We start from the raw sequence: 110,750 nt of genomic DNA, 5'->3' as shown, positions 1-110,750 counted from the left end.
GTGGCTCGGCCGCCGACTCGGCGTGAGCGAAAGCGCGACGGGGAGCATCCTCGCGGCCGTGGGTACCGCGCTCCCCGAGACGATGATCCCGATCATCGCCGTCTTCGGGAGCGGCGGCGGGACGAAAGCCGCCGAGGAAGTCGGCGTCGGTGCCATCCTCGGCGCGCCGTTCATGCTCGCCACCATCGCCATGTTCCTCGTCGGGGCCAGCGTTCTCTACTTCGGGACGCGCCGGACGCACGGGCAGGAGATGCATTTCAACGAGAAGTCCACCCGCCGAGACCTCTCCTTTTTCCTCGTCGGCTACACGCTGGCGTTTCTCGCCGCGTTGATTCCGAACGACACGATTTCCCACGGCATCGGCGCGGTGCTCGTCCTCCTCTACCTGTTCTACCTCTACCGTTCGCTCAAGAGCGGCGAACTGGTCGAGGGAGAGGACTTGGACGACCTGCATCTCGGGTTGATGATCGAGGGAGTCATCGACCGCTTCCCCGGACGGAACACGGACAGTAACCACTCCGGCAACCCTCACTCGGTCCTGGTCGCAGTGCAGACGCTCATCGCGCTCGGTCTCATCATCGGCGGCGCGCAGGTGTTCGTCTCCCAGACGCAGTGGGTCTCCGAGGAAGTGCTCGGGATTCCGACGGCTATCGTCGCGCTCCTCATCGCGCCGCTGGCGACCGAACTCCCCGAGAAGTTCAACAGCATCATCTGGATCTCCCGCGACAAGGACACCCTCGCGCTCGGAAACATCTCCGGCGCGATGGCGTTTCAGGGGACCTTGCCCGTCACGTTCGGCATCCTCTTCACCTCGTGGGACCTGAGTCTCTCGTGGGGAACGTCGGGATTCCTGAACGGACTCTCCGCGATCCTGGCGATCGTCAGCGGCGGCCTGCTGTACCTCCGTGCACGCCGAATCAACGGGAAGAAGATGACGGCGCGACCGTTCCTCGTCGGCGGGTTGTTCTACCTGCTGTTCATCGCCATCGTCGTCTACCACGTCGTGGTTCTCGACGTCGGCGGTATCGCAGGTCACTGACCAGTCTGGTCAGATGGAATAGCTTAATTGACCCCCATTGGAACTACAATCCATAATGTCTCTTCCAGTCACAGGCTATATGCCGCCGCTCGCGCTTTCGGAGTCGTGGACGAAAGGACTGTTACTGCTCGCGTCTTTCGGTCTCCTTCTACTGGGTGCGGAGGTGTTCACGAACGGCGTCGAGTGGCTCGGCTATCGCCTCGGAATCTCCGAGAGCGCGACGGGGAGCATCCTCGCCGCGATGGGGACCGCGCTCCCCGAGACCACGATTCCGGTCATCGCCATTTTGAAGGGTGGGGAAGGGGCCTCCGACGTGGGGGTCGGTGCCATCCTCGGTGCGCCGTTCATGCTCGCCACCATCGCCATGTTCCTCGTCGGCGCGAGCGTCTACTACTTCGCCGACCGCCGCTCCAACGACACCGACCTTCAGTTCAACCAGGGGTCGACGAAACGCGATTTGACGTTCTTCCTCATCGGCTACTCGCTGGCGTTCATCGCCGCGCTCATCCCTCGAAACACCGAAATCGCCACGATTCCGATCCGCGACTTCATCGCCATCTTCCTCGTTCTGCTGTATCTCGGCTACCTCTATCTCTCGCTCCGGGCGGGCGAACTCGCGGACGACGACGACATGGACGACCTCCACGTCGGATTGGCCGTCGAAGGAATCCTCGAACGGTTCGGCAGCGGACCCGACAAGGACCACAGTTCCGACCCGCACTTCGTCCTCACGGCGCTTCAAACGCTCATCGCGCTCAGCCTCATCGTGATCGGTGCTCGGTTGTTCGTCGACCAAGTGGAGTGGGTGTCGAGTTCCATCGGAATCCCGTACGCCATCGTCGCGCTCATCATCGCACCCATCGCGACGGAACTTCCGGAAGCGTTCAACAGCGTCCTCTGGCTGGCACGTGACAAGGACACCCTCGCGCTCAACAACATCACGGGCGCGATGGCGTTTCAGGGAACGCTCCCCGTCACTCTTGGTATCCTATTCACCCCGTGGAACCTGAACCTCACGTGGGGAACGCCAGGCTTCCTGAACGCGATTTCCGTGCTGTTCGCCATCGCCGCCGGATGCATCGTCCTCTTCCGCGCACGGCGCGTCGGCGAGGGTGACTTCAACCCGACCCCGTTCCTCGGAAGCGGCGCCTTCTACGTCGTCTTCCTCGCGCTGGCGGTCTACTTCGTCATGCTCGGGGCGTGACCGTTCCGACTCGTACACCTCTTCGTCCCTTCGACCGTCCGATTAAGTCCCTCCCCTTCCTTTTGCCGCCATGAACGTTTACGGACTGCTCGGCGACCCGGTGGGTCACTCCCGCTCCCCGCCGATGCACGAGGCCGCGTACGACGAACTCGACATGGACGCCCGCTACGTCACCTTCGAACCGGACGCTATCGCCCCGGCTATCGAGGGCGCGAAGGCGCTCGGGATTTGCGGACTGAACGTCACAATTCCGTTCAAGGAGGACGTCCTCGCGCACGTCGAACCCGATTCGCTCGCCGAACGCATCGGCGCGGTGAACACCATCGATTTCTCAACATCCCCGCCGACGGGTCACAACACGGACGCGGCGGGCGCGCGGCGAGCGTTCGAGCGACACGACGTTTCACTCGACGGGAAATCCGCGGTTCTCGTCGGTGCGGGCGGCGCGGCGCGGGCAATCGCGTTCATGCTCGCCGACGAGGGTTCGACCGTCGCTATCGCCAATCGGACAATCGCGCGCGCGGCGTCGTTGGCCGATGCGGTCAACGGCGTCGATGGCGAGGAAACCGCGACGACACATGGGTTGGACGAACTCCCGGAACTCGTCGCGGACGCGGACGTGCTGGTCAACGCGACGAGCGTCGGGATGGACTCGGACGAGACTCCCGTTCCCGCCGACGCGCTCCACGCCGACCTCGCGGTAATGGACGCCGTGTACAGTCCGCTCGAAACGCGCCTGCTCCGCGAGGCGTCCGCGCGCGGGGCGACGACCATCGACGGCGCGTGGATGCTTCTGTTTCAAGGGGTCGTCGCATTTGAACTATGGACCGGTCGGGATGCACCGGTCGAGCGGATGGACGCCGCCCTGCGAAGACGGCTTTAAGTGAAGGGACTTTGTACAGTCCTGTAATGGGGCTTATCACACGGCTGAAATCGTTGCTCGGTCTTGGCGATGAGCGGTCGAAAACGCGCAACCGTGACAACGGTGTGACAATCGAGCGTGAACCGACCGAGACGAGAGCACAGCCCGACGTGGAATCAGAGAAAGCAGTGAAAGTGTCCGAGGAGTCCCCCGCGGAAGACACGACCGTTTCGACCGAGGAACCGGTCGATACGGGGGAACCGACCGATCATATCGAGGAGGCAGAGCCAGACACAGCCACTGAAACAGACACAACCGCTGAAGCAGACACAGCCACAGAATCCGAGACGGCTGCGGAACCAGATACGGCCGCGGAACCTGCGAAGGCGACCGGACCGTCCGCCGAAGTCGGGCAACCGGCACAGACCGAAGCGACCGAACCGGAACCGGAGCCCGACGCCGTTTCGGACGAGGATGAAGTCGGTGAACCGGAAGCCGACGAAGAACCGGAAGCGGCAGACGAATCGGAGGCGGACGAAGAACCGGAGACGGACGAAGAACCGGAACTTGACGAAACGGTCGAAGAAACGGCGGACGAATCGGAGACCGTCGAACCCGAGGAAGAGCCGGAACCCGAGTCGGAGTCCGAACCACCCGAAGAGGGGCGACCGCTCGAAGACGTAAAGGGCATCGGCCCGGCCTACGCCGAACGACTTCGGAACGCGGGCGTCGAAAACGCGGCGCAGTTGGCGACCGCCGACTCGGCGGAACTCGCGCGGGAGACGGACCTCTCGGTGAAGCGCATCGAAGGCTGGATGGAACGTGCGGAATCGATGTAACGACCCGGAAATCGTCACCTCGCGGGCCGCGTTCCGCGAAACCGCACGAACCGCACCCCGAGCGGCTCGAATCCCCGTCGAAGTGCGCGTGAGTGTTACGGACCCGTTTCGAGCGTATCGACGGGCACGCGACGGTACCGGCGGCTTTTACTGTGCAACGACGGGTGGGCAATCGGGATGGGGATATTTCGGCGTCGAACCCGCGAGTATCCTCCAAATCGAATCGAGCGGGGAATCGGGCGCGGATGGATCGTGCCTCGACGCCGTCGAGACGGTGCTCGCCGACGAGACGCTCGTCCGCGGCGATTGTGAGATACCGTACCCGTGCGGGCTGTTCGGTTGGCTCTCCTACGACCTCGTTCGAGAACTCGAATCCCTTCCCAGCGAAGCGACCGACGACCGGAACCTTCCGCGGGTGCAGTTCGGGTTGTACGACTGCGTGGCCGCGTGGGAAACGGGAGCCGAGGACACGCTTCGCGTGACGGCGTGTCCGCAACTCCGCGACCCGGACGACCCCGACACGACGTACGACGAAGCCCGAGAAACGGCGCTGTCGCTCGCGGAGTCGGCTATCGACGGCGACCCATCGGTCGGTCCACCGCCGACGGACGAACGAGGACCGTTCGTCAGCAATTGCGGACGCGAGGCGTTCGCGGAGCGCGTCGACGCCGTCAAGGGGTACATCCGCGACGGCGACACGTTCCAGGCGAACATCTCACAGCGCCTGGAAGCACCGGCGAGCGTCCACCCCGTCACGGCGTTCGACGCGCTCCGCGGGGTCAACCCCGCGCCCTACTCCGCGCTGGTCGAGTTCCCGGGCGTGGACTTGGTCAGCGCCAGCCCCGAACTCCTGCTCGACGTGGACGCAACCACCTTCGCACGGAACCGATCGCCGGAACGCGCCCGCGTGGCGCGACCCCGGAATCGGACGACGAACTGGCCGCCGAACTGCGCTCCGACGACAAGGAGCGGGCCGAACACGCCATGCTGGTCGATCTGGAGCGAAACGACCTCGGGAAGATCGCGGAGTACGGGAGCGTCGAGGTGACCGACTACCGCCGAATCGACCGCTACTCCGAGGTGATGCACCTCGTCTCGGAGGTCACGGCACGACGACGACCCGACGTTTCCCTCACCGACGCCATCGCGGCGACCTTCCCCGGCGGAACCATCACCGGCGCGCCGAAACCCCGGACGATGGCGATCATCGACGAACTCGAATCCACCCGCCGCGGGCCGTACACCGGCAGTATCGGCATGCTGGGATTCGACGAGCGGGCGACCCTGAACATCGTCATCCGCACCCTCGTCCGCCACGACGACGAGTATCACCTCCGCGTCGGCGCGGGCATCGTCCACGATTCGGTCCCCGAAGCCGAATACGAGGAGACGTTAGCGAAGGGGAAGGCGCTCGTCACTACGATCGACGAAGCGCTCGAACGCGAGACGGGATTTTCGGTGGAGTGACTCACACGCAATTTTAAATACCAAACCGGGACCAACGACGGTGGACGTTTCGGGTTGCCGAACGCCTCGTCCCCTCGATTCGCAACCCATAGTCTGCCTAACCCGATTCGAGGGTGCGCCAAAAGCGATACAGCAACATTGCTGTCCGTTTCTCAGCCGAAGTGCGCCGCGAGTCGGTCGGCCGCTTCCTCGACGCGTGGGGAGACGAGGGCGAACCGGATCCAGTCGTCGCGCGAAGAGCCGAAGGCTTCGCCGGGCATGCCAGCGACGCCTGCTTCGTCGATGAGGTTCTCGACGTTCGACAGCGTGCCGGGGAAGTCGGGGAAGCGAGCCATGACGTAAAACGCGCCGTCGGGGGTGGTGTAGTCGGCACCGGCGGCGTCGAGCGCGTCGGTGAAGGTCTCGACGCGCGATTCGAGGAGCGTGCGGTTCTCCTCGTAGTACTCCCGCGTCGTCTCGCGGAGCGCGTGGAGGACGGCGTACTGTGCGGGACGGCCCGTCGCCACGTTCGTCAGCATGTGGCGGGTCTTGGCCACGTCCACGAGTTCCGGCGGGAAGATGGCGTAGCCGACGCGGAATCCGGTGATGGCAAGCGACTTCGAGAACGAGTTGGTGACGATTCGGTGGTCGGAGTCGAACGCCAACGCGCTGGTGAACTCGCCGGAGAAGTCGAAGTGGTCGTACACCTCGTCGCTGACGAGGAGCGCGTCGTACTCCTCGGCGATAGCCACGAGTTCGCGCATCGTTTTCTCGTCGTACACCGCGCCGGTCGGGTTGTTCGGCGAGTTCACGACGATTGCGGCGGTGTCCTCGCTCGCGGTTTCTCGCACGTCGTCAAGGTCGAGCGTGCCGTCCGCCGCGGTGGCCACGAAGCGCTGTTTCGCGCCGAGCATCGTCGTTTTCCCGGGGTAGTACGGGTACACCGGATCGGTGAGGATGAACTCGTCGCCCGCTTCGCGTTCCATCGCCCGAGCCATCGCCAGATAGTTGGCTTCGCCGCCACCGCAGGTCACGACGACTTGCGAGGTATCGACGTCCCGCCGTGCGGCGATTTCCTCGCGCAGTTCGAGGAGTCCCTCGCTCGGCGGGTATTGGAAATCATCCCCGCCGAGGTCGGCGTAGGCGTGAAGCCCCTCGGCGATACTGGGCGGTGACCCCCAGTCGGGATTTCCGCTGACCATATCGACGACGTCGTGGTCGGCGTCCGCCGCGTAGGTCATGACGTGAAAGAACAGGGGGGTGTCGTAGTCCATACTTCAGGGTCACAGTACTGGCAAGTGTTTCTTTCGCAACGAGGAGTGCGACGAACGCGGGAAGAGGTTCGTTCGATGGGTGATCGGTATGAGTATGCATCCCATAGTCACACTGGACTTTATGTTGTCAGGAAATTCATTAGGAATGAAGAAAGATGATGCCGGTTCGTATCCTCTACTGACAGTGGTCGGCGCCGCTCGACGGCGCCTATAATCACTCCGTGGCGGCGACAGTTCTCATCGCGTGTTCGCACGCCGTAGCCACGGCATCGGCCCGACAGACAACCGATAGATCTGCCGCGTATCCGTGGGTATCCGATTCGACGGTCACGGGTAGGTCTCCGCATCGAACGCCGTCGTCCATCCGCCCGATTCGTGGAATCACATCCTGTGGGCACTGGACGGACGGCGAACAGCAAATCACACCACCCACACCACAACGACACACGAAATGATGGATAACACAGAGGAAGACGAAAAGTTCAGCGAGCAACGCGAGCGCGTCGATTCGCCGATTCGACGACTGTTCGGAACCTACGGCCGGGAACACTGGTTTCCCCTGTCAGTCGGAGTCGTGGCCAGCCTCGCCGCGCACCTGCTCTCGCTCCTGCCGCCGGTTCTCCTCGGCATTGCACTCGATGCGATATTTCCGGTACAGAACCCGCAACCGTATCGGTTGCCCTTGATACCACAGTCGTGGATCCCTACGGACCACTTCGCTCAGCTTTGGTTCACCGTGGGGCTGATAACCCTCTCCTTCGTCGGGAGTGCGCTCGGCGGATTGGCCAAAGGGTGGGGTCTCAATGAGTTCGCCCAATCCATCCAGCACGAAGTCCGAAGCGATACCTACGACGCCATGCAGCGGTTGGACCTCGGGTTCTTCGCCGAGAAGCAGACGGGCGAACTGATGAGCATCCTCAATAATGACGTGAACCGCCTCGAACAGTTCCTCAACGGCGGACTGAACGTGATGACTCAGATCGGAATCACCGTGGTCGGCGTCACCGTCATCCTCGCGTCGAAAAACTTCCAACTCGCGTTGGTGACGCTCGTGACGGTGCCACTCGTCGCGCTCTTCACCTACAAGTTCGTTCAGATCATCCAACCGAAGTACTCCGAGGTGCGCTCGACCGTCGGCCGACTCAATGCTCGACTGGAGAACAACCTCGGTGGTATCGAGGTGATCAAGGCGAGCAGCGCTGAAGATTACGAGTTCGACCGCGTGACGGATTCGTCTAGGGAGTACTACGACACGAACTGGGACGCCATTCGAACCCGGATCACGTTCTTCCCCGGACTGGAGTTGAGCGCCGGGTTCGGTTTCATCCTCACGTTCGCCGTCGGCGGGCTATGGGTGCTGGGCGGCGCGCCGTTCGTCTTCTCGGGCGATCTGAGTCCCGGCGCGTTCGTCACGTTCATCGTCCTGAGCCAACGGTTCATCTGGCCGCTCGCGCAGTTCGGTCAGCTGATCAACATGTACCAGCAGGCGGTCGCGTCCTCCGAACGAATCTTCGGACTGATGGACGAACCGAGCGCCCTCGAAACCGATGACGACGCGCCAGATATCGACGTTTCGGAGGGCGTCGTGGAGTACGAGGACGTGACGTTCGGCTACGACGACGAGGAGACCGTCGTGGAGGACGTGAGCTTCGAGGTGGGCGGCGGCGAAACCCTCGCGCTCGTCGGCCCGACGGGTGCGGGGAAGTCCACGATACTGAAACTCCTCTTGCGTCTCTACGACGTGAACGACGGGACGATTCGACTCGACGGGCAGGACATCACGGAGGTGTCGCTTTCCAGTCTCCGCGAATCGGTCGGCTACGTCAGTCAGGAGACGTTCCTCTTCGCCGGGACCGTCGGCGAGAACATCGCGTACGGGACGTTCGACGCGACCCGAGCGGAAGTCATCGAGGCCGCGAAAGCCGCACAGGCTCACGAGTTCATCGAGGAATTGCCGGACGGCTACGATACGGAAGTCGGCGAGCGAGGTGTGAAACTGTCCGGCGGTCAGCGTCAGCGTGTCGGCATCGCCCGTATCCTGCTTCAGAACCCGGCCGTGCTCATCCTCGACGAGGCGACCAGCGACGTGGACACGGAGACAGAACTCCGCATCCAGCAGAGTCTCGACGCGCTGCTGGCGGACCGAACCGTGCTCGCCATCGCACACCGCCTCTCGACCATCAAGAACGCCGAAACCATCCTCGTCCTCGAAGACGGTCGCGTAGTCGAGCGAGGAACGCACGGCGAACTGCTCGCCGAGGACGGCCTGTACGCGGACCTCTGGGGCGTCCAAGCCGGGATGCTCGAAGAGATTCCGGCCAGGTAATCATCGTCTTGCTTTCCGTCTCGCGTTGGAAATCGACCCGCGGGTTTCTTTTTTTCGCGCCTCCTCTCCCTCTCCATGAGCACGGACGACCAACCAATCGAACGGCGAGTCGGGGACGCCCTCCGTGAATCGAACGCGACGGTTGCAACCGCCGAATCCTGTACTGGCGGCCTCATCGGGTCGCTCCTGACCGACGTTCCGGGGTCGAGCGACTACTTTGACAGGGGTCTCGTCACGTACTCCTACGACGCGAAGATGCGTCACGTCGGCGTCACCCGCGAAGCGCTGGACGAGCACGGTGCCGTCAGCGAACCCGTTGCCCGAGCGATGGCCCGCGGCGTGCGCGACGTCGCGGGGACGACGTGGGGCGTCGCCACGACCGGAATCGCCGGACCGACCGGTGGTACCGACGAAAAGCCCGTCGGAACAGTCTTCATCGGCGTGGCCTACGCGGGTGAGTGGGGAAGCGCGGAATCCTACTCGGTGGTCGCTCGGTACGAGTTCGACGGCTCTCGACAGGAGATCAAGCGTAAAATAGCGAATCGAGCCCTTTCGGACCTCCTCGACGAACTGGAGTAAAAGGGAAAACCTTGATATTGCGGGGTGGGACCTGCAACCAAATGAATCGGAAAGAACACGTATTGAATGCGGCACTTCTCAGCATCGGACTCGGATACGTTCTCCATCCGTCGGGTGACGTGGAGACGTTCTACTCCATCGTGGCGGTCGGCGTTCCGGTCATCCTCGGCGCGCTCTTTCCGGACGTGGATACAGCCTTCGGCAAACACCGGAAGACGCTCCACAACCTCCCGATTCTCGCGCTGTTTTACTTCTTCCCGATGGTGTTCGGCAACCTGCAATACGTCTGGATCGGCGTCCTCACCCACTACGCCCTCGACATGCTCGGGAGCAAACGCGGTCTGGCGCTGTTTTACCCGTACGAACGCGAGTTCGGCGCGCCGTTCGGCGTCTCGGTTTCCAGTAGCTACGCCACGATGGTCACGCTCGCGGTGACGGTGTTCGAACTCGTCGTCGCCGCAGTGATCGTCAACGGTCAATTCCTCATCGACACGGGGATGACCGCAGTCGGCCTTCAATAGCGCTCGAAAAACGACCGTTCAGTACACGCTTCTGTCGTCGAACTTCCCGCCGTACGCTTCGTGGTCGGGATGCGTGGCTTCCATCCCCGAGAGGACGAGGCGGTCGATCTTTTTCCACGAGTTCTCGTACCCGAGGTGTGAGAACTCCAGTCGGCGGCGGAGTTCGTGGCTCCGCCCCGTCCGATGGAGGACTCGCGTCGTGTTCCTCGCCCGGAGTCGTTCGACGAGTTCGTCCTCGGTTTCGATGTCCTCATCGAACGCCGTCCACACTTCCCCGATGGTTCCACGGAGGTGTGCGTACGACGACCCGAACGCGGGCTTTCCGGTGTTCTTGACGATTTCCTTCGCTCGGCGGTTGTGTCGGTCCCAATGTTTGGGGTTGTAGGTTTCCACGGCGTGGATGACGTCGGCGTGGACGCGGATGTCCGTCTCCGTAACGCCCACGCTGAAGAACTCCGGATGGGGAATCAGGACGGCGGCGTCCTGGCTATCGAACTCCTCCATCGCCGCCGTGAGCGAGATGAAATCGGGGACGGGGTCGTCCAATCCGATCGCCAGGACGTGTTTTCGGTTCCGCCACGTTCCGGTGAACACCTCGCGAGCGGGGACGATGAGCAACTCGTCGTCGGAGAATTCTTCCGCACGTTGACGAATTTCGGGGAGTCGCACGAAATGTGGCGCGTACACCAGCGCGTCGAGGCCGCGTTCTTTCGCCCGTTTGACGACCTTTTCGTCCAGCACTTTGACGTGCATGTCCACCCTGAATCCGTCGCGGTCGGTCACGAAAGGATATTTCGGCGGTCGAACGATAGTGGTTCTGGTTTCGGTATCATCTGCTTGATCGAACGAACGATAGTGACGAGTTCTCCCGGCGTCGGTTTCCGGGTTCGTCGGTGCGTAGTCCTCGAAATAAGGGGACTCACGGGAGGACGTGCCAATCGAATCGCCGAGCGCGATTCGAACGACCGCCGGATGACGAGCAAGAAACAATTATATCATGGGAATTAGAGAATCAACACATGAGCGCTTGGGAATGTGACATCGACGGCTGTGGGGAACGGTTCGCCAGCGTCGAGGACGCCATCGTCCATCAGACGACCGAGCACGAACGACGGGAGTGCAAAGTCTGCGGGACGTCGTCCCCGACGGATACTTCGCCATCCGCCACGCCTTCGACGACCACTCCCGGGCCGAGTACGTCCGCGCCTACGATGCCGATTCGAGCGACGTACGCTCGCGCGAGCGCGTCCGCGACGAAATCGAGGAGTCCGCCGACCTCAAGCAAGTCGTCTCCCGCCTCGACGAGGGGAACGCGAGCGAACTACTCTGAGGAGGTAACAAACTATTTTGAGGCGGGTGCGCAATCCTTGCCACACGGAGGTCATGATATGGACACACTTGCGGACGTAGACGAAATCGTCCACGAACCGTCACGGGAGTTCGTGGAATCCACGAACGTCTGGGAATTCATGCAGGAACACGACATCGATGACTACGACGAACTCATCGAGCGCACCTGCGGAGAAGTGGATTGGTTCTGGGACGAACTGGTGGACTACCTCGACATCGATTTTTACGAGGAGTACGACGCGGTTCGTGACGACAGCGAGGGACCACAGTTCTCGGACTGGTACCCCGGCGGCAAGATCAACATCGCGCACAACACCCTCGACCGATACGCGCGGGTCGATAGCCCGACCCGGAACAAGGTCGCCTGCATCTGGGAAGGGGAACCGGGTGACGTTCGGGAGATCACCTATCACGAACTGTACCGCGAGGCGAACATGGTCGCCAACGCGCTCTCCGCGCGCGGCATCGAGAAAGGCGACACCGTCGGCCTGTACATGCCGATGGTCCCCGAGGTCATCTCCATCCTCTACGGCTGTTTCAAAGTCGGCGCGATCGCGGTGCCGATCTTTTCCGGGTTCGGCACCGACGCCACCGCGACCCGCATCGAGGATTCCGAATGTTCCGTGCTGTTCACCGGCGACGGCTTCTACCGCCGTGGCAGCGAGGTCGTTCTGAAGGACACCGCCGACGAGGCCATCGCGGAAGCGGGCCACGTCGAGCACACCATCGTCTACGAGCGACTGGGTAGCGAGGCAGGCAGTGCCTCGGAGGTGCGGGCGGATATTCCCTGGGACGACGAGCGCGACGAACGATGGAACGAAGCGGTCCTCGAAGCGGACGACGAGTACGAGACGAAGGAACTCGATTCGAGCGACGAATCGATGCTCCTCTACTCCTCGGGGACGACGGGGAAACCGAAGGGAATCGTCCACACGCACGCCGGACAGTTGATGCAGTGTGCGAAGGAGATTTACTTCGGTTTCGATCACAAGGACGCCGACCGATTCTTCTGGGTCTCCGACATCGGATGGATGATGGGTCCGTGGACGCTCATCGGCAACCACGCCTTCGGCGGCACGATTTTTATGTACGAAGGGGCGCCCGACTACCCCGAACCCGACCGCTTCTGGGACATGATCGACCGCCACGGCCTGACCGTCTTCGGCATCTCGCCGACCGCGATTCGAGCGCTCCGCGGGTACGGCAGTGGTCGGACGCGGTCCGACGAGCCATCCGGAACCGACGGTTCCGGAGACGACGAGTGGTTGGACGACTACGACCTCTCCTCGCTGCGACTGCTCGGTTCGACCGGCGAACCGTGGGACCCGGAATCGTGGCTGTGGTTCTACGAGAACGTCGGCGGAAGCGAAGCGCCCATCATCAACATCTCCGGCGGCACCGAAATCTGTGGCTGCTTCCTGATGCCCATGCCGACACAGCCGCTCAAACCATGTACGCTCGGCGGGCCGGGGCTCGGCATGAACATCGACATCGTGAACGCGAAGGGCGAATCCGTCGCCGACGCCCACGAACGCGGCTATCTCGTCGCCCGCGACTCCTGTCCGTCGATGACGAAGTCGCTCTGGTCGGGCGACGAACGCTATCTGGACACCTACTGGTCGCGGTTCGACGACATGTGGAACCACGGCGACTGGGCACAGAAGGACGAGGACGGCTTCTGGTTCCTCCACGGGCGTTCGGACGACGCCATCAACGTTGCCGGTCGGAAAGTCGGCCCCGCGGAAGTCGAGGGCGCGCTGATGGACCACGACGCGGTGAACCAGGCCGCCGCCGTCGGCGTTCCGGACGACACGACCGGACAGGCCGTCATCTCCTACGTCATACTCGAATCGGATGTCGAGGAATCCGATGACCTGCGTTCCGAACTCCGCGAGCAGGTCGGCGAGGAACTCGGCAAGCCGTTCCGTCCCCGAGAAGTCCTCTTCGTGGACGAATTCCCGAAAACGCAGTCCGGGAAAATCATCCGCCGAGCCATCGAGGCGGCCTACACGGGCGAGGACTTGGGAGACATGTCCAGCATCGAGAACCCCGACGCGCTCGATAGGCTCGAAGAAGCGAACTGATCCCGTTCTCGGGCACAGTTTCTGTTTCGGTGATCGGACGGATGGTCGATGATCGGATAGATGGTGGAAATTCGACGGATGGTCGATGATCGGATAGATGGTGGAAATTCGACGGATGGTCGATGATCGGATAGATGGTGGAAATTCGACGGATGGCCGATTGCTGATTGGCCGGATGGACGTCGCTCTTGGGTGGACTGACGTCGTTTGACGGTTCGATGAATGGACGCGAATCGATATCCTTCCAGCTTTTGAATACTTGGACATGCATCGGCCTCCGATACGCGCTCGGCTGGCGGCGTCCACGGACCGACTGTACGGAACGGTCGGCGGAGCCAGTACGTCCTTCCACTGCTGTGATACGACGTTTCGCATCGGTGCCGACGGCGTCCGTGCGACCTCCGCCTGTGAACGAGCGAAGGAAGCGGCGCTTCGATTGGAGCGGGAACTGAACGCGTTCGACGAATCGAGTCACATCGCCGAGTTGAATCGAACGGGGAGCGTCACGAACGGTCACGTCGCGCGAATCGTTCGCCGCGGATTGGCGTACTACGACCGAACTGGCGGTGTCTTCGACATCCGTCACGGTGCCGTCGAACACGAGGTGAAAGCGTACATCCGTGGGGAGGATTCGACAGCGCCGGACCCGACGTTCGAACCGTCGTCCGTGACGGTCGATGGGGACACCGTGCGGACCGACGGACCGCTCGATTGCAACGGACTCGCTAAAGGGTACATCGTGGACCGATCACGGGAGGCGCTCTCGGGCGTCGGCCGACGCGGGTTCGTGGACGGCGGCGGCGACATCGCACGGCCGACCGGACCGGTCGGTATCGAGAGCCCGGACGATTCCGGGACGCTCCTCCGCGTCCTCTCGACGGAGTGGAACGTCGCTACATCGGGCGGCTATCGACGCAACCGCGACGGTATCGAGCACATCTACAACCCGAACGAGAAGCGAACCCGGTCACGAAACGACCTCGTGACTGTCGTCGCTCGTCGAGACTGCATGGAAGCCGACGCCCTCGCCACCACGCTCGCCGCGCTTCGGCCCGACGAGGCGATTCGTTTGGCGGAGGGATGGGAGGGTGCGGAGGCGCTTGTCATCCGACAGGGCGTTTTTCACGAAACGGAGGGATTCGATGGACACGTCCGCTAAGCGTCGTCGGACGCTGATCGCGCTGGTGGTGGTGGTCGCCTCGCTCGTCTTCGCGTCGGGGGTTATGGCGTATCGAACGACCCATCAGCAGGACACACAGGCAAAACCGACCGTCCACTACACGCCGCCGCCGACCGATCACCACCGGACTGAAACGAGTTCCGGGACCAAGACCGGAAACGAAACCGGGACTGGAACTGGGACGACGACGCAACGACGCGACGACGACCGGGACGGTGTCCCGAACAGCGCCGACAACTGTCCGTCCAAGGCGGGGCGCGGTCAGGGGGACGATTTGGGTTGTCCCGTCGTGACGACGACCCACGCATCATGAACGGGTTCGTCACGCTCGCGCTGTGGTACCTCGACCGCGCGTCGGCGCTGGTGCTCTTTCCGGTGCTCTGGCTGACCGTGTTGACGGGCATCTTCTTCACCGCCCGAGGGTTCGGCCTGATACACCGGCTTTCCCGTCGAATACACGTCGAACTCGCCGTCTTCGGCATCGGCATGATGGCGGTTCATGGCCTCGTCGGAACCGTCGATGCGTGGTTGGTCGTCGATGGGAGCGCACCCGCGCCGAACTACCCGCTCTCGCTGTTCCTCGCTGGTGTCGGCGTCGGTGCCGTCTCGCTGGTGGTGCTCGTCCTCGCCGCACTGGGCTTTCTCGAACCGCGGCGGTTCGACAATCCGGGGGCGGTTCACGCCCTCGCATACGGCGGGTTCGCGTTCGGAATCGTTCACGCGGTCGCCATCGGAAGCGATATGACCGGCCTCCTCGGCCAACTCGTGGTCGGGTCCGTCGTCTTCGTGGTACTCGCGCTGGCCTTGAAACTCCTCGAAGGAACGAGCCTCGTCAATCCGACGCAGTGAATCGGTTGGGATACTGAGAGTGATTTTCGTCGATACTCGGAGTTTCGTTGGGTACGGTCGGGAAGTGTAAATCGTCTAAGCGCTCGATGGGAACATCGAATGTATGGACATTGACGCTGGTTCATCTGGGAGAGAAACCTCGAAATTACGCGCCAAATCGTCTCAGACACATATTTGATTGATTGATCAACTATTCAATTGAGAACGGAGACATCGAACGCCCTCGCTCGCTACGAGAGAATGATTTTGATTCGGTTGTGATTGCAAGTACCGCGCGGCAATGAATTTCCGCCCCGCAACCGCCCACACACCTCCCCAACCGCCTCCTCGCTATCGCTCGTCGTCCCTCGCGCACGTTTCTCGCGCGCGCCACCTGGTTGGATAGGCTGCGTGCTATCGATTAACTGCACGGCGCGCGAAGTCCTCGTAAACGACGAAGGAGTGAACGAGTGGCTCGTCAGAGCGTTGCTCTGACGGTGGCGCACCCGTGGTGCGTCCGCGCGAGGGATGAGTGAGGGAGCGTGAGCGACCGAGCGAATCGGTTGGGGAGGGTGTGGTCTGTTGCGGAGGCAGGGCGGTTGCGGTCTTCATTGCCGCGCGGTACTTGCAATCTCAGCAAACCAAACAACGTCGTATCGGCCGTTTCGTACTCAGTACACGTCCCACAGGTCGAGGACTTTGTCGAGCAATCGGTCGCGCAGACTCGCTTGATAGGTCGCATAGAGGCGCATCACCCGGTCGCGATCCCGAAGCGAATACAACACGGTGCGCCCGTCGCGTTCCTTTTCAACGATTTCCTCCTCGTGAAGCCGGGAGAGGTGCCACGAGACGGTCGAACGGGACTTCCCGACGCGGTCGCTCAACGTCGCGGTGCTGAGTTCGTCCTCCGACGCGAGTTGGGCGATAATTCGCCGCGAGTACTTCCGACGGAGGGCGTTCATCGTCGTTTTGTCGCCCGGTTCGAACGAGTGGGCCGGATAGTATCGGGTGAAGTTCCCGTCGTCGGAGGACTCGACCAACCCCTCGTCTTCGAGCCATCGGAGATGGTACTGAATCGTCCCTTGCGCGTACTCGTGTCGGCGGAGTAACTCACGGAAGTGAATCCCCGGCGTCGCGCGAATCTCGCCGAAGATGGCCCGCCGTGAGTCGAGTTCGGGTTCGTCCATTTCACTCCCGCACTATCGCCACGAAGAACAGCAGGAGGCCGAACAGGACGAACAGGGACGAGAGATGGTCGATGAGTTCGGGCTGTACGCCGGTGAAGACCGCCTCCTCGAAGACGACCGCCAGTCCACGGCAGGCGAACAGGCCGTAGGCGACGGTGACGACGGCCAACCGCCGCTCGCGCTCGCGCCGCCACGTCAGGTACGTCAAGGTCCCCAATCCCACACTAACGAGCAGTATTCCGAGACTAACGACCAACTCTATCTCGTCCGCGCGTATCGCCATGAGCTATCGAGTTCGATTCGACGGGCAGGGCAAAAGCGTTCTCGTACAACCGTCTAACGGTGGCGAGCGACGCGATTGCCGACTCACACACCGATGCTCGTACACCGGTTCTCGTACACCGACTACTCGAACAGTTTCTCCTCGCGGTCGATGGCGTCGATTCGGGCGATATCCTCGGCGTCGAGGGAGAGTTCCCCCGCCGCCAAGTTCTCCCGCAGATGGTGGTCGCTCCCCGACCGTGGAATGGGGACCGCTCCCTTCTCGACGACCCACGCGAGCGCGACTTGTGCCGCGGTCGCGTCGTGTTTCTCGGCGAGTTCCGTCATCACTGGCAGGTCGAACACCTCGCCTTGGGCAATCGGCGAGTACGCGACGAGGGTGGCGTCGTGTTCCTTCGCATCCGCGAGGAGTTCCGACTGCTCGTAGAGCGGATGCATCTCGACCTGATGGGCGACTATCGGCGCGTCGAGCACGTCGCGGGCAGCCTCGATTTCCTTAGCGCCGAAGTTGCTGACCCCGACGTGTTCGATACGGCCGTCGTCCCGAAGTCGGTCGAAGGCCGGAAGCGTTGCTTCCGGATCGTAGGTCTGAATCGGTCGGTGGACGTAGAGCAGATCGACGGTATCGAGACCGAGTTTGTCGAGGCTCTCCTCGGTGCTCGACAGCACGTCGTCGGGGGCGAGGCTGTCCGCCCAGACTTTGGTGGCGACGAACAAGTCCGAGCGCGGGACGTCGGCGAGTTCGATGGCCTCGCCGACGACCGCCTCGTTGTCGTAAATCTGTGCCGTATCGAGGTGGCGATACCCCATCTCGATGGCGCTGGCGATTCGCTCCGGGTCGTCGATTCCCATCGTGCCGAGACCGATTGCCGAACCGTCGTCGATGTTCGTCGTGGTCATGGTCGGGATTCGTGGAGAGGTATCCTAATCCATGTGGTTGCGGAAGTCAAAAAAGAGGATTACAGCGGAACGTCGTCCAGCGTGAGCGCAGGCGATTCGGGCGCGTTCGATGCGCCCGAATCGCCGTCAACGACCGCGAAATCGGCCGTCCGCTCGGTATCGAGGACGCACTCCCCGCCGACGAGGAGCGGCGCGACGAGTCCGGCGGCTATCGCCCTCGGGTCCGACAACGGTGCACGAACCGCGACCGAATCGGACGGGCCGAGTCCCCATTCGTCGGCCACCGCGGTTCCGGCGTCGAGCAACTCGGCGTGGGACACTTCACGCGCTCCCGTGAGTGCAGGTGTATCGGACGAAAGCGGCGTCTCGGGGAAGACCGGATTTTCGCTCCACACGTCGGTTTCGAAGTGCGAGACGGTCGGGTCGGCAGGGGCATCGCCGTAGGCGACGTACTGTCCACCCGGAGGAAGTTCGTACTCGCCAACCGCCTCGGTCGGTGCGAGCAGGACACGCGCGTCGATGTCGTTCGGCGGGTCGAACCGCACGCTCGCGCCGAGCAGAACGCTACCGAGGAAGCCCAGAATCGGCTGTGGTGCGGGTTTTGCGTGGATACCGACCGTCACTCCCTCGCGCACGCCGAGGTGCCGGAAGAAGTTCCCCGTCTTCCACGCCGTCGTACAGAGGCGATGATAGTCGTACCCTCCGGAACCGGGAACCCCAAGCGCCGGATCGTCGCTTCGTCGGGAACGGACGACGAGGTCGCCCAGAATGTGCATGTCGATGCTCGTCCGGGAGACTGCAAAAGCCCGACGATTCACCACTGAGCGTCTGACGAACGTTTATACTCGATTGCTAGATATTATCAGTCGAAATCATGGCAAACGTAATCAGACGGATGGCCGAAGGCAGTTCACGACTCGTGGAACGCTACCTCCCGGACGCGTTTCTGTTCGCGATCATTCTGACGTTCGTCGCGTACGGGTTCGCGTTCGTGTTCGTCGGATCGAGCGGCGGACCGTTGGAACACGGCACGAACATCCTCCTCGACGGGTGGTACGGTGGCTTCTGGGCACTGCTCGAATTCGCGATGCAGATGACGCTCATTCTGATGACGGGCTATGCACTCGCACAGTCCGCCGTCGTGGATCGCTTTCTCTCACGGATGGCGGCGGTCCCGTCGAGCGAACGAAGCGCCGCCGCGTTGGTGCCGGTCGTGGCCGCCGTCGCCTCGTTCGTCCACTGGGGCCTCGGTCTCGTCGTGGGTGCCATTTTCGCACGAAAAGTGGCGGAGGAGATCCGAACCATCGACTTCCCCATCATCGTGGCGGGGGCCTACTCCGGATTCATCGTCTGGCACGGCGGCCTCGCGGGATCGATCCCGTTGGTACTCAACTCGACTGCGGACGAGGGGAACTTCCTCCTCGCAAGCGGCGTCCTGAACTCCACGATTTCGACGGGACAGACCATATTCACGGCGGCCAACATCGTCATTTTCGTCCTCGTCGGCCTCGTCTTCCTCCCGTTGTTGTTCCTGCTGATGTACCCCGAGAGCGAGGCGAAAAAACACCCGCTCGACCCCGAACAGGTCGAGACGGCGACCGACGGCGGCGAAACGGTCACGGCACCGCCGACGACGACGGATGGAATGACGCTCGCGGAGCGGATCGAACACTCGTCGTTCGTCGCGTACGCCATCGGCTTCGCCGGGTTGCTGGCCGTCGTCGGCTACTTCGTCCGCGGAGTCGTGGACGGAACGATGCCGTGGAACAACCTCAACCTGAACATCGTCAACTTCTCGTTCCTCTTCCTCGGCGTCGTCCTTCACGGCACCCCGGCGGCGTACATCGGCGCGATGAAGGAGGCCGTCGAGAACGTCTGGGGGATCATCCTCCAGTTCCCCTTCTACGCGGGCATCATGGGTATCATGGGCTACGCGCCGGAGGGGTCGGCCAGCCTCGCGACGCAGATTGCACAGGGAATGGTTCACGTCTCGCCCGACGGAACGCTCCCCGTAGTCGCGTTCCTCACCGCGGGTATCGTCAACGTCTTCGTCCCCAGTGGCGGCGGCGAGTGGGCGGTCGTCGGCGAAACGCTCGTGAAGGCCGCCCATTCGAGCGGCACGAGCGTCCCCCGCGTCGCCATCGCTGCCGCGTGGGGCGACGCGTGGACGAACATGATCCAACCCTTCTGGGCGATTCCACTGCTCGCCATCAGCGGCCTCTCGGTTCGCGACATCATGGGCTACTGCGTGCTGGTGCTGATCGGTAGCGGCGTCATCATCAGTCTCGGACTGTTGTTCCTACCGATGTGAATTCACTTCCCGCGGCCCACCTCGTCGAAACGAGGTTCGAAAAAACGCCCGCTACTCCTTCCGTCGAAGCAGATAGCCGAACGCGGCGATGCCGCCGAGCGCGGCGAGCCATCCGAATCCCGGCAACCCGCCGCCGTCCGTCGTGGACGAACTCGTCTCCCCGGATGCCGTCGTCGTCTCTGTCGTCGATGGCGAGGTCGAGGCTGTGGGTGACGACGTGGACGGTGACGATGTCGACGCGCCCGTCGTGGATGACGTTCCCATCTCCCCCATCGTCCCCGTCGTGCCGTTTGCGGTTCCGTTCATCGTGGTCGTCGGCCGTAACACGATGAGGTTGCCGCGCATCGTCTCCGGGTCGAACTCCGAGAAGTAGGTCTCCATCTCCGTGGTCGCCGTGAATTCGAGGGTTTGGGTCGCCCCTCTCGTCTCGATGACTTCGGTTCGCTTGAGAATGTTTCCTTTCCCGTCACCGATGGCAATGTTGTGGGAGTTGCCGTCCATGTTCTCCCACGCGATGACGTAGTCCTTTCCGGCCACCATCTGGATCGTTGGATTCGTCTTGTCCGCGAGGGGTTCCGGGGACTGTCCCAACCAACCGGAGACCTGTCCGCCGAGTTCGAACGTCGCGGCCTGCCCGCGTGCGAGACCGACGAGCGCTCCCGTTCCGAGGACTACTTGCACGAACCGTCGACGAGAGAGTTTCGATCCGGTCATACGAGGAATGTCCGTAGCTATCTATAATATCACCACAGAAACGCTTAGCTTGTTCGGTTGCGGAGTCAGAAACTGCTCTTGATTCGCTCGAAGAAGCCCTTCTCGACGTTCACCTCTTCGCCGCCTGCCTCCGCGAACTGCTCCAACGCCTCGCGCTGTTCGTCGTTCATCGAGTCCGGCGTGACGACCTGCACCTTCACGAAGAGGTCGCCGTTTCCGCGGCGTCGGAGACGCGGCATCCCCTTGCCTCGCAAGCGGAACGTCTCGCCGCTCTGGGTCCCCTTCGGCACGTCCATCTCGACAGACCCCGAGAGCGTCGACACCTCGATCTTGTCGCCGAAGACGACCTGCGGGAACGACAACGCCGTCCGATAGTACAGGTTGTCTCCCTCGCGCTCGAAGTCGGGATGCTCGCGCACCGCGACCTCGATGAGCAGGTCGCCCTTCGGGCCGCCGTTCTCACCCGGTGCGCCCTCGCGTTCCATCTGAAGGGTCTGTCCGTCGGCGATTCCCGCCGGGATGTCCACTTTGAGTTTCGCCTCCCGCTGGACGACGCCGTCGCCGCCGCAATCGTTGCACGTCTCCGAATACTGTTGGCCGTCGCCGTTACAGCGCGGGCAGGTTTGTGACTGCTGGACGCGACCGAACGGCGTCTGTTGTACTTGCGTAACCTGTCCCTGTCCGTTACACTCCGAACAGGTGTTCACGTCCGCGTCCGGCGGATGGCCCTCGCCGTTACAGGCAGCACAACGCTCCGGCCGTCGAACCGATATCTGCTTCGTCACGCCCTCGAACGCCTCTTCGAGGTCGATCTCCATGCCGGTTCGGAGGTTCGCACCCTGTCGAGGACGGTTCGGGTTGCGACGGCCGCCACCGCCGCCGCCGAAGAACTCGTTGAAGATGTCGCCCATGCCGCCCATGCCACCGCCGCCGCCGAACGGGTTGCCCTGACCGGCACCGCCGGGTCCGCGACCGCCGTCGAACCCGCCGCGCTTTTCGGCCTGTTCGAACCGGTCGTGACCCATCTGGTCGTAGGCTTGGCGCTTCTCGTCGTCCGAGAGCACCTCCTTTGCCTTTTTCACCTTCTTGAACTTCTCGTCGGCGTCCGGGTCGTCGCTCACGTCCGGGTGATACTCGGCGGCTTTCTTACGATACGCCTTCTTGATCTCGTCCTCGTCGGCGTCCCGACTTACACCGAGTACGTCGTAGAAGTCCTCGCTCATCAGTTATCGTTTGGTAATGTAGGATGGTATTTGAATCGTCCGTCTACCGTTCGTCACGCGTTCGCCGCGAGCGGCGAACGCGTTTCCGACGAGTCAGTCCCCGTCGGCACCGGATGACGGGTTAGTTCCCGCCTCAGGTTGTGGTGTTATTCGTCGTCGTCCGAATCGTCGTCGTCCACGTCTTCGAAGTCCGCGTCGACGTACTCGTCGTCGCTCTCGTCAGCACCGCTGTCGGCACCAGCGCCGGGGTTCGGGCCGCCGCCCATTCCACCCATGCCGCCCATGCCGCCACCCATTCCGCCGGGACCTGCGGCACCGGCCTGCTGGGCTTGCTCCTGTTGTTCGTACATCTGCTTGCCGATCTCCTGCAGCGACTTGCTCAGGTTCTCGGTCGCGTCTTCGAGGTCGTCCTTCGTCGCGTCCTCGTCTTCGAGGACCTCCTGCACGTCCTCGATCTCGTCCCGAATCTCGGCTTCGAGGTCGTCGTCCACGTTCTCCTCGTTCTCTTCGAGGAGCGTCTCGGCGCGCTGAACGGCCCCTTCGGCGGCGTTCCGCGCTTCGATGAGTTCGCGGCGTTCCTCGTCCTCCTCGGCGTGCTGTTCTGCTTCTTCCTGCATGCGCTCGACTTCCTCGTCGGAGAGGCCAGCGCCACCCTCGATGGTGATCTCCTCGCTGTTACCCGAGCCGTGATCCTCCGCGGAGACGTTGACGATTCCGTTCTTGTCGATGTCGAACGTCACCTCGATCTGCGGCGTTCCGGCGGGTGCTGGCGGGATTCCTGAGAGGTGGAATTCGCCGAGTTGTTCGTTCTCGTTGGCGATTTCGCGCTCACCCTGGAAGACACGGACCTGCACCGAGGTCTGGTTGGCCGCCGCGGTGGTGAACACCTTCGACTCCTCGGTCGGGATGGTCGTGTTCTTGTCGATGAGGCGCTCGAACAGGCCACCCTTCACCTCGATACCGAGCGAGAGCGGCGTCACGTCGAGCAACACGATGTCGTCCACGTCGCCGGAGAGGACGCCACCCTGAATCGCCGCGCCGAGCGCGACGGCTTCGTCGGGGTTGACGTTCTTCTTCGGTTCCTGGTCCGTGAGTTCCTCGACCTTCTCCGAAACCTGCGGCATGCGGGTCGAACCGCCGACGAGGATGACCTCGTCGATGTCGGATTTCGAGTAGCCCGCGTCCGACAGCGCCTGTTCGGTCGGTTCGACCGTGCGGTCGATGAGGTCCTTCGTCAGGGATTCGAACTTGGCCCGAGTCAGGCTGTTTTCGAGGTGGACCGGTCCGTTGTCGGTCGCCGTGATGAACGGGAGGTTGATGTCCGTCTCCTTCCGCGAGGAGAGTTCGATCTTCGCTTCCTCGGCCGCGTCCTTCAGGCGCTGGAGCGCCTGTCGGTCGTCGCGGAGGTCGATGCCGTGTTCCGACTCGAAATCGTCGGCGAGGTAGTCGATGATGGCCTGGTCCCAATCGTCACCACCGAGGTCGTTGTCCCCGTTCGTGGCGATGACTTCGTAGATGCCGTCGCCGAGGTCGAGGATGGAAACGTCGAACGTCCCGCCACCGAGATCGTAGACGAGGACGGTCTGGTCGGTGTCGTCGTCCAGTCCGTACGCCATCGACGCGGCGGTCGGTTCGTTGACGATGCGGTCAACGTCGAATCCCGCGATCTCTCCGGCGTTCTTCGTCGCCTGTCGCTGCTTGTCGTTGAAGTACGCGGGGACGGTGATGACCGCCTTCTCCACATCGTCGCCGAGGTACTCCTCGGCGTCGCGTTTGATCTTCTGGAGGATCATCGCCGAGATCTGCTCCGGCGTGTACTCCTCGCCCTCGATTTCGACGGTGTAATCCTCGTCGCCCATGTGCCGCTTGATGGACTGAATCGTCTTCTCGGGGTTCTGAACTGCCTGATTTTTGGCTGGTTTCCCGACCAGACGCTCACCGTCGTCGGAGAACGCGACGATGGACGGCGTGGTCCGGTCACCTTCGCCGTTGACGATGATCTCCGGGTCGCCACCTTCCATGACCGCGAACGCGCTGTTCGTGGTACCGAGGTCGATGCCCAGTATCTTGTTGCTCGTCATTGTTGGGGCAACCTACCCGTTTGCGCCGGTTAAAGGTTACTAGATGTCACGAGGATACGCTGAACACCACCCCTCCGCAGTCATGCGGTTTTCGTTTTTACCGGCTTCCAGCTTCGGGAGCTTTTTATCGAACCGATATTCTATCCCGCGTTTCCGGACGACGCGACGCTCGAACGGGGTGTGGTCGTCCACCAGAAGATGACTGAAGAGCGAGGTGGTACCCGTGAGGAGGTGGAAAATCCGTACCGGGGCGACTGCTGCGAGGATTGGCCACGCGGCACCCGAGCGTGACCTCTCCCGATGGCGATAGATGGCGAAGGTTACGCTTCGTCGCCGTTGCCGTCGCTCACGGTCACTTGCGCAGCTTGCAGAACCTTGTCGCCCATCTCGTAGCCCGGTTGGTACACGTCGGCGATGGTGTCCTCGGGGTGGTCGCTCTCGACGCGGAGCATCACTTCGTGGCGCTGTGGGTCCACGTCGTCGCCCTCTTCGGGGCGAATCCGCGCGACGTTCTCGTCCTCGAACACGCGGTCGAGTTCGCGCAGGGTGAGTTCGACGCCCTCACGCAGGCTCTCGACATCGTCGTGTTCCGCTTCGACAGCGCGCTGAAGGTTCTCGCGCACGTCGATGAGTCGGTCGACGAGGTCCTCGGTCGCACGCTTTTTGAGCTGTTTCTGCCGCTTTTTCGCGCGCTTCTTGTAGTTCTGGAAGTCGGCACGATTGCGCCGCAGTTTCGCTTCGAGGTCGTCCACTTCGTCGTCCAGTTCCTGCCGTTCCGACTCGATAGCCGCGAGTCGATCCTCGACGTCCGCGGCGAGGCCCTCGTCCGCGATGGCAACCCGCGCGATGAGGCTCGTGTCCTCCGGGCCGAGAACGTCCTCGTCCGGCGTTTCTTCGTCCGGCGTATTTTCGTCCGTCTCGACGTTCCCTTCGGCCGGGGATTCCCCTTCGGTTGGCTCTTCGTCTACCGTTTGGGCGGCTTGCTCCTCGGTCATATACGTTCGTAAGTCCTTCCTCGCGTTTAAGGCTTCAGAAACGGTGCGCCCAACTCGGTACGGGCGAGACAATCGACGAGCGTGGTTGCGGACATCGAGTAGGTGGGACGCCCGACCAATCCACTCAACGGGTCGAAATCGGCCAGCCCACGGGAGGAAAGCGTCGGTAGCCGGGTCTGTGTGAGGTCTTCGAGCACCGTTTCGAACGCCTCGTCGGAGACCGACTCGGTGGATTGGTTTCGTTCCCACGCCGCGACCTCCCGGACGAGGACTTCCAGTTCGACCGGGGCCGTCTCCGCGTGTCGGGAGAGGGCATAGAGAACGAGTCGGTTGCGACGCTCGGGCACGCTCGCGAGCACCGAAGCGACTGTTCCCCGTGGCATCGAACTCCCTTCCAGTATCGTCCCCGGTGAATCTCAACCCTGCCAACCGTTTCCATCGTTCACCCGCCGTAACGGGAGCGCAGTCCCGCGGTAGTGGCCATCGTCTCCGACCGCTCCGGCGTGTCGTTCGAGATGTGAGCCTTTCGTCACACGTCCTCGTCGGTAACGACCGGTTCGGGGGGATAAGCAACCGTTCAACGGCGTCGTCAGTCTCGTGACGGTGTGAGGCGGACGAGACCCCGCGGATCGTCTCGTTTTCCACGGGTCACAACCCTTTTCGGTTGTGCGAAAGAACGGGTATGCATGGCAGACGAGGAATCCAACGAAAACGGCGACAACGGTAACGAACAAGAGAAGACGTTCCAGGAGCGCGTCGAGGAAATCCGAGAGAAACGCGCACAAGAGAGCGATGAAGACCGTGACGAACGATTGAAGGAGGCCATGGGCGGCGGTGGTCCCGGTGGAATGGGCGGTAATCCGTTCGCACAGATGATGGGCGGCATGATGGGCGGCGGTCCGGGCGCTGGCGGCATGGGCGGCCAGCGCGAGCGCGGCGGCGGCGGTGACGAGGACCTCGTCCGCGAAGTTCGTCAGCTACGCGACGAGGTTCGGGACGCGACGCGACAGCTTCAGCGCATCGCCGACGCGCTCGAAGAGTAATCCCCTTCCTCTTTCGGCAAATCACCGACCGTAGCCGGAAGTTCTTATACTTCGCCCACTATTTCGATTCGTAACCGTGACTGAGGAGACGAGCGGCGGGTCGACCAGCCTCTTTCGGAACCGCGAGTTCATCGCCTTGGCGGGCACCGCGTTCGCCCGGAGCCAAGCGTATTCGACGATCCTCATCGCGCTGTCGTTGTACGCGGGCATGTTCCACACGTCGAGCACCGTCGAGGGCCTGTTCGGGACGGCGTTCGCCGTCGTCCAACTGCTCATCGTCCTCCCGCTCGGCCGCTACATCGACACGCGAAACTCCAAGCGGATCCTGCTGTTCGGTCTCTTCATCAACGTCCTCGTGTTCATCGGATTCAGCTTCGTGGATTCGGTGACGGGCGTCATCCTGATGCGCGTCGTGCAGGGGTTCGCCGCGAGCATCCTCTGGCTCACCGGAACGACCGTCATCGGCGAGATCAGCGACGACGATTCCCGCGGGTTGTGGATCGGGACGTACAATCAGGTCGGCGCGTTCTCCAGCCTGTTCGGGGACATCTTCGGCGGATTGCTGTTGTACCTGTACGGGTTCGAAGCGACGTACGCCGCACTCAGCGTCATCACCATCGGCGCGTTTCTGGCCATCTACCTGTTCCTTCGGGACAATCCCGGCGGACGGAAGGACCCGGAGGAGTCGAGTAGCCGTGAGACGTTCGAAACCCTGCTCGGTCGCTCGGCCATCAAGGCGCTCGTCTTCTTCCGCCTCTCGTTCAGCGTCGGGAAGATGGCCGTCATCACCTTCCTCCCCATCTACGCACACACGGAGTTCGGTATCAATCCCTTTGTCGTCGGTGGTATCATGGCCGGTGGGAAGTTGACGAAGTCGCTGACGCAGGGAAAAGTCGGCGACTGGACCGACCGGGTCGGGAAGAAAGAGAGGTTCATTCTCGCGGGGGCGCTCGTGTACGCGCTTGGGACGGCGCTCATCCCGTTCGCCGACCTCGCCGACGATTACATCCCCGGCGTGACGGTCTCCGCGTTCGGGGGGTCGATGGCGATACCGGGCGCGTTCTTCGTCCTCTTTGCCGCCTACGCCGTGTTGGGAATCGGCGATAGCCTCCGACTCCCGGCGAGTATGGCCCTGTTCGTCGAAGAGGGCGAACAGTTCGAGGCGGTGGCGTCGAGCCTCTCGCTGCGCTCTATCGCGTGGAAGGTCGGACAGGTCGGCGGTCCCGTGTTCATCGGCGCGATTTGGGACGCCACGGGCGTGTTCGTCGCGTTCTGGGCCGCGTCGGGATTCATCATCGTTTCGTCGTTCGTCTTCGCCATGCTCTACAGCACCGACCCCGCGCCCGGCGAGCACGTCGATGCGGTCGGTGGGGACTGAACGTACGAGCGACGACGTCCCGTGCGTCGACTGGAAAGACGTAACGATGAAACCACTGAAGCCCGAAGCGTCCGTATGGACGAGCAACCGGGGCTTTCCGACCAGTACCGAAAATCCAGTCCGTGGCCGCTGTTCGTCGCGTTCGGTCTCGCAATGTTCGAGGCGGGTATCGTGATGGCGAACATTCTGTTTCCCGTCGCGGTCGGCGGGATGTTGATCTTCGTCGGTAGCATCGTCGGCATCCTCCGCGAATCGGAGTACATCAACAACCCGTGGAAAGGACTCATCGCCGCGTCGGGCGTGTCGCTCGTCGTGGGCGGTGCGATTTGGTTGACGACGGGGGGTTCGATTCAGCTCCGTGGTACGGCAATCCTCATCGGTGGGGCCATCCTCCTCCTCGGCGGCGTTGCTGGCGCGCTTTGGCAACCGGATCCCATCTGAGACGGTCGGACGGTCGGCAACGAACCACTAACCTATTTTAGCTCGTGCTTGCTACGTTTACGTACCATGGCACAAAGCGTCTTCAGCAAGGAAACCCTCCTCAACTTGATGGTCAACATCATTCCCCTGGGGATAATCGTCTGTTTCTTCGTCGCTTTCGTTGGCTTCAACGCGTGGAGCAACAGCGGCCTCGGCGGCATGATCAGCATCGCACTCCTCGTCCTCCCGTTCATCGCCCTCGCCGCGTTGACGTATATTGCAGCCCAGAAAATCGAGGTCGCAACTGGAACATAACCTTTCTTTACCTTGCAGTTCTCACCCTCTCGCATGGCAGCTACTGCGCAGCTGGCTCTCACCGTTGTCATGGGGGTACTTTTGCTCGCGGTCGCTTCGTTCCTCGCTCGTTTCGAGGACTGGCGGTCGTATGCACCCGTTGGCAGCAGTGGTGGCTACGGATACGCAGAATCGAACACGCAGACTCACGAGAAGCCTGCTGGAATCATTCGTTGGATCACGACAGTAGACCACAAGGATATCGGTCTGTTGTACGGGACGTTCGGTCTTCTCTCGTTCGCGTGGGGTGGCATTTCCGTGCTTCTCATGCGGATAGAACTGTTCACGCCGAGCGGTGACTTTCTCAGTGCGAACATGTACAACAGCCTGATGACGACGCACGGTATTACCATGCTCTTCCTGTTCGGGACGCCCATTATCGCGGCGTTCGCGAACTATTTCATGCCCTTGCTCATCGGCGCGGACGACGTGGCGTTCCCGCGTCTCAACGCCGTCGCGTTTTGGTTGTTGCCGCCCGCAGCGGTTCTCATCTGGATCGGATTCCCGTTGTTCATGTTCGGCGGTATCCAACCGTCACAGACGAGCTGGACGATGTACACGCCGTTGGCGTCCTGTGGGAAGTCGGCCGTGGCGGCCGGTGCGACCTGTCAGGCACAGGCGAGCCCCGCCGTGGACATGATGCTCCTCGGACTGCACCTCTCCGGTATCGCCACGACGCTCGGTGCGATCAACATGATCGCCACCATCTTCACCGAGCGTGGTGACGACGTCGGATGGCCGGAACTCGACATCTTCTCGTGGACCATCCTGACCCAGTCGGGTCTCATCCTGTTCGCGTTCCCCCTCCTGGGCAGCGCCATCATCATGATGCTGCTCGACCGTAACTTCGGCACCACCTTCTTCGCGGCCGACGGTGGTGGCGCGATGCTGTGGCAGAACCTCTTCTGGTTCTTCGGCCACCCCGAAGTGTACATCCTCATCCTGCCGCCGATGGGACTGATCAGCCTCATCCTCCCGAAATTCTCGGGACGGAAACTGTTCGGGTTCAAGTTCGTCGTCTACTCGACGCTGGCTATCGGTGTGCTCTCGTTCGGTGTCTGGGCCCACCACATGTTCTCGACCGGAATGGACCCGCGACTCCGCGCGAGTTTCATGGCCGTCTCGATGGCCATCGCGATTCCGAGCGCCGTCAAGACGTTCAACTGGATCACGACGATGTGGAACGGGCGGCTTCGCCTGACCGCGCCGATGCTGTTCTGTGTCGGCTTCGTCTCCAACTTCATCATCGGCGGCGTCACCGGCGTCTTCCTCGCCGCGATTCCCGTGGACCTCGTGCTCACTGACACCTACTACGTCGTGGGTCACTTCCACTACATCGTGATGGGGGCCATCGGTACGGCCGTCTTCGCTGGAATCTACTACTGGTTCCCGGTCGTCTCCGGCAAGATGTACAACAAGACGCTCGCTCACTGGCACTTCTGGCTGACGATGATCGGTACCAACGTGACGTTCTTCGCCATGCTGTTCCTCGGCTACGGCGGGATGCCGCGCCGGTACGCGACCTACCTCCCGCAGTTCACGACGTGGCACCAGATCACCACCATCGGTGCGTTCATCCTCGGTGTCGGCCAGCTCCTCTTCGTCTGGAACCTCGCACAGTCCTGGCTCGACGGCCCAGTCGCTCCCGACGACCCGTGGAACCTCGGCGAGGACGGAATGCTCTCGAAGGAGTGGACGTGGTTCGCAAAGAAGCGTGAAACGGCACTCACCGACGGCGGTGAGGACGAAGGAACGCCCGCTGCGGAAGAATAACTTCCGTGACGGAACCTCGAACGACTAATCCGCTGTAGAACAAACCCGCTTTTTTAATCGTCGAACTGATGCTCGTTACGTCGCAGCGAGCACGATACCCATTACGAACATCAGTGCAGCAATGCCGGCGAGGACGAGCAAGAGCAGTTCTTTTTCGGACATACACCCACTAAGCACGTCTGGATGAAAAGGCTAATCCTTGGCCTGCCGAAAGGGTAATACGTGTCATCTCGACTGCAAGGTCGCTCGCTCGTCATCAGCCTGTACGCCCTCATCGTCACGTTTGCGGGAGTCGTGGGAGTCCTCCTCGGCGCGTTCGGCCCGGACGGTATGCGCCCCGTCCACCTGTTCGGCGTCATCGAGTTGCAACCGACGCCGGTCGAACTCGCCATCTACGGCGTCGTGACGATCGGTCTCTTCCTCGGTATCCTACTCTCGCTCGTTATATTCGTCGCGGAGCGATACGACGACGCTCAGCCGAAAGGCTAAGTTCCCACCATTCGACATGCTACCATGTATCACGTCCTTCTGGCAGTGGACGAAACCGAATCGCGCGCGATGGCGCAGGTAAACGCCGTCGTTGACCTTCCCGAGGCGTCGTCCGAAGTGCAGGCGACGCTGCTCTACTGTTTTACCGACAATCCGAGCGGTGGCTCCGCACTGCAAGTCGGCGGTATCCGACGGGCGAAGGAGGTACTCGACGACGCTGGCATCGAAACGGACATCGTCGAATCGAGCGGGGACCCGGCCGACGTAATCCTCGACGTCGCCGAGGAACGGGACGTCGATTGCGTCTGCGTCGGTGGGCGGCGGCGCTCGCCCGCCGGAAAGGCGTTGTTCGGCAGCGTGTCACAATCGGTCATCCTCAACGCCGACCGACCGGTACTGGTTGCAAGGGCTAAACACGCTGAGTAGGCGTGTTGCGGCCGGAACCGTTAGTCGGCGGTTCCCGTTTGCGGTTCGGTCGTCGGTCCACCGTACGGGACGCCGCCGAGCGGAACGACTTCCCTGTCGAAACACCAGTTGGTGACTTCGGCGAAACTGACGTACATCGCGTCGAGACCGGTGACGATACCGACCCAACCACCGGCGGTGACGAGCGCGTCGATACCGAGCAGGTTGCCGAAGCCCAGCAGGAAGAACGTGACCGCCAGCAGGAGGAACACGCTCCAGAGCGCCCAGTTGAGTTTGAACGTCCCGATCCACATGTAGGCCGTGAAGATGCCCCACATGATGAGGGCTATCCCGAGCGCACCCGGACTCACGGTGTCGATGAGGCCGTTCGACTCGAAGAGGACGAGCAGCGCGAACCACCACCAGAAGGCGCCGTAACTGGTGAACGCGACGGTCCCGAACGTGTTCCCATTTCGGTACTCCAACAAGCCTGCGAATAGCTGAATCGTCCCGCCGTAGGCGATTGCCATCGGAATGACTGCCATCTCCAAGCTACTGCCGAAAATCCCCGCGTTGACGAGGCTCAACAACACCGTCGTCAGTCCGAAGCCGACGAGTCCGAGCGGTGCCGGGTTGCCGAACTCGGTATCAGCGGGCATCGGTTTTCACCTCTTCGCTTTGTCCGCGAAAACTGTCTCCGCGATACCGTACTCTTCCCCACCATTCGATGCCAATTTGTGACATGCTACACGGAGTCACACCATGCCCGCGAGCATAACTGTTGTCTGATTGTTAAATTCCCTCAGTCGGATGACTCAGTCCTTGTGCGGGCCAATTACAACCAAAAAATCTCCGAATCGCTGAATCCGTTGCCGTCGTCAGTCCGCCGGTTGGGTCTTTCGTCCCGACTTCGATTTGAGCGGGGCACCTCCCAATGGGATGACTTCCCGGTCGTACGCCCAGTTGGCCACTTCGGCGAAACTGACGAACATCGCGTCGAGCCCCGTGATGAGGCCGACCCAGCCACCGGCGACTCCGAGCCACCCGATGCCGAGGTAATCGCCGAAGCCGAGCAGGAAGAACGTGACCGCTAACAGGAGAAAAACGCTCCAGAGCGCCCAGTTGAGCTTGAACGTGGCGATCCACATGTACGTCGTGAAGACGCCCCAAAGGATGAGCGCCACTCCGAGGGTAGTCGTCGCCCCATCGAGACTGATCCAACCGTTCTCGCCGAAGATAACGAGGAGGCCGAACCACCACCAGAACGCGCCATAGCTGGTGAATGCGACGGTCCCGAACGTGTTCCCTTCACGATATTCCAGTAGTCCGGCGATCAGTTGGGCCGTCCCGCCGAACGCGAACGCGAGCGGGATAACGACCACTTCCCCCTCCGCGGGAAGCAGTTTTGCGTTCACCATGCTCAACAGGACGGTGGTCAGTCCGAAGCCGACGAGCCCGAGCGGCGCCGGGTTGCCGGTCTTCGTGTCCGCGGGCATCTATCTTCCACCTCCGAACCCGTTATCGCCGTGATGTTTCCTACCGGTTCTCTGTGTCGTTGTCTGGTGTTCGAATGACATTCGTTAGCACCACTCCTTTAGTTGTTATCCGCAATTCATATATAATGTTTGTTTAAGAAGGAGTACACGACCGAAAAACAATCGAGAAATTTGCCGCGACGACGCCGCCGTTTAACTGTCTTGGACCTTGCCCTGAATGTCCTCCACGACGTCCGGGTTCCGGAGCGTGGAGGTGTCACCGAGTTCGTCCTCGTTGGCGATGTCCTCCAGCAGGCGTCGCATGATCTTGCCCGACCGCGTCTTCGGCAGTTCGGGCGTGAAGATGATATCCTCGGGCCGTGCGATCGGTCCGATGCCGTCTTCGACGCCTTCCACGATGCGGTCGTAGAGTTCATCGTCACCGTCGTAGCCCTCCTCGGTGATGACGTAGGCGTACACCGCTTCGCCTTTCAGGTCGTGGTGGCCACCGACGACGGCCGCCTCCGCCACGCCCTTCACGCCGACGATGGCGCTCTCGATCTCCATCGTTCCGAGACGGTGTCCGGAGACGTTGATGACGTCGTCGACACGTCCGAGAACGGTGATGTAGCCGTCCTCGTCTAGCTTCGCGCCGTCCTCGGGGAAATACACCCACTCGTCGGCGTCGGGGTCGGAGTACTCCCGCCAGTATTCGCTGATGTAGCGGTCGTCGTTCTTGTAGACGGTGCGGAGCATTCCCGGCCACGGTTTCTGGACCGTGAGATAGCCCGCCCGTCCCGCTTGGATCGTTTCCCCTTTCGTGTCCACGATCTGTGCGTCGATGCCCGGAAGCGGCGGTCCGGCACTGCCGGGTTTCATCGTTCCGAGGGCGGGGAGCGTCGTTATCATCATCCCGCCCGTCTCGGTCTGCCACCACGTGTCCACGATGGGACAGTCCTCGTGGCCGATGTGCTTGTAATACCACTTCCACGCGCGCGGGTTGATGGGTTCGCCCACCGTCCCGAGCAGTCGAAGGCTGGAGAGGTCGTGCTTTTCGGGGTACTCGCGTCCCCACTTCATGTACGACCGAATCGCCGTCGGCGCGGTGTAGTAGATGTCCACACCGTAGTCCTCGACGATTTCCCAGAGGCGGTCCTTCTCCGGGTAGTCCGGCGTTCCCTCGTACATCACGCTCGTCGTCCCGAGCGAGAGCGGCCCGTACACGATGTAGGAGTGGCCGGTGATCCACCCGATGTCCGCCGCACACCAGTAGGTATCCTCGGGTTTGATGTCGAGGACGGCGTGCGAGGTCCACGAGACGTACGAGAGGTAACCCGCCGTGGTGTGTTTGACGCCTTTCGGCTCCCCGGTCGTTCCGGAGGTGTACATCAGGAACAGCATGTCCTCGGCGTCACGCTGGACGGGTTCGACCTCCGTACCCTCCTGTTCGTCCACGAGGTCGGCGTAGTCGTACTCCTCTTCTTTCATCGGGTGGTCGTACTCGTCGCCGAGTCGGTCCACGACGATCGTATCCACGTCGTGACCGACCTGCGAGAGACCCTTGTCGGCCTTCTCCTTGTGGTGAAGCGGGTCCCCACGGCGGTAGTAGCCGTCGCAGGTGATGAGGTGCTCCGAAGCCGCGCTCTTCATCCGCGTGGCGAGCGCGTCGGCCGAGAAGCCCGCGAAGACGACGCTGTGTGGTGCGCCGATTCGCGCACAGGCCAGCATGGCGATGGGGAGTTCGGGAATCATCGGCATGTACATCGTGACGACGTCGTCCTCGCCGACGCCGACCTCACGAAGTGCCGCCGCGAACTCGTTCACCTCGCGGTGGAGTTCCTCGTACGTGTAGGTTCGTGTCTCACCCAGTTCTCCGATCCATTCGATCGCCGTCTCGTCTCCCCGCTCGTCGAGGTGTCGGTCGAGACAGTTGTAGGAGGCGTTCAGCGACCCGCCGGTGAACCACTTATAAAATGGAGCGTCGCTGTCGTCGAGAACGGTGTCGTAGTCCTCGTACCAATCGAGCAAGTCGGCCGCACGCTCCCACGCCCCCGGCCAGTTCTCTTCGAACTCGTCGTAAATCTCGGGGTCCGAGACGTTTGCCTGTTCAACGAATGATTCCGGTGGCTCGAACGATTCTGCCTCTTCGAGCCGCGCTTCGAGTTCCACGGTATCGTCTGACATATGCCCATGCTAGCATGCTTTAAGGAGTGGTATAAAGATATGCTACGTTCGCCGACCATTTCGGGAAGAGAAAGTAAAATTCAGACTTCGGAACGCGATGAAAACTACTGCCGCTTCGACTCTGTCGCTTCACTCGATTTTCCACCGTTTTCGTCGTCCACTGGTCCCCCTTCATCGGCCACTTCATCCGGATTCGTCGTGTTTGTCAAAGTCTCGACATTCTCTCGCAACCACGCGGCAGCGGCGGCGACCTCGTCGGCGTCCGTCGACGTCACCTTCAGGCGTCCGGGATCGTCGTCCCGGCCCGGATAGCTTCCGATGGCGACGTCGAACCGGTCCCGCGCCGCTTCGAGCGTCCCGCCGAGCGCTCCCTCGGGTGCGGGCGTGTACATCGTTTCGGAGACGACGTCGCCGCCGAACTCGTCCGCGACGAGTTCGAACATGGCCTTCATCTCGCGCGGGATGCCCGGGAAGACGTAGACGTTCGCCACCGCACAACCGGGTGCCCACCCCGCGTCAGTCACGAGCGGTCGGCCACCCTTCGGAAGTTCGGCCGCCTCGTCGGCGCTCAGGTCGAGTTCGTACTCGTCGGTCAACTCGGGGTTTTTCTCGACGAATTTCCGCGTTTTCTCCTTGAGCGCATCCCGCACCTCGGTGTCGAGGACTGGTTCTCGGTCGAGCGCCATCGCAACCGCGTCCATCGTCACGTCGTCAGGTGTTCCGCCGAGACCGCCGGTGACGATGACGGCGTCGAACGATTCGTGCCACTCGCGGACCCGGTCCGCGATGATTTCGATGTCGTCGGGAACGGTCATGATTCGGCGAACCGACCCACCCCTGTCGTGGATCTCCGCCGCTAACCACGTCGCGTTCGTGTTCACCGTGTCCCCCGCGAGGATCTCGTCGCCGACCGTGAGAATCGCGACTTCCATGGGTTCGACCTATGGCACTCGATGGATAAAAATCGTCCCGCCGAAACACGCTCGTTTCATCCCGCTTCGGAATCCCGTGGCGCGACTGCCCATCCGATCGTGAACACCGTCCCGATGACAACGAGGAGAAAGGAGAGCCACACCCACAGTGTATGGGGAAACGCGACGACGAGGAAGACGGCGAGTAGCGTGCACTGGAGTCCGATGATCGGCATCAAGAGCTCGTCAACGTCCATGTTCTCACGACAAATCTCCATAAAATGAAGCTTCCGGGATCGATTCGCTCGTGCCGCGTTACGCCAGTCCGATCTTCTCCTGATACGCGCCGTGTTCGGCCTCGAACACGGCCATGATCTCGCCCATCGTGGCGTACTCCTTCACCGCGTCAACGATGGCCGGCATGACGTTTTCGTCGTCGTCGATGGCGTCTTGGAGGTCGTCGAGCGCCGCTTCGACGGCGTCGTCGTCGCGCTCCTCCTTGACCTCCTCCAACCGGGCGAGTTGGCGGTTCTGGGTCTCCTCGTCCACCTGCAGGATGTCCGGTTTCGTGTCCTCCTCGATGTCGTACTTGTTGACGCCGACGACGATCTCCTCGCCGTCCTCGACGCGCTCCTGGTACTCGTAGGAGGCCTCCTGAATCTCGCGGTGGAAGTAGCCGCGGTCGATGCCTTCGAGGACGCCGTCTCGCACCGAACCGTCGCCCATCTCCTTGATCTCCTCGATGTAGGCCATCGTCTTTTCCTCCACCTCTTCGGTCAGCGACTCGACGGCGAAACTGCCGCCGAGCGGGTCGATGATGTCCGCCGCGCCGCTCTCCTCGGCGATGATCTGCTGGGTTCGCAGGGCGACGCGGACCGCCTGCTCGCTCGGGAGCGCCAGCGCCTCGTCGAAGCTGTTCGTGTGGAGGCTCTGGGTGCCGCCGAGGACGCCAGCCAGCGCCTGAATCGTCACGCGGACGATGTTGTTCAGCGGCTGTTGGGCGGTCAACGACTGCCCGGCCGTCTGGGTGTGGAACTTGAGCTGTTTCGACTTCTCGGACTCCGCGCCGTACCACTCGTCCATCACGGTCGAGTAGATGCGACGGGCGGCCCGGAACTTCGCCACCTCCTCGAAGATGGAGTTGTGCGAGTTGAAGAAAAAGGAGAGTTGGGGCGCGAACTCGTCGACGTCCAGTCCACGCTCCATCGCGTCCTCCACGTAGGCGAAACCGTCGGCGAGGGTGAAGGCGAGTTCCTGCACCGCCGTCGAACCGGCCTCGCGGATGTGGTAGCCCGAAATCGAGATGGGTTTGATGTTCGGCGTCTCCTCCACCGCGAACTCGACGGTGTCGGTGACGGTGTGGAGCGACGGTTCCGGCGGGATGACCCACTCCTTCTGTGCGATGAACTCCTTCAGCATGTCGTTCTGGAACGTGCCGCGAATCTCGTCGCGGGGGACGCCCTGCTGGTCGGCCAGCGCGACGTACATGGCGAAGATGACCGGCGCGCTCGGGTTGATGGTGAAACTGGTCGAAACTTCATCCAGGTCGATGCCGTCGAAGAGGATTTCCATGTCGCGGAGGGTGTCCACCGCCACGCCTTCCTTGCCGACCTCACCGTCCGACAGCGGGTCGTCCGAGTCCTTGCCCATCAGGCTCGGCATGTCGAAGGCAGTCGAGAGGCCGGTCTGGCCGTTCTCGATGAGGTAGTGGAACCGGTCGTTGGTCTCCTCGGCCGTCCCGAACCCGGCGAACTGGCGCATGGTCCACGTCCGACCGCGGTACATCGTCGGGTAGACGCCGCGCGTGTACGGGTCCTCGCCGGGGTAGCCCAACTCCTCCTCGTAGTCGATGTCGCCCACGTCGGACGGGTCGTACAGGTCCTCGACTTCGAGGTTCGAGACGGTCGCGAACCGCTCTTTCCGCTCGCCGAACCGCTCCAATACAGGAGAACGAGTATCCTCCTCCCACTCCTCTTTTCCCTGCCGGATCTCCCGCAGGTCATCCTCGTCGTACATGGTCGTAATTTCTGCCGGGGAATTCATTAAGGATTCGGTGAGCGATTCGTGCGACGTGAGGAGGGTCGTTCTCGACGACGTGTCCCCGATTCGGGTCCTCACCCGAGAACGGAGACGCGAACGCGATGCGGTCCGGTTTCCGTCGTCAACGCCACCGAATCGACGAAGCACCCACGAACGTCCTCGCGCCACCCGTCTATCGCCGCCGCGTGGCGCTCGTGGTGGGCTTCCACGTCGTACTCGGTCGAAGAATCGTCCATACTCGGATCGGTATCATCGACCCGTGGATACGGTGGTCGCGTCCGCCGTCACGAGCTTTCGCGGTGGGATTCGAATCGGAGCGGGACCGCCGTGGCCGTCGTCCGCCGGTTCCGTCGCCTGCACGACGTGGAGACGGGCGCGCACCCGTCCGGCGAACGGGGCCGTGATCCGGAGCACCGCCTCCCGGCCGCGCTCGGTGGCTTCGAGCGCGGTCACCACGTCGTCGGCGTGGACCGCGACGGCGCGGATGGCCCTCGGGTCGTCGCTCTCGCCGGGCATGAATTTCGGTGGGGAGCGAGAAGAGTTGTACCTGTCGGCGACGACGTGACGGAACGGTAGGAACGATGTGTCGGAACGGTGGGAACGATGTGTCGGAACGGTGGGAACGATGTGTCGGCAGGAAGGGGGAACGGTCAGTAGTGGCCCAACACGCCCTGTCGTCGAGCGCGGCGCGCGGCCAGCGTGAAGACGTAGAAGCCGAGCAGACAGTAACCGACCGCGGCGGCGACGAGGATAGCGAGGTCGGTCGCGGGAAACTGCCACAGACGGACCCCGTTCTGCATCGCTCGCTGAAGCATCGCGCTTCCCTGCACCAGCGGGAGGTAGCGGAGCGGTTCGAAGTCGGCCACGGGGGCCGCGATGAGGCCGATGAGGACGAACTGCATCAACTGCGAGACGTTTTCGATGCGCTTGTACAACAGCGCGAGTCCGGCGAAGACAAACCCGATGCCGACCACGGGAAGCAGCGTCAGGACGACGATGGGAACGACGGTCAGCAGATCGACGGCGAGGTGCTGCCCGGTCGTCACGAGCATCAGCGGGAGGATGATCGCGCCCCACAGCATGCTTTCGAGGAGGTACGCGACGACGCTCGACACCATCACCGCCCCGAATCCGTACGGGGACATGTACAACTGTTCGAGCGTGCCCCACTGTGCCTCGCGGGTGATGCTCGTTGCGAGGCTGAAGTACGCCGCCAGCGCCATCGTCCACAGGAACCACCCGACGATGAGACCCCCGAACGTGCCGGAGAGTGCGCTCGCAGCGCCGATGCTCCCGGCGGCCGCCTTCCCGCCGAAGAAGATAACGGCGAAGAAGAGGTAGACGGTCACGATCTGTGCGAGCGTGTTCATCGGATAGCGAACCAAGAGAAGCACGCGCTTGCGGAGGACGGCCGCGAAGAGCGTCAGCACCCCGGCGACGTCCGAATCCGACGCCGCGTTCGACCCTTCAGACCCGTAGCTCACGCGCCCTCACCTCCTGTGTCGTCGGTGATGCTGAGGAACACGTCCTCCAGATCGGGTTCGACGGACGCCATCGACGCGACCGTGAGACCGTTCTCGCGGAGGCAGTCGGCCAACTCGTAGAATTCGTCGCCCGTCACGGAGACGACGAACCGCTCGCGGTCGGCCTGCCGTTCGAACTCCGTCGCGTCGAACGCGTCTTCGAGATGGCGACGCGTCGCAGCGGAAATCTCGCTCGCCACCTGCACCGCGTAGGCCTGTGTGTGGAATAGATCGAGCAGGTTGTCGGGGCTGTCGTCGGCGACGACGTGACCGTCGCTCATGATGATGACGCGGTCGCAGATGTCTTCGATGACATCCATGTCGTGGCTCGAAAGGAGGACGGTCGTTCCCGTTTCGTCAGCCAGATTGCGGAGTTCGGCCCGCAGTTCGAGCGAACTCTCGACGTCCAACCCGAGGGTCGGTTCGTCGAGGAAGACGACGTCCACGTCGCGGGCCAGCGTGCAGGCGAGCGACACCTTCTGTTTCATCCCGCGGGACAGTTCTCGAACCGCGGTGTCGGCCTTGTCCGAGAGGTCGAACTGGTCGAGGAGTTGGTCGTGACGCTCGCGGGTATCGGCGGGACGTTGCCCGGCCAGCGCCGCGAAGAAATCCAAATTCTCCCGGACGGTCAGTCGCCAGTAAACGTTGCGTGCGCCCTCCAGCATCGCGCCGACGTGACGATATGCTCGCTTCGTGTCGGCGTGTACGTCGATACCGTCGACGATCACCCGACCGCCGGAGGGAATGATCAGTCCGAGGATCGATTTGATGGTCGTCGTCTTCCCTGCCCCGTTCGGACCGAGCAGTCCGACGACGGACCCCCGCTCCACGTCGAACGAGACGCCGTCAACGGCAGTGACCGCATCCACCCCGTCCCCGTATCGTTTCTGCAGGTTTTCGACGCGGAGGATGGATTCCGTCTCGCCCTCCGTCGTTCCCGTTGCCGCTTCTCCGTTCGCTCCCGTCGCCTCGTCGGCTTTCGACTCCGCTCGGGGCGATTCGATGCTCATACGTCTTCCTGTCGTGTTGACAATATAATCGTTTCCAGAACGGCCTTTCAGCATTATTTCTGACACGAAACTGTTATGCGAGAAGATCGAAAACCGTGAACCGTGACCGACGACGATTCCGAGTCGCTCCCACCGGCAGAGGCGTTCGCGCTGTTCGCCGACGAGACGCGAGTCGCCATCATCGAAGCGCTCGCGGAGGAGGCAACTATCGAAGGAACTGACGGCCCTTCGTTTGCGGAACTCAGGCGAGCGGTTGGCGTTTCCGATGCTGGACAGTTCAACTATCACCTCTCGAAACTCCGTGATCGATTCGTCGTCAAACGCGACGGGAAGTACTATCCTCGATACGCCGCACTCAAACTCGTCGGAGCGATACGGGAAGGGGCGTTCACCGACCGAACGGAGTCGCGGTCAGCGACGCTCGAACACACGTGTCCCCAGTGTGAGCGGTCTTTGACGGGCATCTACGAGAACGGTCTCGTGCGAACCGAATGTGACGAACACGACATGGTATTCCAAACGAGCGTTCCGCCGCAGGCCGCCGCGAACCGATCGGTTTCGGAAATCGTCGCGTTCGCCAACGTGGAGTCACAACACCACATCCAGAAGGCGGTCGATGGGACGTGTTTCCTCTGTAGCGGGTCGATGTCCGTGGAGAAACCTCACTGGACGGACGGCGACAGCCTCGTCACACGAATCGACTGTGATTCCTGTTGGATGCGAATGCACTTGCCCGTCGAAAGTTCGGTCATCCGCCATCCCGCTATCGTCTCGTACTTTTACGAACAGGGAATCGACGTGCGGGAAGTCCCGTTTCTCTCGTTCGATTTCGTTCGAAGCGAGACTCAGACGGACGTCGTCTCGGAGGACCCGTACCGAATTCGTATCGAAGTCGGACCGGAGGAGGACGCACCGACGCTGACGCTCGACGAGGAACTGAACGTCGTGGATGTAAGCTGAACGTCGTGGATGTAAGCTGAACGTCGTGGACGTAGAGTGATTACTGCAACCGTTTCGTCGTCTCCATCAGTGGATGGCGTGCGTAATCCACGACTTGGATGTCGTCGATGCTTTCGAGCCCTTCCTTGCGCGCCTCTCAGCCATCCCGAGTTCGACCCGGTGGTCGGTGATGATGACGTAGGCGTCCATCTCCTCGATGTCGAGTCGGTCCGCGGCCTTCGCCCGGTGGTGGCCGTCCGCCAGCAGGAGCGTGTGACCGTTTTCGATGACCACGAGCGGTTCGGCCAGTCCGCGTTCCATCTCGTACACGCGTCCTTCTAGCTCGTCTGCGTACACCTTCCCCTGTGTCGGCACGAGGTCGGCAAGCCGTACTTTTCGCCGTCGCTGGGTCACTTCGGTGTCGTGGATTGATTCGAGCGTTCGCATTAGTTTGCCGACCTTCTCCGGCGTCACGCGCTCGATTTGGCTGCGGATGAAGTCCGTGTTGGTGATGATGCCGACGAGGTTACCCGCGTCGTCCACGACCGGGAGTTTCTGAATGCCCGAACGGAGGATGACGCGCGCGGCGTCGTTGACCACCATGTCCGGGTGTGCGACGATGAGTTCCTGCGTCATCACCTTGAAGATGGGTTCCTTTTCGTCGGCGAGCAACAGGTCGCGGGCGCTGACGAATCCCTCGACACGCCGTCCGTCACAGACCGGAAATCCGTTGTGCCCGTCGCTTTCGGCGATTCGCCGGGCGACCTCTTCGACGGTCGCGTCGGGGGAGACCGTCGCTACGTCGCGAGTCATGTACTCCTTTACCTTCGCTTTGAGGCCCTCAGTTCCGCCGTCGGGCGCAATACCGACGTTGGAGGACGTGCGACTTTCCGTTTCCTCCTCGGTCTCGTCCATGCAGAGTATCGACGCCGCCCCGAGGGAAAAACCTCCCGACGTCAGCTCTCGTCGTTCTCCGCGAGCTGAATGTCGAACGCCGCGACCCGTTCGCGGTCGGTTTCGAACTCCCCCGGACCCGGTCGGGAGCGAACCGTCTCGAAGAACCGGTCGGTGATGATTTCGCCGACGATGGTCGAGAGCGACTCCTCCTCGTCGTCCTCCACTTCTCCAAGCAAGCCCAGCGGAATCTGTGCACCGGCCATGTCGGCGTGTCCGCCTGCGCTTCCGATCTGACCGAACGCCGCCCGCATCGTCTCGCCGAGGTCGACGTCGGTCCCACGCGCGCGTGCGGAGACGTACACTGTCCCGTCCATGAAGCCGAACACGAGCGTGACGGTCACGCCGTCCATGTTGAGCAACCGGTCCGCTGCCTGCGCGAGCGCATCACGGTCCGAAAGCGACCCGACGCAACTGGCCAGCACCGTTCCGTCGAGTTCCCGGTTTCGGATCGCCCGTGAAATCGTCTCGAACGTATCGGTGCTGATGGACGGCGTCTCGACGCGTTCCAGGATGCTCGTGTCGGCGTGTGGGAGCAAGAACGCCGCCGCCTCGAAGTCCGCCTCGGACACCTCGCGGGTGAAATCCTTCGTGTCCACGCGGATTCCGTACAACAGGCCTGTCGCAACCCGTTCGTTGGGGTGAATTCCGAGTTGTTCCAAGTGGTCAGCGAGCAGCGAACTCGTCGCACCGACACCGCTTCGGAGGTCCACGAACCGCGCTTCGACCGGGTGGTTCGGCGGATGGTGATCGATGACGATATCGACGGGCGTCTCCTCGGGCAGTTGGTCGTTGACGCCCGGACTGGAGTGGTCAACAGCGCGAGTCCGGCGAACTCGGAAAGGTCCGCACCTTCCTCTAGATTTCTGAGGTTCAGATCGAGCAGGTTGACGAACGCACGGTTCTCCTGATGGGAAATCGCCCCGTAGTAGCAGGTTTCCGCTTCGGTTCCGACGGACTCGGCCATCCCCTCCAGCGCGACTGCGCTGGCGATGGCGTCCGGGTCGGGATTGTCGTGCATGAAAATTCCGAGTTTGCCGTCGATGTCCCGAAGGGTGCGCTGGAGTTCGTGCGTTCGAAACGCGGTGTCGGCGTCCGTCAGCGGGAGGAGATGTTCTACGAGCGCCCGACCGGGGTCGATGAATGTGTCCGACAACTCGTCGAGTTCCGTCCGAACCTCCTCGGAGGGGTGGGAACCCCCGTACGAGACGAGATAGGCGTTCGGGTGTACCTCCCGCACTATCCGTGCGGCCTCCCTATTTCTCTCCGGATCGTCGCCACAGACGAAGGCGATATCCACGTGTGGCTTCCCTGCGACCGTTTCGCGGTCCGTCGGGTCACCACGGGTGGCCGAAACGCCCTCCGTACGGAGCGTTTCGACTCTACTCTCGCTCTCATCGACGACGACGAGAGCACCGGACCAGTCGGCCACCGAGTCAACGATGGTATGCCCGACGGAACCACAGCCGAGCATGAGCCGCGAAACCATCTTACCCCCGATTCAGAGTCTGACACCTAAAACTTGTTGGGAATCCGTTCAGGCACCGATTGTACCGAATAATGGCCGTAAAGACGTTCTATTCCGGGAAATTTGAATCGGCGTTGATCGCCTCGAAGTCACGAAAACGGATCAAATACGGTGAATCGGAAGAAAACGCAAACCCGAATTCAAGCCCGAACGCGACCGTTCAGGCGAGAAGGGTGGCAGCGGCGTTGTGAGCCACGTGGGAGAGCGGACCGAACGCGAAGAACAACACGACAGTCACGACCGCCGCGGCGAGAATCGCCACGTAGAGGCCGGTCGGCCTGCTTCGAATCGTGAACTCGTCGTCCGGGTCCTCGAACCATATCGCCTTCACGACGCGGCTGTAGTAGAACACCGACAGCGCGCTGTTCGCGGCGGCGATGGCGGTGAGCCACCAGAATCCGGCACCGACCGCGGCACCGAACAGGAAGTACTTGCTCAGGAAGCCAGCGCCGAGCGGGAGACCAGCGAGGTTGTACAGGAACACCGTCATGGCGACACAGGCCACCGGGGCCTTCTCCGCCAGTCCGTTGTAGTCCTCGAACGTCTTGCCGACGCCCCAGTGTTCGGCCAGCGCGATGAACAGGAACGCGCCCGTGTTCATGAAGCCGTAGACGAACAACTGCAACATCGCGCCGCTCAGCACGCCGTCGTTGTTGCCGCCGTAGAGGGCGGCGAGGCCGATGAGAACGTACCCCGCCTGTCCGACAGAGGAGTACGCGAGCATCCGCTTGACCTTGTCCTGCGTGGCGGCCGCGAAGTTCCCGAGCGTCATCGTGATGACGGCGAGAATCTGGAAGGCCAACACCCAGTCGACCGTTCCCGAAACCGCCGCGAACGGGAACGCGGTGAGGAACACGCGGAAGGCGACGACGAACCCGGCGGCCTTCGAGGCCGACGAGAGGAAGCCCGAAATCGGTGCGGGCGCGCCTTCGTACGCGTCCGGTGCCCAGAAGTGGAACGGAACGGACGCCGTCTTGAACCCGAACCCGGCGAGCACCATCAGCACGCCGATGCCGAGGATGCCGCTCATGCCGTCGAAACCGCTTCCGAGTGCGGTCGCGACGCGTTCAGTTGCAGGTGGCCGGTGACGCCGTACACCAGACTGATGCCGTAGGCGAAAATGGCCGACGAGAGCGCTCCGATGAGGAAGTACTTGAGACCCGCTTCGACGCTGCCGCGGTTCTTCTTCAGGACGCGACGAGCGCGTAGGACGGGAGACTGGCCAGTTCGAGGCTGATGAACACCATGGCGAGGCTGTTCGAACTCGCCATCAGCGTCATTCCGGTCGCCGCGAGGACGACCAGCGTGTAGTACTCCGCCTGATACGGGTTATCCTGCAGATAGTCGTAGCTCGCGATGGAGACCAGCGCGGTGACGCTGGTGAAGATGACCACGAAGAACAGGCTCATCGTATCGACGACCAGCGCGTTGCCGTAGAGATGAACCGGGTTGTCGCCGGTTCCCGCGGTGATGAACCACAGAGCGAGACCGCCAGCGACTACCGATCCAACCGTCGAGATACCCGCGAGAAGCGGTCTGTCCGACGTGTGTGGGTAGACACTGTCCACGACGAGCAACAACAGCGCCGTCAGGGTGAGGACGATGGCGGGCGAGAGTGCAGCCCAGTCGGGCAATGCGAACGCCATCAGAACCCACCTCCCGTGACGAGCGCCATCTTACCCACGGCGTCCTGAATCATCTGATAGAGGATGTTCGGTTGCACACCGAGCAGGATGATGAGCAGGACGAGCACGACGAGCGGTGCGACGTCGTGGAACGACGCACGACTGACTTCGGTGCCGTTTTCGAGCTTGAACGGCCCGAAGAGGGTCTGTTGCATCGCGAACAGCAGATAACCGGCCACGATGACGATGCCGAACATCGCCACCGCAGTGAACAGTGCGAGCGCGTTGCCCGCGAGCACCGTCGAGTGGAAGGCCCCGACGAAGATGAAGAACTCCGCCGTGAAACCGGCCATCAACGGCAGGCCCATGTAGCCGAACGCACCCGCGACGAACAGGGTGACCGTGATCGGCATCTCGTCGGCCAACCCGGACATGTCCGAGACCATCCGGGTCCCCGTTTTGTTGTAGATGACGCCGACGGCCATGAACATCAGTCCCGAGATGAGGCCGTGGGCGACCATCTGGAGGGTCGCGCCACCGATGCCGTACATCGTGAACGCGACCAGTCCGAGAACGATGTACCCCGTCGACGAAATCGAGGAGTACGCCACGATCCGTTTCAGGTCCGACTGTGCCAGCGCGAGCAGCGCACCGTAGATGACGGTGACAACCGCCACGAGGGCGATGATGAACGCGTACTGTTTCGCCACGTCCGGAAGCATGGTGAAGTTGAAGCGCAACAGCGCGTACGTCCCCATCTTCAGGAGTAGGCTGGACAGCATGATGACGACCGGCGTCGGCGCTTCGGCGTAGGTGTCCGGCAACCACGTGTGGAGCGGAATGACGGCCACCTTCACGCCGAATCCGATGAAGATGGCGAAGAACGCCAGCGTCTTCAGCGTGCTCGGGGCGATGCCGCCGAGGCTTCCCAACTGTCCGCCGTTCAGCGCCTGCGCGATTGCGGGCATGCTGAGGGAGTGGATGGAGTCGCCCAGTCCGAAGACGAGACCGATGAACCCGATGAACATCAGCAGCGACCCGACGTTCGTGTAGACGAAGAACTTGATCGCCGCGTACTTGCGCCGTGGGCCGCCCCACACGCCGATGAGCAGGTACATCGGGACCAACACGAGTTCCCAGAAGACGAACCAGACGAAGAAGTCGAGCGCCGAGAAGAGGCCGATGAGACACACTTCGGTGAACAGCATCAGGCCGTAGAACTGGCTCTCACGGGACTGAATCGGCGTCCACGCCGATAGAATCGCAAGCGGCGTGAGAATCGTCGTCAACAACAACAGCGGCATGCTGATGCCGTCGAGTCCGACGTGCCAGTTCAGCGTGTACTGCCCGAACGAGACCCACTTGAACGTCTCTTCGAAGGCGAGCGTCCCGCCCAACAGGGCGTTACCGCTGCCGTCGAAGGCACTGTACATCCAGATGCTCCCGGCCGCCGGGAGCAGACTCAGCACGAACGCGAGTTTCCCCGCGACCTTGTCCGGTGCGAGGAAGGTCGCGAACGCGCTGACCAACGTTACCGCGAGAAGTGCTTCGACTATCATCTAAAACCAACCTCCGGTGAAGCCGAGGATGAGAAGCAGGATGACGAACGAGAGCACCAACATGAGCGCGTAGTTCGTCACGATGCCGTCCTGTACCCGCTTCACTCGACTGCCGCCGAATAGGCTCACGCTGGAGACGCCGTTGACCACGCCGTCGATGACGCCCTGATCGAACTTGTCCACCGCGCGTGCCACCGGAAGCGTGATTCCGGTCGCGAGCCAGACCTGATACTCGTCCTGGTAGTAGTTGTTGAACAGCAGCGTCTTCGCGCCGCCCAACTTGTCCGTGTGCTCGACAGGTTCGGGAACGTTGTAGAGCGACCACGCGAGCGCGAGGCCCGCGAGCGCGAACGCGAGCGACACGAGGCTCGAAATCAGCGACGAGAACGACGCCGGTTCGCCGTACGTGGCGTTGACGAGTTCCTCGTAGTGGTGGACGCTGGTCGAGGCGACCGGTCCGTCGAGCCACGCGTGTAGGAACTCGATGTTCGACGCGTCGAGCAGGTTCGCAACCGGTCCCATGTTGACGAGGCCACCGACCGTCGCGAGGATGCCGAGGACGACGAGCGGGAACTTCACGTTCCAACCCACGCCCTTCGGGTCACGCGCCGTGTCGGTCCGGGGTTCGCCGTGGAAGGTCAAGAAGACCATCCGGAAGGTGTAGAACCCGGTGAAGAACACGGCGATGAGACCCATCGCGTACGCGACGAGCAACAGCGGGTTGCCGCCCATGCCGTGGACGAGCGCCTCGTAGAGCACCTCGTCCTTCGACCAGAACCCGGCGAACGGAACGATGCCCGCGAGCGCGAGCGACCCGGCGAGGAACGTCCAGTACGTGACGGGCATTCGGTCTTTGAGACCGCCCATGTCCCACATGTTCTCGTTGTGGTGCATGGCGATGATGACCGACCCCGCTCCGAGGAACAGGAGCGCCTTAAAGAAGGCGTGGGTCATCAGGTGGAAGGTCGCCGCGACGTACCCACCCGACCCCAGTGCGAGCATCATATACCCGTACTGGGAGATGGTGGAGTACGCGAGCACCTGTTTGAGTTCCTGTTTGACGACGCCCATCGTCGCCGCGAACAGCGCCGTGAAGCCACCGATGAACGCGATGATGGCGAGCACCTGCGGGAGCAGGGCGTAGAAGCCGTACATCCGCGCGACGAGATACACACCCGCCGCGACCATGGTCGCGGCGTGGATCAGCGCGGAGACGGGCGTCGGGCCTTCCATCGCGTCGGGAAGCCACGTGTGGAGCGGGAACTGTGCGGATTTCCCGAGCACGCCGCCCAACACGAGGAGACCGATGATCGAGAACCACGTCTTCGGATCGAGACCGAAGAGGAGGGTCGCGTTTCCGCTCCCCGACATGGCCTGGTCGGCCATATGCGCGAACGAGTTGCTTCCAGCGAACTGGGCCGTGCCGAAGGTGGCGAACACGGCCACCACGCCGATGAAGAAGAAGTAGTCCCCGAAGCGCGTCATGAGGAACGCCTTCTTCGCGGCGCTCGGCGGTCCCTGTTCGCGGAACCAGAACCCGATGAGCAGGTACGAACAGAACCCGACGAGTTCGAAGAACATGAACGACATCAGCAGGTTGTCCGAGAAGACGAACGCGAGCATGCTGAAGGCGAACAGTCCGAGACCGGCGTAGTAGCGCGGCAGCCCGATTTCGCCCTCGTCGTTCATGTATCCCAGACTGAAGATGTGGACGAGGAACGCGATGAGCGAGACGATGACGAGCATCAACGCCGACAGCGGGTCGATGAAGATACCGAAGTGGAAGGTGAAGGTATCGTACGCGTCACCCGGAACCCACGTGATCATCTCGTGGTAGGTGTTCCCGCCGCTCACCGTGAGGAACGCCCACAGCGACAGGAGAAGCGATCCACCGGTCGCGATGATGCCCGGAATCGCGCCGCCTTTCGGCAGCATCTTGCGGGCGAACTCGCCGCCGAGCATCGCTATCAGGAACGAGATGAACGGCAGGAGTGCGATGACGGGTGCCAGTTGGAATGCAGTTGCCGTCATTTTACCACCTCATGGTCGTCGCTTGGGTCACGTCCACGTCGTTGAAGTTACGATACAGTACGAGGATGATGCCGATCCCGACCGCGACCTCCGCGGCCGCGAGCGCCAACGTGAACAGACTGAACGTCTGGCCGGTCACGTTGCCGTAGTAGTGGGAGAACGCGACGAGGTTGATGTTCGCCGCGTTGAGCATCAACTCGACGCTGATGAGGAACATCATCGCGTTCTTCCGGGTGAGGATGCCGAACAACCCCGTGCAGAACACGGCCGCCGAAAGCAGGAGGTAGTATTGGACAGGTACTGCTGCCATTATTCCTCGTCACCTCCTTTCGTCCGGCCGCCGTCGGTTCGAAGCGGCGAGGTGGCGGTCGTGAGTATGCCACTATCCTCGCGGCTGGCGAGCATGACCGCACCCACCAGCGCCGCGACGAGCACGAGGTCGATAACCTCGAACGCGGCGAGGAATCCCTCGCCGTGGACGAGGGTCTCCCCGCCGACGGTGCCGATATTGAACATCGAATAGCCGATGCTCGCCGTGATGTTGGCCCCACTTGCGAAACCGCGTGCGTCGCCGAACGACGCACCGAGGAACACGACGGCGAGAACGACGAACAGCGCAACCGCGACGAGGCCGGGAAGCATCGTACTCGGGTCGCGCATTCGTGGCCGTGATGTCATGCGTTAGTCACCTCCTCTGTACTTGAACGACGTGTGAGCATGACGGCGAACGTTATCAGGACGAGAACCCCGCCGACGTAGACGAGAATCTGCATCGCAGCAACGAACTCCGCCTGTAACATAACGTAGTGGATGGCGAAGCTCAGCAGCGAAACGCCGAGCAAGAGCGCCGAATGCCACACGTCCTGAACCAGGACTGCGCCCATGCTACTCGCCACCGTGAGGATGGCGAACAGCGCGAACGCGATCATTTCATATGCCATTTGAGTCACCTTTGGGTTTGCGTAAACGCCCTTTTAAGATTTCGAGACGGGCGTTTCAGTTGTAGTCGACCGCTCCTTCGCCCTCCCCGATCCATGCGCTCCGGTCGGGTTCGCGCGATTCGAGGGGGTCGATATCCTTGTACCAAGGAACGTTTCTCAGCTGTTCTTTGTTGTACACCAGTTCGCTCTTCGTGTCACCCGTGAACTCGAAGTTCTGCGTGAGCAGGATGGCATCGACGGGGCACACTTCCTCGCACAGTCGGCAATAGATGCACTGGCCGACGTGGAGGTTGTACTGCTCGCCGTTACGCTTGTCGTCCTGCACGATCTGAATCGTGTCGTTCGGACAGACGTTTTCACACTGGCGACACCAGATACAGCGCTCCTGGCTGAACTTGTGAATCCCACGGAAGCGTGGGCTTACTTCGGGAGCGACGTCGGGATATTCGACCGTGAACGTCGTCCCGCCCAATGCGTGCTTCATCGTGGTTGCCATCGATTTGAGAACTCCGATCATAGTGTCACCCCTACGATAACTGCCGTGAGCACCAAGTTAGCGAACGAAAGGACGAGCATGCCCTTCCAGCCGATCTCGATGAGTTGGTCGATACGGACGCGCGGAATCGCCGAGCGTGCCCACTGCGTGAACAGGAACACGGCCCAGATCTTGATCGTGAACCAGACGAAACCGAGCCAGTGCTGTGCGGGACCGTCCGGACCGCCGAGGAAGACGGTGGCGATGATGGCCCCACCGAGGAAGATGTGCAGGAACTCTCCGAGGTAAAACAGCACGAAGTAGACGCTCGAATACTCAGTCATGTATCCGGCGACGATCTCCGTCGGTGCCTCGGGTAGGTCGAACGGGTTCCGTCCGACCTCGGCCAGGTTCGCGATGAGGAACAACACGAACGCGAACGGGTTCACGAACGCGTACCACGAGGGAACGTGGAACCCACCGATGCTGAGCAGGGTGGTCTGCTGAGCCGCGACGATCTGACTCGTCCGAAGCGATCCCGCGAAGATGACGACGGAGGCCGCCGTCACGACGAGGGGAATCTCGTACGCGATGTTCTGTGCCACCGCACGGAGTCCCCCGAGCAGCGAGAACTTGTTGTTCGACGCGTAGCCACCCATCGTCAATCCGAGCGTCGCAAGGGAGGCGACCGCAAACACGTACGCCAGCCCGATTTCGGGATCGGCGAGTTGCAGATTGAGACCGAAAATATGACCCATCGGAATGACCGCGAAACCGAGCAACGCCGACCCCGCCATCACCATCGGAGCGATGTCGTAGGCCGACGGTCCGCACCGTCCGGAATGATGAGTTCCTTCGACAACAGTCGCACTGCGTCGGGGATGATGATCAGTACCCCGGCCGGTCCGAGGCGGTTGACCGCGATGCGGTCCGTGAACGCGGCGGTGATCTTCCGCTTGGCCCACGGCCCCGCGAACGCCGTCATCGTCAGCATGATGGTGCCGATAACGGCCGCCGCGATGAGCGCCGAAAGCAGCTCTATCGGCGCACTGGGGTTGTTGCCACCGATCGCGTGGGCGATCTCCTCGGGGAAGAGCGCCATATTCGTGAGGCCGGGAATCATCGATCGACCTCCCCGAGAATGATGTCGAGGCTACCGAGGGTCGCGACGAGGTCGGGGACGTACTCCCCTTCTGACATCTCGCCGAGCGCGGACAGGTTACTGAAACACGGACTTCGAATCTTGAATCGGCCGGGCTTGTCCGTCCCGTCCGAGCGGATGTAAATCCCGAGTTCACCTTTCGCACCTTCGACGGCGCGGTAGGTCTCGGTGTCCGCGTCCGGTTTGAGCGTCCGGGGGACGTTCGACTGAATCTCGCGCTCGTCCTCGGGCCAGTCTTCGAGCAGGTCGAGACACTGCTCGACAATCTTCGCCGACTGTTCGACCTCGCGCATTCGAACCAACAGGCGCGAGTAGTTGTCACAGCCGTCCTCGGTCACGACGTCCCATTCGAGTTGGTCGTAGTAGCCGTACGGGTCGTCGCGGCGCAGGTCGTAGTCGATCCCTGACCCCCGAGCGACGGGTCCCGTAACGCCGTACTGTTTTGCGACCTCGGGTTCGAGGACGCCGGTGCCGACGGTCCGAATTTGGAGCAACTCGTTGTCGGTGATGAGGTCGTGGTACTCGTCGAGCGCCGACGGAAGCCCGTCGAGGAAATCCCGAGTCTCGTCGAAGAACGCCTCCCGTGGTTCGGGAATGTCCCAGACGACGCCGCCGAGGCGGAAGTAGTTGAACATCATGCGCTGACCGGTCAGGTCCTCCAGGATGTTCTGGGCGAGTTCCCGGTCGCGCATCGCGTACATGAAGATCGCAGTGAAGTCGCCGTAGATGTCGAGACAGAACGTCCCCAGTGCCAGCATGTGGGATGCGATGCGGCACAGTTCGGCGCCCATCGTCCGAATTATCTGCGCGTACTCCGGGACGTCGATGTCGTTCAGGTCCTCCGCCACACGTGCGTAGGCCCACTCGTTGAGCAGTCCGGAGGAACCGTAGTCCCAGCGGTCGGGATACGGCATGATCTGGTGCCGGTACGTACCGTTTTGGGCCATCTGTTCCTCACAGCGGTGGAGATAGCCGATGTCCGGTTCGACGTCCGCCACCTGTTCCCCGTCGAGCACCGTCTCCAGGTGCAACACGCCGTGTGTCGCCGGGTGGTGCGGTCCGATGTTGAGGAGCATCGTGTCGGACTCCGCATCGTAGCGGTCGTCCTCAAGCGGATTTTTGTGCTCCTCGAACGGGACGATCTGTGGTCGGTCCTGATCGTAGTTCTTCGCCAGGGGGTGACCCTGCCACGTCTCGGGGAGAAGGATGCGTCGCAGATCCGGATGTCCCTCGTACTCGATGCCGATGAGGTCGTACGCTTCCCGTTCGTGCCAGTCGGCGGTCCGGTAGACCGGTTCCGCCGTCTGACTCTTCGGGGCGTCCCATGGCGTCGGGACGACGACGCTTACCTCCCGCGTCGGATCGTCGTACTGTTTGAGGTGGTAGATGCTCTCGTACCGATCCTCGTAATCCTGCGCCGTGACGTTCGAGAGATGGTCGAATCCGGCCTCGTCGCGCAGGATCGTCAGCACGTCCTGCACTTCGTCCGGTCGGACCACGAAGCCGGGCGCGTTGAGGTGTTGTTCGCGCCCGATGACGTGATCGCCGAGCAATTCGGCGAGTTCGTCTCCGGGGGACGCGGACTCTTCCGCTCCCGATTCGACTTCCTCCTGGGAACTCATGGCGAATCAGCCCAGTTGTAGCGCATGACGAGCGAGTCCTCGTCGATTTCGTCCGCGAGCGACTGTACCAACTCGTCGCGCTCCAAGTCGCCGAACTGTTCCAGTTCGTACGGCTTGACAGTCACCGGGTTCGATTCACCGTGCGCGATGCTCTCCTGGAGCTTCACGACACCGTAGACGAGCGCTTCCGGGCGCGGCGGGCATCCGGGGACGTGGATGTCGACCGGAATGACCTCCTCCGCCCCCTTGATGACGTTGTAGCCCTCCTGAAACGGGCCGCCACTGATCGAGCACGACCCCATGTTCACGACGAACTTCGGTTCGGGCATCTGGTCGTAGACGCGCTTCATCCGCGGCGCGAACTTCGAGACGATGGTCCCGGGAACGATCATCACGTCGGCCTGTCGCGGCGATGCACGCGGGACGCCGGAACCGAATCGGTCCAAGTCGTGTTTCACGGCGTAGGTGTGCATCATCTCGATGCTACAGCAGGCGATGCCGAACTGCAGCATGAACATGGACGACCCCCGAACCCAGTTCATGAACTTGTCGAACTTCGTGAGAATGAATGGTGACGCGCCGAACGCCTCCCGAAGCTTCGAGTTGAAACGGTCATCGACCCCCGTGCCCATCCGAGCGTCTTGGGTCTTCGTCTGGGGTGCTGTACTATCCTGAATGTACTCCCGTGGTTCGTTACTCATTGTTCCATACCCTGTCTCGTTCCGCGGGGGCTACGAACCCACCGCACCGCACCGTTACGCCAAGCCCACGCGAGGCCGACGACGAGAACCGCGATGAATGCCAACATCGGGACGAGCACCGTCGCAAGGCCGACGCCGCTGTCGATAGCGTTGCGATAGATGACGGTCCAAGGGAAGATGAGGACCGTCTCGATGTCGAAGACGACGAACAACAGCGCAACCATATAGTATTGAATGTTGAACCGAATGCGCGTCGTCCCGGTTGGAATTTCACCGCTCTCGTAGGTGGCGGATTTTCCCTGTTCGGGCACTGTTGGTCTGAGGAGACTCGATATCATCATCATACTAGATGGTATCGCAATCCCCACCAGCGCCAACGCGCCGATGGCTACCCATGGATTCATTACCGATTTCTCCTAGCAAGTGGTAATTTGTGAGCGCACACCTATAAGCGTTGATTCTTGGGATTCTGGGCCTGAAACCCCTCTCCCGCCGGTATTCGGGCAACTAACGCTTTCTCTTCGATAACGCCCCGTTCCTCTAGAGAATTGAACTGTACCAATGGGGATACTAGTATATAAAATTATATATTATTGTTCGTTACGGAACGAATCCGTTCCTTCTTCGTGGAGGCGACGGGAGACGTTCCCGACGTCGGTCTGTAACTCGTCGTGGTACGTGACCAGTCTTTTCCGTAACTCGTCATGTTCTCGGGCGAGCATCTGTGCCGCCGAGAGCGCGGCGTTGAACGACTTACCGGCGTCCACCGCGACGATGGGCGCGCCAGTCGGCATCCCGATGACCGACGACACCGACTTTTCCTGGACGGGAACCCCGACGACGGGAATCGGGTACGCGAGCGACGCCGTCATGTTCGGGAGGTCGGCCGACTTTCCGCCCGCCCCGGCGATGATGACGTCCAACCCACGCGCTTCGGCCGTCTTCGCGTAACTGTACATCAACTCCGGCGTGCGGTGGGCCGAGACGACGTACGTTTCGAACGTGAATCGAGCGTCCGGCGGGTTCTCGTCGTCGGTCACTTCCTCGAAGCCGAGTTCCGTGAGCGCGTCGTACGCCCCCGACATCACGTCCAGGTCGGAGTCGCTTCCCATGACGATGCCGATTTCGGGGGTTTCCTCCGTCGGTCGGTCGCGGTTCGCTTCGGCTTCGAACTGTTCGATGAGGCTCGTGACTGATTCTGCGGTGGTCATCGGAATGTGAGTGAGTCGGTGAGGTCTTTTGCGTCACCGTGCAGGTCGGTGAGTGTCGATTCATCGACCGTCGTCGGGTCGTCGTCGCCGACGAGCGTGACGTGGCCCATCTTCCGGAGCGGCCGCACGTTGTGCTTGCCGTACCAGTGGAACGACGCGCCGGGGGTCGAGAGCACGCCCTCGACGCCCGAGAGGTCGGCGGGTTCCGGTTCGTCCACGTCGCCCAAAATGTTCGACATCACGATGGAACCGCGGAGCGTCGTCGCCCCGAGCGGGTACCCCAGCACGCCGCGGGCGTGCTGTTCGAACTGCGAGGTGAGCGCGCCTTCGATGGTGTAGTGTCCGGAGTTGTGTGGTCGCGGGGCGATTTCGTTGACCGAAATTTCCCCATCTTCCCTCTCGAACAACTCGATTCCGTACGTGCCTCTCCCCGAGAGCGCCGAGAGCACTTCCCGCGCGACTTCCTCCGCGCGTTCCCGAACCTCGTCGGACGTTCGTGCGGGGACGACGGTCTGTCGCAGGATCTCGTCCTCGTGGACGTTCTCCCCGACGGGGAACGTCGCCACCTCGTCGTCGCCCTTCACGGCGATAACGGAGAGTTCGCGCTCGAAGGGGACGAATTCCTCGACCATCAGTTCGCCCGAGACTTGGGACATGGCGTTGTCCACGTCGTCCTCGTCCTCGACGGGGACGTTGCCACGCCCGTCGTAGCCGCCGCGGCGGGCCTTCAACATCATCGGATAGCCGAACTCCTCGCCCGCTTCGAGCAGGTCCTCGCGGGAATCGACTTGGCGGAAGTCCGGGACCGGGATGCCCCTGTCCTGCAGCGCGCGTTTCTGGACGAGTTTGTCCTGAATGGTGCGGAGCGTCGCCGGGTCCGGATGAACCGGGACGTCGAACTCCTCTCCCACGGCTTCGAGCACGTCGGGGTCGGCGAGTTCGATTTCGAACGTCAGCGCGTCGCTTCGCTTCGCGAGTTCTCGAATCGCGTCCTCGTCGTCGAAGTCGCCGACGATTTGGTCGCGGGCGACGAGTGACGCCGGGCAGTCGGGTGTCGGGTCGAGGACGATCAGTTCGACGCCGAGCGGGGATGCCGCTTCCGCGATCATCCGGCCGAGTTGGCCGCCACCGACGACGCCGAGGGTAAGCGGTGATGCCGTAACCATGTTGCCCGAAAGCTATCCCTGTGGGTGCATAAGATTTGCCAACTTGGACGAGAAATACGCACGAACGTGTAACGAATATCGGGCTATTCCGCTTGGTTCGCCTTTCGAAGTGCGCTCTTTTTGATGTAAATAGTCGTCGGAGCACCCCAGAGCGTCAGATCGTGTCGATACGCACGATAGCCGTCGAGATACTTCGCCACGTCCCCTTCGCGTGAGGTTCGGGTGATGACGACCGGCGGCTGTCGGGTCTTCAGGCTCTCGTTGTCCAGCGTGCTGCCGACGCTCGCGTTCGCCATCTCGGTGTACCACGGGAGCGGGAGGCGGTTGTACCAACCGCTCGCGGCCGGTGGTGGGCCGTCGTTGCTGCTCTCGTCCGGAACGTAGAACACGTAGTTACTCTGATCGTCCACGTAGCCGTAGTACAGTACGTCTGTCCCTCCCTCGTTCGCCTTCGACACCTGCTGTACCTTCTCCATCGTCGATTTGATACCGGCGGCGGGTTGGCCCCACTGGACGATGTCGTTGTGCCGCTGCCCGCCGAACACGCTCGGCGTGTCGGGGTCTTGGGGGTGCATGTAGACGACGGTCGTCGCCGGAAAGAGGATCAGCACGACGAGAACGAGGGATATGACGATCGTCGCGGTCGTTCCGACCCGGTCGTCGTCCTCGTACGCCTCCCGTCCCCAGCGATAGATGATTCCCGCGCCGACTGCCGCGGGAATCATGAGCGGAACGATGGCGTGCACCGTCACCCACCCCGCCTGGATGTCGGTCACGAGCGGGTAGCCGAGGATGCTCACCACGCCCCAGTAGAACGCGAACGAGACGAGGTCGCGCGGGCGGTCATCCACGTATCGCGCCGCGAGGAAGCCGACGACGGAGAGGAGGACGACCACGATCGCACCCTGTTCGAGTACCGTGATGAAATGCCGAAGGAAGGGAAGATAGGCGTGACCCTGACTCGTCACCCACTGTCCGGTGAACTTGTCCCACGTCCCGACCGTCGCCTCCGCGACGACCGCACCGAACATCGACGGCTGTCCGAACGCCTTCCACAACCCCGGCCCACTGGTTCCGTTCGCCCGGGGAGCGTAGAAGTAGACGATGATGACGAAGAACTCCACCAGTGCAACGAAGATGTACGGAGCGAATCGAAGGAGCCCCCGACCGGTTTCTTTGGTCGTGTCGACGAACGTCTCGGTCCATTCCCGGTCGTGATTCCGGGAGAGGAGCAGTCGATGGTCGAACAGCAGGACGAGCGCTCCGAGCCACGCGAGGACGTACAGAATGGCGTTTTCCTTCGTCGTGAAGCCGAGCGCCAACGCCGCGGTTCCGGCGTAGAGGTACCGTGCCTTCCCGGTCGCCTGTGCGCGGAGGTAGAAACCGAGCGCGAACACCATGAACGCCGCGAGCAACACGTCGTACCGCATGAATCGCGAATAGTAGAGGACGACGGGATTCACGGCGAGGAAGAAAGCGAACGCCACCATCTCGGAATCGCTGAGGTGGTCGCGGTAGAGCCACGCGGCCAGCGGCACCAATCCGGTGACGAGTGCCACCGGCAGTCGCGCCACGAAGTCGCTCGCGCCGAACAGTTCGAACAGAATGCTGTTTACCTGCGGGAAAAAGGGTCCGTGAATCGGCGGATAGTAATTCCAGACGCCGGTCTCCTGATAGCGGAGTATCCAGTAGCCGACGCGGGCTTCGTCCCAGTGGGCGAACCGGGTGCCGAGACCGACAAGCCGGAGCGCTAGTGCTAGCACCGTGATGGCACAGATGAAAGCGAAACCCCGATTTCGGGCCGTCCACCCGGTCAGCGGGTGTTCGCTCGAACTCATTGTTTTGCCTCAAGACAGAGCGGGGATACAAGCCTTGCGGAGAGCGGTAGTTCTTTTAGCCGGGGTGGCCTCCCGCCACACATGGTAACGCTCGGACTCGTCGTCGCGGAGTTCAACGCGCCGATAACGGAGCAGATGGAGGCGTCGGCGCGTGAGGCTGCCGCCGAGCGAGGTGCGGAAATCGTCGAAACGCTACACGTTCCCGGTGCGTACGATTCGCCCCTCGCGGCGGACCGACTCGCGCGACGGGACGACATCGACGGGGTCGCGGTGCTCGGTGCCGTCATCACCGGCGACACCGACCACGATCACGTCATCACGACCGCAACGACACAGAAGCTCACCGACGTGAGCTTGGACCGGGATACGCCGGTCGCCCTCGGAATCACCGGACCGGGCATGTCGGCGGCGGAAGCACGCGAGCGTACCGACTACGGTGCACGAGCGGTCGAAGGTGCACTCGATTTGGTGGAAGAACTACAATGACGATGGAATTTTCGGAACGAATCGGACGTGTCGAACCGAGCGCAACGCTCGCGATCAGCAGCCTCGCGACGGAACTGAAAGCGGATGGTGCGGACGTCATCGACCTGAGCGTCGGTGAACCCGACTTCCCGACGCCGACGAACATCGTACAAGCGTGCGAAACCGCGATGGAGGAGGGCCACACCGGCTATCCGCCGTCCAACGGCGTCCCCGAACTCCGCGAGGCCATCGCGGAGAAGCTACAAGCGGACGGTCTCCCGTACGAGGCGGACAACGTCATCGTCACGCCCGGCGCGAAGCAGGCGCTCTACGAGACGGTGCAGACCGTCGTCGACGACGGCGACGAAGTCGTCCTCCTCGACCCGGCGTGGGTGTCCTACGAGGCGATGGTGAAACTCGCGGGCGGCGACCTGAACCGCGTGGACCTCGCACCGCACGACTTCAAACTCGAACCCGCCCTCGACGACCTCTCCGAGGCCGTCTCGGACGATACCGAGCTATTGATCGTCAACTCGCCGTCGAACCCGACCGGCGCGGTGTACTCGGACAAGGCACTCGAAGGCGTCCGGGACTTGGCCGTCGAGCACGATATCACCGTCATCAGCGACGAGATTTACGAGCAAATCACATACGGCGCGGAGTGTACCAGCCTCGGCACCCTCGACGGGATGTTCGAGCGCACGATAACGGTCAACGGCTTCTCGAAGGCTTACTCGATGACCGGTTGGCGGCTCGGCTACCTCGCCGCGCCGGAGGGACTCGTCTCGCAGGCGGCCAAACTCCACTCGCATTCGGTCTCTTCCGCGACGAACTTCGTCCAGCGTGCGGGCGTCGAAGCGCTGGCGAACACCGAGGACGACGTGAGCGAGATGGTCGAGGCGTTCCACGAGCGCCGCGACCGACTCGTCGCCCTGCTGAAACAGCACGACGTGGACGTTCGAACGCCGGACGGGGCGTTCTACATGATGATTCCAGTCGCCGACGACGACCAGCAGTGGTGTGAGGACGCGCTGGAGCAGGCCCACGTCGCAACGGTTCCGGGAAGCGCCTTCGGCGCGCCCGGCTACGCGCGAGTCTCGTATGCGGCGAACCTGGAGCGAATCGAGGAAGCGGTCGAACGGTTGGCCGACGAAGACCTGCTGTAACGCGGACGGACTCTTTTTTGATATCGTTGGAACGGCAAGGGATTTCTACGTCTTCATAGCAATTGCTGCGGTCGCCGCAACGAAATCAAACGACGACCGAACTGCTGTTTTGCGCGTCCGGTGAGACGGGGATGTCTATCTCGATAGAATCGAATCGAACGTGTGGACGCTGTTCGCCGTCAACGTCGTCACATTCGACGACACGTAGTGTTTCGAGTTCGGCGATGTCATTCCGGACGGACTCGTACTTCCGGCCGAGGGTGTTGGCCAGTTCTCGAACGTTCTTCGGTTCGTCTCTCGAAATCGTTCGCATGAGTTCGAGGGTCGGACCACTCACGAGCCAACCGAGGTCGGATTCGTCTTCCAAATGGAGGACGTATGGCTTCGCCACGGGCTCACCGCGTTCAAGCGTTTCGATGGCGTCTTTGGTCTCTTCGAACAGTTGTTCGGCCGCACCAACACGAACGTACAATGTCTTCGATTCAGTCATCGTTCATCCTCCGTTTGTATTCTTGCAACGTCACGTTCGAACCGTTCTACCAAGGCGTACATTCCCGGAAACTCGATTCGCGTTATCCCGTCGCAGGAGTGGCGCTCATGGCCTTTCGTCCGTTCGTGTGCATTATCGTAGCGAACCAATGTAGTTCCTTCTACCGTACCGAAATGAAGCGCGTAGTCCCAACCACATGGATATTTGGAGTCGTTCGTCTTTCGAACCCGAATGTGGGTGATGAACGGCCCCTCCCTGCTCGTTTCCTCCCGAACCGTTACGTAGTCGCCCATTCGAACCGCATTGGCCCCGGCTTTCGATATAAACCTACGCGAAAAAGTAGCCCGGTCGTCTCCCGTCGTTCAGTTCCGTCCGATGATGAATCGGTTGGCGATGTAGATGCCGATGGCCGCCCCGATTGCGGGTGAGATGGAAGCAACGACGGATTGCTGGGGGTTGTACCCGAGCGCGAAGAGCGCGACGAGAAACACCGCGATGAACCCGATGGCTCCGGAGATGAGTGCGGTTCTGCCAGCAGGGGAAACCATGCGTTCTCCCCCTTAGACGCCCATTCCCATCAGGTGGCTGCGGAGCACGTCGTCGTCCTTGTTGCCCTCGCCGGTGTTGAGGATGACGACGGTGTCGTCTTCGTCGAACTCCCCTCGTTGGGCGAGTTCCCACGCGCCGCTCGCGGCGGCGGCGCAGGTCGCACCCATCTCCAGTCCTTCCTTCTGTGCGATTGCGACCGCCGAATCGAGGATGTCCTGGTCGCTGGTCGCCACCGCGCCGCCGTCGCTCTCGCGGAGCGCGTCGAGGATCATCGGACTCGCGCCGGGGTCGGGAATTTCGATACCGCCGCAGATGGTGTCCGGCGTCTCCCACGCTTCGTGGACGTCCTCGCCCTCTTCCCATGCCTTGACGATCGGCGCACACCCCGTCGCTTGCGCGGCGTACATCGCCGGAAGGTCGTCGGTGAGTCCCAAATCGCGGAACTCCTTTGCGGCCTTGTGCATGCCGACGAGGCCGACCCCGCCGCCGGTCGGGTAGACGATGGCGTCGGGGACGTCCCAGTCCATCTGCTCGGCGATTTCGTAGAACATCGTCTTCTTCCCCTCGTGGCGGTAGGGCGTGACGAACGTCTTCACCGAGTACCAGTCGTCTTCTTCCTCCATCGCGTCGGCGTCGGCCGCGCCCGCGTCGCCGATTCTCCCTTCGACGACGGTCATGTCCCCGCCGTGGACGTTGACCATCGCCTTGTTCGTGAACCCGGCGCGCGTCGGGAGGAAGACGTGCGATTCGAGGTCGGCACGGGCGGCGTAGGCGGCCGCCGCCTGTCCGGCGTTTCCGGCCGACGCGAGCGCGATGTCCGTCGCGCCGTGTTGGGCCGCCGCGGTCACGGCCATCGTCTGGCCGCGGTCCTTGAACGTCCCGGTGGGGTTGCGTCCTTCGTCCTTGAACAGGACGCGTCCGACGCCCATCTCTTCGGCGAGTTTCGGGCACTCGACGAGGGGCGTCGCACCTTCGTCCATCGTCACCGCCGATTCGCGGGTGAACGGCAGGAGTTCCGCGTACTTCCACATCGTCTCGAACGGTCGGGATTCGAACTCCTCGCGCGATACGTCGATGGCGTCGTAGTCGTACTCCGGGTCGAGGATGCCGTCGCAGTCGGGACAGCGGTGTGTCCCCACTTCGGCGTCGAACGTCTCGCCACAGTCCACGCACGTCAGTCCGATGAATGCGTCCGTCGTCTCCATGCCCGAAGGTGGGAAGGGGGACCACTAAGCCCTGTTCATCCCCCGTCCCTTTTGCCCCTGCTCGCCGACTGTCGGATATGAAACCGGAAACCGTTCAGTCGATCCTCGCCGACCGGGTGGAGCGACACCGTGAGTCGTTGACGGCTCGCTGGGAGGACGTTCCGCATCGAGTACGCGACCCAATCTCGGTACCGGAGTACGATTTCCCGACGACGCCGGACGACATCTTCCCGTGGGTTTCGGTCTGCTTCGTGGTAGCGGACGGACGGGTGTTGCTGGTACAGGATTCGGGCCACTCGTCCGTGTGGGAGCCACCCGGGGGGAAAGGCGAGGTTCGAAGAACCTCGAAGAGAGCGAGCGATGAACACCGCGAGCAGGACGAATCCCATGAATCGTATTCCGAAACTGCTCGGCGCGAAACCCGCGAGGAGACGGGCATCGAGTGCGAAATCACCGGCCTGCTGTTCACCGAAACGCTCCAATTCGATTACGGCGAGTCCGTCCTCATCTCCGTGTTGCAGGCCGGATTCGTCGCGCGGCGAGTCGGCGGCGAGATTCGAACGACCGAGGACGCCATCGAAGAAGCGGCGTGGCTCCCGATTTCTGACCTGCCGGACGGAACGCAGTTCGAAGCGGAGATCGGATCGTTGGCACCGTCCCGGTAACGTCGAACCCCAACCTGATGGGCCGAGAGAGGTTTACGGAGGACGACCGACCTTCCCCCATGACCACAGTCATCGTCGCCGGGGCGGGACTCGCGGGCCTCGTCGCCGCCCGGCACCTCGCCCGGTTGGGGGTGGACGTTCACGTCTTCGAACGCGAGGACGAGGTCGGCGGCCGGGTCCGAACCGAGCGGAAAGACGGGTTCGTCCTCGACCGTGGCTTTCAGGTGCTCTTTACCTCCTACCCTGCCGCGAGACGTGAACTCGACTTCGACGAACTCGATCTGCGCTATTTCGCCCCCGGCGCGGTGCTCGCCCGTCCCGGCAGTCGATCCATCCTGAGCGACCCGCTTCGTGATCCCGGCACGCTGTTCGAGTCGATGGCGAACCGCGAGGTTCGTCTCGGCGACAAGGTTCGGACCTTGAAACTCCGGCGAGAGCTGACCCGCAAACCGAACCGCGAGATATTCGCAGGGGAGGACGAGTCCATCGAGGAATACCTCCGCAAACGCGGTTTCTCCGAGTCGTTTCGGGACAACTTCGTCGGGCCGTTTTACGGCGGTATCACGCTGGATCGGTCGCTTTCGACCTCGAAGAAGGTGTTGGAGTATTATTGCGAATTACGACGTATTACCCATAACCCTATGGCAGCATAAAAGTATCGACAAGGAGTTTTACCGAGTTAGCACCCGGTACTCTACAGACGTTTGTAGGCACTCACATTCGCATAACCCCTACCCCTTTGAGTAAACAAAGTGGTGTTGCAAGGGGCTGGTGCAAATGTTGCCACTACTCAGTTTTTTTATATCAGCGAAAAAGAAAATCGTCTCAATGTCACCCCACCCCGACTGAAAATATAGGTGGTAAAATCGTAGAGAATTAGCCTTTTTTGTAGAGTTAATTACTCGTGAAACTAACTAACACACGAGATTTGTGTGGCTACAGAAAAACAGTATCACAAATCAAGGCTGTAGGACTCCACCGCAGTAGATTTTTGAGACAAATCCATCCGAGGAGTTTACGATATGCTCGATGCCACTCACCTGATAAATCGCACCACCCAACTCGTCAGGCATTTTAAACGAATCACAGACCTGTATATCGCTACGACCGCATACTTTGACGTGTCCTTTTCCAGCTTGTTCTATCAACTTGCTGGCAAGTCTATTTGCTGCTGCATCAGCCTGCGATTGAGTCTTTAATTCAGGGATTGTCACTGTGAATGTTGGTGGTGTAAGTGTACCCTCTTCTACTGCATACTCGACCTTATCCCGTTGCGAAATCTCCTTAGCTTCTTCTTGAGTTGCACCAAGATTCTTGAGTGTCCTTGTAGACTTGACACCTTCTTTAGAGATGAGGTTTCGAGTCTGCCAACCCTTGCCACCTGCCGAAACCACTCCGTCACCTCTGACGACTACACTTTGGTATGCAGGTGTTAGCTTTCCCGGAGTGTTTCCGTTTTCGAGAATGTACGTTAACTCGCCGTGATAGCGATACTCGGGTTGCCCTACGTGGATAGTACCCTCAATATCGACCCACCAAACGGCGTTACACATAGTGGCTACATCATCGAGGACTTTATTTCCCGGTGCTTCGGTACGGTCTAATACAATGTCATTGTCTACAGGTAATCCGTAGCTGCCAGAAAGACCTAACTTGCTTGCAAGGTGACTCTCTGCCTTACTTGCAAGGTCTATTTCAAAGTTTTCAACGTTGCATTGAGGAAACAAGTGATTTCGTAGAAGGTCGCTGGCTGGAATCTGCGTGTCTGTTGAAATATTTACTCTTCCCGACTGAAGGAGGTGGATTGCATCGAGGAGTTTCACGTCATAGCTGCCATCAGCATTGTTGTTAGCTTCTCTGACATATCCTGTATATACAAGGTCGTCATTGATTGTAACAGCTGCGTCGTTGCCTGCATTTGGCTGAAACTGGTGTCCGTCAGGTACGACAGTAGCCTGACACATATCAGCCTCATTATATTGAGTCGTCTTTACATTCATATCTGTCACAAGATACGGCAATCCCTCTATGAGTATAGTACAATCAACCTCTTGAGACACAAAATCAGTCATCTACTGGAATCTGCCGGAGGAATCTCTTTCGGAGTCGTCAAACCTCTTGATACCGCCAGCAATGGTAACGAAAACATCATCATCTTCATCCAAACCATCGACTCGTCCCTCACGTACCGCTTTCTCTACACATGCCTGTAGTACCCAAAGCTTTACATCTCCTTTACCCATTCGGTCTGGATACTTCTCCTTGATTTCATTAATCCCATCGTGCTGCGATTCAGCGAATAGCTGGTTGTAGAGAGTAAGCGGGATTGTTACGTCGCCAACTGATTGTCCTTTCATTGGTTGCCTCCAAGCATATTCTCTCGAATCTCTGCCTGCTTCTGTGCAGCCACACTGTCGTCTGAATCCGTTTCCTTGTTGGAGGTGTCCCCATCGTCGGAATTGCCAAAGCCTTCCCGTAGTGCCTCTTGCTTTGCCTCTATAGCTTCCTGTGTCTCCATCAACTCCGTGACTTCCTCTGCTGCAAGCTTCTTGAGTGCTTCACTTGCGTTGATTTCTCCACCGTACTTTTCCTCTGCGATAATTCTTAGATTCCGCCGTGTCTCTTCATCTAATTTCATTGTAACTGTGCCTTTCATGTTTATTTCTCCTTGTTATTGTCTGATAACTGTGCGACTGTCCGATTATTCTCTTCTTGTCGTGCGATTGACCGCCGTACTGAATCGAGGAGATATGGGAGTTTCCCCGATTCTGATAATTCTGCCTCTAATTCCTTGAGGTCGTCTAAGTAACTCATAATTCTGTTTCAAAAATCAAGCCTGCGAGTTGAGGATGAGTTAGGTTTTCGCCGTAAACCAGCCATGTAATCTGCTGATGGTTTTCACAGTCGTTAGAGACTTTTGTATCAATGATAGCACGGTCTTCCCTGATAGATACGTCGTGGTGTCCGAGAGGCTGGTTTCCGTACTCTTCTCGGATTGTCTGAAGATTGTCTTCTACCTGCTGCTTAGGAGTCTTCATAGGTGTTTCTCCAACTCCTCCTCCAACTCTTCTTCAAATTGAGAAATGAGGTCGTCATCTACCTCACGGAATAGACTACCAAGAGAATATTCTTCGCCGTCTTCTGTGGTTATATAAAGCCACACACCTTCCTTGGACTGGCGTACACAGGAATCGCGTACTTCAGACTTCCCTGCGTCTTCAAGGAGAAGTCGGACAGTTTCCTTCACTTGCAAGGCGTTACTCATTCCTCGTTTTCCTCGTCTTCGTCTTCGCTATATTCTTTAAACGTCTCAATAGCTGCCCTCTGTACGTGATAAGAGAAATCCATCCGTCGCTGTTTCTTATCGTAACCGCCAACTCCTCCGTTTGCCTCTACGTAATCTCGTAGAAGGTCTACATCTTCATCTTTAAACTCAACCGTAAATTTAACTAACTCACCGTGAGACATTATCTGTCTGCCTCCATTTTGTACTCGATACATTCACGCATTGCTGCACCGAAAGCAATGCTATCTGGGCTACCGTAAGCGTGAGTGCAATATGACTCCAGTAGTGCAAATTCTTCATCCGAAACTCTGATATTTTTAGTCCTCATGATTGTTATGATTTATGAAAAGGGAAGCTGTCGTTTGACCGACAACTTCCTAAGTGACCTGCTTGTAATGGCACAAGTCAAACCATCGGTGGTATTGTATCTAAAGCGTTAAATGATACAACACGGCCTAAGACGTTTGCATAGAGGTGTCTGTAATCCCTCTCTAACTTGAGTGAAACGGTGTTAGACACCGTCGCTAACCTTTAAACGGAGTTAGCACCCGTCATGACAGACGATAACGTCTGTTGAAACCCTTAGAGTGTGTCCAAAGGCACCTAATCGAGGAGGTCGGCAAACCAGTCGAGGAAGCCAACCTTCTAACTATTTTTCAACTCAGGAATGACTATACTAAGTCCAAGACATTCGAGAATACTGAGTTGGGGGACGCTAATCCCCCTGAATGCCAATTTGTCGTTGTCCGACCTTTAGAGTCGGTCGAAGCCATACTACTACATTTCATATAGCTCCGTTCGGATAGTAAGAAAAGTCCTCCTTATAAAGTACCACTCAAGTATCCTACAAGTACTACAGGTTTCGTTTAGTAAAAACGACACTTCTTGCCTCGAATTGTGCAGTTACATACACTGTAGACCAGATATGTGCATTGTATTTATATCCAACTTCCAGTTTTGAAATTAGGGGAGTCTACAAACAGATTATGCTTTGTTGGAGATTCTTACAGGTTTCTATCGAGGTAGTTTATATGCTTTGTCAGACAGACCTACTTTCTTCAGACTGGGCGTACACACGCGGGTGCTGGTCGGACAGTACCTGATTTTGAAGAGTGTAGGGTTTCTGACAATCTCCTATGAAAAACCGGGTTTACTCTATTTGAAGGTGCTGCTGCTACAAAGAAAGGAGAAAGGTTTCTGCGAAGCTACCGGGTATGAGGAATCATGATAGTTTCCCCTTGCTTCGTCGTGTGAAAGTCTTATCACAATTGCAGCAAGCATACATCTCATCTGCATATGGTACATCCACTTCGAGGAGGTCGGTGCTATTGCAACGAGGACAACCTTCGTCTTCCTCCTCGTTTACCGAGTTACCCCCCGGTACTGCTGGCGGGGATTTCTCCGAAGGTCTACTTTCAGTAGAGGTAGTTTCCTCATTTACGGAGGTAGCCCCCGGTACTGTGGAGGTCGAATCGTGAGAAGGACTACCTTCTATAGAGGAAGGACACTCATCAGAAGGTGTTTCTTCTACCGAGTTAGTCCCCGGTACTCTACGGGCAGATTGCTTACCCTCACTGAAGTAATCTTCTCGCTGGAAAGCAAACTTCTTCTCCGAAGATGATTCTTTTACGGAGGTAGCCCCCGGTACTGTGGCGGGGGTTTCATTGGAGTGAGTTTCTTCCTCAACAGTAGGTGATTCATCAGAAGATTTCTTCTCTACAGATTCATCCTCTTTTACGGAGTTAACCCCCGGTACTCTACAGTCGTCAATCTGGCCGTCCATGTAGTCGGCAATCTTCTTGAAATTCCCTTGAGGACTCCAACGACGGATTCCATTCGTTGTATGCTTGCCATCGTTTCCAGCAGAGATGTAGGCACACCACTCTTTGATGTATTCCTGACAATTGAGGGCATCCATACCAGCACCCATTTCTCCGTTGTAGATAGGGAGATTGTTGCTGATTTCATGAGGTAACGCCGACGTGTGTCCCTTCGAGGAGTCGATGTAGTCGGGAGATTCCACTTCATCCGAGATGTGTACATGTACTGACACAGATTTGTCAAGAGGATTGTCCTCCATCGAAGCACCCGGTACTTCCTCACAGTGCTTTTCAACGATTCCGTGAAACATCTCCGGCGTTACCTCACCCGGAATCCATATTGCAAGGTGTCCGTGAGTCTTCGGAAGGTTGTCCGGTGGCTTATTAGGTGCCAACATTCGAAGGACAGCAGCTGATTTCCAGAGGTCGTACTTCTTGAGGTCATTGCGGATTTTGTCCTTCAGCTTCGATGGGAAGAATTTGGAGGCATTCTCTACAGGTGTCTCTCCAGAATTGTCAGCACTAAGTGAAATCCAGACGGTTGAATAAATGTCTGTATTCTGTACGTAGAATCTTTCGACATCAGCAGCACGGGCAAACCTTCTATCTTCTTCCTTTCGACTGAAAGAATGGTCTGGACGGAATTGTACCTTATTGCCAGAGGAAGTTTCCTTGTACTTCTTGTTTCGTTTATACTGTAACCATTCATCGAAGGTGTCTTTTACGGAGTTAGCACCCGGTACTCTACTGGCTTCCTTCTCAAAGGCCCATACGTCTCCCAAGTGCGTACCGTCTCTCTTGGGGACGACAAAGGAGGTCGAAGCAGTTGCACCAGCTTTGGAGAGAATATCCTCGAAATCTCCACGAGAATACCCTACGGCCTTGCCCTGCTGCCAAACTTCCTCCTTCGGTACCGTTTCCCCTGATTCTACATCAAGGAATCCTGCCGTCTCACAGACGAGTTGAGAGAGGCGAGAGGAGGTTTTACACTCAAAGGTGGTATTACCCTCGAAGGCAGAGGAAACTGAAACGGCTTTAGACATCAGTCATCAGCCTCCATGAATCCGCTGTTACGTTGTTGCAACTCTCGCACCTTTCGCATTATGTCCCGCTGGCTACCGTTAGGTACGTCTATTTCATGCAGATTAGTATATTTCGTCAGAGTTGAAGGGTCTACATCAAACCTTTCTGACGCTTGCTTAAGCTGAATACCTTCTTCCTCAATCAGATACCGGAGGATTACGGGATTTCTCCACGGTGTCACCTCGTTGTTATCTCGTCGGAGAGTGTCACCTTCAAGGTCGAATTTGTTTCTCCACTCTCGTATTGTGGCGTCATTGCAGTCGATAATGTCTGAAGCATACTGGATGCTAACTTTCTCATCTACCAGTGCTTGCATTACCTCTTGGTTTCTCCACGGAGAGTCAGCGTACATTACATCATTGTGGTGCTTATGGTGTTTTGACACATCCATCAGCGTTAGATTCTCGGGTAGGTTGTGATACTTAATTCCGTCAATGTGGTGGACGTGATTATCCTTGCCAAATACGTCATTTGGGTCATGACCATCAGCGATTAGATTTAACTGGTGGATATAAGCTGTCTTATCTCCACTTTGGACGTGGATATAATCGTTATCCTTGGGTGTAAAGCTGGTAAATGATGGATGAGTCTTCTTCCGGCCACCGTGTCCTCTCCGAGGGATATTCCAGTCTTTAAGCCACTTTCTAACAGTACGCTGTGAGACTGAAAGTATGTCAGCACACTCGTAGGTGTTGTATACACACTCTACGTAGAGGTGAGTTAGTACCGTCTTATTCTGGTGTGGTGCTTCGAGTTGGTCGATTAATGTTTCTATGTGTTGGTCGTCAATTTCGTGGTCTTGATTCTCTTGTGTCATATTGAATCACCGAAGACGACAAGAAATTCAGCAACACCGCTGTTGCTGGACATGACAACCACTAAAAGAATAGATAAGAAATTCAAGCCGACGAAAGACTTATATAGTACGACGACTATCTTTTAACTGTAATAATCTACTTACCTGAGTGCTGATACACTCAGTTGGCTGTCTGTCAAGTCAGCTTCCCCTTTTTGCTTTAGAAACCCCGAATAGACGAGAGTCCGTATATAGATAGAGTAACGCTGATTTGTCTCTAAGTCGAATCTTCTTGTAAGAGTATATGTTGGCAGGGTACTTAAAGGTACCGATAGTTTAGTTTATTTCAAAACAGAGATAGGACAGCTGAGAAACGTGTTTCTAATTCTCAACTTCTGAGAATGGTCCCTTAAGTACCTTTTAAGTGAGTTTATAACCGCAGGAGAAAGTTTATACCTCAAGAATACGGCATTTAACGTTTTACTCGGTTAGCTATTTCGAGAGGATGGTATTAAATCTACCGATATGGTTTTTGAGGCAAGATATTCCTGTGTGTCTTCTAAGGCAGCAGCTTGCCCGTAGAAAGGAAAGAGGTTTTCGGAGTGGTATAGGACTCACGAGAGAAAGAATCCCGTCAGGACGCAAATGCGGGCTTCCTGTGAGTCAGGATAGTGTATGCTTCTCCCAGAGGTCGAAGCCAGAGTTAGCAAACACGCGACGGCAGAAATACCTCGAAATCGACGGCCCGACATCTCAAAAATGTGATGCATCTCGTATTTGGAATTTAACCCCATGGAAATATTGGATTCTTCACATACAACCTCTCTACCTTCAGAAAACGAGAGGCAAGACATCCACCTAAATTACAGCTTCTTGAGAGTGAAATTTGTCGCCTTGTTGGAATCTGACCGGCTAAACTGCATTTAAGGTGCAAAAAACGAGGTAATCGACCGAAAAAGAAGGATTCTGTAGACTGACAGCTTCTCTATGGATAAAACCGCCTTTAATCTCCTTCGTAGGTAGAAGGCCCTCTTCTCTCGAAGTTTGTCATTACTCGTTTCTCGTCTTCGTGTAGGTACTTTTCTGTCACTTCAACAGAATGATGCCCTAAAGCGTCCTTCAGTACGTAGAGATTCCAACCGTTTTCGATGGCTGCCATTGCAAACGAGTGACGGAGGACGTGTGCGTGAATTGCTGCCCTCTCCCGACCGTCCTTGATTGTCGATTTCACTTCTTGAATCCCGGCATTTTCGGCAGCTTTGCCGACCACCCGGTTAAACTGAAGGCCGGATAGTTTCTCGGAGTAGTTGGTTGGGAAAAGATACTCACTGTCGGCATACGTGACACTCTTTCTGTAGACGCTTACCCACTGATTCATCAAGAAGTCGAGATTTGCCTGATAACCGACAACTCGGCTTCTCCCATTTTTGGCATTTTCCTCCCGGACAAGTACCCGACGTGCGTCAAAGTCTACATCATCCAGCTTGAGGCCGCATAATTCCTTCCGACGAAGGCCAGTCTGAAAGGCGAGTCTGATTAGCAACTCGTTACGGACAGACGGTTTCGGTACATTCTTAGCGAGTGTGTCGATTTCCTTGGGAGTGAGGTACGGTACGTCGTCCTTGCTGTCATACTGCTTCTCCTTCTCCTGCTTGCTGATTTCCTGCCATTTGCCGAGTGACACCCGGTCGGTCGGATTCTCGTCAATGTCTATGGATAGACGACGACTGTCTAAGCCTAAGGCTTCCTCGAAAAACTCGGAGATAGCAGCACGCCGAATACGGACGGAGGAGGCCGAATACCCTTCATCCAGCATATTGGCGATGTTGTCCTCAATGTCGGCACTGGTTGCCTCGAAGATGGATTCCTTCGGGAAATCAGCCTCGTCTGTCAGCCAATCGCGGAAGTTTCGACAGTGCCTTTCGTACTCCGTAAACGTGGAGTCTCCTTTCTTCCGCTTCAGTCGCTTAATGACGTACCTCTCTTCCGTTGAAGGCCACTTGTTTTCGAGGACGGTCATTCTTTCTTCCACCACCTTTCGGTACCGTTAACAACTTCGTGCTGAATCTGTCCGGTGATTGATAGAAGGTCAAGAAGGGCTTCCTCTACATCCTCCCGTGATTCCTCAAGGTTACTGGCAAGGTCCTCAACGGTGGCACCTTCCTTCGGACGGTCACACGTTGGCAACATGCCGAAAACCATCGACTGAATGTCTTTGTTTTGAGTGACGGTTTTCTCCTTCTCTATAGCCGTCAATCTCTCTTGTACGCCCTCTACAGAGTCTTGAAGTTTCGATAGACCTTCTACCACTTCTCCGAGTTGCTTGCTGTCTGTGGACGACTGTACGGCCTTCTCGGGAGATTCGTGCCCTCCGTGAATTTCCTTGTTTACCGAGAGTCTGATTAGGTGAGAGACTGACTCGACTTCGGGATTTCCTTCAACGTGCTGTTGCCACTCATCTTTAACCGATTCTCCTACTTTGATGGAGATAACTTTCTTTGGCATAGTTGTCCTTCGTCGTAATACGATGTAAGTACTCGCTAAACACCAAGAAGGTGTTCGAGTTCACGTTCAAGATGCTGTCCACGGGACGAATCGCCGTTCCCGCCGACGGCATGGGCGCGATTTCCGAACAGTTGGCGCGGAATGCACGGGCGGCCGGGGCGACGATTCACCTCGAAGAGGTCGTTTCGGCGGTCGAATCGGACGACGACGAAGTCCACGTCGAAATCGGCGGTGAAACCATCACCGGCGACGCCGCCGTCGTCGCCACCGACCCGAAGGCCGCGCGCGAGTTGACGGGCGTCGATTCGATTCCGACCGACGCTCGCAGTTGTGTCACCCAGTATTTCGCCCACGACGAACCGCTCGACACCGGCGACCGAATCCTGCTCAACGTCGGGAACGACGCGCCGAACGAAATCGTCCCGCTGTCCACGGTCGCGCCGGAGTTCGCCCCCGACGGGCGCGAACTCCTCTCCGCGACGTTCCTCGGCCTGCCCGATGAGTCGGACGAGGAACTGGCGGAAACGGTGGTCGAGACGCTACAGCGGTGGTATCCCGACCGGAATTTTGACTCTCTCGAACACCTCCACACCGACCGCATCGAGTTCGCGCAGTTCGCCCAACCGCCGGGAGTCTTCGACACGCTCCCGACTACTCGAACCGACGAGACGTCAGTGTACCTCGCGGGGGACTACACCGAGGCGTCCTCGCTCAACGCCGCGATGGAGAGCGGGCGAAAAGCCGCGCTCGCCGTGTACGACGATCTGTGATCGTCACCGTCCTCTGAAACGGGCGATACGATTTTGTCGATTCCCGGCAGAAATCAATTCGAAACGATGACGAAGCCGGTCCTGGTTCGGAATCCGAACGGTGGCGACCGACGAAAGAGCGTCAAGGCCCGTGACATCGCACGTCGTCGCGGCTACGACGTTCGGAACAGCACGGCCCGCGGCGAAACCCTGTCGCTCGCGGAGGCGGCGGCGAGAGACGGTGCGTCGGTCATCGCGGCCTGTGGCGGCGACGGGACTCTCAACGAAGTTGTCAGAGGTGTCGATGCGGCGGGCGCGCTCGACGACGTTCGCCTCGGGGTGATTCCCACGGGAACCGGCAACGATTTCGCGGACAACCTCGGGATTCGAGGGCTCTCCCACGCGTTCGACGTGGTCGAATCCGGCGAGGAACGACGGCTCGACCTCGGAATGGCCGACGACCGGCCGTTCGTCAACTCCTGCGTTGGCGGGTTGACCGCCGAGGCGAGCGCTCGAACGACGCCGGAGCGGAAGCGACGGCTCGGCGTCCTCGCCTACGTGCTGAGCACGCTGCACGAGGCGCGGGAGTTCGACGGCCTTCGACTCGACGTTCGAGCGGGGCCGCGGGACGACCCGATATGGTCGGGCGAGGCGGAAATGATCCTCATCGGTAACGCTCGGCGATTTCCCGGGGAACGTGAGCGCCGGGCGAACGTCGAGGACGGCCTGCTGAACGTGGTCATCATCGAGCGCGCCCCGTCGCTCGATTACCTCTCGGCCGGTGCCGTGGAGGTGTTGTTACGCCGGGATTCGACGTACCTGTCGCGGTTGAAGGTGCCCCGTCTCCACCTCGAACACGACGGGGACCCGGTTCAGTTCAGCCTCGACGGGGAGATGGTCCAGCGTGCCGAGATGGACGTTCGCTGCCGCCCGAACGCGATGCGATTCGCGGTCGGAGAACGGTACGTTCCGAATCGGAGCGGAAGATAGAGCGGTAATCCTTCAGGTGTACATGCGACCATATCGGAACAATTACAGGATGCCATGGACGCTTCGAAGGGACACACGGTGCCTATTTCGTCGAGATGACGCTGTCGGTCCCCGCTACAACGGGTCGAAGGAGCCAGTACAGTCCGGGAAGTTGGGAGAGGTTGAGCACTGCATCCCGCATTTTGACGTGCCACTTCGTAGGGGGGATGAGAAAACTCGCAGTGCGCCTCCCGTACGCTTGCTTTTTCTCGATCTCCGGTTTCATCTTGGCCTCGTATTCAGCCAATCCCTCTTCGATAACGGAAGCTTCGCGTAGCTTACGAGCGAGAACGTAGGCACCACCCATCGCCATGGATGCCCCTTGTCCCGCGAGGAGCGAAACGGCGTAACAGGCGTCCCCGACTAACGTCACTCGTCCCCTCGACCAATGATCCATCTCGATCTGTGCGACCTGGTCGTAGTAGATGCTATCGCCATCCGAACAATGATCGAGCGCGTCGGGTACGATCCATCCGATGTCGCCGAACGTCCTCCGCAACTCGTCACAGGGAGCGGCCGGTAACTTCTCGTCCGGCGCATCGTGGGCGAACCAGGTGGCGACTTTTCCGTCCCGAATCGGATAGAAACCGGCGGTCCGATTCTCCACCGTGATATCCCGAAATCCGCCGTCCAACTTTCGTCTAAATGCATCGTCTTCGAAAATGTACGCTGCAGTCTGATAGCCGAGATAGCGACGGTACTTCTCCTCCTCCCCAAACGTGAGTTCCCGAACGCGGGAATGAATCCCATCAGCACCGACTAGTAGGTCGACCTGTTCTTTTGTTCCATCGGTGAGATCGACAGTTACCTCGCGTCCGTTCTGCCCGACCTCGTCCACAGTGAGACCGTAGCGAATTTCGACGTCATCCGACAGGGATTCGTAAAGCACACGCTCCAAATCCCCACGCATCAGTGAGAGCAGTTCTCCGTCCTTCAGACGCCTGAACAACTCGTAATCTATCGTAGAGACGGTGTTCCCGTTCGAATCGACATCGATGATCTCTGCAATCGGGTATTCTACCTCTTTGAGTCGTGGGAGGATGCCCATTCGTTTCGCCACGTCGTACCCGGAGCCGAGAAAATCGATCATATATCCTTCCTCGCGCAATCCGGCCGCCTTCTCGATCAACGTGACGTCCCATCCATCCCGATCTAGCCACCATGCTAGCGTTAGCCCGGCGATTCCCGCACCACAGATGAGAACCCGTTGTTGGTTTGCTTGGGGTTGGTCCCCACCTCCGTTTTCTATATTCGGCATATACCGAATATAAAGATCACAAAACCATAACTCTTCCTATATTTTCGAGTTTTGTGCGTGCCGCCGCCGTCTGAAAGTGGAAAAATCGATGTCGAGCGGTTCGAGGAACCGTTTTCTATTTTTACTACGTACCGATTATAACGAACATGAGCAACGATGTCGATCCGGTAACCGAGGCACGGGAGGAGGTCATCGAAGCGTTAGAACACAGCGCTGAGGTGTACGGGTTCAACGGAAGTTACGGACGCCTGTACGGGATACTGTTCTTCGAAAACCGACCGGTTTCTCTCGACGAAATCGTTGAAGAGAGCGGCTATGCGAAGTCCACGGTGAGTACGGCGATGAAACGCCTAGAGCAATTTCACGTCGTGCACCGTCGCTCGATTCCGGGCGAAGGCAAAAAGGCGTTTTACGAGGCCGAAACCGATCTTTGGCGTATCGTCCAAGAATTTCTCCGTCGGGAAGTTCAACGCGAACTGGACATCATGACTCGTGCACTCGAATCCGCCGAGGACCGCCTCGAAGGAGTGGACGATGAGCGTGCGAGGGAAGATCTCGAACGGATTCGCTCGTTCGAGAAAACGTACAAACGAGGACAAAAAGTCGTGGATGTCTTCGTATCGGTCTCGAATAATCGACTGATAAAACTGATCGAAAACCTATAATCTCCGGTGCTCCCGACCGAATTTCTCCTTGCAGTTCGATTGCCGAATCGACGCTTGCTGAACACTTCGATAAGATATCCCATCGAATACCCGATTCGGCAACGCTTCCTCCGAACTACGGATTACAGCAGTTTCCGAAACTCGGCGAGCGGCGGGAACCGGTAGGTTTCGTCGGCATCCTCGTCGCGGACGATGGGTCGGAGCGGATTCGTCCGCGTGACGAGGGGGGACTGAAAGTCGCCCCCCCGCAGGTCGTTTACGACCATTCCGCTCGCGAAACGGGTGAACGCCGGGAGGACGAGAACGTCCGATCCTCGGTAGGTCTCCTCCCCCCAGAGGTAGCACGGGCGACGCTTCCCCTCGATTTCGATGGCCGGATGGTCGTGACCGACGACGTATCGGGGCGCGTCCGCGTCGGGTTCCTCGTGGCCGTGATGGACCAGCGTCCCGTCCGCGAGACGGTACTCGTCCCGTGGGTCGGCGAGTTCGTCGAGCAACGTATCGTGGTTGCCCCGAACGACGACAAGTGTGGCACCCGCTTCGTCCACGAGTTCCCGGAAGTCGGCGAACGTCGATTCGGCCTCCTCCGGCAGTCTGTCGAAGGCGTGGAGAACGTCGCCCGCGAGGACGACTTCGCCCGGGGAAAAACGGTCGAGGAGGTCGGAAACTCTCGTGGTCAGATCGGTTCGCTCGCCGAGCGACAGGGAAACGTTCGACGTCGCGTCCCGTCCGATGTGGAGGTCGGCGAGGACGAGCGCGTCGGCGGACGGAAGGAAAACGGCGCGGTCCGCGAATTCAGCGTCGACCATCGGCCCGGGTACGTTGGCTGAGGTCGTACTCCCGTCCGGAGACGAGGTAGATGACGTCCTCGATGACCGTCAGCAGTTCGGGGAGGATACGGACCACCAACCACAGGATGACGACGAGCGATATCACGGCGAGCAGTTGGCTGAGTACCCTGTCCGCGATGAAGAACGAGACCATCTTCGGGTCGGCGTAGCCCGTGAGACTGGTGACGGGACCGACGAATATCTGGAACCATTGGTTGCCGAACGCGACGGAGATGAACACGTTGCGGATGACGTTCAGCACCCAGATAATGGAAATTGCCACCGCGAACGCGCTGATCTTTCGGCGGAGCGGCGCGCGGACGGCGGCGATGAGGCCGCCGAAGATACTCATGCTGCCGATTCCGGTACACGCCAAGACGAGATACGTGTAATACCGGTGGCCGTTGCTGTCGTGGAAGATGAACGCGCTGTGATAGCCGTTCTGTTCCGCGATAGTGAAGTCCGGGTCGTACCCGAGCAGGTGGATGACGGCGTTCGTCTGTGCGCTCACGAGTTCGACGATCCACTGGCGGAGCGGTTCGATCGTCAGGAACGGGACGTAGATGAGTCCCATCGCCGCGACGCCGCGGGAGAGGACGAAGAGCGAATCCCGTCCGGTGTACAGTTGGTAGCCCGTATACACGCACAACGGAACCGCGACGAGGCACAACGTACCCTCGATGAAACTCCGCATCTCGAACGCGAACCGGGGAAAGAGAACGCCCCAAAAGAGCCCGAACAGCACCCACGCCCCCATGCCGACGCCACGCGCTAGATCGCGGTCGTATCCTTCGAGCGCGGCGGTGGCGACGAACGCGGCGATGACGACCCACACGAGGTAATCGGGAAACGTCGTCGTCAGCCACGAGACCGATAACGAAAGAGGGACGGAAAGGGCGACGGGGGCGACTTCGATCACGATTCGTCCTTGTTCTCGGAAAATATAGAGTTGACGTTCTTCAAATCGCCCGAATACGTCGACACCCGATGCGTTTCCACACGAGGTGGTCGTCTCCCGCTTTCACTCGCCGACCGCTGGTATTTTTATCGTTCCGCCCGACGGTTCGGGTATGGCCGACGTGTTGGAGGACAAGCGAGCCGCGACCCGGTTTCGAATCCTCTCGGAGATCGCTGACCGCCAACCGGCGGTGAGTCAAGGCGAAATCGCCGACGCCGTCGGCGTCACGAGCCAAGCCGTCAGCGAGTACATTCGCGGCCTCGTGGACGACGGGCTCGTAGAAAAGGAAGGACGCTCTCGCTATCGGGTGACCAAGGAGGGCGTCGATTGGCTGTTGCAGTCCGCGACCGACGTCCGGCGCTTCGCGGATCACGTCACGGACGATATCCTCGGGAACGTCGGGGAGGACGCCGCAATCGCACGGACCAACATCGACGCGGGAACGACCGTCTCGATCACGCTCGCCGATGGATTACTCCACGCGACGCCGGGCGACGAAGGGCCTGCGACCGGTATCGCCACGACGGACGCCGAGGAGGGCACGGAAGTCGGCGTCACGGAATTCGAAGGAATCATCGACCTCGATCCCGGCCACGTGACGGTGTATCAGGTTCCGCCGGTCCGTTCCGGAGGTAGTCGGTCGATCGATTCGGACGCGCTGGCGGCCGTCTGTGACGGCGCTCCCGTCCTCGCTGCGACCGGTGTCGAAGCTGTCGTCGCGCTGCAGTCCGCTGGTCTCGAACCCGACACGACGTTCGCCGCGGGCGAAGTCGCCGCCGAGGCCGCGGAGCGTGGCTTGGACGTGGTCATCGTCGCAACCTCCGACAGCGTCGGGCGCGTCACCGACGCCCTTCGGGACGTCGGTGTCGCCTACGAAGTTGCAAACGTCGAATAAGTTACAGTCGTTCAAAAATGCTGCAATTCCTTTGCGGGTTCGTCAGGCGTCGTGTGAGGAAACGAGTCAACTCGACCCATTTCAACGGTGAGTGAATCGCTTGCGGCAAAGTGGTTCGTGGAAAATACTGTTCTAAAAAAACGCCTGTTGGGTGGCAAAGTTAATACCCTTGGTTATAATATATGCGTGTGTATCGAACTCGGAGATAATCTCATGTTTACCTCCAAGCTATGAAACTCACCGAACCGGGGACAAAAGGGGAACTCGACGAGAGTCAGATTCATAACGTCTTGCGGAACGACCGACGACGCGAAACGATTCGGTATCTTCGCCAAACGGGTGACTCACTGGCCGTCGACGACCTCGCGGAACACATCGCCACGCTGGAAACGGGGGAGTCCCCCCACCCAGAAACGTTAGAAAGAGTGTCTACGTTTCGCTCCATCAGACACACCTCCCGAAACTGGACGACCTCGGTATCGTGGAGTACGACCAACGGTCGAAGGAACTGGTTCTCAACGACCGCGCACGCGAGGTCGAGGTGTATATGGAGGTCGTCGCCGAACACGACGTTTCGTGGCCGACGTACTATCTCGGTCTCGGGGTACTGGAGTTCATCGTCCTCTTCGCGGCGAAACTCCACCTCTTTTCCATACAACTGCTGGATTTCGAGTTCTGGACGTGGTTCTTTTTGACGTTCTTCCTCGTCTCCGCGCTGTACCACATTTACAACGGACAAGAGCGTTCGCTGTTCTAACTGGCCGTTACGACGGGGAAAACGTGACTGCTCAGCCGATGTACCGCAGGTCGTCGTCCGACGGGATGGATGCCTGTTGGGATTGGGATTCCATCTCCTCTATCTTGTTAACGACTTCCTCCATCTCCTCGGCGCGCTCTTCGAGCGAACTGAAATCGACCTCGAAATCGAGCACCTTCTGGAGGACTTCGAGGACCGCCTGCGCGCTTTTCGGGTCGACCAGATACCCGCTCGTCTCGCCCATCAGGCACGTCGCTTCGAACCCGCGCCGTCCGCCGAGACCGAGCAGGAGTCCGCTGGTGCCGACGATGCCGCCCGCCGGTTCGTCCTCGCGGAACTCGACGCCCGCGTCTTCGAGTTCGTCCACGAACTCCGTCGTCGCGGCCGCACCTAACACGGCGTACTCCTCGATGAGTTCGCCGGTCGGCACGCCGCCGAGCGCGAAGACGCGTTCGACACCGAACTCCTCGGCGATGTCCAAAAAGGCGTTCGTCAGCCGATAGTGGCCGACGTTGTCCTGGGCTTGATAGTCGCCCGTCAGGACGAGTACGTCCTGCCCGTCCAGCGTCAACGCGTGGAGTTCCACACAGACCAGTGCGGCCGTGCCGTCGTCCCCGACGCTCACCTGTGGCGGCAGATACTCGGAGTACACCCGTCGAACGAGTTCGCTTTCTTTCTCTTCGAGTAGATGCTCGGCGACGAGTTTACCGACGTGACCGACGCCCGGAAGTCCCTCGATGAGGACGGGGCTTTCCAAGTCGGGATTGGCGACGATGTCGATGTCGATTTCGTCCATGTACCTTATTCGTGGTCGCGCCGCTTAAGTGCGCGTCGGTACTCCCCGTACGGGTCGTTCGGGTCGAACGGGGCGGGTGCGCTGTTTACGGCGTTCGCTCCACAGTCGGGACACGTCGTCAAAAGGGTGTACACCGGGCGGTCGTGTTCCGCCTCCCACGCGGAACATACCCGGATGTTCGATTTCATTCGTCTTCGGTGTGGCGGTCACGGTGGAAGTCGGCGGTCCCCTCGATGCCGTCCATGACGACCTCCGCACGGTGGACGCTCTCTTCGAGTTGCGCCTCCGCCGTCTTGTAGTTCGGTGCCTTCACACGAACGCGATATTCGGGTGCACCGACGTAGGTAACGTCGAGTTCCACTTCGTCGGGAATGTCGCCGTTTCCTTCGGCGGCTTTGAGCGCCTCCTTGATGCCATCGACGCCGTCTTTCCCCGGGTTGCGGAGGTCGACGTAGCCGGTGACGGTGACGTAGGGAACCGAGACGTTCTCGCGAGCGGTCTCGACTAGTTGTCCGATTTCCTCGTCCGTGAGGTCGGTGCTGTCGAGCGCTTCGGGACCGTGAATCGCCGCTTGCTCGAAGCCGTCGTAGATGCTGCCGAACTCGGAGAGGAGTTCGTTTGCGACGTGCGTGTACTGCTCGTCGCCCATGTCCTCGCCGAACGCGAGCGACATCCACTTGTCGGCCTTCTGCTCGTTCTTCCAGTCCTGGATCTTGTCGCTTCGCTGATGCTCGTTCACGTCCTTGATCGAGAGGTCGATCTGTTGGGACCCCTCGTCAACGTCGAGAACCTTACAGACGACGGTCTGTCCGGTGCTGACGTGGTCTCGGACGTTTTTGATCCAACCGCTGGCGACCTCGCTGACGTGGACAAGCCCACGCTTGTCTTCGTACTCTTCGAGGTCGATGAAGACCCCGAAGTCTTCAATCTCGTCTACTTTACCGACGACGAGTTCGCCAGTGTCGGGCCAGCCACTGTATTTCATCGGGATGCTATCGTTTCGAGGACGTCGCCGTTGATTTCTGCCTTGCCGCCGGTCGGCGTGGCGAGGTTGTGACCACAGACGACGCAGTTGACTTCGCTCGACGCCTTGCCGAAGACGGTCTGTTCGTTCTCACAGTCCGGACACTGAACTTTGTAGAAATTTCCTGCCATGTGTTTACTCCTGGAATTCGAGTCGGCCTGCACGCCATCCCGGGCGGAGGTGTGCTTTGCCACACTCGCTGCAACGGTATTTCAAGTCGGTCTTCTTCGTCGGTTTGTCCCCACCGGGCACCTTCGAGAAACCACCAGCGTTACCGATGACGGCTTTACCGCGTTTCTGCTGGCGAGCGTCCCACTTCATACCGGTTCGTCGGCCAGTGCGGACCTTCTCGACTTCGTGTTCGTGGTGTGAGTGACAGTGCGGACAGTACGTGTTAAATCGACGTGGCATCTGCATAGATATCGACCTTACGGTGAAATTGCGGGCCGGGACTTAAAACCCGTTTGGTTTCCACTGCGACGGATGCGGGACGGAATATATAGCCCTCTCCGTGAGTCTATTTCATTCTATTATGAAAATAAAAATTTTGAAGTTCATCTCCATAAAATACAGAGTGAATACATCATGACAAACGTCAATCGACGGCAATTTCTCAAACGAACCGGTGTCGCAGGGGCGGGACTCGCAGCGCTCGGAATGGGAACGGGAACGGTAAGCGCGGACCGATACGGGATTCCCATCGTCTCGACACGCGGCCACTTCGACGACGACGGTAACTTGACTTCGGGCCACACCGAGACGGGCTACGACACCACTGGCGATGTTCCGGGCGTCGATACCGGCTGTGTGGACGATTTGACCGTGTTCATCCACGGCTGGCACAAGACGGGCGGCGACCCCGTGCAGGAGGCCCAAGACAAGTTCCTCTCGGCGAAGAACAACCTCGACGCCGCAGGGTACGACGGAACCCTTATCGGCTATTCGTGGGACAGCGACGCCGGTGGCGGCGTCGACTTCGGCTGGGGGACGGCACAGGACGTCGCCCAGAAGAATGGCGTCAAACTCGCGCAGTTCGCGGTGTACCTCAAATACTACTGTCCGAACACCACGCTCAGGTTCGCCAGCCACTCGCTCGGTGCACAGGTGCTCCTCAGTTCGCTTCGCTCGCTCGACGTGACCTCGTGGTGGAACGACGGCGGTTACGAGGTGTACTCGACCCACATGCTCGGCGCGGCGACGGACAACGAAGCGCCCACCAAGGAGTGGATGGACACGTACAACGCCATCACGAACCAGACGACGGCGACGTTCAACTACCACAACGAGGAGGACGACGTGCTGGAGTGGGTGTACAACACCATCGAGTTCGACCAGGCGCTCGGCGAGACGGGGTACGAGGACGGCAACACGCCCGCACCCAACTACGTCGAGTACGACGCGACTTCGCAAGTTGGCGACGACCACTCGAACTATCTCGACACCCTCGGCGACGAAATCGTCACCCACATGAACAACGTCCCATACTACGTCTGAGACGAATCCGTACCCGAAGCGGAGTCGAACGGCGGTTGCAAAGCGCTTAATTGACCGCCTTACAAACCCTCTCGTATGAAACGGCTCATCATCCACGGGGACCCCGGAATCCGGGACGACGCGATCATCAACTACGACGACGTAGAACAGGTCTGTTTCTCCATCACCCGACAGGGAGACTGGCACGGCCCGGACGAACCCCAACTGTGGTGTGTCATCGGTACCGAGGACGAACGCGAGGACTTCGACCGCCGGAACTACGTTCCCCACTGGCTCGATACGGACGCCATCGACGCCGAGGACGTCGATGTCGTCGATTCCGCGAACTGATTCGGTGCCGAACGGTTCGATTCTACCCTCTTCCCGTTCTCCCGTCGAGTCGTACCGCCGGTGATGAGTCGACTCGGGCGAAAAACGGACGCGGCGAACCGGGAAAAATGCGGGACGGTAACGCGGTACGTCCGCTAGTTATTTCCACACAGCGGCACCGATTTGTCGATTTTCCGGTGAACGTTCAGTTTTGAAAATTAATGAAGGATTTGGCGGTAGGTAATTGTACGTTCGTCCATCCCGACCCGGGACAACCGGCTGAAATTTCTCCCATTCGGCCTGAAATCGAAAGGAGTGGCTTTCTTAACCGGGCCGCTCGTACGTTCTCCCATGACAGGTGTTCGGATTGCAGGAGTCGGATTGACTCACTTCGGGAAGCATCCCGAGCGGACGGGGCGTGACCTGTTCGCCGAGGCGAGCGCGAGCGCGTTCGCCGATGCGGAGGTCCCCCGCGACGATATCGAGGAACTCTACTACGGAAACTTCATGGGCGAATTGGCAGAACATCAGGGCCACCAAGGACCGCTGATGGCGGAAGCCGCGGGAATTCGTGCGCCCGCGACGCGCTACGAGAGCGCGTGTGCATCCAGCGGCGTCGCGATTCGGCAGGCCGTCAAGGACGTTCGGAACGGGGAGGCCGACGCGATTCTCGTCGGCGGGGCGGAACGGATGAACAACCTCGGGACGGCGAAGACGACGGAAGCCCTCGCCATCGCGGCGGACGACCTGTACGAGGTTCGGGCCGGGATAACGTTCCCCGGCGCGTACGCGCTGATGGCGCGGGCTTACTTCGAGCAGTACGGTGGTTCGCGCGAGGATTTGGCTCACATCGCGGTGAAAAACCACGCGAACGCCGTGCCGAACGAACACGCCCAGTTCCAGAAGGAGATCGAACTCGAACAGGCGCTCGACGCACCGATGATCGCCGAACCGCTCGGCCTATTCGACGCGTGTCCCATCACGGACGGTGCGGCCGCCGTCGTGCTCGTCAGCGACGAGTACGCCGAGGAACACGGCCTCGACGCGCCGGTTTCGGTCACGGGAACCGGACAGGGCGGCGACCGGATGGCGCTCCAAGGGCGCGAGTACCTCGCCCGCTCGCCTGCGGCCGAGGAGGCCGCCGAGGAAGCCTACGCAGATGCAGGAATCGACGCGAACGACGTGGACGTCGCCGAGGTGCACGACTGTTTCACCATCGCGGAAGTGCTGGCGCTCGAAGCCCTCGACTTCTACGCACCCGGCGAGGGAATCGGCGCGGCCAAGCGCGGCGAGACGACACGTGACGGCGACCGCCCGATCAATCTCTCGGGCGGCCTGAAGGCCAAGGGTCACCCCGTCGGCGCGACGGGTGCCAGCCAACTGGCCGAGATGACGCGCATCCTGCGCGGCGACCACCCCAACAGCGACGCCGTCCCGGACGCCAAAGTCGGCGTGGCCCACAACGCGGGTGGCACGGTCGCGAGTGCGACGGTTCACGTTTTGGAGGTCCACAAATGAGCGAGAACGAGCACGCAAACACGGGCTACGACGAGTGGTTGGACGCCATCGAGGACGGAAACGCCTACTACCTCGAATGTTCGAACGGACACGGCTCGCTGCCGCCGCGTCGAATCTGCCCCGAGTGCGGGGAAATCGGCCTCGAAGAGACGCCGCTCCCCGAAACCGGAACTATCGACACGTACACCGTCGTCCACGTCGCGGCACCGTCGTTCGCGGACGACGCACCGTACACGACCGCAATCGCCGACTTCGGGCCGGTTCGAGTGACCGCGATGGCACCCGACGACGTGGCGGTCGGGGATACCGTTTCCCTGACTATCGGCGAATCGAAAACGAACGGTGACCGACTACTGCTGTTCGAGCGGCGCTAGTTCGTCGAATAGGACGTCCAGAAACGGCCCCGGATGTTCGACGTGCGGAAGCAGTCGCGCCTCGTCGAACACGACGAGGCGCGTGTCGGCTTCGTCCGCGAGTTCTTTTCCGCCTTCGAGCGGCGTGACCTTCGCTTCTCGCCCCCAGACGAGCGTTACGGGGACGTCCACGCGCGCGAGTTCCTCGCCCAGGTCCTCGTCCGGGTTGAGATACCCCGAGACGAACGACGCGGGTGCGAACCGGGCACCGGGTTGGTGGGCGGTCTGCCACTCGAACTCGACGTCCTTCTCCGTGTACGACGCCTCGCTGAAGTAGCCGTCGCGTTCGTTGAACCGGCGAATCGAGCGCTTGCTGGCGATGGCGTTGAACAGCGCGGTTCCGAGGAGCGGCGACCGAACGAGGTTTCGAAGCCACTTCCGACGCTTTCCGGCGTCGTCGGTCGGACAGATGAGTTCCAGTTGGGAGAACGCGCCCGTCTCGACCTGTGCGAGCGTGGCGTACGCCCCGGAGAGCGACGACACGAGACAGATGGCGTTATCGGTCACGTCCTCGGCGAAGTCCACGACGAACGAGGTGTACAGCGACGCGGTGTACACGACCGGCGGTCGCGACGACCGCCCGAATCCGGGAAGGTCGGGTGCGATGACGTGGTACTGCTGGGCCAGTTGCCTGAAAATCTGGTCGAATTCCTTGTTCGATGCGGCGGCGTGAATCCCGTGGAGGAAAAGAACGTCGGGGTTGTCCGGGTCACCCGCTTCGGTGTAGGCTACGTCGAACCCGCGCCAGCGATAGGTTCCCTGAAACCCTTCGAGCGGCGGGTCGAGCGGTTCCGCACTTCGGGCGAGCGATCGATTGAGCGCTGCCGTGAGTCCAACTCCGCCAGCCGTCGCCGCCGCAAGTCGTCGAAGATTCATACGTGAAGGGGCGACCCGAACGGGTTTATCCGTTATGCCAGAAATCAGTCGTGAATACAGTCTTCGATGGGCGTGATGACCTCGTCGGCGACCGAATACGGGTCGGTTTCACGCTCGAAAACGGCTTCGACCAGTTCCGCGATTCCACCACGCGACTCGATTTCCGACGCGACGAGTCGGTTGGCGTCCTCGCGCAGGAGTGCTCGAATCTCCTCCGCGTATCTCGTTCGGGTTTTCGCGTCGAGCATGCCCGTCGATTCGAGCAGGTCGTGGTGTTCGTCCAGCACCTCGATGAACTCCGTGACACCTTCGCCGTCCTTCGCTATCGTCTCCACGATGGGGGGTTCCCAGTCGTAGCCCTCGACGCCGTCGCCGAACTCCGGCGTCGGTGTTCCGTCGCGCATGTGTACCATCTCGGTGAGGTCCGAGACGGCGCGGTCGGCACCCGGCAAGTCCGCCTTGTTCACGACGAAGACGTCGGCGATTTCGAGGATGCCCGCCTTGAGCATCTGGACGTTGTCGCCGCTCTCGGGGGGAACCAACACGGCGACCGTGTCGGCGGTTTTCACGATGTCGATCTCGTTCTGCCCCGCACCGACCGTCTCGACGATGATCTTGTCCTTGCCGAACGCGTCGAGCGCCTTCACGGCATCCGAGGTCGCGGTGGAGAGACCGCCGAGGCTACCACGGGCGCTCATCGACCGGAAGAATACGTCCATGTCGCCGACGTTACTCGCCATCCGGATGCGGTCGCCGAGGACGGCCCCGCCCGTGAACGGGGAGGAGGGGTCGATGGCGATGACGCCGACCGTCTCGCCGCGCTCGCGGTAGTAGTTCGCCACCTTGTCCACGAGCGTCGATTTGCCCGCGCCGGGGCTACCGGTGATACCGATAATTTCGGCGTCGCCAGTGTGCGTGTGGAGTTCCGAGACGAGTTCCCGATAGCCGGGTTCGCGGTTCTCGATCTTCGTGATGACGCGTGCCAGCGCCCGGTGCTTCCCGTCGAGGAGGTCTGCGAGTAGATCCGTGTGCGTCGCGCTCATCGTTCGGGCGCGTTTTCACGGACGAACTCGATAGTCTCTTCCATCGGCGTTCCCGGACCGAACACCTCCGCGACACCGAGTTCCTTGAGTTCCGCCTTGTCGTCGTCGGGGACGACACCGCCGACGAGGATGAGAGTGTCGTCGAACGCGTCGTACTCCTTTAGCCCCTCGACGATTTTCGGGACGAGCGTGTCGTGTGCCCCGGAGAGGATGGAGATACCGAGGACGTTCACGTCCTCCTGCACGGCCGCCTGCACGATTTCGTCGGGAGCGTTGTGAAGCCCCGAGTAGATGACCTCGAACCCGGCGTCACGGAACGCCCGGGCGATAACGTGTGCACCGCGGTCGTGCCCGTCGAGACCGACCTTGGCGACGAGGCAGCGAATCGACTGCTGTTCCTGATCTGCGCTCATACACCACCCTTCCCCGCGTTCGGGTTTCACTTTAACGGAAATACATGTGAAAAACGAATTGCGAAAAAACAAGTCCGGTTGTTATGCCCCGCTGGCCGGTTACTCGTCACGGACCGTCTCGGATTCCGCGTATTGATCCCCCCACTTCGAAATCCCGCTCGACCAATCCCAGGAATCGAGAACGAAGCGAAGCCACCTTACCCCGGCAGTCCAAACGTGCGTGCATGGCTACGGCGAACGCGCGGGAACGGGCGCGGGAGAGTCCTCTGAAAGTGACGGCGATCCTCTCGGTTATCGGGTACATCCTCGTCCTCGGGACGTTTGCGGGCATCCTCCCCATCTACCCGCACATCGGGCGGGGAACCATCGACATGCTCTCGGACGGAATTGCGATCGTGAACACCATTGCGACTATCTCGCTCGCACTCGGGTGGTACTGGATTCGCAACGGCGAGGTCAGGAAACACCGCGCCGCGATGATCACCTCGTTCGTCCTCATTCTCGTCTTTCTCGCGCTCTACCTCACGAAAGTCGGCGGTGGCGGCGGCGAGAAACACATCGATTTGGCGCACACCTCCATCCTCTACTACGCCTACGTCATCATGCTCGCGATTCACATCATGCTCTCGGTTATCTCGGTTCCCGTCGTGCTGTTCGCCATCGTCCTCGGACTCAGTCACACACCCGCCGAACTGCGGAACACGCCGCACAAGAAGATCGGCCGAATCGCGGCCTCGGCGTGGATCCTCTCCCTGTCGCTCGGCGTCATCACGTTCGCCATGTTAGCCCACTACGGGTGGACGATCCCGAAGTAGGTCGTCGTCGCGAATTGGCACCGAATCGAGCCAAACATCGGTCTTCCGAACTGATTTTTACCAGCACGAACAACTAGGGGACGGAGTACACGATTTCGATGGGCGACGACACGACGGGGGATACGCGAACCGAAGACGACACACGGACAGACGACGAACCTGCACAGGATGACCGAAAACGAATCGTGGACGAAATCTCGGACCTGATGGAGGAAATCCACTTCGACGATGGGACGAACGACCAGGAAGGGCGCGACCACGACGAAGAGACGACCGACGAATAATGGCTGAAGAATGACGGCCGACGATACCGTTCGAACCGAACGAGGGAGACTCGTCGTCCGGAACGGTGAACTCCGCGTTCGGCGGACCCTACGCGGCTTTTTCCGCAAGGTGTGTCTCGACAACTGGGTCGGCCACGGTCTTCCCCGGCGAGCGTGGTTCGTCCTGACGACGCTGGTGACCGTGGGAACCGTGGGTCAGGCGGTTCTCCATTTTCTCGACTTCTCGAACAGAGCTTCTCCGATCGGTACCCTGATCTCGATCGCTACGATCACTGTGATGGTGGTCGTCCTCAAAGCGGTGCTTCCACTCCTCCGCCGGGACAGGACCGTCCGTTTCACCGACATCCGCGAAATCGAGCATCACGACGACGAACCGACGCTCCGGCTCCTCCATACGTCCGACGACGAGATCGAGATTCACTTTCCGAGCGAACGGGAGGTCGAGCGTGCCGCGGACCTCCTCCGCTACAAGGGTATTCGAGTGTTTCAACCCGGGTTCGAGAGTTGGAGTCGTCGTACTAGAGTTCGACGCGACGAGGAAAGAGAAACGGAGTAATCTCCATCGTAGCGGCTGGAGTCGAAGCAAAATCAAACCCCCCTTCGTCGCCCGGTCAGTCGCTTCCCTGATCGCCCCATCGGTCGGTCAGACTGGGCAGGTTCGGGTCACGATAGGGGTTCCGACCGTGGACGGCGTACTCCAGGTCGCCGTCCTCCAACTGTTCCTTGAGGACGCGACGGAGCCGATTCAGGCTCGTGATGTCGAGACCGTGTTTTTCTGTAAGTTCGGTGAATCGGTTCTCGTCGGTGAGCGACTGAAACGTTTCGTAGAGGTCGGTCAGTTGCTCGGGTGGTTGCTCGCGAATCCAGTCGGAGTCGTGCAGTCCGAGGTACTGTTCGCGCTCACGGTCCACGACGTGTCGGATGACGACCAGCGCGACCTTCGGGATGGCCCGCTGGCTTCCGAAGGCGGTGAGGTCCAACTCGCTCATGATGCCGATGACGCAGTCGCGCTGCCACGGCGTCAGCGACAGGTCGTTACACAGCGCGTGGCTGACCCGAAGCTTGTCCAGTTGGTGCATTCGACTGCTGTGACCCGCCATCGCGGAGTGTCGTTCCTCGTGCAGTCGGCGGATGTTCTCGCTCAGGTCCGACTCCGGCGAGTTCGCCCGGCCGATGACCGTCGCGCTCGGCGTGACCGGTCCCCACCGACGAACCGACTGGTCGCGCTGGAGGTCTGCCCGCTGAACCGTACCGTCCCCCGGCCGCCTGCTGAGTCGGCGGGGCTGGTCCGCCGCGTCGTCCCCCGTGGCGAACTGCCAGTGGACGTCGTGCGAGTCGCCGTCGGTTTGACGCATCGTCCCCTTCTACTCGGTGGATATAGTTCAAAGGTCGGTTTCGGGAAGGATTCTTGACACTCTGGGGGAAAGTCGTGGGACGACGTATTCGTGAGCCAAAGTTACTTTTCACTTGACTGTATTGTGTTCGTATGAAAAATCCGCTCGCCCCCCTCGCCGGTGTGATTATCGGCTCGCTCCCCGTTTCGGTGCTGTATCTCGACGGCTACTGGGACCCGCAGTTGGCTGCTGTCATTTGGATGGTGTTCGCCGTCGCCGGATGGCTCGCTGTTCGACGTCGGGACGTGTGGCGTTCGAAGGGCAGTTGGTGGAGTGCGCGAAGTCACCGCTGGAGTGCGCTCCTCGTCGTCGTGGTGTTCGGCGGTGCCCAGTTCGGCGTCCACATGGATCTCCCGATTCCCGAGGACCTCACGGTCGCGCTCTGGTATTTGGTCTTCGGTGTCGGACTCGCCAGCGCCGCAATCGGCGTCGAGATCGGCATCGCGAAAGGCGATGACGGCGTCGCTACTGACGATAATTACACCGAGCAGGAATCGTCCTCACCAACGGCCGACTGAGAACAAAATTCGTTCGTGCGGGTCGCTATCCGGGAATTACATCACCACAGAAGCGACCTCGCTCCGTCCATATCTCTACCTTGTCACCAGAACCACTTAAAGAGAACTCGCGCCTCCGACGACAGATGGGATTCGAAAGGGAAGTAGAGAGCGACCGCTATCGGGAAGTTGCGTCAGTAGAACCGGCCGCATTCCGTCCATATCTCTACCTTGTCACCAGAACCACTTAAACGGAGAACGGTTCCATCGTCGTCGAATATCGACGTGCACCAATCCGACGAGTATCCCGACGACGTCGGATCGAATCTGACCGAAACGTGGCGGGCAGTCACTCACCGCGAGCAACGAGGCGCTCCGCGCCTCGAACTGTGAGCGGGCCAAGGCCCGACCATCGTTCCCGCGAGCGAAGTCCTCGTGAGCAACGCGAACGAGGGCAGGGAAGACGCGGTTTGTTTTCCCGAGCAAGCGGGAGCACGGAAGAGCGAAGGTCTTCAGGCGGGAGGGCCGCAGGCTTTTGGTCCCGGTTTTTATCGAGGGTCGCAAAGCGACCCTCTCGATAAAAAGGTGGTTAGTAATGCCACGGATAGTCCGAGAAGTCCGGGTCGCGCTTCTCCACGAACGCGTCCCGTCCCTCTTGGGCTTCGTCGGTCATGTACGCCAGACGGGTGGCTTCCCCGGCGAACACCTGCTGGCCGACGAGACCGTCGTCCTCCAGATTGAAGGCGTATTTCAGCATCCGAATCGCGGTCGGACTCTTGCCGTTGATTTCCTCGGCCCAGTCCAGCGCCACGTCCTCCAGTTCCTCGTGGGGAACCGATTCGTTGACCATGCCCATCTCCTCGGCCTCCTCGGCGGAGTAGGTCTTGCCGAGGAAGAAGATTTCGCGGGCCTTCTTCTGGCCGACCTGTCGAGCGAGGTAGGCCGACCCGAACCCGCCGTCGAAACTCGCCACGTCGGGGTCGGTCTGGAGGAATTTTGCATGCTCCGCCGAGGCCAGCGTCATGTCGCAGACGACGTGGAGACTGTGGCCGCCGCCGACGGCCCATCCGGGGACGACGCAGATGACGGGCTTCGGGATGTGACGGATGAGACGCTGGACTTCGAGGATGTGCAGGCGGCCCGCCTCCGACGCGTCCTTACTGTCGGCGTCCTCCCCCTGGTATTCGTATCCTTCTCCCCCTCGAACGCGCTGGTCGCCGCCGGAGCAGAACGCCCAGCCGCCGTCCTTCGAGGACGGACCGTTGCCGGTGAGGAGCACACAGCCGACGTCCGATTGGCGTTTGGCGTGGTCGAGCGCGCGATACAGTTCGTCCACGGTTCCGGGCCGGAAGGCGTTGCGCACGTCGGGGCGGTCGAAGGCGATTCGGACCGTCCCTTGGTCTTTGGCTCGGTGGTACGTGATGTCGCGGAAATCGAAATCCGAAATCTCCTCCCATCGCTCGGCGTCGAACAGTTCCGATACCATACTCGAAACTGATGGTGGATCGGTCTAATAGGTTCCCGTCCGCGTTTCCTTTCCATCCCCAACCCGGCAAGGCGCGGGGGGACTACGAAGCTACTTGACACGGGACAACCACGGTCGAAAACATGAAGATTTCCGCACGGGCAGACACCTTCGAACGCTCGGGGATTCGCGTGATGTTCGAACTCGCCGAGCAGCAGGGCGGCGACCTCGTCAGGCTCGAAGTCGGCGAACCGGACTTCGATACGCCGGAACACGTCATCGACGCGGCGGCGGACGCCGCCCGCGAGGGAAAAACCCATTACACCTCCGGGGCGGGAATCCCCGAGCTCCGCGCCGCAATCGCGGAACGGATGGAGTCGGAGACGGGTGTTTCGTTCGCTCCCGAGGAAGTGACGGTCACGAACGGCGGAATGGAAGCGTTGGCGTTGGCGATTCTGGCCATCGCGGACCCCGGCGACGAGGTAATCCTCCCGACGCCGGTGTGGCCGAACTACGAGAATCAGGTCGTCCTCGCGGACGCCGAACCGGTGAAGGTCCCGCTCCTGGCCGAGGACAGGTTCGACCTCGACGCCGAGCGGATCATCGACCACATGAACGACGACACCGCCGCGGTGATTCTGACGACGCCCTCGAACCCCACCGGCCGTGTCTACGGCGAGGACGCCGTGAAAGCGGTCGTCGATGCGGCGGCGGAACACGACGCCTACGTCATCGCGGATGAGGTGTACGCCCGGTTGACGTACGACGATGAATACCGCCGCATCTCCTCGTACACCGACTACGACGGCCTCCTGACGGTCGATTCCTGCTCGAAAACCTACTCCATGACGGGGTGGCGGATGGGATGGCTCGTCGACCGGAGTCCGTCGTCGAGGCCGCCACACAGGTCGGAGAGAGTACGACCGCCTGCCCATCGAGCGTCGGCCAGCAGGCCGCACTCGCGGCCATAACCGGGACGCAGGAACCGGTCCGCGAGATGCACGCCGCGTTCCGCGAACGCCGCGATTACCTGACCGAGCGCGTCGCGGAGATTCCACACATCTCCTGCCCACGCCCGGAAGGTGCTTTTTACGCCTTCCTCGATGTGAGCGAACTGGACGGATCGAGTTTCGACATCGCCGAGCGCCTCCTGTCCGATTACGGCGTCGTCACCGCACCCGGCGGCGCGTTCAGCGACGCGGGGAAGGCTATCTGCGACTGAGTTTCGCCAACGGTCTCGACCGAATCGAACTCGGTCTGGACCGTATCGAGGCGTTGGTCCGGGACGAGTGCGAATAGGAAAAAGCTCCTCAGAACAAGTCGTCGAGTTGGTCGTTGTGGAACATCTCGGCCGGGGCTTCCGTGCGCTCTTCCTGTTTGTTCGCCTCCTTCGCGCGTTCCATGAACTCCTGCATGCGCGGCGAGCGTTCGACGCCGCCGAGGAGGACCAACGACGCGAGTCGTTCGCTGTCGAGTGGGAAGTCCCCGCCACGGACCTGTAGACTCCCGGTTTCGCCTTCGAGCCACTTGCGCGCCTTCTCGACACCCTTCCGTGGAATCCTGTCCGAATCCCCGGCGACGACGAGGAGCGCGGAGTCGGCGTCCGTCGCTTTCGGCATGCTGAGGTTGCTCAGGATCGCCTGCCGCGTGTTGCTCGTCACGGTGTTGATGTTCTCGGCGCTGTCCTCACTGGCACCCGCACTGGCGTAGCCGAGCGCCGCGACGCCGCCCGAGCGAAGCGTGTTGATGACCTCGCTCGAATCCACGACGCTCTCGCCGACGCCTTCGACCGCCTCCCCGGATGCGAGGAGTAAGCCGACACGTTGGGCGATTTGCTGGTTGATGCTCTCGAACGCTTCGCCGACGCTCTGACCCGACTCGTGCCACGCGTCGTTGTCGATGAGAAGCGTCGCGTCGGCCTCGCGGACGACGGTTTTCAGCGAACGACCGGCGTTGGCCTGGTACATCGAACCTTCGCCCCGTCCCGGGAGGACGCCGAGTGCGTACACGGGAATCTCGTAAATCTGTTGGAGTTCGTGGATCAGCACCGGCGCGCCGCCGCTTCCGGTCCCGCCGCCGAGTCCGGCGACGACGAAGAGGGCGTCCGCCCGCGCTGTGATCCGTCCGTCGAGGGAGTTCATCACTTCGCCAGCGTCGTCTTGCATCACTTCGGCACCGAGTTCGTTATCGCCACCGACACCGTGACCCTTCACCCGGTCCTGTCCGATGAGAACGGTATCTACATCGAGTGACTGTAAATCCGTCTTTGCCGAGTTGATGGCCAACGCACCTTGCACCGCATCGAAATCCATGCTCGCGTCGAATTCGGCGAGCCTCTGTGTCAGCTTCCCACCCGCTTGACCGACACCAATCAGGACGACTTTCATGGCGGATTGAAATGAACCATGACCCATAAGTTTTCCGACGTAATCCAAACGGAGGATTTCGGGCAAAAAATGTGCCCCCTCGATCCTCACTGGAAGTCGATGGGTGTCGAACTGTCCCTGAAATTTTAAATACCGATTCGCGACCAATCCCGTCGATGCCCGACTTCGAAACACTCTCCGAGCGCGTGTCCATTCTCGAACGAACGGTGACCGACGGCGAGATACCCGAGTTACAGGACGACGCGGAACTCCGGAGGACGACCACCGAACTCACGGCACGCCTCGACGAACTCGAAGCGAAACAGGACGAACTCGAAGCCGCCATTTTGGCGCTCCGTGGCTACGTCGGCGACGTTCGTGCCGTCAACGCCGACGTTGAACGGCGGGCCGACGCCGCGCTTGCGACGGCCGAGGAGTGTCAGGAACGACTCGAAACGCACGAGTCCTGCAATTCCCGTCCCTCCCACACCGATTTCAATCGAACTCCCCCGGGGCAGAGTTCCGACGCTGACCGACGATCTCGCTCCGAAATTCCGCCCCTCGAATCGGCGCGTCCCGACGATCACGCCGAATCGAACGAACGCTCGTTGACGACGCGTCTCCGGGAACTGCTGTGAGCGTCCGGACAGTTCTCGCGGTGGTGCTCGCGGTCGCACTCTGTAGCGTCTCCCTCCCCGCAATCGACCACGCACGAACTAATCGCGCGGAGTACCACGCAGAATCGGCGGTGACGACCGTTTCCCGCTCGATGACCGACCTCGCGGACGAAAACGCCGTTCCCTTCGAGGACGACGGCGAATCGAACACCCTCGACTCGCTCGGCGCACGTAGAGTGGTTTCGCTATCGCTCCCCGCCGAATCGGCGACGACCGGGACTATCGAGTTCGTCGCGGTCGGCGGCGTTCCCGAAAACGGACGAATTCCGAAGGACGAATCCGGGGACGTGCTCGCCTATCGCGTCGGCGGCACGACCCACGTTCGACACGTCCCGTTCGACGTGCGCGTCGCAACGACGGACGCCGACCACGAATGGTCGGTCGAACCGGACGGAACGCCGCTCGTCGTTCGCGCACCCGACCGAATCGACGTCGCGCTGTTGTTGGTCGAGTATCGCGGGAAGCGCACCGTCCTCGTCGTTCCGGCGGCTGAGCTTTAAATCGGAAGACGCGACCACGGGCGACCATGTGGAACCCACTGTCGAAATCCACCGACGACCGTGACTGCCGCTGTGACCCCTCGTTCGACGGCACGACGTTGGTCGTCGATTCGAACGACTGTTCGGGACGGGGAACGCTCGAAGACCGCCCCGCTTGCCGTGCGACGGTTCTGGATGCGCTCACCGACCGCGACGCCGACTGTATCGTGATACGCTCCGGAGGCGTCGAACGCACCTACGATGGCGACGGTGCGGCGTTTCTCTCGGCGGCCGGTCGATTCATCGACCGCGTCACCCCACACGACGCCACGCTCGCCGAACGAGCGCGTTCGGACCCGCTCCGGGCGGGTTTCGACGCCATCGGGAGAGCGTCACCCGTGAACGATATCGCCGCCGAAACCGGGTTCGCGGAGGGCATCCATCGGTTCGACGATTACTCGACGCTCTTCCGGCCGTTCGTCGGTCCGACTATCGCTCGCTCCCGGATAACCCTTCGTCCACCCGCGAACGCCCGCCTGGACGACCAGTACACGCTTTCGACGGGTGCGACCGTTCGATACTACGACGCCGACTCGGCGGATTCAGCCACCGACGCTCGTCGAACCTACCATCTCGAACCGGTGGAGTACACCCTCGACGAGGATGCGTTCGGGACGCTCGACCGGGCCGCGACGCTCCTCGCCGACGGCGGAGTCACGGGGGGAAAACGAGCACCGGGGCGGGCGGTCAGGACGGTTGATGACTCAGCCGAGGCCGTCCATACCCTCTCCCCCGTCCTCGAAAAATACACGCAGGGGTACGGCGTCCTGTCCGACCTGTTCGCGGACCCCGCCGTTTCGGACGTTTTCGCGACGGCTCCGGTCTCGCAAAACCCGCTTCGCGTGCGGGTCGACGGCGAACGGATGCGAACCAACGTCCGCCTCACCGACGATGGTGCGGCCTCGCTCGCCTCCCGGTTCCGTCGAACGAGCGGGCGAGCGTTCTCGCGGGCGAGTCCGACGCTCGACGCCGTCGCGGAGGTCGATGGCACGAGCGTCCGCGTCGCGGGCGTCACCCGTCCCGTCAGCGACGGCATCGGCTTCGCCTTCCGCGTAGAGGGCGAGGAGCGATGGACGCTCCCGGCGCTGGTCGCTAACGGGACGCTTTCGACGGACGCCGCCGCGCTCCTTTCGGTCGGCGTCGAACGTGCGGGAACCGGGCTCGTGGCAGGTTCCCGCGGCGCGGGCAAGACGACGCTTCTCGGAGCGTTACTCCGGGAACTCCCTCACGAGGTTCGAACGGTCGTCCTCGAAGACACGCCGGAACTACCGATAGAGTCGTTACAAGACGGGGGGCGCGACGTGCAAGCGCTTCGAACGACCGCGAGCGACGACGAACCCGGACTTCGCCCCGCCGATGCGCTTCGGACGGCCCTTCGATTGGGGGACGGCGCGCTCGTCGTCGGGGAAGTTCGCGGCGAGGAGGCGAGCGTCCTCTACGAGGCGATGCGAGTCGGCGCGAGTAGTAATGCCGTCCTCGGAACGATCCACGGCGACTGTGGCGACGCGGTGTACGAGCGGGTCGTCACCGACCTCGGCGTCCCTCCGTCGTCGTTCGCGACGACGGACTTCGTCGTCACGACCGAATCCTACGAAATCGACGGACAGCACGGCAAACGCGTGAAGCGCATCGAGGAGGTCGTTTCGAGCGGCGGGTTCGAAACGAGCGGGTCCGAAACGAATGGAATCGAAGTGGACGGAACCGCCGTCCGCTTCGAACCGCTGTACGAACGACGGGACGGAAATCTCGTCTCGACCGGTCGAATCGAGCGCGGCAACAGCGTCTTCGCGGCCTCGCTCGCGAAGTCAGCGGAGACGTATGCCGACGTTCGGGCGGCCCTCGCCGCCGAACCGAGGATATGGAACGACGGATCGAACGGACGAATCCGTCGTTCGAGGCCACGACGAAACGGTTGGACGGGGTCGGTGATCCGGCGTGATCCTCGAACCCTTCGAAACGCTGTGTTCGTCCCTCGCTCGGCTTTATCCGTGGGACGTCAGTTCGGATGCCGACATCGAGCGAGCGATGGGGTTTCTGAACGGAAACGTCGGAAGTCGCGAAGTCGCCCGCGCCGCGAACGCCGCGGTGATCCTCGGGTGTCTCGTCGGAGTCGTCGGTGGTGCACTGGTGAAACCGGCGCTCCGCCTCGTGGTCGGTGGCCTATCGGTCGCTCTCGCGGTCGGTGTCTCGGCGTCGCTTCGACGGGTTCCCGAACTCCTCGCCGCCGCGAAACGGACGCAGGCGCTCGGCGACGCGCCCGACCTCGCGGCCAGGGCCGTCCTGTGGATGCGAATCGAACCGACGGCGGAAGGTGCCGCCGCGTTCGCCTCACGGACCGGTGATGGGTCGCTCGCGTCGAGTCTGGGCGACCACGTTCGCCGCGCGGCCGGGTCGCCGACGTCCGGACTGACGTCGTTCGCGGCGGAGTGGGAATCGTGGAATCCCGCGCTTCACCGCTCGATGGTACTGATCGCGGCGGCGAGCGAGGCACCGGCGGAGGAACGAACGCGGACGCTCGACCGCGCGCTGACGGCGATTCTCGACGGCACGCGGGAACGGATGGCCGAGTTCGTGACCGAAATTCGGGGACCGGCGACCGCACTGTACGCGTTCGGGGTTCTGCTCCCGCTTGCGCTCGTCGCGGTACTTCCGGCGGCGAAGACGGCGGGAGTGCCCATGTCGCCTGCCGTATTGGTCGTCGGGTACGACGTTCTGCTCCCCGCATTGTTGTTGGGCGCAAGCGTTTGGCTGCTCACCCGGCGGCCGGTCGCCTTTCCGCCGCCGGACGTGTCACGGTCGAATCCCGACGTTCCCGACGAGCGATGGCCCATCGTCGCGCTCGGTCTCGGCGCGGGGGGTGTCGCGCTGATCGTTACGACGCTACTGCTACCGAGTTGGACGCGCTGGATCGCCTGCGGTGGCTGTCTCGTCGGTGCACTGTCGGTCGGATCCACGCGTTCGACCGTCCACATCAGGGATCACGTTCGGGCGGTCGAATCGGGGCTCACCGACGCCCTCTATCTCGTCGGTCGGCGGGTGAACGAAGGGCAGGCGGTCGAGGCGGCCATCGTCGCCGCCGGAGACGAACTCTCCGGGGAGACGGGTGCCGTCTTCGACCGGGCAACGCGGATTCAGCGGCAATTCGGAATGGGCGTCAAAGAGTCGTTTCTCGGCGAGTACGGCTCACTATCGACGGTTCCCAGTCCCCGCGCGAGGAGCGCAGTCGCACTCCTCGCGCTCGCCGCCAGCGAAGGGAGACCTGCCGGGGGTGCCGTGGTGGCGATGGCCGACCACATCGACGACCTCCAGAGCGTCGAACGAGAGGCACGGCGCGAACTTTCGCAGGTTACCGAGACGCTCCGCCACACAGCCGCGATATTCGGGCCACTGGTTTCGGGTGCGACCGTCGCACTCGCCGGAGGGATGGCGAGCGTCGGGGGATCGTTTGGCGGCGGTGGCGCGTTTCCCGTCGGCGTGTTGGGACTCGCCGTCGGCGTGTACGTCCTCGCCCTTTCGACCATCATCACGACGCTCGCGATCGGACTCGAACACGGCCTGGACCGGACGTTGGTCGGGTATCGGGTCGGCCAATCGTTGCTGTCGGCGACCGTCGTCTATCTCCTCGCGTTCGTGTTCGCCGGAGCGCTGACGTAGTCCGTCGGTCGGAGGTCGTCCGAACGGCGTTCAGTTCGATTCGCGTCTTTGTTTCCACAACCGACGACGGTCCCGGACGAGGAACACGATGACACCGACGAAGTTGAGAGCGAAGACCACCTCCGATGAAATTCCGTCGTCGAACTCTCGGTGTACAATACGAATCGTTTCGTACGAGCATTTAAGTACGAAAACGGGACGACTCCGGCCCATGTTCGACGCACCTCTCGACGCGTGGTACGTTTGGCTCGGTGTCGCAACGGTGAGTCTCGCCGTCTTCGGCGTCGCCATCGACCTGCCCACGTCGCCACCCCCCGACGCCGCCAGCGTCGCCGACACGGTCGATTCCGTCGCTGGCTGTACGTACTCCGCGACTGCGGAACATCCGCTTACAGCACGGCAGATTCGACTCGGTTCCCGCCGTCTCGGCTTGCGCGACGACGGCGGCACCGCACACGCGACGTTTCGGTACGGCCCGGTCGTCCCCGTGTTCGCGGCTAGCGACGGTTCCGATAGGAAATTGCGCCGCATTCTGTCCGGTACGCCGCCATCAGCAGTGTTCGACTCGTCGGATGCGTTCCGGCGGGCGGTTCGGACCGCACGGAATCGACGACCGTCGTGGGAACGGGCGGAGAGCAGGCTTCGCGTGCGCTGTGTTTCGTGGGGAGGAGTCGATGCGACGCTGGTCTCGGGCTAGGGCGCAGACCGAACCGATCGCTGCCCTCGTCGCCGTCTTCGCCGTCTGTCTCGGACTGCTCACCTACACCGGCGTCCTCGGAAGCGCGATGCCACGTTCAGAGCGAACACTCGCGCCGACGACGCTCTCGGCGGTCCAGGATCGAATAATTTCGAACGGAATCGTCCACCCTGCTCGTCTCGCGGGCGCTTCCACCGCGAATCCCGACGGCTATCACCTCAACGTCTCCCTCTCGGCAGGATCACGCGAGTGGCACGAAGGGTCGACACCTCCGAAGAACTCTGACGCTACCGACGCGGCGACGGCGACCGTGAGCGTGCAGATCGATCCCGGGGACATCCACCCGGGCACGTTGCGCGTGGTGGTGTGGCCATGAGGGCCATCAGCACCGTCGTCGACGTGACGCTGTGTCTGCTGTTGGTCAGTGCCAGCGCCTTCGTCCTCGTCGGCGCGAAGCCACTCGACTCGCCGATTCGAACGCGAACCGCCGAATCGACGGCGAACGTCCTCGAAACGAGTACGGCGAACGTGAACTACACGATTTCGTCCGATTCCGGAACGGTCCACCCGACGACGCACGGAACGCTCGCCGAACACCTCGGGAAGGCCGCACTCGCCAACACGATGATTCGCGGAACCGAGTCGTCACCGACGAGCGATTCGTTCGAACGCGCAGTCGGCCGTCGCGTATGGGAGCGACTCGGATATCCGGCCGACGTACAACTCCTCGTTCGATGGGAACCGTATCGTGATTCCGAACTCGGCGGTCGGTTCGCGCTCGGCGAGTCACCACCCCACGACGCGGACGTCCACGCGGCCGTTCGCTCGATTCCGAGCGGCATGCCACGGGTTCGAACGCGAGCGCTCGCCGCCGCCCGTCGTGACGGCTATCGCGGCGTGGCTCGCGTCGTCGCCGCCGGAATCGTCGCCGGATTGGTTCCAAACGAATCCACGAGGTTGGCCCTTCGAGACCGTGAAACCGGAATCGTCGTCGCGCGTCGATTTCGGCGGTTGATTCGGTCGTACGACGCGGTGGATTCGGCGTCTCCCCGACTCGGTAGCCAGCAAACGAGGCGGGCGCTCATTGACGCGATGGCGAGAACGATCGAATCGGACATTCGACGGTCGTTCGGGACGCCGACCGATGCCGCGCGTTCGGTCGCCGTCGGACGAACCGAACTCGTCGTCAGGACGTGGTCCGCATGAGGTTTGCCGACGACACCCGAGGCAGGGTTCCGTTCGCGCTCATCGGCGTCCTGCTGTTGGTCGGGAGCGTCACCTTCGCGGGTGCGTTGGTCACCCGACAGTCACCGCAGGTGAACGAAAACGTCGATCGAAGCATGCGAAGCGTGACCGCCGGTAGCCACACTGCACTCCGCGAGGCGGTACAGCAGGCCGGGCGAGCGGCCGCCGCTCAACCGCTCATCGAACTGTCGAACACGACTACGGGTCGGATCATCAACGACTCCACCCCGTTCCGCGATTACCTCCGCCTTCGAATCTACCTCGCCGCCCGCCAGCGGTTACGCTCCGTTTCGGCGCACGTGGGTGACGTTCGTGCGACCGCGTCGCTTCGGGCCACACCGAACGCAGTTGCGCTCCGGCGGGCGAAGCGACGGGTCCGCATCGAACCGGTCGGAAAGCCGACCGAGGCGGGCCTCCGCGTCCGAATCGAGAACGTGTCGCTCCGTGCGACTCGTGGCAGTACGACCGTCGCAAGCGCGGAAAAGGAAATGACGCTCGTCGTGGAGACACCCGTCCTCGCGCTCCACGAACGAGTACAGCGATTCGAGCGACGGCTGAACAACGGGCCGCTCGACCCTGGACTCGGCCGCCGATTGACCGCGCGACTGTACGCCGTGACGTGGGCGCGCGGGTACGCCCAGTACGGCGGTGCGCCGATCGCAAACGTGCTCGGCAACCGCCACATCGAACTGATGACGAACGGCGCGGTTCTCGAAGAACAGCGGAAATCGTTCGGGGTCAGCGACCCGCGCGGACGGCAAAGCCTTCGGCGCGCTACCGCACGAGTCGGTCTGACCGACCTCCTCGCGCCGACGACCCAACACGGTGAACTGTGGACGAATCTCGTCCTCGATACGGCCGACTCGGCAACCGGCGGTGACGGCGACTTTCGGACGATTCCCTCGCCGAGTAACTCGACGTACTCGCCCGAGACGAGGACGAAAATCGGCGTGAATCGCTCGGCGGACCGAGCGTTGCTGGCTCTCATCGACGGCGGCACATCGAGCGAACTGGCGTCGTCGGTCGGGTCGGCGTACCGCGTTTCCGCCCGCTCGGCCGCGACGGTTCGACACGTCCACGACGAACACGAACCGCGGCAGCACTCGCCGGGAGAGAACTGGACGCTCGTCGGCCAACGGACGAAAACGCACACTGTCGTCGAAGAGAGAGGGAAATCATCGAACTCGCTCGGAACGCCGAGCGGATGGCACCTCCTCTGGACGGGTGCTCGCCGCGTCGTGCAGGAGCACACGGTGATTCGGCGCTGGAAACGCGAAAACGGGTCCAGCGGTTCGCAACGACATCGCCGGAGGAATCGTGCGGACCGTGCGGGTCGAGCGGCGCGAACGAGCCACACCACGATAACGACCCAACACTGGACGGACGAGTTCGTCGTCTCTCTCGGGGTCGCAGGTGATCATCGGACGACCGAACGCGCACCAATCCGCCCGCTTCCGACGGCGTACGAACCGGGCGGGCCGTTTTCAGGACCGAACCTCGCCGACGTTCCCGGGAAGGCGATCGAACGACTCGTCACCGACCGCGGTGGAGCGGACGAACTCGCACGACGTGCGGTGTCCGGCACGCTGAATACGCAACCGGTGACGATACAGGGGCGGTATCCGAGCCAAGTTCGGTCGTGGGCGTACAGCGACGTACGGGGGCTCCGGAACCGGATTCGAAACCTCTCGGTGACGGTCTCACGCGGAAATCTCGCGGCGGGAAAGACGAACCCGGCGGCGAAACTCGCACGCGTCCTTCGTGCGCGCCGAAGCGAACTCATCGACGCGCCGTCGAGCTACGACAGCGCAGCGGATCGGGCTCGATACGCGGCCCGTGCCACGTACCTCGATTCGGTCATCGATCGGCTCGATAGCAGGGCCAATCGTACTCGACGGGAGCAGAAGGGTTTCGAGGAGGCTGTGAAGGGTGCCACCGGAATCCCGCTCGACCGGATTCAACGGATTCTCGCCGCGCGGACGAACGTCACGTCGCCGTCACGGCATCCCCTGCAGACGGCCGGTCCCGGCGAGCCAGTGAACCTTAGCGTCGACGGTGCACCGCCGTATCTCACGCTCTCCGCCGTCGAGCATCGCCACGTCTCCGCCGTGCCGCAGGGAACGACGGCCTACCCGCTCGCGGCGCGAAACGTCAATCTGTTCACCGTCCCGTCGGGCGACATCTCGGACACGATCACGTCGTTGCTGCCGGACGGACGGGAGCCGAAACGGGTGAGCGTTCGAAAGGCTGGCTTCGCCCTGCGGGCCGCGAACGAAACGCTCGCCGGTGGGGCGAACGCGTCGCTCCGCCGCCAGCGGGACGAACTACAGCGCAACCTCGACGCGTCGCTCGACGACATCGAGCGCGAACTGGAAACGGAACTCGCCACGAGCGATGCGGTCGATCTGTCCGGTTCGGAATCCCGTGCGGCAGTGCATCGAGGCATGGCACGCTGGCGAACGACGGCCAACCGGGCAATCGCCGTGACGAACGGTTCCGCCGCCACGAGTATCGCGCGAGAGATCGAGATCGAAGGGGGACGACGGGAACGATGGACGCGGATGCAACGCGATGCGGTGACGCTCCGAATTCGGTTCGGCCTCGAATCCGCACGGAAGAACGCCGACGGAGTGAAAGAATCGAGCGTCAAACCGGTCGTGAAGGCCGCTCGAACGGTGTTAACCGAGAAACTGAAAGGGGCGGCCCAGGGGTACATCGAGAAGCGCGTTCGGCGGCGGTTGAACGAATCGATCAGCGAAACGATGGCGAACATGCCCGCAGGACTGCCGGTCACGCCGGTTCCCGGCTATTGGTACGCCACGGTCAACGTCTGGCAGGTGGACGTCTCGGGGATGTACGCTCGGTTTACGGTCCGTGCACGCGAGGGAGCGCCGACCTCGCCGGGTGCGTCGGTCGCGTACTCCCGACAGGCCGGGGTCGTTCGGTTGGACGCCGACGGCGATGGTGCCAAGGAGACCGTTGGACGGACGACGCCGGTTTCGTTCGATACGGGAACGACCGTCGTCGTCGCGGTCCCGCCGGGAAAGACTGGCGTGGGTGACGTGGACGGGAACGCCGACGAACGCTCGTCCGGGTGGAAAAATCGGAGTGACAACCCATTTGACGCCCGCGTCCTTCGTGACGACCATGCTCTACGACGAGATAGATGACCCCGGCGAGACGACGCCGACGAAGGTACACGAGGCGTACTTGGAAAACCTCGCGGAGACGGTCGCGTCGGTCGGCCCCGACGAAGTGGTAGACCAGACGGACCTCGACCCCGAAATGGTCGAATCGGTTGCCGACGGCGAGGCGGTCGACATGACGCTCGAAGATGCCGCCGCGATTCTCGCGACTGCGGACGGAATGCCGGATGCGGACTCGATCCTCCTCGAAGTCCGCGACCACCTGTTGATGGGTATGACGACGGGCGTAGTGGACATCGACACGCTCGCGAGGGAGATCGACGGCGACCTCGAAGCGCGCGCTATCCAAAAGAAAATCGAGGGGCGAGGACCGATGACGCTGGACGAGTACGCGCGCATCCACCACGCTATCGCCAAGCGAAACGACCGATAGCAGTTTCAGGGAAGTTATCCGCGTCCCGTTCGAAGGAGGGATATGAACGTCGGAGTACTCGGTTGCGGCTACGTCGGTCTTGCACTCGCGCGTGGACTGCTCGCGGATGGACACGACGTGGTCGGTGTTCGGCGGTCTCAGGACGGTCTCCGGGCGGTCGAGGAGGTCGGTGCCGATGCCGTACAGGCGGACGTGACGGACGCGGATTCCCTCGCGTCGATTCCCGAAGTGGACGTGCTCGTCTACGCGGTGAGCGCGGACGGCCGCGACTCGGAGGCGGCGCGGACGGCGTACGTCGATGGATTGCGGACGACCCTCGACCACTTCGCGGGTCGGGGTTCGCCGCCCGAACGAATCGTCTACACGTCGAGTACGGGAGTGTACGGCGACAGGGATGGGGAGTGGGTGGACGAATCGACGCCGTTGGACCCGCGAACCGAGCGGGAGGGGATTCTGGCTGAGGCCGAGGAAATCGTGCAGGAGGACCGCGGGTGGGACTGGACGATAACTCGGTTCTCAGGGCTGTACGGCCCGGATCGCTATCGATTGGAGCGGTATCTGGAGGGGCCGGTCTCCGACCGGTATCTGAACGTGATCCACCGCGACGATGCGGCGGGCGTGATTCGATACCTCCTCGAAACCGGGAACGGTCGGAACGATGTCGTTCTCGCGACGGACGACGAACCAGTCCGGAAACCGGTGCTGGCGGATTGGCTCGCGGACGAGTGTGGCGTTCCCCACCCGCCGCGGGACGAGCCAACGAGCGAGCGGGCGCGAGCGAGCAAGCGCTGTTCGAACGAAAAACTCCGCGGAATGGGCTACGAATACCGCTATCCGACGTACCGAGAGGGGTATCGGGCGGCGATTGACTCGTATCGATAGTTCCGAATCGTCTGACACCTGTAACCGTTGGGAAAAGTTCTTGGTTTCCCCAGTCGATTTCGAGGGTATGGAGCTACGGGCCGACCAGTCGGTTCAGGGGCTGTTCCGCAGTGTGCAACTCTACAGTTCCGACAATCCGATGTTGGTCGTCGGGGCCGTCCTCGGCGCGGTCGTGTTGGCGGTGTCGGCGTGGCTGGTCGTCCGCTGGATTCGGCGACCGAAGGGAGCTCGGCTCAAACGGGCGTTAGCGAAACGGGACGAACTCGTCGTCCTGTTGCACCCCAATCCCGACCCTGATGCGATGGCGTGTGGTATCGCAATCGCGTATCTCGCGGAAACGGTCGGAACGGACGTAACACTGCAGTATACAGGGCAGATACGACACCAGGAAAACCGCGCGTTCCGAACCATTCTCGACCTCGAACTCGACCGCGTCGAACACGTAACCGACCTCGCTGCTTCTACCATCGTTCTCGTCGATCACAACACTCCGCGCGGATTCAACGGCGCGGAACGGATCGAACCGTACGCCGTCATCGACCACCATCCCGGAAACGGTACCGGCGAGGTGTTCACGGACAAGCGAACGAAGTACGGCGCGTGTTCGACCATCGTCGCGGAGTACTTCGACGACCTCGGAGCGACGCCCGTCGGTCCGGACGAGATTCCGCCCGAGGACGAGTTCGTTCTCCCGTCCCACATCGCCACCGGCTTGCTGTACGGGATTCAGTCCGACACGAAACACCTGACGAACGGCTGTTCGGCGGCGGAGTTCTCGGCGAGTGCGTACCTCTATCGCGGCGTGGACGAGCACCGCCTCGACCGAATCGCGAACCCGCAGGTGAGCGCCGAAGTGCTGGAAATCAAGTCGCGGGCGATCACGGAACGGGAAGTTCGCGGTTCCTTTGCGGTCTGTAACGTTGGCTCGCTCTCGAACGCCGACGCGATTCCGCAGGCAGCGGACGAACTCATGCAACTCGAAGGGGTGACGGCCGTCGTCGTCTACGGCAAGCGCGAGGACACGCTCTACATCTCGGGACGGTCGCGCGACGACCGGGTTCACATGGGGAAGGCACTGCAGGCGGCCGTCACGGACATCCCGGGTGCCGACGCCGGTGGGCACGCACGGATGGGTGGCGGGCAAGTGCCGGTCGAATCGGCGGTCATCGCCGGGGGAATGGAAGCGGGTCTCTGGTTGGACCGGGAGTTCATCGACGGAATCTTCGATGCGCTGAACGGGAACGTCTGACTGTCGATGTCACACTGCTCGTACCCGATTCGACGATGACGACGAACGAGTAACGGATCGACCGGTATGTAATTCATTGGAACAGTCGGAATAAAGACGACCTTTTTATCCTTTCGCCGTCTGGGGTGGAATACCGAATGAGTACGCTGGTGGTGTGTGTCGATAGAAACGACGACATCGGACGCAAGACGGGGTTGGAGATGCCCGTCGCGGGATGGGAAGCGGTCCAGGCGCTCGTCACCGATGTCGGGTTGGCCGACCCAGAGGATTCGAGTGTCAACTGTCTCCTCGAAGCGCTCCGCGTGGCCCGCGACCTGCGGGACGAAGACGAGGAATCGATGGTCGCCGTCATCTCCGGTACCGCCGACACACGGGTCGGTGCCGACCGCGCCGTGGCCGCCCAACTCGACGACCTCATCGCGGAACACCACCCCGACTCGACGATCATCGTCATCGATAGCGCGGAGGACGAACGCCTCGTCCCCATCGTGGAGAGTCGCGTCCGAGTGGACGCGGTGGACCGCGTGGTCGTCCGACAGGCCCGCGACATCGAGTCCACCTACTATCTCCTGAAGCAGTTCCTCGCGGACGAGGAACTGCGCCAGACCGTCCTCGTTCCGACCGGCATCGCGCTCATCGCGTTTCCGGTCCTGCTCCTGAAGTTGGGCCTCGCCATGGCGACGTCCGCCATTGCGGCCGTCGTCGGCCTGTTCGCGCTGTACAAGGGACTCGCCATCGGGTCCTACTTCCGTAACCTGCCCGGCGAGGCCCGCGACGCTCTCTACTCCGGTCGGGTTTCCATCGTCACCTACGTCGTCGCCGTGGGGCTATCGCTCATCGGCGTGTTCGCCGGGGCGCTCCGGGCCGCGCCGATGGACTCCACCGGCAACGTCCTCATGACCGCGATGGCGTTCGTCTTCGAGAGCGTCCCGTGGATAGCCGTCGCCGCGCTCACCGCCAGCATGGGTCGCTTGCTGGACGAGGTCATCCGCAACGACAGCGTACGGAACTCGTATCTCAACCTGCCGTTCGGCGTGCTCGCGGTCGGGTTGGTCGTCCGCGGGTTCTCGGCCTACTTCCTCCAGCGCGCCGGAAACATCAAGCCCGTCGTGATTCCCCAGATAATGATCGGGCGGACGACCATTCAGCGACTCACGCTCGACCCCGGAACCCGACTCGCGGTGTACGTCGTCCTCGGCGTCCTCGTCAGCCTCATCGGCGTTCGCGTGGCGTCCTACATTAGCGGGACGACCATCAACGAGGAACTGGCCGAGTAACCGAGGTTCATTTATTCCCCGACTCGCAAACCATCATATGAATCAGCAGGCGTGGGTCAGCCTCTTCTCCGGCGGCAAGGACTCCTCGTGGGCGCTCTACCGTGCGCTCGAAGCGGGCCTGAACGTCGAGCGACTGCTCACCGTTCACCCGAAAGGCGACTCGTACATGTACCACGTTCCGGCGACGGAACTCACGGCGCTCGCCGCCGAAAGCATCGGCATTCCGCTCGTGAACGTCGAGGGTGACTTCGACGCCAAATCGGTCGAGGACGCGGGCGAACAGGGCGACATGGAAACCGAAATCATGGAGGACGCGCTCCGCGACCTCGACCTTGACCTCGCGGGCGTGACGGCGGGTGCGGTCGAAAGCGAGTTCCAGACGCACCGGATTCAGGACCTCTGTGACGACCTCGGTATCGACCTGTTCGCTCCCCTCTGGCAGCAGGACCCCCGCGAACTCGCGGACGCCATGCTCGACGCCGGTTTCGAGATCAAAATCGTTCAAGTCGCGGCCTACGGCTTGGACGAGTCGTGGCTCGGCCGAACGCTCGACGCCGACGCGCTGGACGAGTTGGAGGAACTCAACGAGGAGTACGGCGTCCACATTCTCGGCGAGGGTGGAGAGTTCGAGACCCTCGTGACGGATGCGCCGCACATGGACCGCCCTATCGAACTGGAGTACGAAACCGAGTGGGACGGCAGTCGTGGTAGACTGCATATTACGGATGCTGGCCTCGATGAGTAGTTTCCCCGCGAACGAAGTGAGCGGCATTTTTTGGTGCAGATTTTTTGCACGAGCGGTGCCCGCAACGCTGAAAGCGTGAGGACACCCGAGCGGAAAAAAGGTGCGTGCGTGAGTTCGAGACCCTCGTGACGGATGCGCCGCACATGGACCGCCCTATCGAACTGGAGTACGAAACCGAGTGGGACGGGGACCGCGGACGGTTGCGGATTACGGACGCAGAGTTGGGCGAGTAATCGCGGTTTGCCGTGCGGTTGGCGGGTATGGGCTTTTGCAGTACCAGTGCGAGCGGCGGTTGCAGGGCGGAGTCGCGGTAAGCAACTGTTCCGCGAGCGAACGAAGTGAGCGAGAGCTCTTTTTTGGTCCAGATTTTTTCGAGGAGTGGTACGCGAGAGCCTTCGGCTCTCGCGGTACCCGACGAAGAAAAAAGGTGGGAACGAAAGGTGCGTTTACTCGTCCCGCTGATTCGTGATCTGGGTGTGTGCACCGATGAGTGCGCCAGCCAGGTCCATGTTCTCGACGTAAGTGCCTTCGTCTATGATGGTGTCACGCACGTCACACCCCTGAATCGTTGCATCGGGGAAGATGATGGCGTTTTCGAGGTTAGCATCGGTCAGTTCCGCGCCGTCCATCACGTGGACGTTGTGGCCGATGTCGGCGTTGTCGAGGGTGGCGCTGTCGGCGACGTAGGATTCCCCGTCGAGGAACCACGCGACGGCTTCGAGGTAGCTTTCGGGGGTTCCGATGTCGAACCACGCTTCCTCGAAGGTGTAGGCGTAAACGGGGTTGCGCGACTGCAACCATTGGAGGAACCAGCCGGGTTCGTCGGGGTTGTTCCCGTCGGTGAGGTACTGTTCGAGAAGCGGGAGGGTTTCGGCGGTGAACGCATAGCAGGCGATGGAGACCAGCGTGGAGTGGGGGTCTTCCGGTTTCTCCTGAAAGTCCACGACGCGGTCGCCGTCGAGTTCGACCAACCCGTAGGCTTTCGCGAGTTCCTTGCTGCCGACGTCGTAGGCGGCGAGGCAGGATTCTCCCTTGTTCTCGAAGAAGTTCACGAAGTCGCCGACGTCGAAGCTGATGAGGTTGTCTCCGGCGATGACGACGAGGTCGTCGTCCACCTCCTCGCGCTCGACGAGTTGGGCGAGGGCGCCGACGACGCCGAACTTCTCGTCCTCCTCGGACGTGTCTTCGACGCTCAGCTGAGGCTTTTCGAATTCGCTCTCCGCGAGGTGCTCGCGGAAGTCGTCGGCGAATCGTTCGTTCGTGCTCACGTAGACGGTGTCGACACGCTCGTCGGCTTCGAGGTCGGCGAAGATGCGGTCGATGACCGTTGTTTCACCGATCGGCAGAAACATCTTCGGTCGCTGTTTCGTAATCGGCCACAGACGTGTCGCATATCCACCGGCGAGGACGACGGCTTTCATGGTTTGACCGTCACTCCGACCCCCTAAGTCCTTTTTCATACCTCAGCCGTTGGATACAATAGGGTCATCCCCGTCGTGAACGGAGTCCTCGTCACGGCTCGTCGGTGTTCCGTTCGTCGAACAGCGAGGCGAGCAGTTGGTGTTGTGCCTTCCGAAGATGGTAATGGAGCGTGGGGGAGGCGATGTCGAGCGCGCCGGCGACCTCTTCGGCGGTGCTTCCGCGCGGCCAGTCGTAGTATCCCGCGAAGTACGAGGTTCGGAGCGCCGTCTCCTGTCTGTCGGTCAGACGGTCGGTCAGCGAGCGGCGGAACTCCTGTGCGGTTTGAATCGGGCGGTCGATGGTTCGCTTGCCGACCAGTTCCGCCATCGGATACGCCGCCTGAAACGTATCGACGACCTTGCGAACGTCCGTCTCGTGCGGGATTTCGGCGACGATGGAGACTTCGCCACCGTTTGCGGTCGCGGATTGGACGGCGGCACCGGCCTCGACCAACCGCTTGACCGTCGATTCGGTCATCCGAACCTCGATGACCAGTCCGTCGTCGTCCGTGTCGATGAGTCGGCACTCGCCGACGTGTTCGTCCTCGGAGAGCATGGTTTCGAGACGGTCCGCGGGCGCATCCTCGACGCGAACGTAGTGTAGCAACTCCCCGTCGGAGGCAGGGACCAATCCCATGAGGTGACACGTACAGTTGAGATGACGGGAGGCAGCCATGACCGCGTCGCGGGAGCCGGTCACGTGGAATTCGAGTTCGATGGTGCTGTCCGACAGCAGAATCTGCTTGTTCTTCGCGGCGTTGATGGCGAAGCCGATGGTGTCCCCGAGGATTTCGAGGGCGGCCTGTGCTCGGTCGCCGAGCACGCCGCTCCGCGTCGAGACGAGCGACAGCGATCCGTACATCGTGTTGCCGTACGAGATGGGGAT

Annotated in this window: 110 protein-coding genes and 11 pseudogenes (2 of these 121 only partly in view); 54 read left to right on the top strand and 67 right to left on the bottom strand. The window is 61.0% G+C overall.

Translation table 11 applies throughout. From position 1 onward, the window contains the following. The 5 genes and pseudogenes from A4G99_RS11230 to A4G99_RS11210 form a co-directional block, all read left to right on the top strand. Positions 1–1,039, top strand: the 3' portion of a protein-coding gene (locus tag A4G99_RS11230; RefSeq protein WP_223301834.1) for a sodium:calcium antiporter. Its footprint begins 98 nt before the window's first position; 1,039 of the gene's 1,137 nt are visible here — the last part of the coding sequence; its start codon lies beyond the left edge, outside the window; its stop codon occupies positions 1,037–1,039. 55 nt (positions 1,040–1,094) lie between these two features. Continuing rightward, entirely contained in the window at positions 1,095–2,243 is a 1,149-nt protein-coding gene (locus A4G99_RS11225; protein WP_223301833.1) for a sodium:calcium antiporter, read from the top strand. A 70-nt stretch (positions 2,244–2,313) separates the two neighbouring features. Continuing rightward, entirely contained in the window at positions 2,314–3,126 is an 813-nt protein-coding gene (locus A4G99_RS11220; protein WP_066143426.1) for a shikimate dehydrogenase, read from the top strand. A gap of 26 nt (positions 3,127–3,152) precedes the next feature. Then, the gene (locus A4G99_RS11215; protein WP_223301832.1) at positions 3,153–3,944 is read left to right on the top strand and encodes a helix-hairpin-helix domain-containing protein; all 792 of its coding nucleotides are present in this window, start codon (positions 3,153–3,155) and stop codon (positions 3,942–3,944) included. After that, positions 3,928–5,411, top strand: a pseudogene (locus A4G99_RS11210) (anthranilate synthase component I family protein). Before A4G99_RS11215 ends, A4G99_RS11210 begins: the two are co-directional and overlap by 17 nt. A gap of 152 nt (positions 5,412–5,563) precedes the next feature. On the opposite strand, the gene A4G99_RS11205 reads toward A4G99_RS11210, so the two are convergent. Next, positions 5,564–6,664: a pyridoxal phosphate-dependent aminotransferase gene (locus A4G99_RS11205; RefSeq protein WP_066143424.1), complete on the bottom strand. Its 1,101-nt coding sequence runs from the start codon at positions 6,662–6,664 to the stop codon at positions 5,564–5,566. A gap of 454 nt (positions 6,665–7,118) precedes the next feature. On the opposite strand from A4G99_RS11205, the gene A4G99_RS11200 reads away from it, so the two are divergent. The 3 genes from A4G99_RS11200 (at position 7,119) to A4G99_RS11190 (ending at position 10,090) form a co-directional block, all read left to right on the top strand. Next, the gene (locus tag A4G99_RS11200) at positions 7,119–8,990 is read left to right on the top strand and encodes an ABC transporter ATP-binding protein (RefSeq protein ID WP_066143420.1); all 1,872 of its coding nucleotides are present in this window, start codon (positions 7,119–7,121) and stop codon (positions 8,988–8,990) included. A 75-nt stretch (positions 8,991–9,065) separates the two neighbouring features. Further along, entirely contained in the window at positions 9,066–9,569 is a 504-nt protein-coding gene (locus tag A4G99_RS11195) for a CinA family protein (protein WP_066143418.1), read from the top strand. Between the two features lie 41 nt (positions 9,570–9,610). Then, a complete protein-coding gene (locus tag A4G99_RS11190) occupies positions 9,611–10,090 on the top strand; it encodes a metal-dependent hydrolase (RefSeq protein ID WP_066143414.1) in 480 nt (159 codons plus the stop codon). 18 nt (positions 10,091–10,108) lie between these two features. Here the strand turns inward: A4G99_RS11190 and A4G99_RS11185 are convergent, their stop codons facing one another. Further along, positions 10,109–10,843 (bottom strand): PHP-associated domain-containing protein, encoded by a 735-nt coding sequence (locus A4G99_RS11185; RefSeq protein ID WP_066145144.1) that lies wholly within the window; start codon positions 10,841–10,843, stop codon positions 10,109–10,111. Positions 10,844–11,109: 266 nt separating this feature from the next. Here A4G99_RS11185 and A4G99_RS11180 point away from each other — a divergent pair. The 5 genes and pseudogenes from A4G99_RS11180 to A4G99_RS11160 all read left to right on the top strand — a co-directional run bounded on the left by A4G99_RS11180 (position 11,110) and on the right by A4G99_RS11160 (position 15,553). Then, positions 11,110–11,420: pseudogene (locus A4G99_RS11180) on the top strand (hypothetical protein). A gap of 58 nt (positions 11,421–11,478) precedes the next feature. Further along, positions 11,479–13,524, top strand: coding sequence for an AMP-binding protein (locus A4G99_RS11175; protein ID WP_066143410.1), 2,046 nt, complete (start codon positions 11,479–11,481; stop codon positions 13,522–13,524). 265 nt (positions 13,525–13,789) lie between these two features. Further along, positions 13,790–14,683 (top strand): FAD:protein FMN transferase, encoded by an 894-nt coding sequence (locus A4G99_RS11170; protein ID WP_066143407.1) that lies wholly within the window; start codon positions 13,790–13,792, stop codon positions 14,681–14,683. Then, the gene (locus A4G99_RS11165; RefSeq protein ID WP_066143404.1) at positions 14,667–15,017 is read left to right on the top strand and encodes a thrombospondin type 3 repeat-containing protein; all 351 of its coding nucleotides are present in this window, start codon (positions 14,667–14,669) and stop codon (positions 15,015–15,017) included. The genes A4G99_RS11170 and A4G99_RS11165 overlap by 17 nt, the downstream gene beginning before the upstream one ends. After that, positions 15,014–15,553 carry a hypothetical protein gene (locus A4G99_RS11160; protein ID WP_066143402.1) on the top strand — a complete coding sequence of 180 codons (540 nt, stop codon included), beginning with the start codon at positions 15,014–15,016 and terminating at the stop codon, positions 15,551–15,553. The genes A4G99_RS11165 and A4G99_RS11160 overlap by 4 nt, the downstream gene beginning before the upstream one ends. A 650-nt stretch (positions 15,554–16,203) precedes the next feature. Here A4G99_RS11160 and A4G99_RS11155 read toward each other — a convergent pair. The 4 genes from A4G99_RS11155 to A4G99_RS11140 all read right to left on the bottom strand — a co-directional run bounded on the left by A4G99_RS11155 (position 16,204) and on the right by A4G99_RS11140 (position 18,677). Beyond that, a complete protein-coding gene (locus A4G99_RS11155; protein WP_066143400.1) occupies positions 16,204–16,719 on the bottom strand; it encodes a metalloregulator ArsR/SmtB family transcription factor in 516 nt (171 codons plus the stop codon). Position 16,720: 1 nt separating this feature from the next. Then, positions 16,721–17,002 carry a hypothetical protein gene (locus A4G99_RS11150; protein ID WP_066143398.1) on the bottom strand — a complete coding sequence of 94 codons (282 nt, stop codon included), beginning with the start codon at positions 17,000–17,002 and terminating at the stop codon, positions 16,721–16,723. A gap of 122 nt (positions 17,003–17,124) precedes the next feature. Beyond that, positions 17,125–17,901: an aldo/keto reductase gene (locus A4G99_RS11145; protein WP_223301830.1), complete on the bottom strand. Its 777-nt coding sequence runs from the start codon at positions 17,899–17,901 to the stop codon at positions 17,125–17,127. Positions 17,902–17,960: 59 nt separating this feature from the next. Further along, entirely contained in the window at positions 17,961–18,677 is a 717-nt protein-coding gene (locus tag A4G99_RS11140) for a hypothetical protein (protein ID WP_066143394.1), read from the bottom strand. 98 nt (positions 18,678–18,775) lie between these two features. On the opposite strand from A4G99_RS11140, the gene A4G99_RS11135 reads away from it, so the two are divergent. Beyond that, complete coding sequence (locus A4G99_RS11135) at positions 18,776–20,212, top strand: short-chain fatty acid transporter (RefSeq protein ID WP_066143391.1); 1,437 nt, start codon at positions 18,776–18,778, stop codon at positions 20,210–20,212. A gap of 51 nt (positions 20,213–20,263) precedes the next feature. Here A4G99_RS11135 and A4G99_RS11130 read toward each other — a convergent pair whose 3' ends face one another. The 5 genes from A4G99_RS11130 to A4G99_RS11110 form a co-directional block, all read right to left on the bottom strand. Beyond that, on the bottom strand, positions 20,264–20,926 hold the full coding sequence (locus A4G99_RS11130; protein WP_066143390.1) for a hypothetical protein: 663 nt from the start codon (positions 20,924–20,926) through the stop codon (positions 20,264–20,266). Positions 20,927–20,991: 65 nt separating this feature from the next. Then, positions 20,992–22,149 carry a molecular chaperone DnaJ gene (gene dnaJ, locus A4G99_RS11125; RefSeq protein WP_066143387.1) on the bottom strand — a complete coding sequence of 386 codons (1,158 nt, stop codon included), beginning with the start codon at positions 22,147–22,149 and terminating at the stop codon, positions 20,992–20,994. A 146-nt stretch (positions 22,150–22,295) separates the two neighbouring features. Next, positions 22,296–24,230, bottom strand: coding sequence for a molecular chaperone DnaK (gene dnaK / locus A4G99_RS11120; protein WP_066143384.1), 1,935 nt, complete (start codon positions 24,228–24,230; stop codon positions 22,296–22,298). A gap of 320 nt (positions 24,231–24,550) precedes the next feature. After that, on the bottom strand, positions 24,551–25,225 hold the full coding sequence (locus tag A4G99_RS11115; RefSeq protein WP_066143382.1) for a nucleotide exchange factor GrpE: 675 nt from the start codon (positions 25,223–25,225) through the stop codon (positions 24,551–24,553). Positions 25,226–25,251: 26 nt separating this feature from the next. After that, a complete protein-coding gene (locus A4G99_RS11110) occupies positions 25,252–25,608 on the bottom strand; it encodes a hypothetical protein (RefSeq protein ID WP_066143380.1) in 357 nt (118 codons plus the stop codon). 303 nt (positions 25,609–25,911) lie between these two features. Here A4G99_RS11110 and A4G99_RS11105 point away from each other — a divergent pair, with 303 nt between their 5' ends. From A4G99_RS11105 to A4G99_RS11075, 7 genes are all read left to right on the top strand, one after another. Continuing rightward, a complete protein-coding gene (locus A4G99_RS11105) occupies positions 25,912–26,268 on the top strand; it encodes a hypothetical protein (protein WP_066143376.1) in 357 nt (118 codons plus the stop codon). 76 nt (positions 26,269–26,344) lie between these two features. Continuing rightward, complete coding sequence (locus A4G99_RS11100; RefSeq protein WP_066143374.1) at positions 26,345–27,646, top strand: MFS transporter; 1,302 nt, start codon at positions 26,345–26,347, stop codon at positions 27,644–27,646. Between the two features lie 75 nt (positions 27,647–27,721). After that, positions 27,722–28,087 carry a hypothetical protein gene (locus A4G99_RS11095; RefSeq protein ID WP_066143372.1) on the top strand — a complete coding sequence of 122 codons (366 nt, stop codon included), beginning with the start codon at positions 27,722–27,724 and terminating at the stop codon, positions 28,085–28,087. A 66-nt stretch (positions 28,088–28,153) separates the two neighbouring features. After that, positions 28,154–28,381 (top strand): DUF6684 family protein, encoded by a 228-nt coding sequence (locus tag A4G99_RS11090; protein ID WP_066143369.1) that lies wholly within the window; start codon positions 28,154–28,156, stop codon positions 28,379–28,381. 69 nt (positions 28,382–28,450) lie between these two features. Further along, positions 28,451–30,193, top strand: coding sequence for a cbb3-type cytochrome c oxidase subunit I (locus A4G99_RS11085; protein WP_066143366.1), 1,743 nt, complete (start codon positions 28,451–28,453; stop codon positions 30,191–30,193). Between the two features lie 222 nt (positions 30,194–30,415). Next, positions 30,416–30,682 carry a cox cluster protein gene (locus A4G99_RS11080; RefSeq protein ID WP_066143363.1) on the top strand — a complete coding sequence of 89 codons (267 nt, stop codon included), beginning with the start codon at positions 30,416–30,418 and terminating at the stop codon, positions 30,680–30,682. A gap of 24 nt (positions 30,683–30,706) precedes the next feature. Further along, complete coding sequence (locus A4G99_RS11075; RefSeq protein WP_066143361.1) at positions 30,707–31,108, top strand: universal stress protein; 402 nt, start codon at positions 30,707–30,709, stop codon at positions 31,106–31,108. Between the two features lie 20 nt (positions 31,109–31,128). On the opposite strand, the gene A4G99_RS11070 is transcribed toward A4G99_RS11075, so the two are convergent. The 10 genes from A4G99_RS11070 to A4G99_RS11030 form a co-directional block, all read right to left on the bottom strand. Further along, positions 31,129–31,746 (bottom strand): acetate uptake transporter, encoded by a 618-nt coding sequence (locus A4G99_RS11070; RefSeq protein ID WP_066143358.1) that lies wholly within the window; start codon positions 31,744–31,746, stop codon positions 31,129–31,131. Positions 31,747–31,965: 219 nt separating this feature from the next. After that, entirely contained in the window at positions 31,966–32,583 is a 618-nt protein-coding gene (locus A4G99_RS11065; protein WP_066143356.1) for an acetate uptake transporter, read from the bottom strand. Positions 32,584–32,775: 192 nt separating this feature from the next. Continuing rightward, entirely contained in the window at positions 32,776–34,746 is a 1,971-nt protein-coding gene (gene acs / locus A4G99_RS11060; protein ID WP_066143354.1) for an acetate--CoA ligase, read from the bottom strand. 104 nt (positions 34,747–34,850) lie between these two features. Then, positions 34,851–35,678 (bottom strand): molybdopterin-binding protein, encoded by an 828-nt coding sequence (locus A4G99_RS11055; RefSeq protein ID WP_082837786.1) that lies wholly within the window; start codon positions 35,676–35,678, stop codon positions 34,851–34,853. A gap of 56 nt (positions 35,679–35,734) precedes the next feature. Further along, complete coding sequence (locus A4G99_RS11050) at positions 35,735–35,914, bottom strand: hypothetical protein (protein WP_066145140.1); 180 nt, start codon at positions 35,912–35,914, stop codon at positions 35,735–35,737. A gap of 58 nt (positions 35,915–35,972) precedes the next feature. After that, positions 35,973–37,673 carry a methylmalonyl-CoA mutase gene (locus A4G99_RS11045; protein WP_066145138.1) on the bottom strand — a complete coding sequence of 567 codons (1,701 nt, stop codon included), beginning with the start codon at positions 37,671–37,673 and terminating at the stop codon, positions 35,973–35,975. A gap of 98 nt (positions 37,674–37,771) precedes the next feature. Then, on the bottom strand, positions 37,772–37,933 hold the full coding sequence (locus tag A4G99_RS27190; protein ID WP_223301828.1) for a hypothetical protein: 162 nt from the start codon (positions 37,931–37,933) through the stop codon (positions 37,772–37,774). A gap of 13 nt (positions 37,934–37,946) precedes the next feature. After that, on the bottom strand, positions 37,947–38,213 hold the full coding sequence (locus tag A4G99_RS27185) for a hypothetical protein (RefSeq protein ID WP_223301827.1): 267 nt from the start codon (positions 38,211–38,213) through the stop codon (positions 37,947–37,949). 134 nt (positions 38,214–38,347) lie between these two features. After that, entirely contained in the window at positions 38,348–39,181 is an 834-nt protein-coding gene (locus A4G99_RS11035) for an ABC transporter (protein ID WP_066143351.1), read from the bottom strand. After that, entirely contained in the window at positions 39,178–40,230 is a 1,053-nt protein-coding gene (locus tag A4G99_RS11030; protein WP_066143349.1) for an ABC transporter ATP-binding protein, read from the bottom strand. Before A4G99_RS11030 ends, A4G99_RS11035 begins: the two co-directional genes overlap by 4 nt. A 102-nt stretch (positions 40,231–40,332) precedes the next feature. On the opposite strand from A4G99_RS11030, the gene A4G99_RS11025 reads away from it, so the two are divergent. Next, positions 40,333–41,190 (top strand): winged helix-turn-helix domain-containing protein, encoded by an 858-nt coding sequence (locus A4G99_RS11025; RefSeq protein ID WP_066143346.1) that lies wholly within the window; start codon positions 40,333–40,335, stop codon positions 41,188–41,190. A 40-nt stretch (positions 41,191–41,230) separates the two neighbouring features. Here the strand turns inward: A4G99_RS11025 and A4G99_RS11020 are convergent. From A4G99_RS11020 to A4G99_RS10945, 16 genes and pseudogenes are all read right to left on the bottom strand, one after another. Then, a pseudogene (locus tag A4G99_RS11020) lies at positions 41,231–41,982 on the bottom strand (CBS pair associated ParBc domain-containing protein). 143 nt (positions 41,983–42,125) lie between these two features. Beyond that, positions 42,126–43,612: pseudogene (locus A4G99_RS29825) on the bottom strand (DHH family phosphoesterase). 199 nt (positions 43,613–43,811) lie between these two features. Continuing rightward, positions 43,812–45,297 (bottom strand): annotated as a pseudogene (locus tag A4G99_RS11010) (NADH-quinone oxidoreductase subunit N). After that, on the bottom strand, positions 45,297–46,835 hold the full coding sequence (locus tag A4G99_RS11005; RefSeq protein ID WP_066143344.1) for a NuoM family protein: 1,539 nt from the start codon (positions 46,833–46,835) through the stop codon (positions 45,297–45,299). Before A4G99_RS11005 ends, A4G99_RS11010 begins: the two are co-directional and overlap by 1 nt. Beyond that, positions 46,836–48,866: an NADH-quinone oxidoreductase subunit L gene (nuoL, locus tag A4G99_RS11000; RefSeq protein WP_066143342.1), complete on the bottom strand. Its 2,031-nt coding sequence runs from the start codon at positions 48,864–48,866 to the stop codon at positions 46,836–46,838. Between the two features lies 1 nt (position 48,867). Further along, complete coding sequence (gene nuoK, locus A4G99_RS10995) at positions 48,868–49,176, bottom strand: NADH-quinone oxidoreductase subunit NuoK (RefSeq protein ID WP_066143339.1); 309 nt, start codon at positions 49,174–49,176, stop codon at positions 48,868–48,870. Then, a complete protein-coding gene (locus tag A4G99_RS10990) occupies positions 49,176–49,544 on the bottom strand; it encodes an NADH dehydrogenase (protein WP_066143337.1) in 369 nt (122 codons plus the stop codon). Before A4G99_RS10990 ends, nuoK begins: the two co-directional genes overlap by 1 nt. Beyond that, the gene (locus A4G99_RS10985) at positions 49,541–49,807 is read right to left on the bottom strand and encodes an NADH-quinone oxidoreductase subunit J (protein WP_066145136.1); all 267 of its coding nucleotides are present in this window, start codon (positions 49,805–49,807) and stop codon (positions 49,541–49,543) included. Before A4G99_RS10985 ends, A4G99_RS10990 begins: the two co-directional genes overlap by 4 nt. Before the next feature lie 55 nt (positions 49,808–49,862). Then, entirely contained in the window at positions 49,863–50,324 is a 462-nt protein-coding gene (locus tag A4G99_RS10980; protein ID WP_066143333.1) for an NADH-quinone oxidoreductase subunit I, read from the bottom strand. Further along, positions 50,321–51,384: pseudogene (locus A4G99_RS10975) on the bottom strand (NADH-quinone oxidoreductase subunit H). The gene A4G99_RS10980 and the pseudogene A4G99_RS10975 overlap by 4 nt, the downstream one beginning before the upstream one ends. Before the next feature lie 17 nt (positions 51,385–51,401). Next, entirely contained in the window at positions 51,402–53,066 is a 1,665-nt protein-coding gene (locus A4G99_RS10970) for an NADH-quinone oxidoreductase subunit D (RefSeq protein ID WP_066143330.1), read from the bottom strand. Continuing rightward, a complete protein-coding gene (locus A4G99_RS10965) occupies positions 53,063–53,767 on the bottom strand; it encodes an NADH-quinone oxidoreductase subunit B (protein WP_066143329.1) in 705 nt (234 codons plus the stop codon). The genes A4G99_RS10970 and A4G99_RS10965 overlap by 4 nt, the downstream gene beginning before the upstream one ends. Continuing rightward, positions 53,764–54,171, bottom strand: a complete 408-nt coding sequence (locus A4G99_RS10960; protein ID WP_066143326.1) for an NADH-quinone oxidoreductase subunit A — start codon at positions 54,169–54,171, stop codon at positions 53,764–53,766. The genes A4G99_RS10965 and A4G99_RS10960 overlap by 4 nt, the downstream gene beginning before the upstream one ends. A 186-nt stretch (positions 54,172–54,357) precedes the next feature. Further along, on the bottom strand, positions 54,358–54,978 hold the full coding sequence (gene purE, locus A4G99_RS10955; protein WP_066143323.1) for a 5-(carboxyamino)imidazole ribonucleotide mutase: 621 nt from the start codon (positions 54,976–54,978) through the stop codon (positions 54,358–54,360). Beyond that, positions 54,975–56,144, bottom strand: coding sequence for a 5-(carboxyamino)imidazole ribonucleotide synthase (locus tag A4G99_RS10950; RefSeq protein WP_066143321.1), 1,170 nt, complete (start codon positions 56,142–56,144; stop codon positions 54,975–54,977). The genes purE and A4G99_RS10950 overlap by 4 nt, the downstream gene beginning before the upstream one ends. An 83-nt stretch (positions 56,145–56,227) precedes the next feature. Beyond that, complete coding sequence (locus tag A4G99_RS10945) at positions 56,228–57,982, bottom strand: flippase activity-associated protein Agl23 (protein ID WP_066143318.1); 1,755 nt, start codon at positions 57,980–57,982, stop codon at positions 56,228–56,230. Positions 57,983–58,063: 81 nt separating this feature from the next. Here A4G99_RS10945 and ribH point away from each other — a divergent pair, with 81 nt between their 5' ends. Then, positions 58,064–58,468: a 6,7-dimethyl-8-ribityllumazine synthase gene (gene ribH, locus A4G99_RS10940; protein ID WP_066143315.1), complete on the top strand. Its 405-nt coding sequence runs from the start codon at positions 58,064–58,066 to the stop codon at positions 58,466–58,468. Then, complete coding sequence (locus tag A4G99_RS10935; RefSeq protein ID WP_066143313.1) at positions 58,465–59,613, top strand: pyridoxal phosphate-dependent aminotransferase; 1,149 nt, start codon at positions 58,465–58,467, stop codon at positions 59,611–59,613. The genes ribH and A4G99_RS10935 overlap by 4 nt, the downstream gene beginning before the upstream one ends. A gap of 85 nt (positions 59,614–59,698) precedes the next feature. Here the strand turns inward: A4G99_RS10935 and A4G99_RS10930 are convergent, their stop codons facing one another. The 4 genes from A4G99_RS10930 to A4G99_RS10915 form a co-directional block, all read right to left on the bottom strand. Further along, a complete protein-coding gene (locus A4G99_RS10930) occupies positions 59,699–60,103 on the bottom strand; it encodes a hypothetical protein (protein WP_066143308.1) in 405 nt (134 codons plus the stop codon). Continuing rightward, positions 60,100–60,396 (bottom strand): DUF6516 family protein, encoded by a 297-nt coding sequence (locus A4G99_RS27170; RefSeq protein ID WP_066143305.1) that lies wholly within the window; start codon positions 60,394–60,396, stop codon positions 60,100–60,102. Before A4G99_RS27170 ends, A4G99_RS10930 begins: the two co-directional genes overlap by 4 nt. A 69-nt stretch (positions 60,397–60,465) precedes the next feature. Beyond that, positions 60,466–60,651 (bottom strand): hypothetical protein, encoded by a 186-nt coding sequence (locus tag A4G99_RS10920; protein ID WP_066143304.1) that lies wholly within the window; start codon positions 60,649–60,651, stop codon positions 60,466–60,468. Positions 60,652–60,663: 12 nt separating this feature from the next. Beyond that, on the bottom strand, positions 60,664–61,857 hold the full coding sequence (locus tag A4G99_RS10915) for a threonine synthase (RefSeq protein ID WP_066143302.1): 1,194 nt from the start codon (positions 61,855–61,857) through the stop codon (positions 60,664–60,666). Between the two features lie 77 nt (positions 61,858–61,934). On the opposite strand from A4G99_RS10915, the gene A4G99_RS10910 reads away from it, so the two are divergent. Next, positions 61,935–62,522, top strand: a complete 588-nt coding sequence (locus tag A4G99_RS10910) for an NUDIX hydrolase (RefSeq protein WP_066143299.1) — start codon at positions 61,935–61,937, stop codon at positions 62,520–62,522. Between the two features lie 59 nt (positions 62,523–62,581). Continuing rightward, positions 62,582–63,130: pseudogene (locus A4G99_RS10905) on the top strand (FAD-dependent oxidoreductase); the annotation flags it as partial. 351 nt (positions 63,131–63,481) lie between these two features. On the opposite strand, the gene A4G99_RS10900 reads toward A4G99_RS10905, so the two are convergent. The 10 genes from A4G99_RS10900 to A4G99_RS10860 form a co-directional block, all read right to left on the bottom strand. Next, a complete protein-coding gene (locus A4G99_RS10900; protein ID WP_066143298.1) occupies positions 63,482–64,594 on the bottom strand; it encodes a hypothetical protein in 1,113 nt (370 codons plus the stop codon). Further along, positions 64,595–64,879 carry a hypothetical protein gene (locus A4G99_RS10895; protein ID WP_066143297.1) on the bottom strand — a complete coding sequence of 95 codons (285 nt, stop codon included), beginning with the start codon at positions 64,877–64,879 and terminating at the stop codon, positions 64,595–64,597. Beyond that, a complete protein-coding gene (locus A4G99_RS10890; RefSeq protein ID WP_066143294.1) occupies positions 64,876–65,178 on the bottom strand; it encodes a hypothetical protein in 303 nt (100 codons plus the stop codon). Before A4G99_RS10890 ends, A4G99_RS10895 begins: the two co-directional genes overlap by 4 nt. Before the next feature lie 154 nt (positions 65,179–65,332). After that, positions 65,333–65,560: a hypothetical protein gene (locus A4G99_RS25195; RefSeq protein ID WP_150123093.1), complete on the bottom strand. Its 228-nt coding sequence runs from the start codon at positions 65,558–65,560 to the stop codon at positions 65,333–65,335. Beyond that, positions 65,557–65,787: a hypothetical protein gene (locus tag A4G99_RS10885; protein ID WP_066143291.1), complete on the bottom strand. Its 231-nt coding sequence runs from the start codon at positions 65,785–65,787 to the stop codon at positions 65,557–65,559. The genes A4G99_RS25195 and A4G99_RS10885 overlap by 4 nt, the downstream gene beginning before the upstream one ends. Continuing rightward, positions 65,784–65,990, bottom strand: a complete 207-nt coding sequence (locus A4G99_RS10880; protein ID WP_150123092.1) for a hypothetical protein — start codon at positions 65,988–65,990, stop codon at positions 65,784–65,786. The genes A4G99_RS10885 and A4G99_RS10880 overlap by 4 nt, the downstream gene beginning before the upstream one ends. Before the next feature lie 1,040 nt (positions 65,991–67,030). Then, positions 67,031–68,671: a hypothetical protein gene (locus A4G99_RS25190; protein WP_150123091.1), complete on the bottom strand. Its 1,641-nt coding sequence runs from the start codon at positions 68,669–68,671 to the stop codon at positions 67,031–67,033. Beyond that, positions 68,671–69,528 carry a helix-turn-helix domain-containing protein gene (locus A4G99_RS10870; protein ID WP_066143283.1) on the bottom strand — a complete coding sequence of 286 codons (858 nt, stop codon included), beginning with the start codon at positions 69,526–69,528 and terminating at the stop codon, positions 68,671–68,673. The genes A4G99_RS25190 and A4G99_RS10870 overlap by 1 nt, the downstream gene beginning before the upstream one ends. A 982-nt stretch (positions 69,529–70,510) precedes the next feature. Further along, the gene (locus A4G99_RS10865) at positions 70,511–71,527 is read right to left on the bottom strand and encodes a tyrosine-type recombinase/integrase (RefSeq protein WP_066143278.1); all 1,017 of its coding nucleotides are present in this window, start codon (positions 71,525–71,527) and stop codon (positions 70,511–70,513) included. After that, positions 71,524–72,012 (bottom strand): hypothetical protein, encoded by a 489-nt coding sequence (locus A4G99_RS10860; RefSeq protein ID WP_066143275.1) that lies wholly within the window; start codon positions 72,010–72,012, stop codon positions 71,524–71,526. Before A4G99_RS10860 ends, A4G99_RS10865 begins: the two co-directional genes overlap by 4 nt. Before the next feature lie 38 nt (positions 72,013–72,050). Between A4G99_RS10860 and A4G99_RS10855 the strand changes: the two are divergent. Next, positions 72,051–72,782: pseudogene (locus tag A4G99_RS10855) on the top strand (FAD-dependent oxidoreductase); the annotation flags it as partial. A gap of 66 nt (positions 72,783–72,848) precedes the next feature. After that, entirely contained in the window at positions 72,849–73,751 is a 903-nt protein-coding gene (locus A4G99_RS10850; RefSeq protein WP_066143272.1) for a diacylglycerol kinase family protein, read from the top strand. 82 nt (positions 73,752–73,833) lie between these two features. Here the strand turns inward: A4G99_RS10850 and A4G99_RS10845 are convergent, their stop codons facing one another. After that, the gene (locus A4G99_RS10845) at positions 73,834–75,048 is read right to left on the bottom strand and encodes an FAD-dependent oxidoreductase (protein ID WP_066143269.1); all 1,215 of its coding nucleotides are present in this window, start codon (positions 75,046–75,048) and stop codon (positions 73,834–73,836) included. A gap of 146 nt (positions 75,049–75,194) precedes the next feature. On the opposite strand from A4G99_RS10845, the gene A4G99_RS10840 reads away from it, so the two are divergent. Next, complete coding sequence (locus A4G99_RS10840; RefSeq protein WP_066143265.1) at positions 75,195–75,713, top strand: GbsR/MarR family transcriptional regulator; 519 nt, start codon at positions 75,195–75,197, stop codon at positions 75,711–75,713. A gap of 122 nt (positions 75,714–75,835) precedes the next feature. Here the strand turns inward: A4G99_RS10840 and A4G99_RS10835 are convergent, their stop codons facing one another. Then, positions 75,836–76,522, bottom strand: coding sequence for a metallophosphoesterase (locus A4G99_RS10835; RefSeq protein ID WP_066143262.1), 687 nt, complete (start codon positions 76,520–76,522; stop codon positions 75,836–75,838). Next, entirely contained in the window at positions 76,509–77,405 is an 897-nt protein-coding gene (artA, locus tag A4G99_RS10830) for an archaeosortase A (RefSeq protein WP_066145134.1), read from the bottom strand. Before artA ends, A4G99_RS10835 begins: the two co-directional genes overlap by 14 nt. Before the next feature lie 208 nt (positions 77,406–77,613). Here artA and A4G99_RS10825 point away from each other — a divergent pair, with 208 nt between their 5' ends. Continuing rightward, positions 77,614–78,396, top strand: coding sequence for a MarR family transcriptional regulator (locus tag A4G99_RS10825; RefSeq protein ID WP_066145132.1), 783 nt, complete (start codon positions 77,614–77,616; stop codon positions 78,394–78,396). Between the two features lie 481 nt (positions 78,397–78,877). Continuing rightward, positions 78,878–79,153 carry a hypothetical protein gene (locus A4G99_RS27165; protein ID WP_223301824.1) on the top strand — a complete coding sequence of 92 codons (276 nt, stop codon included), beginning with the start codon at positions 78,878–78,880 and terminating at the stop codon, positions 79,151–79,153. A gap of 31 nt (positions 79,154–79,184) precedes the next feature. On the opposite strand, the gene A4G99_RS10815 is transcribed toward A4G99_RS27165, so the two are convergent. The 5 genes from A4G99_RS10815 to A4G99_RS10795 are packed head-to-tail and all read right to left on the bottom strand — an operon-like array spanning position 79,185 to position 81,390. Further along, positions 79,185–79,949, bottom strand: coding sequence for a proteasome assembly chaperone family protein (locus tag A4G99_RS10815; RefSeq protein WP_066143260.1), 765 nt, complete (start codon positions 79,947–79,949; stop codon positions 79,185–79,187). Positions 79,950–79,954: 5 nt separating this feature from the next. After that, the gene (locus A4G99_RS10810; RefSeq protein WP_066143257.1) at positions 79,955–80,137 is read right to left on the bottom strand and encodes an RNA-protein complex protein Nop10; all 183 of its coding nucleotides are present in this window, start codon (positions 80,135–80,137) and stop codon (positions 79,955–79,957) included. Then, positions 80,134–80,934, bottom strand: a complete 801-nt coding sequence (locus tag A4G99_RS10805; RefSeq protein ID WP_066143254.1) for a translation initiation factor IF-2 subunit alpha — start codon at positions 80,932–80,934, stop codon at positions 80,134–80,136. Before A4G99_RS10805 ends, A4G99_RS10810 begins: the two co-directional genes overlap by 4 nt. After that, positions 80,931–81,104, bottom strand: a complete 174-nt coding sequence (locus A4G99_RS10800) for a 30S ribosomal protein S27e (RefSeq protein ID WP_066143251.1) — start codon at positions 81,102–81,104, stop codon at positions 80,931–80,933. Before A4G99_RS10800 ends, A4G99_RS10805 begins: the two co-directional genes overlap by 4 nt. Before the next feature lie 4 nt (positions 81,105–81,108). After that, entirely contained in the window at positions 81,109–81,390 is a 282-nt protein-coding gene (locus A4G99_RS10795) for a 50S ribosomal protein L44e (RefSeq protein ID WP_066143248.1), read from the bottom strand. 168 nt (positions 81,391–81,558) lie between these two features. Here A4G99_RS10795 and A4G99_RS10790 point away from each other — a divergent pair, with 168 nt between their 5' ends. The 4 genes from A4G99_RS10790 to A4G99_RS10775 all read left to right on the top strand — a co-directional run bounded on the left by A4G99_RS10790 (position 81,559) and on the right by A4G99_RS10775 (position 84,668). Beyond that, positions 81,559–82,467, top strand: a complete 909-nt coding sequence (locus A4G99_RS10790; RefSeq protein WP_066143246.1) for a twin-arginine translocation signal domain-containing protein — start codon at positions 81,559–81,561, stop codon at positions 82,465–82,467. Positions 82,468–82,542: 75 nt separating this feature from the next. Further along, positions 82,543–82,797: an HAH_0734 family protein gene (locus A4G99_RS10785; RefSeq protein WP_066143243.1), complete on the top strand. Its 255-nt coding sequence runs from the start codon at positions 82,543–82,545 to the stop codon at positions 82,795–82,797. Between the two features lie 330 nt (positions 82,798–83,127). Then, entirely contained in the window at positions 83,128–84,294 is a 1,167-nt protein-coding gene (locus A4G99_RS10780) for a thiolase domain-containing protein (RefSeq protein WP_066143237.1), read from the top strand. After that, entirely contained in the window at positions 84,291–84,668 is a 378-nt protein-coding gene (locus tag A4G99_RS10775; protein WP_066143235.1) for a Zn-ribbon domain-containing OB-fold protein, read from the top strand. The genes A4G99_RS10780 and A4G99_RS10775 overlap by 4 nt, the downstream gene beginning before the upstream one ends. Here the strand turns inward: A4G99_RS10775 and A4G99_RS10770 are convergent. The 3 genes from A4G99_RS10770 to A4G99_RS10760 are packed head-to-tail and all read right to left on the bottom strand — an operon-like array spanning position 84,645 to position 87,039. Further along, positions 84,645–85,583: an alpha/beta fold hydrolase gene (locus A4G99_RS10770; protein WP_066143233.1), complete on the bottom strand. Its 939-nt coding sequence runs from the start codon at positions 85,581–85,583 to the stop codon at positions 84,645–84,647. The genes A4G99_RS10775 and A4G99_RS10770 overlap by 24 nt on opposite strands. 44 nt (positions 85,584–85,627) lie before the next feature. After that, positions 85,628–86,626: a methylmalonyl Co-A mutase-associated GTPase MeaB gene (meaB, locus tag A4G99_RS10765; protein ID WP_066143232.1), complete on the bottom strand. Its 999-nt coding sequence runs from the start codon at positions 86,624–86,626 to the stop codon at positions 85,628–85,630. Further along, entirely contained in the window at positions 86,623–87,039 is a 417-nt protein-coding gene (locus A4G99_RS10760) for a cobalamin B12-binding domain-containing protein (protein WP_066143229.1), read from the bottom strand. Before A4G99_RS10760 ends, meaB begins: the two co-directional genes overlap by 4 nt. A 224-nt stretch (positions 87,040–87,263) precedes the next feature. Between A4G99_RS10760 and A4G99_RS10755 the strand changes: the two genes are divergently transcribed. The 3 genes from A4G99_RS10755 (at position 87,264) to A4G99_RS10745 (ending at position 88,694) form a co-directional block, all read left to right on the top strand. Next, on the top strand, positions 87,264–87,854 hold the full coding sequence (locus A4G99_RS10755) for a DUF420 domain-containing protein (protein WP_066143226.1): 591 nt from the start codon (positions 87,264–87,266) through the stop codon (positions 87,852–87,854). A 98-nt stretch (positions 87,855–87,952) separates the two neighbouring features. Next, positions 87,953–88,138 (top strand): hypothetical protein, encoded by a 186-nt coding sequence (locus A4G99_RS10750; RefSeq protein WP_066143223.1) that lies wholly within the window; start codon positions 87,953–87,955, stop codon positions 88,136–88,138. 10 nt (positions 88,139–88,148) lie between these two features. After that, complete coding sequence (locus A4G99_RS10745; protein ID WP_066143221.1) at positions 88,149–88,694, top strand: hypothetical protein; 546 nt, start codon at positions 88,149–88,151, stop codon at positions 88,692–88,694. A 55-nt stretch (positions 88,695–88,749) separates the two neighbouring features. Here the strand turns inward: A4G99_RS10745 and A4G99_RS10740 are convergent, their stop codons facing one another. Then, positions 88,750–89,493, bottom strand: a complete 744-nt coding sequence (locus A4G99_RS10740) for a DNA-directed RNA polymerase subunit epsilon (RefSeq protein ID WP_066143218.1) — start codon at positions 89,491–89,493, stop codon at positions 88,750–88,752. A gap of 131 nt (positions 89,494–89,624) precedes the next feature. Here A4G99_RS10740 and A4G99_RS10735 point away from each other — a divergent pair, with 131 nt between their 5' ends. After that, complete coding sequence (locus A4G99_RS10735; protein ID WP_066143215.1) at positions 89,625–90,050, top strand: hypothetical protein; 426 nt, start codon at positions 89,625–89,627, stop codon at positions 90,048–90,050. Positions 90,051–90,618: 568 nt separating this feature from the next. Here A4G99_RS10735 and A4G99_RS10730 read toward each other — a convergent pair. Beyond that, positions 90,619–91,515, bottom strand: coding sequence for a 1,4-dihydroxy-2-naphthoyl-CoA synthase (locus tag A4G99_RS10730; protein ID WP_066143212.1), 897 nt, complete (start codon positions 91,513–91,515; stop codon positions 90,619–90,621). A 94-nt stretch (positions 91,516–91,609) separates the two neighbouring features. Here A4G99_RS10730 and A4G99_RS10725 point away from each other — a divergent pair. Further along, positions 91,610–92,793, top strand: a pseudogene (locus A4G99_RS10725) (pyridoxal phosphate-dependent aminotransferase). Positions 92,794–92,804: 11 nt separating this feature from the next. Here A4G99_RS10725 and A4G99_RS10720 read toward each other — a convergent pair. Next, positions 92,805–93,881, bottom strand: coding sequence for a tubulin/FtsZ family protein (locus A4G99_RS10720; protein ID WP_066143209.1), 1,077 nt, complete (start codon positions 93,879–93,881; stop codon positions 92,805–92,807). A 155-nt stretch (positions 93,882–94,036) separates the two neighbouring features. On the opposite strand from A4G99_RS10720, the gene A4G99_RS10715 reads away from it, so the two are divergent. The 14 genes and pseudogenes from A4G99_RS10715 to A4G99_RS25185 form a co-directional block, all read left to right on the top strand. Further along, positions 94,037–94,498: a hypothetical protein gene (locus A4G99_RS10715; RefSeq protein WP_066143206.1), complete on the top strand. Its 462-nt coding sequence runs from the start codon at positions 94,037–94,039 to the stop codon at positions 94,496–94,498. Continuing rightward, positions 94,495–95,037 carry a hypothetical protein gene (locus A4G99_RS10710; RefSeq protein ID WP_066143203.1) on the top strand — a complete coding sequence of 181 codons (543 nt, stop codon included), beginning with the start codon at positions 94,495–94,497 and terminating at the stop codon, positions 95,035–95,037. Before A4G99_RS10715 ends, A4G99_RS10710 begins: the two co-directional genes overlap by 4 nt. Before the next feature lie 26 nt (positions 95,038–95,063). Continuing rightward, positions 95,064–96,578 (top strand): annotated as a pseudogene (locus A4G99_RS10705) (ATPase, T2SS/T4P/T4SS family); the annotation flags it as partial. 625 nt (positions 96,579–97,203) lie between these two features. Then, on the top strand, positions 97,204–98,730 hold the full coding sequence (locus A4G99_RS10700; RefSeq protein ID WP_223301823.1) for a type II secretion system protein: 1,527 nt from the start codon (positions 97,204–97,206) through the stop codon (positions 98,728–98,730). Between the two features lie 211 nt (positions 98,731–98,941). Further along, positions 98,942–99,427 (top strand): hypothetical protein, encoded by a 486-nt coding sequence (locus A4G99_RS10690; protein ID WP_066143195.1) that lies wholly within the window; start codon positions 98,942–98,944, stop codon positions 99,425–99,427. Continuing rightward, complete coding sequence (locus tag A4G99_RS10685) at positions 99,405–99,803, top strand: hypothetical protein (protein WP_066143193.1); 399 nt, start codon at positions 99,405–99,407, stop codon at positions 99,801–99,803. The genes A4G99_RS10690 and A4G99_RS10685 overlap by 23 nt, the downstream gene beginning before the upstream one ends. Further along, positions 99,800–100,633 carry a hypothetical protein gene (locus tag A4G99_RS10680; protein WP_066143190.1) on the top strand — a complete coding sequence of 278 codons (834 nt, stop codon included), beginning with the start codon at positions 99,800–99,802 and terminating at the stop codon, positions 100,631–100,633. Before A4G99_RS10685 ends, A4G99_RS10680 begins: the two co-directional genes overlap by 4 nt. Further along, complete coding sequence (locus A4G99_RS10675; RefSeq protein WP_066143187.1) at positions 100,630–103,842, top strand: hypothetical protein; 3,213 nt, start codon at positions 100,630–100,632, stop codon at positions 103,840–103,842. Before A4G99_RS10680 ends, A4G99_RS10675 begins: the two co-directional genes overlap by 4 nt. Next, on the top strand, positions 103,820–104,251 hold the full coding sequence (locus A4G99_RS10670) for a DUF5791 family protein (RefSeq protein WP_066143184.1): 432 nt from the start codon (positions 103,820–103,822) through the stop codon (positions 104,249–104,251). Before A4G99_RS10675 ends, A4G99_RS10670 begins: the two co-directional genes overlap by 23 nt. Positions 104,252–104,293: 42 nt before the next feature. Next, entirely contained in the window at positions 104,294–105,133 is an 840-nt protein-coding gene (locus A4G99_RS10665; protein WP_066143180.1) for an SDR family oxidoreductase, read from the top strand. Between the two features lie 67 nt (positions 105,134–105,200). Further along, the gene (locus tag A4G99_RS10660; RefSeq protein ID WP_066143177.1) at positions 105,201–106,382 is read left to right on the top strand and encodes a bifunctional oligoribonuclease/PAP phosphatase NrnA; all 1,182 of its coding nucleotides are present in this window, start codon (positions 105,201–105,203) and stop codon (positions 106,380–106,382) included. A 137-nt stretch (positions 106,383–106,519) separates the two neighbouring features. Then, complete coding sequence (locus A4G99_RS10655; RefSeq protein WP_066145130.1) at positions 106,520–107,659, top strand: DUF373 family protein; 1,140 nt, start codon at positions 106,520–106,522, stop codon at positions 107,657–107,659. Between the two features lie 37 nt (positions 107,660–107,696). Continuing rightward, positions 107,697–108,404, top strand: coding sequence for a diphthine--ammonia ligase (locus A4G99_RS10650; protein WP_066143174.1), 708 nt, complete (start codon positions 107,697–107,699; stop codon positions 108,402–108,404). Positions 108,405–108,514: 110 nt separating this feature from the next. Then, positions 108,515–108,637, top strand: a pseudogene (locus A4G99_RS25185) (ATP-binding protein); the annotation flags it as partial. A 213-nt stretch (positions 108,638–108,850) separates the two neighbouring features. Here A4G99_RS25185 and A4G99_RS10645 read toward each other — a convergent pair. Continuing rightward, positions 108,851–109,825: a sugar phosphate nucleotidyltransferase gene (locus A4G99_RS10645; RefSeq protein ID WP_066143171.1), complete on the bottom strand. Its 975-nt coding sequence runs from the start codon at positions 109,823–109,825 to the stop codon at positions 108,851–108,853. Between the two features lie 91 nt (positions 109,826–109,916). Further along, a protein-coding gene (locus tag A4G99_RS10640) for a bacterio-opsin activator domain-containing protein (protein ID WP_066143168.1) crosses the window boundary here: on the bottom strand, positions 109,917–110,750 show its final stretch. The gene runs 1,185 nt beyond the window's last position; 834 of the gene's 2,019 nt are visible here — the last part of the coding sequence; its start codon lies beyond the right edge, outside the window; the stop codon is at positions 109,917–109,919.

Origin of the sequence: Haladaptatus sp. R4 (assembly GCF_001625445.1) — an archaeon.
Classification (GTDB): Archaea; Halobacteriota; Halobacteria; order Halobacteriales; family Haladaptataceae; genus Haladaptatus.
This window is presented reverse-complemented; position numbering and strand designations above follow the sequence as displayed.

What these genes read in the sequence shown, in the direction of transcription:
- A4G99_RS10755 (WP_066143226.1), top strand. Translation starts at nt 87,264, where the DNA reads ATGGCTACGGCGAACGCGCGGGAACGGGCGCGGGAGAGTCCTCTGAAA.
- A4G99_RS10670 (WP_066143184.1), top strand. Translation starts at nt 103,820, where the DNA reads ATGCTCTACGACGAGATAGATGACCCCGGCGAGACGACGCCGACGAAG.
- dnaJ (WP_066143387.1), bottom strand. Translation starts at nt 22,149, where the DNA reads ATGAGCGAGGACTTCTACGACGTACTCGGTGTAAGTCGGGACGCCGAC.
- ribH (WP_066143315.1), top strand. Translation starts at nt 58,064, where the DNA reads ATGGTAACGCTCGGACTCGTCGTCGCGGAGTTCAACGCGCCGATAACG.
- A4G99_RS10720 (WP_066143209.1), bottom strand. Translation starts at nt 93,881, where the DNA reads ATGAAAGTCGTCCTGATTGGTGTCGGTCAAGCGGGTGGGAAGCTGACA.
- A4G99_RS27190 (WP_223301828.1), bottom strand. Translation starts at nt 37,933, where the DNA reads ATGGACGATTCTTCGACCGAGTACGACGTGGAAGCCCACCACGAGCGC.
- A4G99_RS10735 (WP_066143215.1), top strand. Translation starts at nt 89,625, where the DNA reads ATGAAAAATCCGCTCGCCCCCCTCGCCGGTGTGATTATCGGCTCGCTC.
- A4G99_RS11215 (WP_223301832.1), top strand. Translation starts at nt 3,153, where the DNA reads ATGGGGCTTATCACACGGCTGAAATCGTTGCTCGGTCTTGGCGATGAG.
- A4G99_RS10900 (WP_066143298.1), bottom strand. Translation starts at nt 64,594, where the DNA reads ATGACTGATTTTGTGTCTCAAGAGGTTGATTGTACTATACTCATAGAG.
- A4G99_RS10750 (WP_066143223.1), top strand. Translation starts at nt 87,953, where the DNA reads ATGGGCGACGACACGACGGGGGATACGCGAACCGAAGACGACACACGG.
- A4G99_RS10930 (WP_066143308.1), bottom strand. Translation starts at nt 60,103, where the DNA reads ATGACTGAATCGAAGACATTGTACGTTCGTGTTGGTGCGGCCGAACAA.
- A4G99_RS27185 (WP_223301827.1), bottom strand. Translation starts at nt 38,213, where the DNA reads ATGCCCGGCGAGAGCGACGACCCGAGGGCCATCCGCGCCGTCGCGGTC.
- A4G99_RS10825 (WP_066145132.1), top strand. Translation starts at nt 77,614, where the DNA reads ATGGCCGACGTGTTGGAGGACAAGCGAGCCGCGACCCGGTTTCGAATC.
- A4G99_RS11140 (WP_066143394.1), bottom strand. Translation starts at nt 18,677, where the DNA reads ATGCACATTCTGGGCGACCTCGTCGTCCGTTCCCGACGAAGCGACGAT.
- A4G99_RS10835 (WP_066143262.1), bottom strand. Translation starts at nt 76,522, where the DNA reads ATGGTCGACGCTGAATTCGCGGACCGCGCCGTTTTCCTTCCGTCCGCC.
- A4G99_RS11150 (WP_066143398.1), bottom strand. Translation starts at nt 17,002, where the DNA reads ATGGCGATACGCGCGGACGAGATAGAGTTGGTCGTTAGTCTCGGAATA.
- A4G99_RS10950 (WP_066143321.1), bottom strand. Translation starts at nt 56,144, where the DNA reads ATGGTTACGGCATCACCGCTTACCCTCGGCGTCGTCGGTGGCGGCCAA.
- A4G99_RS10675 (WP_066143187.1), top strand. Translation starts at nt 100,630, where the DNA reads ATGAGGTTTGCCGACGACACCCGAGGCAGGGTTCCGTTCGCGCTCATC.
- A4G99_RS10980 (WP_066143333.1), bottom strand. Translation starts at nt 50,324, where the DNA reads ATGATCGGAGTTCTCAAATCGATGGCAACCACGATGAAGCACGCATTG.
- A4G99_RS11055 (WP_082837786.1), bottom strand. Translation starts at nt 35,678, where the DNA reads ATGGAAGTCGCGATTCTCACGGTCGGCGACGAGATCCTCGCGGGGGAC.
- A4G99_RS10800 (WP_066143251.1), bottom strand. Translation starts at nt 81,104, where the DNA reads ATGGCAGGAAATTTCTACAAAGTTCAGTGTCCGGACTGTGAGAACGAA.
- A4G99_RS10810 (WP_066143257.1), bottom strand. Translation starts at nt 80,137, where the DNA reads ATGAAATCGAACATCCGGGTATGTTCCGCGTGGGAGGCGGAACACGAC.
- acs (WP_066143354.1), bottom strand. Translation starts at nt 34,746, where the DNA reads ATGTCAGACGATACCGTGGAACTCGAAGCGCGGCTCGAAGAGGCAGAA.
- A4G99_RS10845 (WP_066143269.1), bottom strand. Translation starts at nt 75,048, where the DNA reads ATGCCGAATATAGAAAACGGAGGTGGGGACCAACCCCAAGCAAACCAA.
- A4G99_RS11085 (WP_066143366.1), top strand. Translation starts at nt 28,451, where the DNA reads ATGGGGGTACTTTTGCTCGCGGTCGCTTCGTTCCTCGCTCGTTTCGAG.
- A4G99_RS11195 (WP_066143418.1), top strand. Translation starts at nt 9,066, where the DNA reads ATGAGCACGGACGACCAACCAATCGAACGGCGAGTCGGGGACGCCCTC.
- A4G99_RS10880 (WP_150123092.1), bottom strand. Translation starts at nt 65,990, where the DNA reads ATGTCTCACGGTGAGTTAGTTAAATTTACGGTTGAGTTTAAAGATGAA.
- A4G99_RS25195 (WP_150123093.1), bottom strand. Translation starts at nt 65,560, where the DNA reads ATGAAGACTCCTAAGCAGCAGGTAGAAGACAATCTTCAGACAATCCGA.
- A4G99_RS10665 (WP_066143180.1), top strand. Translation starts at nt 104,294, where the DNA reads ATGAACGTCGGAGTACTCGGTTGCGGCTACGTCGGTCTTGCACTCGCG.
- A4G99_RS11075 (WP_066143361.1), top strand. Translation starts at nt 30,707, where the DNA reads ATGTATCACGTCCTTCTGGCAGTGGACGAAACCGAATCGCGCGCGATG.
- A4G99_RS10935 (WP_066143313.1), top strand. Translation starts at nt 58,465, where the DNA reads ATGACGATGGAATTTTCGGAACGAATCGGACGTGTCGAACCGAGCGCA.
- A4G99_RS10920 (WP_066143304.1), bottom strand. Translation starts at nt 60,651, where the DNA reads ATGGTTTCCCCTGCTGGCAGAACCGCACTCATCTCCGGAGCCATCGGG.
- A4G99_RS10715 (WP_066143206.1), top strand. Translation starts at nt 94,037, where the DNA reads ATGCCCGACTTCGAAACACTCTCCGAGCGCGTGTCCATTCTCGAACGA.
- meaB (WP_066143232.1), bottom strand. Translation starts at nt 86,626, where the DNA reads ATGAGCGCGACGCACACGGATCTACTCGCAGACCTCCTCGACGGGAAG.
- A4G99_RS10680 (WP_066143190.1), top strand. Translation starts at nt 99,800, where the DNA reads ATGAGGGCCATCAGCACCGTCGTCGACGTGACGCTGTGTCTGCTGTTG.
- A4G99_RS10685 (WP_066143193.1), top strand. Translation starts at nt 99,405, where the DNA reads ATGCGACGCTGGTCTCGGGCTAGGGCGCAGACCGAACCGATCGCTGCC.
- A4G99_RS25190 (WP_150123091.1), bottom strand. Translation starts at nt 68,671, where the DNA reads ATGTCTAAAGCCGTTTCAGTTTCCTCTGCCTTCGAGGGTAATACCACC.
- A4G99_RS10990 (WP_066143337.1), bottom strand. Translation starts at nt 49,544, where the DNA reads ATGACATCACGGCCACGAATGCGCGACCCGAGTACGATGCTTCCCGGC.
- A4G99_RS11050 (WP_066145140.1), bottom strand. Translation starts at nt 35,914, where the DNA reads ATGGACGTTGACGAGCTCTTGATGCCGATCATCGGACTCCAGTGCACG.
- purE (WP_066143323.1), bottom strand. Translation starts at nt 54,978, where the DNA reads ATGACCACCGCAGAATCAGTCACGAGCCTCATCGAACAGTTCGAAGCC.
- A4G99_RS10805 (WP_066143254.1), bottom strand. Translation starts at nt 80,934, where the DNA reads ATGAAATACAGTGGCTGGCCCGACACTGGCGAACTCGTCGTCGGTAAA.
- A4G99_RS10650 (WP_066143174.1), top strand. Translation starts at nt 107,697, where the DNA reads ATGAATCAGCAGGCGTGGGTCAGCCTCTTCTCCGGCGGCAAGGACTCC.
- A4G99_RS11095 (WP_066143372.1), top strand. Translation starts at nt 27,722, where the DNA reads ATGGACGAGCAACCGGGGCTTTCCGACCAGTACCGAAAATCCAGTCCG.
- A4G99_RS10960 (WP_066143326.1), bottom strand. Translation starts at nt 54,171, where the DNA reads ATGAATCCATGGGTAGCCATCGGCGCGTTGGCGCTGGTGGGGATTGCG.
- A4G99_RS10870 (WP_066143283.1), bottom strand. Translation starts at nt 69,528, where the DNA reads ATGACACAAGAGAATCAAGACCACGAAATTGACGACCAACACATAGAA.
- A4G99_RS10760 (WP_066143229.1), bottom strand. Translation starts at nt 87,039, where the DNA reads ATGAGCGCAGATCAGGAACAGCAGTCGATTCGCTGCCTCGTCGCCAAG.
- A4G99_RS10785 (WP_066143243.1), top strand. Translation starts at nt 82,543, where the DNA reads ATGAAACGGCTCATCATCCACGGGGACCCCGGAATCCGGGACGACGCG.
- A4G99_RS10730 (WP_066143212.1), bottom strand. Translation starts at nt 91,515, where the DNA reads ATGGTATCGGAACTGTTCGACGCCGAGCGATGGGAGGAGATTTCGGAT.
- A4G99_RS11005 (WP_066143344.1), bottom strand. Translation starts at nt 46,835, where the DNA reads ATGATAGTCGAAGCACTTCTCGCGGTAACGTTGGTCAGCGCGTTCGCG.
- A4G99_RS10840 (WP_066143265.1), top strand. Translation starts at nt 75,195, where the DNA reads ATGAGCAACGATGTCGATCCGGTAACCGAGGCACGGGAGGAGGTCATC.
- A4G99_RS10970 (WP_066143330.1), bottom strand. Translation starts at nt 53,066, where the DNA reads ATGAGTTCCCAGGAGGAAGTCGAATCGGGAGCGGAAGAGTCCGCGTCC.
- A4G99_RS10740 (WP_066143218.1), bottom strand. Translation starts at nt 89,493, where the DNA reads ATGCGTCAAACCGACGGCGACTCGCACGACGTCCACTGGCAGTTCGCC.
- A4G99_RS10910 (WP_066143299.1), top strand. Translation starts at nt 61,935, where the DNA reads ATGAAACCGGAAACCGTTCAGTCGATCCTCGCCGACCGGGTGGAGCGA.
- A4G99_RS10790 (WP_066143246.1), top strand. Translation starts at nt 81,559, where the DNA reads ATGACAAACGTCAATCGACGGCAATTTCTCAAACGAACCGGTGTCGCA.
- A4G99_RS11030 (WP_066143349.1), bottom strand. Translation starts at nt 40,230, where the DNA reads ATGAGCATCGAATCGCCCCGAGCGGAGTCGAAAGCCGACGAGGCGACG.
- A4G99_RS27170 (WP_066143305.1), bottom strand. Translation starts at nt 60,396, where the DNA reads ATGGGCGACTACGTAACGGTTCGGGAGGAAACGAGCAGGGAGGGGCCG.
- A4G99_RS11045 (WP_066145138.1), bottom strand. Translation starts at nt 37,673, where the DNA reads ATGTACGACGAGGATGACCTGCGGGAGATCCGGCAGGGAAAAGAGGAG.
- A4G99_RS11090 (WP_066143369.1), top strand. Translation starts at nt 28,154, where the DNA reads ATGGCACAAAGCGTCTTCAGCAAGGAAACCCTCCTCAACTTGATGGTC.
- A4G99_RS11165 (WP_066143404.1), top strand. Translation starts at nt 14,667, where the DNA reads ATGGACACGTCCGCTAAGCGTCGTCGGACGCTGATCGCGCTGGTGGTG.
- A4G99_RS10890 (WP_066143294.1), bottom strand. Translation starts at nt 65,178, where the DNA reads ATGAAAGGCACAGTTACAATGAAATTAGATGAAGAGACACGGCGGAAT.
- A4G99_RS11225 (WP_223301833.1), top strand. Translation starts at nt 1,095, where the DNA reads ATGTCTCTTCCAGTCACAGGCTATATGCCGCCGCTCGCGCTTTCGGAG.
- A4G99_RS10780 (WP_066143237.1), top strand. Translation starts at nt 83,128, where the DNA reads ATGACAGGTGTTCGGATTGCAGGAGTCGGATTGACTCACTTCGGGAAG.
- A4G99_RS10745 (WP_066143221.1), top strand. Translation starts at nt 88,149, where the DNA reads ATGACGGCCGACGATACCGTTCGAACCGAACGAGGGAGACTCGTCGTC.
- A4G99_RS10915 (WP_066143302.1), bottom strand. Translation starts at nt 61,857, where the DNA reads ATGGAGACGACGGACGCATTCATCGGACTGACGTGCGTGGACTGTGGC.
- nuoK (WP_066143339.1), bottom strand. Translation starts at nt 49,176, where the DNA reads ATGGCAGCAGTACCTGTCCAATACTACCTCCTGCTTTCGGCGGCCGTG.
- A4G99_RS11145 (WP_223301830.1), bottom strand. Translation starts at nt 17,901, where the DNA reads ATGACCACGACGAACATCGACGACGGTTCGGCAATCGGTCTCGGCACG.
- A4G99_RS10965 (WP_066143329.1), bottom strand. Translation starts at nt 53,767, where the DNA reads ATGAGTAACGAACCACGGGAGTACATTCAGGATAGTACAGCACCCCAG.
- A4G99_RS11160 (WP_066143402.1), top strand. Translation starts at nt 15,014, where the DNA reads ATGAACGGGTTCGTCACGCTCGCGCTGTGGTACCTCGACCGCGCGTCG.
- A4G99_RS10850 (WP_066143272.1), top strand. Translation starts at nt 72,849, where the DNA reads ATGACGAAGCCGGTCCTGGTTCGGAATCCGAACGGTGGCGACCGACGA.
- A4G99_RS10690 (WP_066143195.1), top strand. Translation starts at nt 98,942, where the DNA reads ATGTTCGACGCACCTCTCGACGCGTGGTACGTTTGGCTCGGTGTCGCA.
- A4G99_RS10865 (WP_066143278.1), bottom strand. Translation starts at nt 71,527, where the DNA reads ATGACCGTCCTCGAAAACAAGTGGCCTTCAACGGAAGAGAGGTACGTC.
- A4G99_RS10660 (WP_066143177.1), top strand. Translation starts at nt 105,201, where the DNA reads ATGGAGCTACGGGCCGACCAGTCGGTTCAGGGGCTGTTCCGCAGTGTG.
- A4G99_RS11175 (WP_066143410.1), top strand. Translation starts at nt 11,479, where the DNA reads ATGGACACACTTGCGGACGTAGACGAAATCGTCCACGAACCGTCACGG.
- A4G99_RS11135 (WP_066143391.1), top strand. Translation starts at nt 18,776, where the DNA reads ATGGCAAACGTAATCAGACGGATGGCCGAAGGCAGTTCACGACTCGTG.
- A4G99_RS11070 (WP_066143358.1), bottom strand. Translation starts at nt 31,746, where the DNA reads ATGCCCGCTGATACCGAGTTCGGCAACCCGGCACCGCTCGGACTCGTC.
- A4G99_RS11130 (WP_066143390.1), bottom strand. Translation starts at nt 20,926, where the DNA reads ATGACCGGATCGAAACTCTCTCGTCGACGGTTCGTGCAAGTAGTCCTC.
- A4G99_RS10770 (WP_066143233.1), bottom strand. Translation starts at nt 85,583, where the DNA reads ATGAATCTTCGACGACTTGCGGCGGCGACGGCTGGCGGAGTTGGACTC.
- dnaK (WP_066143384.1), bottom strand. Translation starts at nt 24,230, where the DNA reads ATGACGAGCAACAAGATACTGGGCATCGACCTCGGTACCACGAACAGC.
- nuoL (WP_066143342.1), bottom strand. Translation starts at nt 48,866, where the DNA reads ATGACGGCAACTGCATTCCAACTGGCACCCGTCATCGCACTCCTGCCG.
- A4G99_RS11185 (WP_066145144.1), bottom strand. Translation starts at nt 10,843, where the DNA reads ATGCACGTCAAAGTGCTGGACGAAAAGGTCGTCAAACGGGCGAAAGAA.
- A4G99_RS10775 (WP_066143235.1), top strand. Translation starts at nt 84,291, where the DNA reads ATGAGCGAGAACGAGCACGCAAACACGGGCTACGACGAGTGGTTGGAC.
- A4G99_RS10985 (WP_066145136.1), bottom strand. Translation starts at nt 49,807, where the DNA reads ATGGCATATGAAATGATCGCGTTCGCGCTGTTCGCCATCCTCACGGTG.
- A4G99_RS11110 (WP_066143380.1), bottom strand. Translation starts at nt 25,608, where the DNA reads ATGCCACGGGGAACAGTCGCTTCGGTGCTCGCGAGCGTGCCCGAGCGT.
- A4G99_RS10795 (WP_066143248.1), bottom strand. Translation starts at nt 81,390, where the DNA reads ATGCAGATGCCACGTCGATTTAACACGTACTGTCCGCACTGTCACTCA.
- A4G99_RS11115 (WP_066143382.1), bottom strand. Translation starts at nt 25,225, where the DNA reads ATGACCGAGGAGCAAGCCGCCCAAACGGTAGACGAAGAGCCAACCGAA.
- A4G99_RS10860 (WP_066143275.1), bottom strand. Translation starts at nt 72,012, where the DNA reads ATGCCAAAGAAAGTTATCTCCATCAAAGTAGGAGAATCGGTTAAAGAT.
- A4G99_RS10655 (WP_066145130.1), top strand. Translation starts at nt 106,520, where the DNA reads ATGAGTACGCTGGTGGTGTGTGTCGATAGAAACGACGACATCGGACGC.
- A4G99_RS11200 (WP_066143420.1), top strand. Translation starts at nt 7,119, where the DNA reads ATGGATAACACAGAGGAAGACGAAAAGTTCAGCGAGCAACGCGAGCGC.
- A4G99_RS11170 (WP_066143407.1), top strand. Translation starts at nt 13,790, where the DNA reads ATGCATCGGCCTCCGATACGCGCTCGGCTGGCGGCGTCCACGGACCGA.
- A4G99_RS10645 (WP_066143171.1), bottom strand. Translation starts at nt 109,825, where the DNA reads ATGAAAGCCGTCGTCCTCGCCGGTGGATATGCGACACGTCTGTGGCCG.
- A4G99_RS10945 (WP_066143318.1), bottom strand. Translation starts at nt 57,982, where the DNA reads ATGAGTTCGAGCGAACACCCGCTGACCGGGTGGACGGCCCGAAATCGG.
- A4G99_RS11190 (WP_066143414.1), top strand. Translation starts at nt 9,611, where the DNA reads ATGAATCGGAAAGAACACGTATTGAATGCGGCACTTCTCAGCATCGGA.
- A4G99_RS11220 (WP_066143426.1), top strand. Translation starts at nt 2,314, where the DNA reads ATGAACGTTTACGGACTGCTCGGCGACCCGGTGGGTCACTCCCGCTCC.
- A4G99_RS11065 (WP_066143356.1), bottom strand. Translation starts at nt 32,583, where the DNA reads ATGCCCGCGGACACGAAGACCGGCAACCCGGCGCCGCTCGGGCTCGTC.
- A4G99_RS11105 (WP_066143376.1), top strand. Translation starts at nt 25,912, where the DNA reads ATGGCAGACGAGGAATCCAACGAAAACGGCGACAACGGTAACGAACAA.
- A4G99_RS10885 (WP_066143291.1), bottom strand. Translation starts at nt 65,787, where the DNA reads ATGAGTAACGCCTTGCAAGTGAAGGAAACTGTCCGACTTCTCCTTGAA.
- A4G99_RS11205 (WP_066143424.1), bottom strand. Translation starts at nt 6,664, where the DNA reads ATGGACTACGACACCCCCCTGTTCTTTCACGTCATGACCTACGCGGCG.
- A4G99_RS10895 (WP_066143297.1), bottom strand. Translation starts at nt 64,879, where the DNA reads ATGAAAGGACAATCAGTTGGCGACGTAACAATCCCGCTTACTCTCTAC.
- A4G99_RS10815 (WP_066143260.1), bottom strand. Translation starts at nt 79,949, where the DNA reads ATGGACGAAATCGACATCGACATCGTCGCCAATCCCGACTTGGAAAGC.
- A4G99_RS11155 (WP_066143400.1), bottom strand. Translation starts at nt 16,719, where the DNA reads ATGGACGAACCCGAACTCGACTCACGGCGGGCCATCTTCGGCGAGATT.